Annotated in this window: 104 protein-coding genes, 3 tRNA genes and 1 pseudogene (1 of these 108 cut by a window edge); 61 read left to right on the top strand and 47 right to left on the bottom strand. The window is 70.8% G+C overall.

The features are described 5' to 3' along the window. On the bottom strand, nucleotides 1-1,705 hold the 5' portion of the coding sequence (locus ACTWQF_RS23920) for a DHA2 family efflux MFS transporter permease subunit (protein ID WP_443281689.1). The gene continues 296 nt to the left of window position 1, outside the view; the window shows 1,705 of its 2,001 coding nt (coding positions 1-1,705); it begins with the start codon at nucleotides 1,703-1,705; its stop codon lies off the left edge, out of view. A 75-nt stretch (nucleotides 1,706-1,780) separates the two neighbouring features. Beyond that, nucleotides 1,781-2,362, bottom strand: coding sequence for a TMEM165/GDT1 family protein (locus tag ACTWQF_RS23915; RefSeq protein ID WP_443281688.1), 582 nt, complete (start codon nucleotides 2,360-2,362; stop codon nucleotides 1,781-1,783). 498 nt (nucleotides 2,363-2,860) lie between these two features. On the opposite strand from ACTWQF_RS23915, the gene ACTWQF_RS23910 reads away from it, so the two are divergent. Then, on the top strand, nucleotides 2,861-3,541 hold the full coding sequence (locus tag ACTWQF_RS23910) for an HNH endonuclease family protein (protein WP_443281687.1): 681 nt from the start codon (nucleotides 2,861-2,863) through the stop codon (nucleotides 3,539-3,541). A gap of 102 nt (nucleotides 3,542-3,643) precedes the next feature. Beyond that, nucleotides 3,644-5,359 carry an alkaline phosphatase D family protein gene (locus ACTWQF_RS23905; protein ID WP_443281686.1) on the top strand — a complete coding sequence of 572 codons (1,716 nt, stop codon included), beginning with the start codon at nucleotides 3,644-3,646 and terminating at the stop codon, nucleotides 5,357-5,359. Between the two features lie 7 nt (nucleotides 5,360-5,366). Here ACTWQF_RS23905 and ACTWQF_RS23900 read toward each other — a convergent pair whose 3' ends face one another. Further along, nucleotides 5,367-6,293, bottom strand: coding sequence for a hypothetical protein (locus ACTWQF_RS23900; protein WP_443281685.1), 927 nt, complete (start codon nucleotides 6,291-6,293; stop codon nucleotides 5,367-5,369). 232 nt (nucleotides 6,294-6,525) lie between these two features. Between ACTWQF_RS23900 and ACTWQF_RS23895 the strand changes: the two genes are divergently transcribed. Continuing rightward, nucleotides 6,526-7,479, top strand: a complete 954-nt coding sequence (locus ACTWQF_RS23895) for a DedA family protein (RefSeq protein ID WP_443281684.1) — start codon at nucleotides 6,526-6,528, stop codon at nucleotides 7,477-7,479. 327 nt (nucleotides 7,480-7,806) lie between these two features. Here ACTWQF_RS23895 and ACTWQF_RS23890 read toward each other — a convergent pair. Then, nucleotides 7,807-7,878 (bottom strand) — tRNA-Val (locus ACTWQF_RS23890). A gap of 162 nt (nucleotides 7,879-8,040) precedes the next feature. Between ACTWQF_RS23890 and ACTWQF_RS23885 the strand changes: the two genes are divergently transcribed. Next, on the top strand, nucleotides 8,041-9,306 hold the full coding sequence (locus ACTWQF_RS23885; RefSeq protein ID WP_443281683.1) for a hypothetical protein: 1,266 nt from the start codon (nucleotides 8,041-8,043) through the stop codon (nucleotides 9,304-9,306). A 190-nt stretch (nucleotides 9,307-9,496) separates the two neighbouring features. After that, complete coding sequence (locus ACTWQF_RS23880) at nucleotides 9,497-10,123, top strand: DUF4383 domain-containing protein (RefSeq protein WP_443281704.1); 627 nt, start codon at nucleotides 9,497-9,499, stop codon at nucleotides 10,121-10,123. A 194-nt stretch (nucleotides 10,124-10,317) separates the two neighbouring features. Here the strand turns inward: ACTWQF_RS23880 and ACTWQF_RS23875 are convergent, their stop codons facing one another. Genes ACTWQF_RS23875 through ACTWQF_RS23865 form a run of 3 tightly spaced genes read right to left on the bottom strand, consistent with a single transcriptional unit; the run spans nucleotide 10,318 to nucleotide 14,860 of the window. Continuing rightward, a complete protein-coding gene (locus ACTWQF_RS23875) occupies nucleotides 10,318-11,163 on the bottom strand; it encodes an HAD family hydrolase (protein WP_443281682.1) in 846 nt (281 codons plus the stop codon). Nucleotides 11,164-11,168: 5 nt separating this feature from the next. Continuing rightward, nucleotides 11,169-13,697 carry a phosphoribosyltransferase gene (locus tag ACTWQF_RS23870; protein WP_443281681.1) on the bottom strand — a complete coding sequence of 843 codons (2,529 nt, stop codon included), beginning with the start codon at nucleotides 13,695-13,697 and terminating at the stop codon, nucleotides 11,169-11,171. Further along, entirely contained in the window at nucleotides 13,694-14,860 is a 1,167-nt protein-coding gene (locus ACTWQF_RS23865; RefSeq protein WP_443281680.1) for an HpcH/HpaI aldolase/citrate lyase family protein, read from the bottom strand. Before ACTWQF_RS23865 ends, ACTWQF_RS23870 begins: the two co-directional genes overlap by 4 nt. A gap of 282 nt (nucleotides 14,861-15,142) precedes the next feature. Between ACTWQF_RS23865 and ACTWQF_RS23860 the strand changes: the two genes are divergently transcribed. Further along, nucleotides 15,143-16,423, top strand: coding sequence for a TerD family protein (locus ACTWQF_RS23860; RefSeq protein ID WP_443281679.1), 1,281 nt, complete (start codon nucleotides 15,143-15,145; stop codon nucleotides 16,421-16,423). 262 nt (nucleotides 16,424-16,685) lie between these two features. Here ACTWQF_RS23860 and ACTWQF_RS23855 read toward each other — a convergent pair whose 3' ends face one another. From ACTWQF_RS23855 to ACTWQF_RS23830, 6 genes are all read right to left on the bottom strand, one after another. After that, a complete protein-coding gene (locus ACTWQF_RS23855) occupies nucleotides 16,686-17,450 on the bottom strand; it encodes a TerD family protein (protein ID WP_443281678.1) in 765 nt (254 codons plus the stop codon). 130 nt (nucleotides 17,451-17,580) lie between these two features. Further along, nucleotides 17,581-18,732: a DUF475 domain-containing protein gene (locus ACTWQF_RS23850; protein ID WP_443281677.1), complete on the bottom strand. Its 1,152-nt coding sequence runs from the start codon at nucleotides 18,730-18,732 to the stop codon at nucleotides 17,581-17,583. 116 nt (nucleotides 18,733-18,848) lie between these two features. Next, the gene (locus ACTWQF_RS23845; protein ID WP_443281676.1) at nucleotides 18,849-19,427 is read right to left on the bottom strand and encodes a TerD family protein; all 579 of its coding nucleotides are present in this window, start codon (nucleotides 19,425-19,427) and stop codon (nucleotides 18,849-18,851) included. A gap of 188 nt (nucleotides 19,428-19,615) precedes the next feature. Then, nucleotides 19,616-20,191: a TerD family protein gene (locus tag ACTWQF_RS23840; RefSeq protein WP_443281675.1), complete on the bottom strand. Its 576-nt coding sequence runs from the start codon at nucleotides 20,189-20,191 to the stop codon at nucleotides 19,616-19,618. A gap of 197 nt (nucleotides 20,192-20,388) precedes the next feature. After that, on the bottom strand, nucleotides 20,389-20,847 hold the full coding sequence (locus ACTWQF_RS23835) for a peroxiredoxin (RefSeq protein WP_443281674.1): 459 nt from the start codon (nucleotides 20,845-20,847) through the stop codon (nucleotides 20,389-20,391). A gap of 269 nt (nucleotides 20,848-21,116) precedes the next feature. Next, entirely contained in the window at nucleotides 21,117-21,554 is a 438-nt protein-coding gene (locus ACTWQF_RS23830; RefSeq protein ID WP_099880468.1) for a DUF3052 domain-containing protein, read from the bottom strand. A gap of 502 nt (nucleotides 21,555-22,056) precedes the next feature. Between ACTWQF_RS23830 and aceE the strand changes: the two genes are divergently transcribed. Further along, entirely contained in the window at nucleotides 22,057-24,804 is a 2,748-nt protein-coding gene (gene aceE, locus ACTWQF_RS23825; protein WP_443281673.1) for a pyruvate dehydrogenase (acetyl-transferring), homodimeric type, read from the top strand. A gap of 133 nt (nucleotides 24,805-24,937) precedes the next feature. Here the strand turns inward: aceE and ACTWQF_RS23820 are convergent, their stop codons facing one another. Further along, a complete protein-coding gene (locus tag ACTWQF_RS23820; RefSeq protein ID WP_443281672.1) occupies nucleotides 24,938-25,372 on the bottom strand; it encodes a peptidase inhibitor family I36 protein in 435 nt (144 codons plus the stop codon). Nucleotides 25,373-25,655: 283 nt separating this feature from the next. Further along, a complete protein-coding gene (locus ACTWQF_RS23815) occupies nucleotides 25,656-27,269 on the bottom strand; it encodes an MFS transporter (RefSeq protein ID WP_443281671.1) in 1,614 nt (537 codons plus the stop codon). A 111-nt stretch (nucleotides 27,270-27,380) separates the two neighbouring features. Between ACTWQF_RS23815 and ACTWQF_RS23810 the strand changes: the two genes are divergently transcribed. The 7 genes from ACTWQF_RS23810 (at nucleotide 27,381) to ACTWQF_RS23780 (ending at nucleotide 35,533) form a co-directional block, all read left to right on the top strand. Further along, a complete protein-coding gene (locus ACTWQF_RS23810; RefSeq protein WP_443281670.1) occupies nucleotides 27,381-28,010 on the top strand; it encodes a TetR/AcrR family transcriptional regulator in 630 nt (209 codons plus the stop codon). Between the two features lie 159 nt (nucleotides 28,011-28,169). Further along, nucleotides 28,170-29,429 (top strand): alpha/beta hydrolase, encoded by a 1,260-nt coding sequence (locus ACTWQF_RS23805; protein WP_443281669.1) that lies wholly within the window; start codon nucleotides 28,170-28,172, stop codon nucleotides 29,427-29,429. Nucleotides 29,430-29,548: 119 nt separating this feature from the next. Next, on the top strand, nucleotides 29,549-30,427 hold the full coding sequence (locus ACTWQF_RS23800) for a DUF4429 domain-containing protein (RefSeq protein ID WP_443281668.1): 879 nt from the start codon (nucleotides 29,549-29,551) through the stop codon (nucleotides 30,425-30,427). Beyond that, nucleotides 30,424-31,938 carry a sensor histidine kinase gene (locus tag ACTWQF_RS23795; RefSeq protein WP_443281667.1) on the top strand — a complete coding sequence of 505 codons (1,515 nt, stop codon included), beginning with the start codon at nucleotides 30,424-30,426 and terminating at the stop codon, nucleotides 31,936-31,938. Before ACTWQF_RS23800 ends, ACTWQF_RS23795 begins: the two co-directional genes overlap by 4 nt. Next, nucleotides 31,935-32,669, top strand: coding sequence for a response regulator (locus ACTWQF_RS23790; RefSeq protein WP_443281666.1), 735 nt, complete (start codon nucleotides 31,935-31,937; stop codon nucleotides 32,667-32,669). Before ACTWQF_RS23795 ends, ACTWQF_RS23790 begins: the two co-directional genes overlap by 4 nt. Nucleotides 32,670-33,096: 427 nt before the next feature. Next, complete coding sequence (locus ACTWQF_RS23785) at nucleotides 33,097-34,284, top strand: alpha/beta hydrolase (RefSeq protein ID WP_443281665.1); 1,188 nt, start codon at nucleotides 33,097-33,099, stop codon at nucleotides 34,282-34,284. After that, nucleotides 34,274-35,533, top strand: coding sequence for an acyltransferase family protein (locus tag ACTWQF_RS23780; RefSeq protein WP_443281664.1), 1,260 nt, complete (start codon nucleotides 34,274-34,276; stop codon nucleotides 35,531-35,533). The genes ACTWQF_RS23785 and ACTWQF_RS23780 overlap by 11 nt, the downstream gene beginning before the upstream one ends. On the opposite strand, the gene ACTWQF_RS23775 is transcribed toward ACTWQF_RS23780, so the two are convergent. Then, on the bottom strand, nucleotides 35,512-36,042 hold the full coding sequence (locus ACTWQF_RS23775) for a MerR family transcriptional regulator (protein ID WP_443281663.1): 531 nt from the start codon (nucleotides 36,040-36,042) through the stop codon (nucleotides 35,512-35,514). The genes ACTWQF_RS23780 and ACTWQF_RS23775 overlap by 22 nt on opposite strands. A gap of 79 nt (nucleotides 36,043-36,121) precedes the next feature. On the opposite strand from ACTWQF_RS23775, the gene ACTWQF_RS23770 reads away from it, so the two are divergent. Continuing rightward, nucleotides 36,122-36,937, top strand: coding sequence for a serine hydrolase domain-containing protein (locus ACTWQF_RS23770; protein WP_443281662.1), 816 nt, complete (start codon nucleotides 36,122-36,124; stop codon nucleotides 36,935-36,937). 27 nt (nucleotides 36,938-36,964) lie between these two features. On the opposite strand, the gene ACTWQF_RS23765 is transcribed toward ACTWQF_RS23770, so the two are convergent. Next, nucleotides 36,965-37,675 (bottom strand): pirin family protein, encoded by a 711-nt coding sequence (locus ACTWQF_RS23765; protein ID WP_443281661.1) that lies wholly within the window; start codon nucleotides 37,673-37,675, stop codon nucleotides 36,965-36,967. A 90-nt stretch (nucleotides 37,676-37,765) separates the two neighbouring features. Between ACTWQF_RS23765 and ACTWQF_RS23760 the strand changes: the two genes are divergently transcribed. The 5 genes from ACTWQF_RS23760 (at nucleotide 37,766) to ACTWQF_RS23740 (ending at nucleotide 42,724) form a co-directional block, all read left to right on the top strand. Then, nucleotides 37,766-38,953, top strand: coding sequence for a PucR family transcriptional regulator (locus tag ACTWQF_RS23760; protein WP_443281660.1), 1,188 nt, complete (start codon nucleotides 37,766-37,768; stop codon nucleotides 38,951-38,953). A gap of 100 nt (nucleotides 38,954-39,053) precedes the next feature. Beyond that, nucleotides 39,054-40,001 (top strand): ACP S-malonyltransferase, encoded by a 948-nt coding sequence (locus ACTWQF_RS23755; protein WP_443281659.1) that lies wholly within the window; start codon nucleotides 39,054-39,056, stop codon nucleotides 39,999-40,001. Between the two features lie 22 nt (nucleotides 40,002-40,023). After that, entirely contained in the window at nucleotides 40,024-41,058 is a 1,035-nt protein-coding gene (locus tag ACTWQF_RS23750) for a ketoacyl-ACP synthase III (protein WP_443248457.1), read from the top strand. 72 nt (nucleotides 41,059-41,130) lie between these two features. Beyond that, nucleotides 41,131-41,379, top strand: coding sequence for an acyl carrier protein (locus ACTWQF_RS23745; RefSeq protein WP_209263290.1), 249 nt, complete (start codon nucleotides 41,131-41,133; stop codon nucleotides 41,377-41,379). A gap of 79 nt (nucleotides 41,380-41,458) precedes the next feature. Then, nucleotides 41,459-42,724, top strand: a complete 1,266-nt coding sequence (locus tag ACTWQF_RS23740; protein ID WP_443281658.1) for a beta-ketoacyl-[acyl-carrier-protein] synthase family protein — start codon at nucleotides 41,459-41,461, stop codon at nucleotides 42,722-42,724. A 146-nt stretch (nucleotides 42,725-42,870) separates the two neighbouring features. Here ACTWQF_RS23740 and ACTWQF_RS23735 read toward each other — a convergent pair whose 3' ends face one another. Then, complete coding sequence (locus tag ACTWQF_RS23735; RefSeq protein WP_443281657.1) at nucleotides 42,871-43,785, bottom strand: NAD(P)-dependent oxidoreductase; 915 nt, start codon at nucleotides 43,783-43,785, stop codon at nucleotides 42,871-42,873. A gap of 99 nt (nucleotides 43,786-43,884) precedes the next feature. Continuing rightward, the gene (locus tag ACTWQF_RS23730; protein ID WP_099880502.1) at nucleotides 43,885-44,379 is read right to left on the bottom strand and encodes a DUF3145 domain-containing protein; all 495 of its coding nucleotides are present in this window, start codon (nucleotides 44,377-44,379) and stop codon (nucleotides 43,885-43,887) included. 304 nt (nucleotides 44,380-44,683) lie between these two features. Here ACTWQF_RS23730 and ACTWQF_RS23725 point away from each other — a divergent pair, with 304 nt between their 5' ends. Further along, a complete protein-coding gene (locus ACTWQF_RS23725) occupies nucleotides 44,684-45,652 on the top strand; it encodes an SGNH/GDSL hydrolase family protein (RefSeq protein WP_443281656.1) in 969 nt (322 codons plus the stop codon). A 97-nt stretch (nucleotides 45,653-45,749) separates the two neighbouring features. Here ACTWQF_RS23725 and ACTWQF_RS23720 read toward each other — a convergent pair whose 3' ends face one another. After that, complete coding sequence (locus tag ACTWQF_RS23720) at nucleotides 45,750-46,178, bottom strand: organic hydroperoxide resistance protein (RefSeq protein ID WP_443248462.1); 429 nt, start codon at nucleotides 46,176-46,178, stop codon at nucleotides 45,750-45,752. 119 nt (nucleotides 46,179-46,297) lie between these two features. After that, complete coding sequence (locus tag ACTWQF_RS23715; protein ID WP_443281655.1) at nucleotides 46,298-47,347, bottom strand: NADP-dependent oxidoreductase; 1,050 nt, start codon at nucleotides 47,345-47,347, stop codon at nucleotides 46,298-46,300. Between the two features lie 88 nt (nucleotides 47,348-47,435). Here ACTWQF_RS23715 and ACTWQF_RS23710 point away from each other — a divergent pair, with 88 nt between their 5' ends. Continuing rightward, complete coding sequence (locus tag ACTWQF_RS23710; RefSeq protein ID WP_443281654.1) at nucleotides 47,436-47,879, top strand: MarR family winged helix-turn-helix transcriptional regulator; 444 nt, start codon at nucleotides 47,436-47,438, stop codon at nucleotides 47,877-47,879. On the opposite strand, the gene ACTWQF_RS23705 is transcribed toward ACTWQF_RS23710, so the two are convergent. Continuing rightward, complete coding sequence (locus ACTWQF_RS23705) at nucleotides 47,848-48,501, bottom strand: TetR/AcrR family transcriptional regulator (protein ID WP_443281653.1); 654 nt, start codon at nucleotides 48,499-48,501, stop codon at nucleotides 47,848-47,850. The genes ACTWQF_RS23710 and ACTWQF_RS23705 overlap by 32 nt on opposite strands. 126 nt (nucleotides 48,502-48,627) lie before the next feature. Here ACTWQF_RS23705 and ACTWQF_RS23700 point away from each other — a divergent pair, with 126 nt between their 5' ends. After that, nucleotides 48,628-49,020, top strand: a complete 393-nt coding sequence (locus ACTWQF_RS23700; protein ID WP_443281652.1) for a cupin — start codon at nucleotides 48,628-48,630, stop codon at nucleotides 49,018-49,020. Nucleotides 49,021-49,112: 92 nt separating this feature from the next. On the opposite strand, the gene ACTWQF_RS23695 is transcribed toward ACTWQF_RS23700, so the two are convergent. Further along, entirely contained in the window at nucleotides 49,113-50,339 is a 1,227-nt protein-coding gene (locus ACTWQF_RS23695) for a helix-turn-helix domain-containing protein (RefSeq protein ID WP_443281651.1), read from the bottom strand. A gap of 2 nt (nucleotides 50,340-50,341) precedes the next feature. Next, nucleotides 50,342-50,731 (bottom strand): hypothetical protein, encoded by a 390-nt coding sequence (locus ACTWQF_RS23690; RefSeq protein ID WP_443281650.1) that lies wholly within the window; start codon nucleotides 50,729-50,731, stop codon nucleotides 50,342-50,344. Between the two features lie 310 nt (nucleotides 50,732-51,041). Here ACTWQF_RS23690 and ACTWQF_RS23685 point away from each other — a divergent pair, with 310 nt between their 5' ends. The 9 genes from ACTWQF_RS23685 (at nucleotide 51,042) to ACTWQF_RS23645 (ending at nucleotide 63,638) form a co-directional block, all read left to right on the top strand. Then, entirely contained in the window at nucleotides 51,042-52,025 is a 984-nt protein-coding gene (locus ACTWQF_RS23685; RefSeq protein WP_443281649.1) for a DUF3068 domain-containing protein, read from the top strand. 653 nt (nucleotides 52,026-52,678) lie between these two features. Further along, entirely contained in the window at nucleotides 52,679-54,025 is a 1,347-nt protein-coding gene (locus tag ACTWQF_RS23680; RefSeq protein ID WP_443281648.1) for a glycosyltransferase, read from the top strand. A gap of 7 nt (nucleotides 54,026-54,032) precedes the next feature. Further along, entirely contained in the window at nucleotides 54,033-54,761 is a 729-nt protein-coding gene (locus tag ACTWQF_RS23675; RefSeq protein WP_443281647.1) for a class I SAM-dependent methyltransferase, read from the top strand. After that, the gene (locus ACTWQF_RS23670; protein ID WP_443281646.1) at nucleotides 54,758-59,236 is read left to right on the top strand and encodes an alpha-(1->3)-arabinofuranosyltransferase domain-containing protein; all 4,479 of its coding nucleotides are present in this window, start codon (nucleotides 54,758-54,760) and stop codon (nucleotides 59,234-59,236) included. The genes ACTWQF_RS23675 and ACTWQF_RS23670 overlap by 4 nt, the downstream gene beginning before the upstream one ends. Next, the gene (locus ACTWQF_RS23665) at nucleotides 59,233-60,876 is read left to right on the top strand and encodes a condensation protein (protein ID WP_443281645.1); all 1,644 of its coding nucleotides are present in this window, start codon (nucleotides 59,233-59,235) and stop codon (nucleotides 60,874-60,876) included. Before ACTWQF_RS23670 ends, ACTWQF_RS23665 begins: the two co-directional genes overlap by 4 nt. Continuing rightward, nucleotides 60,873-61,637, top strand: coding sequence for a class I SAM-dependent methyltransferase (locus ACTWQF_RS23660; protein WP_443281644.1), 765 nt, complete (start codon nucleotides 60,873-60,875; stop codon nucleotides 61,635-61,637). The genes ACTWQF_RS23665 and ACTWQF_RS23660 overlap by 4 nt, the downstream gene beginning before the upstream one ends. Then, a complete protein-coding gene (locus ACTWQF_RS23655) occupies nucleotides 61,637-62,635 on the top strand; it encodes a DMT family transporter (protein ID WP_443281643.1) in 999 nt (332 codons plus the stop codon). Before ACTWQF_RS23660 ends, ACTWQF_RS23655 begins: the two co-directional genes overlap by 1 nt. Before the next feature lie 2 nt (nucleotides 62,636-62,637). Then, complete coding sequence (locus ACTWQF_RS23650) at nucleotides 62,638-62,874, top strand: Trm112 family protein (protein ID WP_443248475.1); 237 nt, start codon at nucleotides 62,638-62,640, stop codon at nucleotides 62,872-62,874. Beyond that, nucleotides 62,871-63,638, top strand: coding sequence for an FkbM family methyltransferase (locus ACTWQF_RS23645; protein WP_443281642.1), 768 nt, complete (start codon nucleotides 62,871-62,873; stop codon nucleotides 63,636-63,638). The genes ACTWQF_RS23650 and ACTWQF_RS23645 overlap by 4 nt, the downstream gene beginning before the upstream one ends. 113 nt (nucleotides 63,639-63,751) lie before the next feature. On the opposite strand, the gene ku is transcribed toward ACTWQF_RS23645, so the two are convergent. Continuing rightward, a complete protein-coding gene (gene ku, locus ACTWQF_RS23640; RefSeq protein ID WP_443281641.1) occupies nucleotides 63,752-64,783 on the bottom strand; it encodes a non-homologous end joining protein Ku in 1,032 nt (343 codons plus the stop codon). A gap of 30 nt (nucleotides 64,784-64,813) precedes the next feature. On the opposite strand from ku, the gene ligD reads away from it, so the two are divergent. Further along, nucleotides 64,814-65,713, top strand: coding sequence for a non-homologous end-joining DNA ligase (gene ligD / locus ACTWQF_RS23635; RefSeq protein WP_443281640.1), 900 nt, complete (start codon nucleotides 64,814-64,816; stop codon nucleotides 65,711-65,713). Nucleotides 65,714-65,765: 52 nt separating this feature from the next. Here ligD and ACTWQF_RS23630 read toward each other — a convergent pair whose 3' ends face one another. Then, nucleotides 65,766-66,053 carry a YtxH domain-containing protein gene (locus ACTWQF_RS23630; RefSeq protein ID WP_443281639.1) on the bottom strand — a complete coding sequence of 96 codons (288 nt, stop codon included), beginning with the start codon at nucleotides 66,051-66,053 and terminating at the stop codon, nucleotides 65,766-65,768. Between the two features lie 192 nt (nucleotides 66,054-66,245). Between ACTWQF_RS23630 and ACTWQF_RS23625 the strand changes: the two genes are divergently transcribed. Both ACTWQF_RS23625 and ACTWQF_RS23620 read left to right on the top strand, forming a co-directional pair. Next, a tRNA-Asn gene (locus ACTWQF_RS23625) sits at nucleotides 66,246-66,318 on the top strand. Between the two features lie 232 nt (nucleotides 66,319-66,550). Then, nucleotides 66,551-66,627 (top strand) — tRNA-Ile (locus ACTWQF_RS23620). A 286-nt stretch (nucleotides 66,628-66,913) separates the two neighbouring features. On the opposite strand, the gene ACTWQF_RS23615 is transcribed toward ACTWQF_RS23620, so the two are convergent. After that, a complete protein-coding gene (locus tag ACTWQF_RS23615; protein WP_443281703.1) occupies nucleotides 66,914-67,723 on the bottom strand; it encodes an aminoglycoside adenylyltransferase family protein in 810 nt (269 codons plus the stop codon). Between the two features lie 205 nt (nucleotides 67,724-67,928). Between ACTWQF_RS23615 and ACTWQF_RS23610 the strand changes: the two genes are divergently transcribed. The 4 genes from ACTWQF_RS23610 to ACTWQF_RS23595 all read left to right on the top strand — a co-directional run bounded on the left by ACTWQF_RS23610 (nucleotide 67,929) and on the right by ACTWQF_RS23595 (nucleotide 69,937). After that, entirely contained in the window at nucleotides 67,929-68,171 is a 243-nt protein-coding gene (locus tag ACTWQF_RS23610; RefSeq protein ID WP_443248480.1) for a hypothetical protein, read from the top strand. Nucleotides 68,172-68,176: 5 nt separating this feature from the next. Then, the gene (locus tag ACTWQF_RS23605; protein ID WP_443281638.1) at nucleotides 68,177-68,764 is read left to right on the top strand and encodes a Clp protease N-terminal domain-containing protein; all 588 of its coding nucleotides are present in this window, start codon (nucleotides 68,177-68,179) and stop codon (nucleotides 68,762-68,764) included. A gap of 201 nt (nucleotides 68,765-68,965) precedes the next feature. Beyond that, a complete protein-coding gene (locus ACTWQF_RS23600) occupies nucleotides 68,966-69,502 on the top strand; it encodes a hypothetical protein (RefSeq protein WP_443281637.1) in 537 nt (178 codons plus the stop codon). A 240-nt stretch (nucleotides 69,503-69,742) separates the two neighbouring features. Beyond that, a complete protein-coding gene (locus ACTWQF_RS23595) occupies nucleotides 69,743-69,937 on the top strand; it encodes a hypothetical protein (RefSeq protein WP_443281636.1) in 195 nt (64 codons plus the stop codon). A gap of 54 nt (nucleotides 69,938-69,991) precedes the next feature. Here the strand turns inward: ACTWQF_RS23595 and ACTWQF_RS23590 are convergent, their stop codons facing one another. Further along, nucleotides 69,992-71,080, bottom strand: a complete 1,089-nt coding sequence (locus ACTWQF_RS23590; RefSeq protein WP_443281702.1) for a MalY/PatB family protein — start codon at nucleotides 71,078-71,080, stop codon at nucleotides 69,992-69,994. Nucleotides 71,081-71,255: 175 nt separating this feature from the next. On the opposite strand from ACTWQF_RS23590, the gene ACTWQF_RS23585 reads away from it, so the two are divergent. The 3 genes from ACTWQF_RS23585 (at nucleotide 71,256) to ACTWQF_RS23575 (ending at nucleotide 76,576) form a co-directional block, all read left to right on the top strand. After that, nucleotides 71,256-72,686: an FGGY family carbohydrate kinase gene (locus ACTWQF_RS23585; protein WP_443281635.1), complete on the top strand. Its 1,431-nt coding sequence runs from the start codon at nucleotides 71,256-71,258 to the stop codon at nucleotides 72,684-72,686. Between the two features lie 141 nt (nucleotides 72,687-72,827). Then, entirely contained in the window at nucleotides 72,828-74,654 is a 1,827-nt protein-coding gene (locus tag ACTWQF_RS23580; protein ID WP_443281634.1) for an ABC transporter ATP-binding protein, read from the top strand. Beyond that, nucleotides 74,651-76,576: an ABC transporter ATP-binding protein gene (locus ACTWQF_RS23575; RefSeq protein ID WP_443281633.1), complete on the top strand. Its 1,926-nt coding sequence runs from the start codon at nucleotides 74,651-74,653 to the stop codon at nucleotides 76,574-76,576. The genes ACTWQF_RS23580 and ACTWQF_RS23575 overlap by 4 nt, the downstream gene beginning before the upstream one ends. A gap of 109 nt (nucleotides 76,577-76,685) precedes the next feature. Here the strand turns inward: ACTWQF_RS23575 and ACTWQF_RS23570 are convergent, their stop codons facing one another. From ACTWQF_RS23570 to cutA, 7 genes are all read right to left on the bottom strand, one after another. Beyond that, complete coding sequence (locus tag ACTWQF_RS23570; RefSeq protein ID WP_443281632.1) at nucleotides 76,686-77,507, bottom strand: S1 family peptidase; 822 nt, start codon at nucleotides 77,505-77,507, stop codon at nucleotides 76,686-76,688. 211 nt (nucleotides 77,508-77,718) lie between these two features. Continuing rightward, a complete protein-coding gene (locus ACTWQF_RS23565; RefSeq protein WP_443281631.1) occupies nucleotides 77,719-79,008 on the bottom strand; it encodes an RNA polymerase sigma factor in 1,290 nt (429 codons plus the stop codon). Between the two features lie 347 nt (nucleotides 79,009-79,355). Further along, on the bottom strand, nucleotides 79,356-81,272 hold the full coding sequence (gene dnaG, locus ACTWQF_RS23560; RefSeq protein WP_443281630.1) for a DNA primase: 1,917 nt from the start codon (nucleotides 81,270-81,272) through the stop codon (nucleotides 79,356-79,358). Nucleotides 81,273-81,331: 59 nt separating this feature from the next. Further along, nucleotides 81,332-83,074, bottom strand: a complete 1,743-nt coding sequence (locus ACTWQF_RS23555) for a pyruvate dehydrogenase (RefSeq protein ID WP_443281629.1) — start codon at nucleotides 83,072-83,074, stop codon at nucleotides 81,332-81,334. A 147-nt stretch (nucleotides 83,075-83,221) separates the two neighbouring features. Then, the gene (locus tag ACTWQF_RS23550; protein ID WP_443281628.1) at nucleotides 83,222-84,541 is read right to left on the bottom strand and encodes an NAD(P)/FAD-dependent oxidoreductase; all 1,320 of its coding nucleotides are present in this window, start codon (nucleotides 84,539-84,541) and stop codon (nucleotides 83,222-83,224) included. Nucleotides 84,542-84,779: 238 nt separating this feature from the next. Next, the gene (locus tag ACTWQF_RS23545) at nucleotides 84,780-86,114 is read right to left on the bottom strand and encodes a deoxyguanosinetriphosphate triphosphohydrolase (RefSeq protein WP_443281627.1); all 1,335 of its coding nucleotides are present in this window, start codon (nucleotides 86,112-86,114) and stop codon (nucleotides 84,780-84,782) included. 28 nt (nucleotides 86,115-86,142) lie between these two features. Next, the gene (gene cutA, locus ACTWQF_RS23540) at nucleotides 86,143-86,475 is read right to left on the bottom strand and encodes a divalent-cation tolerance protein CutA (protein ID WP_443281626.1); all 333 of its coding nucleotides are present in this window, start codon (nucleotides 86,473-86,475) and stop codon (nucleotides 86,143-86,145) included. A gap of 79 nt (nucleotides 86,476-86,554) precedes the next feature. On the opposite strand from cutA, the gene ACTWQF_RS23535 reads away from it, so the two are divergent. Then, complete coding sequence (locus tag ACTWQF_RS23535; RefSeq protein ID WP_443281625.1) at nucleotides 86,555-86,950, top strand: VOC family protein; 396 nt, start codon at nucleotides 86,555-86,557, stop codon at nucleotides 86,948-86,950. A 183-nt stretch (nucleotides 86,951-87,133) separates the two neighbouring features. Here ACTWQF_RS23535 and ACTWQF_RS23530 read toward each other — a convergent pair whose 3' ends face one another. Next, complete coding sequence (locus tag ACTWQF_RS23530; protein ID WP_443281624.1) at nucleotides 87,134-87,865, bottom strand: helix-turn-helix domain-containing protein; 732 nt, start codon at nucleotides 87,863-87,865, stop codon at nucleotides 87,134-87,136. 77 nt (nucleotides 87,866-87,942) lie between these two features. Continuing rightward, a complete protein-coding gene (locus ACTWQF_RS23525; RefSeq protein WP_443281701.1) occupies nucleotides 87,943-88,890 on the bottom strand; it encodes an AraC family transcriptional regulator in 948 nt (315 codons plus the stop codon). Nucleotides 88,891-89,060: 170 nt separating this feature from the next. On the opposite strand from ACTWQF_RS23525, the gene ACTWQF_RS23520 reads away from it, so the two are divergent. After that, nucleotides 89,061-89,912 (top strand): NmrA family transcriptional regulator, encoded by an 852-nt coding sequence (locus ACTWQF_RS23520; protein ID WP_443281623.1) that lies wholly within the window; start codon nucleotides 89,061-89,063, stop codon nucleotides 89,910-89,912. A 93-nt stretch (nucleotides 89,913-90,005) separates the two neighbouring features. Further along, nucleotides 90,006-90,329, top strand: a complete 324-nt coding sequence (locus ACTWQF_RS23515; RefSeq protein WP_443281622.1) for a cupin — start codon at nucleotides 90,006-90,008, stop codon at nucleotides 90,327-90,329. Between the two features lie 64 nt (nucleotides 90,330-90,393). Here the strand turns inward: ACTWQF_RS23515 and aroQ are convergent, their stop codons facing one another. Next, nucleotides 90,394-90,909: a type II 3-dehydroquinate dehydratase gene (aroQ, locus tag ACTWQF_RS23510; RefSeq protein ID WP_443281621.1), complete on the bottom strand. Its 516-nt coding sequence runs from the start codon at nucleotides 90,907-90,909 to the stop codon at nucleotides 90,394-90,396. Nucleotides 90,910-91,037: 128 nt separating this feature from the next. Between aroQ and ACTWQF_RS23505 the strand changes: the two genes are divergently transcribed. Beyond that, nucleotides 91,038-91,958 (top strand): oxidoreductase, encoded by a 921-nt coding sequence (locus ACTWQF_RS23505; RefSeq protein ID WP_443281620.1) that lies wholly within the window; start codon nucleotides 91,038-91,040, stop codon nucleotides 91,956-91,958. After that, nucleotides 91,955-92,695: a response regulator gene (locus ACTWQF_RS23500; protein ID WP_443281619.1), complete on the top strand. Its 741-nt coding sequence runs from the start codon at nucleotides 91,955-91,957 to the stop codon at nucleotides 92,693-92,695. The genes ACTWQF_RS23505 and ACTWQF_RS23500 overlap by 4 nt, the downstream gene beginning before the upstream one ends. Before the next feature lie 39 nt (nucleotides 92,696-92,734). Here ACTWQF_RS23500 and ACTWQF_RS23495 read toward each other — a convergent pair whose 3' ends face one another. After that, on the bottom strand, nucleotides 92,735-93,178 hold the full coding sequence (locus tag ACTWQF_RS23495; RefSeq protein ID WP_443281618.1) for an LppU/SCO3897 family protein: 444 nt from the start codon (nucleotides 93,176-93,178) through the stop codon (nucleotides 92,735-92,737). A 209-nt stretch (nucleotides 93,179-93,387) separates the two neighbouring features. Here ACTWQF_RS23495 and ACTWQF_RS23490 point away from each other — a divergent pair, with 209 nt between their 5' ends. Together ACTWQF_RS23490 and trxA are read left to right on the top strand one after the other, a co-directional pair. Next, entirely contained in the window at nucleotides 93,388-93,843 is a 456-nt protein-coding gene (locus ACTWQF_RS23490; protein WP_443281617.1) for a MerR family transcriptional regulator, read from the top strand. Next, on the top strand, nucleotides 93,840-94,181 hold the full coding sequence (gene trxA, locus ACTWQF_RS23485; RefSeq protein ID WP_443281616.1) for a thioredoxin: 342 nt from the start codon (nucleotides 93,840-93,842) through the stop codon (nucleotides 94,179-94,181). Before ACTWQF_RS23490 ends, trxA begins: the two co-directional genes overlap by 4 nt. A 230-nt stretch (nucleotides 94,182-94,411) precedes the next feature. Here trxA and ppdK read toward each other — a convergent pair whose 3' ends face one another. Next, on the bottom strand, nucleotides 94,412-97,186 hold the full coding sequence (gene ppdK, locus ACTWQF_RS23480) for a pyruvate, phosphate dikinase (protein ID WP_443281615.1): 2,775 nt from the start codon (nucleotides 97,184-97,186) through the stop codon (nucleotides 94,412-94,414). A 400-nt stretch (nucleotides 97,187-97,586) separates the two neighbouring features. Here ppdK and ACTWQF_RS23475 point away from each other — a divergent pair, with 400 nt between their 5' ends. Further along, nucleotides 97,587-98,075, top strand: a complete 489-nt coding sequence (locus ACTWQF_RS23475) for a gamma-glutamylcyclotransferase family protein (protein ID WP_443281614.1) — start codon at nucleotides 97,587-97,589, stop codon at nucleotides 98,073-98,075. A gap of 51 nt (nucleotides 98,076-98,126) precedes the next feature. Here ACTWQF_RS23475 and dusB read toward each other — a convergent pair whose 3' ends face one another. Beyond that, the gene (gene dusB / locus ACTWQF_RS23470; protein ID WP_443281613.1) at nucleotides 98,127-99,266 is read right to left on the bottom strand and encodes a tRNA dihydrouridine synthase DusB; all 1,140 of its coding nucleotides are present in this window, start codon (nucleotides 99,264-99,266) and stop codon (nucleotides 98,127-98,129) included. A gap of 146 nt (nucleotides 99,267-99,412) precedes the next feature. Continuing rightward, nucleotides 99,413-99,739, bottom strand: coding sequence for a rhodanese-like domain-containing protein (locus tag ACTWQF_RS23465; RefSeq protein WP_443281612.1), 327 nt, complete (start codon nucleotides 99,737-99,739; stop codon nucleotides 99,413-99,415). Between the two features lie 36 nt (nucleotides 99,740-99,775). Here ACTWQF_RS23465 and ACTWQF_RS23460 point away from each other — a divergent pair, with 36 nt between their 5' ends. Next, a complete protein-coding gene (locus ACTWQF_RS23460; RefSeq protein ID WP_443281611.1) occupies nucleotides 99,776-100,423 on the top strand; it encodes a TetR/AcrR family transcriptional regulator in 648 nt (215 codons plus the stop codon). 15 nt (nucleotides 100,424-100,438) lie between these two features. Here the strand turns inward: ACTWQF_RS23460 and ACTWQF_RS23455 are convergent, their stop codons facing one another. Continuing rightward, nucleotides 100,439-101,326, bottom strand: coding sequence for a helix-turn-helix transcriptional regulator (locus ACTWQF_RS23455; RefSeq protein WP_443281610.1), 888 nt, complete (start codon nucleotides 101,324-101,326; stop codon nucleotides 100,439-100,441). Nucleotides 101,327-101,427: 101 nt separating this feature from the next. Here ACTWQF_RS23455 and ACTWQF_RS23450 point away from each other — a divergent pair, with 101 nt between their 5' ends. Continuing rightward, nucleotides 101,428-102,918, top strand: coding sequence for an MFS transporter (locus tag ACTWQF_RS23450; RefSeq protein WP_443281609.1), 1,491 nt, complete (start codon nucleotides 101,428-101,430; stop codon nucleotides 102,916-102,918). Between the two features lie 188 nt (nucleotides 102,919-103,106). Beyond that, nucleotides 103,107-103,907, top strand: coding sequence for a HEAT repeat domain-containing protein (locus ACTWQF_RS23445; RefSeq protein WP_443281608.1), 801 nt, complete (start codon nucleotides 103,107-103,109; stop codon nucleotides 103,905-103,907). Here ACTWQF_RS23445 and ACTWQF_RS23440 read toward each other — a convergent pair. Beyond that, nucleotides 103,904-104,314, bottom strand: a complete 411-nt coding sequence (locus ACTWQF_RS23440) for an ATP-binding protein (RefSeq protein WP_443281607.1) — start codon at nucleotides 104,312-104,314, stop codon at nucleotides 103,904-103,906. The two genes, ACTWQF_RS23445 and ACTWQF_RS23440, sit on opposite strands and share 4 nt — an antisense overlap. Before the next feature lie 210 nt (nucleotides 104,315-104,524). Between ACTWQF_RS23440 and ACTWQF_RS23435 the strand changes: the two genes are divergently transcribed. The 3 genes from ACTWQF_RS23435 (at nucleotide 104,525) to ACTWQF_RS23425 (ending at nucleotide 106,211) form a co-directional block, all read left to right on the top strand. Continuing rightward, nucleotides 104,525-105,397, top strand: a complete 873-nt coding sequence (locus tag ACTWQF_RS23435; protein ID WP_443281606.1) for a helix-turn-helix domain-containing protein — start codon at nucleotides 104,525-104,527, stop codon at nucleotides 105,395-105,397. Next, nucleotides 105,394-105,603 carry a DUF397 domain-containing protein gene (locus tag ACTWQF_RS23430; protein ID WP_443281605.1) on the top strand — a complete coding sequence of 70 codons (210 nt, stop codon included), beginning with the start codon at nucleotides 105,394-105,396 and terminating at the stop codon, nucleotides 105,601-105,603. The genes ACTWQF_RS23435 and ACTWQF_RS23430 overlap by 4 nt, the downstream gene beginning before the upstream one ends. Nucleotides 105,604-105,665: 62 nt before the next feature. Beyond that, entirely contained in the window at nucleotides 105,666-106,211 is a 546-nt protein-coding gene (locus ACTWQF_RS23425; protein WP_443281604.1) for a hypothetical protein, read from the top strand. 25 nt (nucleotides 106,212-106,236) lie between these two features. On the opposite strand, the gene ACTWQF_RS23420 is transcribed toward ACTWQF_RS23425, so the two are convergent. Further along, nucleotides 106,237-106,590 carry a hypothetical protein gene (locus tag ACTWQF_RS23420; protein ID WP_443281603.1) on the bottom strand — a complete coding sequence of 118 codons (354 nt, stop codon included), beginning with the start codon at nucleotides 106,588-106,590 and terminating at the stop codon, nucleotides 106,237-106,239. A 124-nt stretch (nucleotides 106,591-106,714) separates the two neighbouring features. Between ACTWQF_RS23420 and ACTWQF_RS23415 the strand changes: the two genes are divergently transcribed. After that, on the top strand, nucleotides 106,715-107,353 hold the full coding sequence (locus ACTWQF_RS23415) for a LysE family translocator (RefSeq protein WP_443281602.1): 639 nt from the start codon (nucleotides 106,715-106,717) through the stop codon (nucleotides 107,351-107,353). 257 nt (nucleotides 107,354-107,610) lie between these two features. Here the strand turns inward: ACTWQF_RS23415 and ACTWQF_RS23410 are convergent. Next, a pseudogene (locus tag ACTWQF_RS23410) lies at nucleotides 107,611-107,737 on the bottom strand (NADH:flavin oxidoreductase/NADH oxidase); the annotation flags it as partial. Between ACTWQF_RS23410 and ACTWQF_RS23405 the strand changes: the two are divergent. From ACTWQF_RS23405 to ACTWQF_RS23395, 3 genes are all read left to right on the top strand, one after another. Further along, a complete protein-coding gene (locus ACTWQF_RS23405; protein WP_443281700.1) occupies nucleotides 107,729-108,010 on the top strand; it encodes an ArsR/SmtB family transcription factor in 282 nt (93 codons plus the stop codon). The pseudogene ACTWQF_RS23410 and the gene ACTWQF_RS23405 sit on opposite strands and share 9 nt — an antisense overlap. Nucleotides 108,011-108,121: 111 nt before the next feature. After that, nucleotides 108,122-108,727: a Uma2 family endonuclease gene (locus tag ACTWQF_RS23400; protein WP_443281601.1), complete on the top strand. Its 606-nt coding sequence runs from the start codon at nucleotides 108,122-108,124 to the stop codon at nucleotides 108,725-108,727. A gap of 30 nt (nucleotides 108,728-108,757) precedes the next feature. Then, nucleotides 108,758-109,495: an SAM-dependent methyltransferase gene (locus ACTWQF_RS23395; protein WP_443281600.1), complete on the top strand. Its 738-nt coding sequence runs from the start codon at nucleotides 108,758-108,760 to the stop codon at nucleotides 109,493-109,495. A 100-nt stretch (nucleotides 109,496-109,595) separates the two neighbouring features. On the opposite strand, the gene ACTWQF_RS23390 is transcribed toward ACTWQF_RS23395, so the two are convergent. Continuing rightward, a complete protein-coding gene (locus ACTWQF_RS23390) occupies nucleotides 109,596-110,978 on the bottom strand; it encodes a glycine--tRNA ligase (protein WP_443281599.1) in 1,383 nt (460 codons plus the stop codon). Between the two features lie 199 nt (nucleotides 110,979-111,177). Here ACTWQF_RS23390 and ACTWQF_RS23385 point away from each other — a divergent pair, with 199 nt between their 5' ends. Next, nucleotides 111,178-112,188: a metal ABC transporter substrate-binding protein gene (locus tag ACTWQF_RS23385; RefSeq protein WP_443281598.1), complete on the top strand. Its 1,011-nt coding sequence runs from the start codon at nucleotides 111,178-111,180 to the stop codon at nucleotides 112,186-112,188. The last annotated feature ends 8 nt before the right edge of the window (nucleotides 112,189-112,196 follow it).

Genomic DNA, 112,196 nt, shown 5'->3' with positions numbered 1-112,196 from the left:
AGTGCACGCGCAGCAGCATCCAGGTGGCGGCCGGGGCCAGGTCGAGCCCGGCACCCTGCGCGATCCGCGCGTACAGGTCGCGCCGGCCCTCGATGGTGCTCAGCCGCGAGAGGGCCCGGGTGACCTCGTCGGCGGGGCTGCGCTCGACCGGGCACGCGCCCAGGGTCTCGCTCTCGTCGGGCACCTGCACGCTGCGCCGCAGCCGCTGCTCGCGCAGCAGCCAGGTCAGTACGAAGGCCAGCGCGGCGAGCGGCGCGGCGTAGAGGAAGACGTCTGTGATGGAGGTCGAGTACGCGTCCAGTACCCCGCGCCGGGCACCGGCCGGGAGCCGGCCGACGGACTGCGGGTTGTGTTCGAGGGAGTCCGGCGTGATCCCGGCGGGCAGCGGCCGGCCGCGCAGCGCGTCGCTGAGCTTGCCGCCGAGCCGGGAGGCGAAGATCGTGCCGAAGACGGCCACGCCGACGGCGGCACCCACCGAGCGGAAGAAGGTGACACCGGAGGTGGCCACCCCCAGGTCCCCGTAGCCCACGGCGTTCTGCGCCACCAGCACCAGGACCTGGAGCACCAGCCCGAGGCCGAGGCCGAAGACGGCGAAATAGGTGCCCATCTCCCACTGCGAACTGTCCGGCGTCATCCGGTGCAGCAGAAGCAGTCCGCCGGTGGTGATCGCGGTGCCCAGCACCGGGAACACCTTCCAGTGCCCGGTGTGGCTGATCAGCTGGCCGGACAGGGTGGACGAGGCGACCACGCCCAGCACCATCGGCAGCATGTGCACGCCCGACATCGTCGGCGAGATCCCGTGCACGACCTGCAGGAAGGTCGGCAGATAGGTCATACAGCCGAACATGGCGAAGCCGATGACGAAGCTGATCGCCGCACAGAGGGCGAAGTTGCGTACGGCGAAGATGCTCGGCGGCAAGACCGGCTCCGCCGCCCGGCGTTCCACCGCGACGAACCAGCCGAGCAGAACGAGCGCCAGTACGGACAGTACGTAGATCTGTGCGGAGTTCCACGGCCAGGTGGTGCCGCCCAGTGAGGTGACGAGTACGACGCAGGTGGCGACGGCGGCGATCAGGAAGGTGCCGAGATAGTCGATCCGGTGCCGCTCGGCGTGCACCGGGATGTGCAGCGCGAGAAGGATCACCACCATGGCGACGGCGCCGATCGGCAGATTGATGTAGAAGACCCAGCGCCAGTCGAGGTGCTGGGTGAAGAACCCGCCCAGCAGCGGGCCGAGCACGCTGGTGGCACCGAACACCGCCCCGAACAGGCCCTGATAGCGGCCACGTTCGCGGGGCGGCACCAGGTCTCCGACGATCGCCATGGACAGCGTGATCAGACCCCCGCCGCCCAGGCCCTGCACCGCGCGGTACCCGATGAGCTGCGGCATGTCCTGCGCCACCCCGCACAGCGCCGAGCCCACCAGGAAGATCACGATGGCGGTCTGGAAAAGGCGTTTGCGGCCGTACTGGTCGCCGAGCTTCCCCCACAGCGGAGTGGCCGCCGTCACGGCCAGCAGATAGGCGGTCACCACCCAGGACAGGTGCTCCATACCGCCGAGGTCGCTGACGATGGTGGGCAGCGCCGTTGCGACGATCGTCTGGTCGAGCGCGGCCAGCAGCAGCCCGAGCAGGAGTGCGCTGATCGGCAGCAGTACCCCGCGAGTGCGAGGTGGTGCCGGTGCCGCCGCGTGTTCCCCGCTCATATGCCAACGGTGCCCCGCCTGCTGGGGCACAGCCCGTCGGCGTCCTCCGTTCGGGGGACACCCGCCGGACAGCGCCTAGGCGAGGGCCTCGTACAAACTGAACGCGGCCAGCCCCAGCATCAGCAGTGCCGCGATCCGGGTGATCAGCCGCAGCGGTACGTACTTCATCAGGGTGCGGCCACCCAGAATGCCCAGCGCGGCCACCGCCCACAGGGCGAGAACGGCACCCACGCCCACCGAGAGGGGGTCGTCGTAGCGGGCTGCAAGGTTCGCGGTCATGATCTGCGTCAGATCGCCGAACTCGGCGACGAGGATCAGCATGAAGCCGCTGCCCGCCACCTTCCAGAACGACTGGTCGGCGGGCGTGCGGGCCTGCTCGTCCTCGTCGTCGTCCTTCTTGAGCAGCAGCATGGCGGCGCCCACCAGGAACAGCACGCCGACGATGCCCTGCACGAGCCGGTGCGGCAGCAGGGTGAGCACACTGCCCGCCGCGACGGCGAGGACGACGTGGACGAGGAAGGCCGCGGCGACGCCCGCGAAGACGTAGGACGCGCGGTAGCGGGTGCCGAGCATCAGCCCGGCCAGGGCCGTCTTGTCCGGCAACTCGGCGAGGAAGACGACGCCGAACACGACGGCGGCGACGGTGAGGCTGAGCACGGGGGTTCCTCCGTGGTCGGGGCTGCCGCACCGGCGCGAGCTCACTTCGGCACGGCAGCGTCATGGGCTGTCCGTGCACCGGGCACGAACGCGGACACTGCGGCCGAAGGTCTCGCTGGCGCGGCACCGCCACCGGATGGCGGACGCCTCGCTCCGGGCGCCGGGCCCGCACGCGGCGGGCCAGTGTGTCGACGGTCCGGCGAAGAGCTACTCCCCTTCAGACTCGTCCGACTGTACGCGATATCCGCACACCGGCGCGATCGGCGCTCCACGTGACACGGGAGGCGCAGGACGTGGGAGAGGGGGACAGGAAAGGGAGCCGTGTAACCAACTCCCGTACGAGGTCCGTCGGGTGGGTGTATCGCGAGTGGCCGAGGGCTCATTCCCGGGCAGGCTCTTGATGTGACGTGCACACGACCGTCAGGCTGTGTGCCGCACCACCAACAGCACCACCCGACAGCACCACCGCTCAACTTCCCCCCACATATGGGAGTTCGCATGGCGCACAAGCACCGGACAGCCCTCACTCTCTACGCGCGTCGACGCTGGTCGGCGCTCATCGGCACCCTCGCAGCCGCTGTCTGCGGACTGCTGATCGCCCTCACCATGGGCGCCTCCCCCGCCGCCGCCGAGCCACCGACGCCGCCGAGCGCGTCCGAGGCGACCACGATGCTCGGCGGGCTCAGCGAGAAGGCCGAGGGCTCGATGGACGGCTACTCGCGCGAGAAGTTCCCCCACTGGATCGACCAGGGCGACAACTGCGACACCCGCGAAGCCGTCCTCAAGCGGGACGGCGAGGGCGTCGAGACCGGCAGCGACTGCTACCCGACCAAGGGCACCTGGAAGAGCCCCTACGACGGGGGGTCCTGGACCAAGCCCTCCGACGTGGACATCGACCACATCGTCCCGCTCGCCGAGTCATGGCGCTCCGGTGCCTCCGACTGGTCCCAGGACAAGCGCCAGGAGCTGGCCAACAACCTCAAGATCGCCCAGCTGATGGCGGTCACCGACAACGTCAACCAGGAGAAGGGCGACAAGGACCCCGCCAAGTGGATGCCGTCCGAGTCCGGCTACCACTGCACCTACGCGCGCATGTGGGTCTGGGTCAAGCACACCTACGGCATGACTGCGGACTCCGAGGAGAAGGCGGCCCTCAAGAAGGCCCTGGGCACCTGCTGAGGCCGTACCCGGTCAGGAAACTGGTCGGACGGCTCCCTCGTTCCGTACGGTGCGGGTTCAAGGCCCGCACCGTACGGCGCCACACGGACGAGGGAGATCCGCATGACCGGCCTCCGACTGGGCCCGCTGCTGCGCTACGTCGACCAGGACACCGCCACCGTCTGGGTCGAGACGGACGCCCCCTGCCGGGCCGAGGTGCACTGCGAGGGCTCGACGGCGGGCGGGGTGGCCCGCACCTGGCAGGTCGCCGGGCACCACTACGCGCTGATCACCGTCGTCGGTCTGGAACCGGGAACCGAGACGCCGTACCGCGTCACGCTGGACGGCGAGCAGGTGTGGCCGCTGCCCGGCTCGCCGTTCCCCACCAGCACCATCCGCACCCTGCCGCCGCCCGATGCGCCCCCCGGCGAGACGGCGCCCTTCCGGATGGCTTTCGGGTCCTGCCGCTGGGCGGCCCGCCCCGCGGGCTCCCGGCACGATCCGATGGGGCCCGACGCGCTGGACGCACTCGCCCACCAGGCCCTGACCGGCGGCTCCCGCCCGGACGTGCTGCTCCTGCTGGGCGACCAGGTGTACGCCGATGAGACCTCCGAGCCGGTCCGCGCGAAGCTCGCCCGGCGCCGCGACGTGCGCACACCGCCGTGGGACCAGGTGGCCGACTACGAGGAGTACACCGAGCTGTACTACGAGTCCTGGCTGGACCCCGAGGTGCGCTGGCTGCTGTCCACCGTCCCCAGCTGCATGATCTTCGACGATCACGACGTGATCGACGACTGGAACACCAGCGAGGCGTGGCAGCGCGAGATCCGCGCCACCGGCTGGTGGCGCGAGCGCATCCTGGGCGGGCTGACCTCGTACTGGGTCTACCAGCACCTGGGCAACCTCTCACCCGCCGAACTCGCCGAGAACCCGGTCTTCGCCGCCGTACGGGCCGCCGACGACGGGGCGCCGCCGCTGCGCGCGTACGCCGAACGCGCCGACCAGGACCCGACCGCGGCCCGGTGGAGCTACCGCAGGGACTTCGGCCGGATCCGGCTGGTGATGATCGACACCCGCGCCGGCCGCGTACTGCCGGAGAACGGGCGGCGGATGGTGGACGACGAGGAGTTCGACTGGCTGCACGAGCAGGTGCTCGACGGCGGGCCCGGCGCCGTCGACCATCTGGTCCTGGGAAGCTCGCTGCCGTGGCTGCTGCCGCCCGCCGTGCACGGCCTGGAGAGCTGGAACACGCTGCTGTGCTCGGGCGCACGCGGGCCGCGCTGGGCGCGGTTCAGCGAGAAGCTGCGGCAGCGCGCCGACCTGGAGCACTGGGCGGCCTTCCCGCACTCCTTCCGCGCCCTGAGCGAGCTGATCCAGCGGGTGGCCGCCGACCAGGACGCACCCGCCTCGGTCAGCGTCCTGTCAGGTGATGTGCACCACGCATACGTCACCGAGCCCGAGTTCGACGACCTGAAGGTCGCCGGCGGCGGACAGCGTTCCCGAGTGGTGCAGCTCACCTGCTCGCCGATACACAACGACATCCCGGCGGTGATGCGGTCCGGTTTCCGCTTCGGCTGGAGCCGGGCCGGGCGCCGGCTCGGGCAGGTGCTGGAGCGGCACGCCCGCGCCGAGGAGCCGCCCTTCCGCTGGCGCCGCACCGGCGGCCCCTGGTTCGGCAACATGCTGATGACGCTGACCCTGCACGGCCGCGACGCCGGGTACGCGCTCGACCAGGCCCGCCCGGCGACCTCCGCGCCGGACGGCACCCCCCGCTCAGCGCTGGAGCGGGTCTTCAGCGGCCGGCTCAGCGGAGCGGAACCGGCCGCCGATCAGAACTGACAACCCCTCATGTCTCGCTGAGAGGCACCGAGAAGCAGGCCAGCCGCGCACCCGCCTGACCCGCGTGTCCCGGCTTGGTGCTGGTGTGCTTCTCGTGCAGTACGACCGAGCCGGCCTTGCCCTCGCGGAAAGTCCAGTTGTGGCGGGAGACGGCCTCGCCCCGGCCCTTGTGGTCGGTGGTGAAGTCGAGCCACACCTCGTTGCGCGGATTGGCGTAGCGGGGATCGGTGGAGGGCTGCACCGGGTCCTTGCGGTGCTGGTAGTGCGGGCCCGAGTCGTCGGGCCTGGCACCGCACGGCTCAGTGTGGACGTGCGCCCCGTAGCTGCGGTCGGGGAGCAGGCCTCGCACCTGCAGCCGCACGGTGGTGCGGTGCTCGGTGGCCTTCCGCGCCACCATGATGGCTGCCCCGGAGGGCACCTTGGCCTGGTCGTAGGTGACCGCGTCGGGACGGATGAAGGCGTTCGCCGGCGCGAACCGGTCGTAGCGCACCAGGATCGACGTCCGCTGGTCGCCGGGGCCCGCCGCATCCGCCGAGTTGATCCGGGCGGCGTCTGCGGCATCGGCGTCCGCGGTGTGCCGGATGACCGGGTCGGAGCTGTCGGCGGTGCCCCGGCCGAGCCGGAAGAGGCGGTTCACGAACGAGCTGCCGGCGATCTCGACCTCGCCGGAGCTCACCTTCACCCGCACGCTGCCGAGTTCGGCGTCGTGGAGGCTCCGCGGCAGGTCGCGGAGGTCCTTCAGCGCCGCGAGACGGTCGATGTCCCCGTCGGCGGGCTCCCCGCTGTCGGCGGCATCGTCGCCGAGGTTCTCCAGGACGCCGGTGAGGCGCGCAAGGGCCAAATGGCCCGCGCGGGCCGCGCGTTCCGCGTCGTCACCCGATACATCGCTCGCCGTACTCGACCCGCTCCCCGCGAGCAGCGCCGTCACAAACATGACAACTGCCGCTCCCCCCGCCCCCACCATGCGCCTACGTGCCCTCATCGTGCCGGCCTCCACTGATTCACAGTTGTCCGATGGTCTGATTCCGTGGCATCCGTATCCAGCAGCGCCGCTGAAGTGACGCCACGTGCACCCAGCGGCCCTGAGCGGGGGACCCGGGCGTACGCTGTACGGCGGTAGACCGCCGACGGACGAGAGCCGGGCAGGGGAAGAAACGGGGACAGCAGTGCCGGAAATCCTGGGGTCGGTGACCGGATCCCCGTGGATCTATGTGGTCATCGCCGTATCCGTACTGCTCGACGTCTTCGTACCGGTACTGCCCAGCGGCGTCCTGGTGATCGCCGCGTCCACCGCCGTTGCGGGGACCACCGCTGCCGACGCCGCCGATCTGCCCACCGCCGCGGCCCAGGGTGCGGCCGAGAGCGGCCGACTCGTCGAGGTACTGCTGTTGATGCTCTGCGCCGCGGTCGCCTCCGTACTGGGCGATCTGGTGGCCTGGCGGCTGGCTTGGCGGGGCGGTGACCGCTTCGACCGGGCCGTCGCCCGCTCCCGCAGGCTCGCCTCCGCGCAGGAACAGCTCGGCCGCGCGCTCTCCCAGGGCGGCGGTGCCCTCGTCGTCCTCGCCCGGTTCGCGCCCGCCGGCCGCTCGGTGGTCAGCCTGACCGCGGGCGCCACGCATCGCAGCGCACGGGACTTCGTGCCCTGGTCGGTGCTGGCCGGAGTGGCCTGGGCGGCCTACAGCGTGGGCCTCGGCTACTTCGGCGGCCAGTGGCTGGGCGCCAGTTGGCTGGGCACTGCCGTCTCGGTGCTCGCGCTGTTCCTGGCCGGCGGGTTCGCCGCGTATCTGATAAGGCGTGAGCAGGACGGGGGCGCGGCCGTCGGCCTGGACGCGGACCCGGAGACGGAAGCGGAGCTGCGGGGCGGCGGCCCCGCCGAGGCGGGCACGGCCGCGGACGTGTTGCCGGCCGCGGACGCACTACCGGCCCCCGAAGCACTCCCGGCGGGCGTCGTTCTCCCCGGGCCCACCACGTTCCCCGTGCTGCCGGTACTGCCGGTACTGCCAATGCCGCCCGTGCTGCATGTGCTGCATGTGCTGCCGACGATGCGCACGGCCGGGGACGGCGAGGCCGAGGACGCTACGGTCACGAACTCCGCCGTGGTGCCGTCAGCGCCCGCGTGAACTCACGCGGCTGCTGGGCCACTCCCGAACAGCGGTCCTGTCCGCTTCCGGGGCGCCGGCGCGGTCGAGGTGCGTATCGGACGGATGCAGGTTTTCTCATGCCGCCAACATGATTGCCCCTCGGCCGGGTTGGCCGGCAGTTGCCTGCTGCGGCCTGGCCGGGTCCGCAGCCGGACGTCTTCGCCGACGCCGCGCAGCAGGGCGCCGCGGGTGAGGGGGCCCGTGGCTCCCTGCATGGCTCCCCCTGTGGGGTACGCACACGGCGAGAGGCCCCCGCTGATGCTGCGGGGGCCTCTCGCGTTGCTGATCAGAGCCGTAATGGCTCGGTGGGCACAACTGGGATCGAACCAGTGACATCCTGCTTGTAAGGCAGGCGCTCTACCGCTGAGCTATGCGCCCGGGGCTTGTGTGGGACGACAGCGTACCTTGCCTGGTGGCGGGCAGCGCAAACGTGGGGCGGCGGGAGCGTTCCGCGAACGAATCAGCTCGTGTGTTCGTTGAGCCCAGGTGGGAGAATGAGCACCGGTCGAAGAGCCACAGGCACGTACGGGGAGAGGTTTCGTGACGGCGATGAACGGCGGTGGCACCCGCCGCTGGGGCTGGGGCAGTGGCCGCGCGGACCACCTCCGGGCCGATGCGCAGGCCGCGAAGGACGCCGCCGCAGCCGCCTTCTACGAACTCGACACCGCCCAGCGTGAGCTGCGTATCTCCATAGAGACGATCAGCGCCGTCGACAGCTCCCCCGCCGGCCGCAAGGCCGCGGCGGACTTCGCCGAGCTCGGCAGACGTATCGACAGCGTCAGCCATGACTACATCACCGCGGTCGACGCCCACGATCTGGACCGGGACGACCTGGACGCCGCTGTCGCCTCCCGCGCCCGTACCGAGCTGGACCGGGCCCGCGGCGAGCTGGAGCGGGCCAAGGGAGAGCTGGAGCGGTTCGCGCAGAGCCTCGGCCCGCTGCTGACCCGCGCCGAGAACCAGCTCGCCCGCCTCGCACCCGCGGTCGAGCGGGCCCGGCAGGCGCTGCTGGCCGCGAGCAACGCGCTGGATGCCGTACGGGCCAAGGGGCTGAAGGCCGACGACCTCGCGGCCCGGCTGGCGGCCCTCTCGCCCGAGCTGACCAAGCTCAACGAGGGCGCGGGCACCCACGGTGTGCAGGAGACCATCCAGCGTGCCGACCGGGTCGTACGGGAGGCCGAGGCGATCCGCGCCCAGGCCGACGGGCTGCCGCAGAAGGCGGCCGACATCGACAAGCGGATCGCCTCGCTACGTACCCGCACCGAGGCACTGCAGAACCGGGCCCGGCAGGTGGAGCCCGTCCTCAGCGAGCTGCGGCGGCGCTTCAGCGTGGCGTGCTGGCAGGACCTCCAGCAGGTGCCGCAGCAGGCCGAGCGCTCGGCGCGGCAGGCCGACGAGAAGCTGCGGGAAGCCCGCGCGGCACGCGAGGAGCAGCGCTGGCCGGACGCCACGGCGCTGCTGTCGACGGTGCGAGCGCTGCTGAACACCACCGACGAGGCGGTGAAGGCCGCCGGAGAGCGGCTGCAACGGCTCAACGAGGTCTCCTTCGACCACTCGAAGGAGGTCGAGCGCACCCGCTTCGCGATCCGCGACGCACAGCGGCTGGCGATGGCCGGCCGTACCACTCCGGATCCGCGGCACGCGCAGCCGCTGGACAACGCGGTGGAGCGGGTGGACCGCGCGGTCGCCTCGCTCACCGGCCGCCACCCGGACTACTGGCACCTGCTCACCGAGCTGGACGCGGTCAAGGAAACGGTGCAGCGGGTGGTCGAGCAGATCCGTCAGGAGCGCGCTACCGGGCACTGACCCGGCAGCCTCAGCCTCGCCGCTACTGAGCGTCACGCTGTTGAGGCACGGGCGCCGCGGACGGATGCTGGAAGGCGAGAGCGAGTGCCTCCGGCCGCCCCGAGGAGGCCCCCCAGTGGCCGCGTCCCCCACCCGTACGTTCCACTACCGCCGCCTCCTGCCGCGGGGGCGGCGCGTCCTGGACGAGCACATGCCGGTGCACCACAAGCTGAGCCGTATCTACCGCGTGGGAGCCGGGCTGGTAGGGGTGATCCTGACCGTCTTCGGCGTACTGGGGCTCACGGACAACATTGGCCTCTTCGACATCGGTGGCGACCGGGTGGCCGGCCTCAACACCAACGGCGCGCTCAGTGTGCTGTCCATCGTCGTCGGACTGCTGCTCTTCTCCGGCATGGTGCGCGGCGGCAATTTCGCCTCCAGCCTGAACATCACTTTCGGCGGTCTGTTCCTGCTGAGCGGGTTCGTGAATCTCGCACTGCTGGAGACGCGCTTCAACGTGCTCGCCTTCGAGCTCCAGAACGTGCTGTTCAGCTTTGTCGTCGGTCTGCTGCTGCTCGTCTTCGGGATGTACGGGCGGGTGGGCAGCGCCCTGCCGCACGACAATCCGTACTGGCAGCAGCGCCACCTGGACGAGGTCGAACGCGCCCGGCGCGCACGGGACCTGCGCGAGCAGCGGACGCTTGCCCGGCTGCGGGGCGAAGAACTGCGGCGCAGTGCCTCGCTCTATGGAGGGAGAGAGCCCCGCGAGGGAGCCTGGAAACCGGAAACGCCGGGGACGTCCGAGGACACCGGCGACGAGCAGCAGCGCCCCGACTGAGCCGTGCCCGGCAGATCTTGCGCACCCGGCATGGGGGCAGCGCCCCATCAGGGGCGCGGGGAACTGCGCGACAGGCCATGGGGGTACCTCCCTGCTCGAAGAGCTTGGGGGAGAACCCGCAGCCTGCAGACGACGGGCAGGGGCACCCCCTCCCCAGCACAGCGGGAGGGGAAGCGGCAAGATCCGCGGCCAGCCTAGGTGGGCGGCCCCGTCAACGCGGCGCTCATCCGGCGAAGCACGGTCTCGCCCGCCAGTACGCCGCGCTCCGTCAGCACCCGTACGTGGGGCCGCTGCCAGCCGCTGTCGGCGAGCTCGCCGTGTGCGGGGCGCCAGGCCACGTCGGCGGCGCCCAGCAGATCGGCGTCGAGGAGGGAGTCACCGGCCGCGAAGGTCCGCGCTGTCCCGGCCCGGCGGGCCACCTCGGCCACGGCGGCGCTCTTGGTGAGCGGGTGCGGTACGGCGTAGATCTTGCGGCCCTGGAGGGAGACGCTCCAGCCCTGCGGGCCCGCCCAGGCGGCCAGTTCCTTCACCCAGGTGTCGGGCAGCAGCGACCGTTCGACCACCAGGTAGGCGAACAGGCCGTCCGCGACGCGCTCCTTGAGCAGCCACTCGGGGCGCGCCTGGCGCAGCATATGGGCGCGGACCTGGTCGAGCGGGGCGCACTCGGTCAGCCGCTCGCGCACCCGCTCCCGCCACTCGGGGTCGCTCTCGCCGTCGACCAGCAGCTGGCCGCCGTTGGCGCAGACCGCGTAGCGGGGCGGCGGTCCGGGCAGCCGGACCCGGCGGTACTGCTCGGGGGTGCGGGTGGTGGCCGGCACGAAGACCGCGCGGGCGGCCAGCGCGTCCAGCAGTCCGGCGGCCTCCTCCGTCATGAAGGAGAGCGGCTTGTGCTCGTACGTCTCGACGCACAGCAGCCGGGGCGCCAGGGTGTCGGGCATGGTCAGCTCGAGCGCCGCGGCGGAGTAGATGAGGGTACGGTCCAGATCGCTGGCGACCAGGACGCGTCCCGCCGCGTCGGCGCCGTCGGAGTGCGGCGTCACCGTAGTCACCGTGCGGCCTTTCCGTCGGCGCCGGTCGCGCCGCGCGTGTAGCGGGGGTGGACGATGCCGACGCAGCTGTAGGGCAGGCCGTCGGTCTCCTCTACGGGCACGCCGCGCTGTGCGGCGAGCAGCCGTACATGGTCGAGGTCGGCGCCCGCGCCGCGCCGGGCCAGGATGCGCCAGGGGACGCGGCGCAGCAGGACGCGGGTCGTCTCGCCGACCCCCGGCTTGATCAGGTTCACATCGCCGATGTCGTACGCCTCGCTGATGTCCTCCACGGCGCGCCAGCCCGCCCAGGTGGGGGTGCGGTCCGCGCCCGCCAGGGCCGCGGCGTCCTGGGCGGCGCTTTCCCCGACCGCGGGGAAGCACGCCGCGACGGTGTCCACGAAGTGCCGGGAGAGGTCGCTGCCCGCCAGCTCGCGGTAGAACTTCGCGCCGTGGAAGTCGTGCGGGCCCACCAGGTCGGCACGGAGCACGGTGCGGGATATCAGCCCGGAGACGGTGGAGTTGAGGCAGGCGGAGGGGATGAGGAAGTCCTCGCGGGTGCCGTAGGTGCGTACGCAGGAGCCCGGATCGGCGAGGACGGCCAGCTCGGGGTTGAAGCGTGGGTGTGCGGCGAGCGCCTGGGCCAGCTCACGGGTGATGGCGCCCTTGCCGGTCCAGCCGTCGATGAAGACGACGTCGGCCGGGTCGTGGTGGGCGGCCAGGTAGGCCAGCGCGTTGGTGTCGATGCCGCGGCCCCGCACGATCGAGACGGCGTAGTGCGGCAGATCCAGCCCGTGTGCGTACCGCGCCCAGCGGCGCATCAGGACCCCGACGGGCGTACCGGCCCGGGCCAGCGAGACGAGCACGGGGCGCGGCCCGCGCTCCGTGAGCACCATTTCGGTCACGGTGCCGACCGCGCGGGCGAGCCGCTCGGCCGCGGATTCCAGCGCGTCGTGGAACAGCTGCTGGTACTCCGCGGACGGCTGGTACTCCACGGGAAGCGACTCGGCGTAGTGCGCCCCGCCCGCCTGGATGGCCTCCTCCCGCTCCTCCGTTGGCGCCTCCAGTTCGACGTCGGACAGATCGCGAAGCAGCCACGCCACATCGTCGGCCGCGTACGAGGAGAAGGCGGGTCCGTGCAGGGACACGGGCGGGTTCGGCCGGGCGTTGTCCGGAACGTAGGCGGGGACGACGGACAGCAGCACCTGGGGCGCGCAGCCGGCAAGCTGGTCCAGCAGCCCGCCGGGGGCGTGCAGTGCGGGGGTGTCGCCCTCGCTGTCCACGACGGCGACCACGGCGTCGAAGCCCTGGCCCGCGATGTTGTAGGCGTAGCGCTCCGCCGGACCGTCCTTACCGGGCGCGTCATGCGCCGGGAAGCTCCGAGCGGTGCGTATCGCGTAGCCCGGGTCGTCGACGGGGAGGACGGGTGAACGGGTCGTCGTGGAGAAGCGGATTTCGGCACGGCCATTGGTGCGCTTTTCCATTTCAAACGCGAGCAGCAGCGGCGCGTACATCAGCTCCTCGTTACCGAGGACGAGAACGCGCGGCAGCTCGCCGCCGGCCCTCTCGCCCCACCCTGCCGACTCCAGTGCGGACAGCACGCGTTCGGCCATATCCGGCAGCGCGGCCTGAAGGCGGATCTGCTCGCGAGGGCCGAAGCCGTGCCGTCCGCCGTCCGGCAGCTCCTGGGGCCACCCGAGGTCCACCCGCTGTACGGTGCCCCGCGAAGCCGCCTCCTGCGCGGCCACCGGAGCACCGGCGTACTTCTCCACCAGTTCCCGGCCCCGCTCCAGCACGTCCCCGGGCAGCCCTGTGCGGCCGGCGGCGAGGGCCACCACATCGACGCCGGCACCCAGTTCGGCGGCGAACTTCTCCAGCGCCGCCACGTCCGCCTCGCCACGCATGTCGACCAGCGCGGCCACGACGTACCGGTCGCGCGGGTGGACGGCGTGCAGGGCCGCGATGGTGTTGCGTACGGTCCTGCCGGTGGACAGTTCGTCGTCCACCAGCACCAGCGGCCCGTCGGTGCGCAGCAGCTGCGGATCCTCGGGCAGCAGCAGGTGCGAGGTCGCGTGGCTGTGCTCCTCCTCGAAACCGCCGTACTGCTGCACCCCCGGCACCCGGCGCCGCGTCGAGTGCAGGGCGCTCATGCGGCTGCCCATGCTGTGCGCGACAGTGAGCCCGAGCCCTGTCGCGGTCTCCGCGAAGCCCAGCACGACCGAGCGGGCGGCCTCCTGGCCGCCGAGCAGCTCACGGACCTGCTTCCCCAGGCGGCAGCCCGCGCCCAGGACCGCCGTCGGGCGCTGCGGGATGTGCTTGCCCAGGACGGTGGAGACCAGCAGGTGGGCCCGCTTGGGGTTGCGCCGCAGGGCGAGCCCCAGCAGCCCCCGCAGGCCCTCGCCCTCCAGCCGCACCCCGAGCCGTTCGGCCACCCACGTGCCCGGCCACGCCTCCGCTCCGGCCGCGTCCGCAGCCGAGGACCTGGCCCCGGCTTCCGCCCCGGCACCCCCGACAGCCCCGGCTCCGACGTCCCGTACGCTTCCGTTCACTTGACTCCCGCCGCCAGCAGTTCGACGAAGCTCACGCCCTCGCGCGCCACCCCGAAGACCTCGCCGCGCAGCAGTGTGCGCTCGGCCCAGGCACGGTGCGGCTTCACCTCGTTCATCTTGTTCGTATACACGGAGCGCATCACTCCGCCTCCGCCGCGCTCGGGGCGCAGCACATCGGTCGCGTCGCAGAACTCCTCATGGCTGACGACCGACAGCGCGTGCACGAGAGCCACGTGAGAGGGGTGGATGCAGGTCTTGCCCAGCAGACCGTTCGCCCGGTCGAGCTCGATCTCGCGCAGCAGACCGTCCAGGTCGTGCTCGATCAGCGCGGTACGCACATCCTCGGCCCGGCCGCTCAGGAACGGGCTCTGCCGCAGCTGCGGCTTGAACATCCTCTCCTGCGGCCGGAAATATTCCCACACGGGACCGGTCACGGTGAACCCTGTGCCGTCGGCCCGGCCCAGCACATTCACCACATCCGCGATGACCGAGGCGACGATCTGCACGTCGTACGCCGTCATCTCCGGCGTACGGCGCAGCCCGTAGGCGGCGCAGAAGTCGGTGACGCCCAGGCGCAGCGCGAGGACCCGCTCGCGGTACTTGTCCAGGGTCCGGGCGATACCCGTCAGGGCGTCCGTGCGGGTCTCCCGGTGCAGCAGCTCGGGCGACTCCAGGACGGGCATCGCGAACAGCCGCCGTCCGCACGCCGCCTCCGCCTCGGTGAGCGCCTCCATGAAGGGCCCCGAACGGTCCTCGGTGAACTTGGGCAGCACAAAGCCCGACAGCAGCCGCACCGCGGTGCCCAGCCTGCGCACCAGCCCGGTGATCTGTCCCGACTCCCGCACCCGGACGAACAGCAGCGGCAGCGCGTCCTCCGTGGCGCGGTCGGCCAGCTCCCGCAGCTGCCGCACAAGGTTCTCCTCGGCCTGCGGCACCTCACCGTCGGCTATCGAGTCCTCCAGGCACAGCACCATCGAGACGACGCCGCGCGCCGTCTGCTTGAGGACGTCGTCGGCGAGTGAGGGTCTGGTGGCGGGACTGTAAAGAGTGGCGCCGAGCGCGATGGCGAGCGTCCTCGCCGGTGCATCGGGGGTGAACTCGGTCGGCTCGCGGTGGAAGAGCGCACTCCGGCGCTCAGGCGTCAGCTGCCTGAAATGCCGCATGAAAGACCCCCGTCTTGCCGTCTCAGCGTCCCTTTGTGGCTGCCATGGCGTGTATGGCCCGCCTGGTGCGTCGCGCGGTGGCGGTGGTCCTGCCGTGGCCGCCGTGGTGCCGCGTGGCTGCTCATCGTACGTATGGGGGCCGGTCACAAGTTCCCTCGGCTCCCTGAGCGGGCCGTAGCGCTCACTGCGGCTTCACATCGGGCGTCCCGGGCATCACGTCCCGCGTCCCCGGGATCACGCCCCGCGTTGTCGGCGACCTCCGTCCGGGGGCAGGATGAAGACATGACGCACGCGATGACGAAGGGATCGAACATCCAGCTGGAGTCCACGGCGGTGCGCGCCGTCCTCTGCTGGGCGCCTGGTGCTGGTGTGCCGGATGTCGATGCCTCGGCTCTGCTGCTCGGCCCGGACGGCAAGGTTCGCTCCGACGACGACTTCATCTTCTACAACCAGCCCCGCCACCCCTCCGGGCTGGTGCGGCACCTGGCCAAGAAGCGCGAGCCCGAGGGGCTGCGCGACACCGTCGAGGCGGACCTGGGCGCGCTGGACGCCTCCGTGGACCGCGTACTGCTGGCCGCCTCCGCGGACGGCGGAACCTTCTCCGCCGTCCGCGAGCTGCGGCTGCTGCTGCACGACGCGGACAACCCGGATGGCGCAACCGGCTCCGGGCACGGTGGGCAGCTGCTCGCGCGCTTCGACATAGAGCCGGAGACCGGCGCCGAGACCGCCATGGTCTGCGGTGAGCTGTACCGACGCGGCGACGGCTGGAAGTTCCGCGCACTGGGCCAGGGCTACGACACGGGACTGGTCGGCCTCGCCACCGAGTTCGGCATCACCGTCGACGAGGGCGAGGCCGATGACGCCGACGCCGGGAAGACCGAGGCCGACGCCGGCCGGGAGAGGGCGCGCACCCGGGAGCGCGCCCCGGAGGCCGATCCGGACGCGACCGTGGCCCATGTGCCCCGTCCCGACACGATCGGCTCCGAGGACTTCCGGCTGGGCCCGCCCGCCGCCACCGTGCCGCAGCCACCGCCCGAGCCCGACTTCCCGGAGCCCGACCCGGTGCCGCCCGAGCCGCACCCGGAGCCTTCGCCCCATCCGGAGCCCGGTCCGCCGCCCGGACCGCCGCCGGGGCCCGGCCCTGAACCGGTGCCGCCGGCGCCACCGGGGCCGCCTCCGGGGCCCACACCCGGCCCTGGCCCCGTTCCCGGGCCCGACCCCGCGCCGCCGCCCCCGCCGCCCGCTCCGGAGCCGCCGCAGCCCACCCCGTCGCCCGAGCCGCAGCCGGACCCGGCGGGGGTGGCAGCGGCGGGAGGGGCGGCGGCGTCGGCCGTCACGGCGCAGGTGCCACCGCCGGGAGCGCCGCCGTTCGGACCCCAGGGGGCGCCCGCCCCGCAGCCCGGCTACGGCTACGGCTACCCCCAGCCGCCGCACCACCCGCCCCAGCAGCCACCCGCCACTCAGCCCGCGTACGGCTATCCACAGCCCACCTACGGCTACCCCCAACCGGACCCGGCGTTCACGCTGCCGCCCCAGGGCCCACAGTTCCTCACCAACCGCTGAGGCCCCCGCCCCCGGCAGGCGACGAGGGCCGGGGGAGCCGTGACCCGGGACAGCTGGCAGCCGGGAGCCGGGACAGCCGACGCCTGGACCCGGAACAACCAGCTGCTGTGTCCGGACCTCAGGCCCGGCACACAGCAGCCCCTGCACGCAAGCAGCAGGCCCCGGGACGCAGGCACGCCCCCTGCACGCAGCAGGCCCCGGCCGGTGACCGGCCGGGGCCTGCTCGTGTCTGGCCCGGTGCGGCGCGATGCCGACGGCCCGGTCAGACCTTCTGCGTCTTGTAGCCCCGCCCCCATTGCAGACCCCAGCCGTAGAGCCGGTCCAGCTCTGCCTGGAAGCCGTAGACGTAGCGCACCTCGCGGCGCACCTTCAGCTCGCCCTTGACGTTCTCCATCAGCAGCACCGCGCAGGACCGCGCCTGCGGGGCACGCTCGTCCAGGCCCACCTCCACATGGGGGCCATTGCTGGGGATGAGCGTGACGACGGCATGGGTCCGGTCGAAGGCCGGGGTGCCGTCGTAGATGTAGACGAAGAAGAGCAGTCGCTTGATCTCGTCCCGGTGGTCGAGATTGACGTAGAGCGTCTCACCGGACGGTGAACCGAACCGGTCGTCCCCGGTGAGCTTGACGTACGGCGGCGCGTTCCAGTCCCCCAGGAAGTTGCCGAGCGGCTGGACGACGCCCTTGCTGCCGTCCACCAGCTCGTACATACAGGCCAGGTCGAGGTCCACGTTGACGACGCCCTGGGTGTGCGCCTGCACCACGGGGGTCGGCTTCAGAGCCCGGAGCGGGTGCCGCAGCGAACCGCCGGTACGTCTGCCGATGCCCTCCACGTCCGAACTGCGCATCCGCCAGGAGAGATTGACCTGCATGCTGCCGGTGTCGGCCCCCTGTTTGGTCAGCGACAGCTCGGAGTGCCGTTTGGTCAGCTCCATCGCATACGTCGACGGACCGCCGACCGTGTCGAACTTGGGTCCGCGCCGGGACATTCCCACACCCCGCCGCCAGTTCTCCCACAGGGAGACCATCCCGCACCCCCACTCGTGCTCGAGCCCAACTCACCACAGCGGGGCGGCTCGGGGACGGCGGTGCGGACCGCTGGGTCCGCGCCGTCGCTTCAAGCCGCCCCGCTGGGAGCGTTCCTCGTTTGGCAGGCGGTCACACGCGCGCGGTGACCTCGGATTGTTCGGACTCGTCCCCGCCGCCCCCGTCTCCCCCATTGGCCTCGATCGCACGATTGCGACGCAGCGAGGACCAGAAGGAGGCGGCGATCAGCACCACACCGATGGTGCCGGTGATGACCTCGTTGATCTGGTACTTGACGGTGATGAGCAGGATCGCGGCAAGCGCGCCGATCGCGTAGTGCGCACCGTGCTCCAGGTAGACGTAGTCGTCCAGGGTGCCCTGGCGCACCAGGTAGACCGTGAGCGAACGGACGTACATCGCGCCGATGCCCAGGCCGAGCGCCATCCAGAAGATCTGGTTGGTGACCGCGAAGGCGCCGATCACGCCGTCGAAGGAGAACGAGGCGTCCAGCACCTCCAGGTAGAGGAACATGAAGAAGGCCGCCTTGCCCGCCATTCCGACAGCCGAGGGCTGCTTCCCGGCCTTCTTGGCCGCTTCTTCCTCTTCCTGTTCGCGCTCTTCCTCCTCCTCGAGTTTGTCCTCGAAGTAGCCGGAGAGGCCGCCGACGATCAGATACGTGACCAGCCCGGCGACGCCGGAGAGCAGCACCGTGCCGGACTTGTCCGCGTGCCCGACGTGCTGGTGCGCGGCGGTGGCCAGCATGGTCGCCGTCACCAGCAGCACGATCATCGCGATGCAGACGGAAAGACCGTTGACCTTGCCGAGCTTGGAGAGCGGACGCTCCAGCCAGCCGATCCACTTCTCGTCCCGGTCCTCGAAGATGAAGTCGAGGAAGATCATCAGCAGGAACATCCCGCCGAACGCGGCGATGGCCGGATGTGCGTCCGTGACCAGCTGTTCGTACCGGTCGGGATTGTCGAGCGCGACCTGTACGGCCTCGATCGGGCCGACTTTCGCGCTGATGGCGACGATAATGACCGGGAAGATCAGCCGCATGCCGAATACCGCGATCAGAATGCCGATGGTGAGGAAGATCTTCTGCCAGAAGGCGTTCATCTTCTTCAGTACGCCGGCGTTGACGACCGCGTTGTCGAACGACAACGAAATCTCGAGGATGGAAAGGATCGCCACGAGGGCGAACGCCTCCCACCCCCAGAAGAACGCCGCTGCGGCCAACCCGACGGCGGTGACGCCGAAGGACCAACCAAAGGTTTTCAGGAGCACTGGCTTCCCAATCCGGTATCCGGTCTACATAGGTTTACAAAGGGGATGAAAGACCCGGGACGACCACCACTTCGGAGCCGTCCAGGCAGTGTGCCGCAACCAGGCGACCGCCGCCGTTAAGCGACGTTGACGCCGAAGTCTAGAGCGATGCCCCTCAGCCCCGACGCGTACCCCTGGCCAACTGCGCGGAACTTCCATTCTCCGTTGTAGCGGTACAGCTCCCCGAAGATCATTGCCGTCTCCGAAGAGGCGTCCTCGGTGAGGTCGTAGCGCGCCAGCTCGATCCCGTCCTCCCGGTTGATGACGCGGATGTACGCCTCGGCGACCTGGCCAAATGTCTGGTGCCGGTTCTCGGCGTCGTAGATCGAGACCGGGAAGACGATCTTGTCCACCTGCGCGGGGACCAGTGAGAGGTCCACCAGCACCGTCTCGTCGTCCTGGCTGCCGGTGCCGCCGACCAGTTCGTCACCGGTGTGCTCGACGGAGCCCTCGGGGCTCTTGAGGTTGTTGTAGAAGATGAAGTAGTCGTCGCCGAGGACCCGGCCGCCGGAGCACAGCAGTGCGCTCGCGTCGAGGTCAAAGGCGGCGCCCGTGGTGGAACGGGCCTTCCAGCCCAGACCGACTTGTACCTGGGTCAGATTCGGTGCGGCCTTCGAGAGGGAGACGTTTCCCCCCTTGGCGAGCGTCACGCTCATGTTCTGGTCCTCTCCCCGGCTTGTGGCACGACCGTGCAGCGCACCACGGTGGATCCAAGTGTCTCCGTACCACCGAGCGCCGCACACCTCCGGGTCACGGAAGTCTGCGGCGCCCGTGGCTGCCGGTCCCCGGCAGGCGTGCCGCACCGGCCCGCTCGCGGGCCGGTGGCGGATACCCGTCGGGTTCCTCAGACGTTCACGCCGAAGTCCTGCGCGATGCCGCGCAGGCCGGAGGCGTAACCCTGGCCGATGGCGCGGAACTTCCACTCCGCGCCGTGACGGTAGAGCTCGCCGAAGACCATCGCCGTCTCCGTCGATGCGTCCTCGCTGAGGTCGTAGCGCGCCAGCTCGACGTTGTCGGCCTGGTTGAGGACGCGGATGTAGGCATTCCGCACCTGGCCGAAGCTCTGCTGACGGCTCTCCGCCTCGTAGATCGAGACGGGGAAGACGATCTTCTCGACGTCAGCGGGCACCCCGACGAGGTTCACCTTGATGACCTCGTCGTCGCCTTCTCCCTCACCGGTGAGGTTGTCGCCGGTGTGCTCCACGGAGCCGTCGGGGCTCTTGAGGTTGTTGAAGAACACGAAGTTCTGGTCGTTGGCGACCTTGCCCTCCGCGTTCGTCAGCAGGGCGCTCGCATCGAGGTCGAAGTCGCTGCCGGTGGTCGTACGCGCGTCCCAGCCCAGACCGACGATGACCGCGGTCAGGTTGGGCGCTTCCTTGGTCAGCGAGACGTTGCCGCCCTTGCTGAGGCTGACTCCCACGAGTCCTCCTGGTCAGTTGTTTCGGTGATTCCTGAGGAGCACCGCGTGCCCCCGTGTTTGTGGATGCCGTCGGATCAACGATTCGATCCTAGTGAGCGGTTCCCCGGGACACAGCCCTCTTACAGAGCGGAATCGGGGTTGTTCCGAGCGTCGCCGGGAGCGCCTGGAAGCGCCCCCCGGCGCGGCGGCCGGCAGCGTCAGAGCTTCTCGAGCGCCGTGACGTAGTCCTTGAGGTCCCGGGCGTCGGGCAGACCGTTGACGACGGTCCAGCGCACGGTGCCCTCCTTGTCGATGATGAAGGTGCCACGCACCGCGCAGCCCTTCTCCTCGTCGAAGACCCCGTAGGCGCGGGACGCCTCGCCGTGCGGCCAGAAGTCGGACAGCAGCGGGTACTCCAGCCCCTCCTGCTCGGCGAATACGCGCAGCGCGAACGGCGAGTCGTTGGAGACCGCCAGCAGCTGCACATCGTCGTTGACGAACCGGGGCAGCTCGTCCCGCAGGGCGCACAGCTCGCCGGTGCACACACCGGTGAAGGCGAAGGGGTAGAAGAGCAGGACGACGTTCTTCTTGCCCTGATAGTCGGAGAGCCGCACGGCCTGGCCGTGCTGGTCCTTGAGCTCGATGTCGGGCGCCTTGGTGCCGGCCTCGATCGCCATGGCACGTTCCCTTCGGTGGGCGGACAAAGACGCCCCCACCCTATGCACCGAGCCCCTGCCGGCCAGGGGCCGGTCAGGGGCTCGTCGAATACCCGCCGGAACACGTCGGGCACACACCGGTAGCAATCGAATGCGGCGCCAGGAGGCAGCCAGGACGGGGTCCGGACCAGGACGGGGCCCGGACGGAAGGATCCCGAACGGGAAGCATCCTGAAAGCGCCGCCGGACGCGGTGCGCCGACGCCGTGGCGACCGGAGCGGGGGTGCCGCCTCAGCGCTTGTTCGGGGCGCCCTTCGGGGTGACCAGACGGCTGCCCGTCCAGTCCTTGGCCGCGTTGAAGCTCTTGGTCTGGGAGAGACCGGCGGTCTGGGACGCCTCACCGATGTCGCTGGGCTCCACGTAGCCCTCGCGGCCCGTCTTGGGGGTCAGCAGCCAGACGGGAGCACCCTCGTCGATCATCGTGGTCGCGTCCACCAGCGCGTCCGTCAGATCACCGTCCTCGTCGCGGAACCACAGCACCACGGCGTCGGCCACATCGCCGTAATCCTCGTCGACCAGCTCCGTGCCGGTGATCTCCTCGATGGACTCGCGGAGCTCCTGGTCGACGTCGTCGTCGTAGCCGATCTCCTGGACCACCTGCCCGGGCTGGAAACCCAGCCTTGCGGCGGGGTTGGTCCGCTCCTCCGCGTGGTCCGCGGTCGCGCTCACGGATTGCCTCCAGTCATGTCTTGCGAATATGGGGTTGCGGCCCCGCGCGTACGCGAGGCATGAGCCGTAGTCCACACGGGCGGGCCGGATCACGCAAGTACCCGGCCTTCGATCCCGCCCAAACGTTGACGTCTCATCCCACAATGCCTGATCGAGAGTGATTCAGGCCACATTGCAGCCGCTGGGATCTGCCAGGTTTGCCCCGGCTGAGCCTGGGGAGCCGTAGGGGTGCATCCCCGGGCCGAACGGATGTTTGGGGTGACCGGAGCGGAGTGCGGGTCCGCCCCGGAACGGGCGTAAGGTTGCAGTTTGACCGCCACGTTGTCCCTGCGTAAGCCACCCTTCCGGTCCGCCTCGAGAGGTGCTGGGTTACTTATCGGTAGAGGTGACGACACAGCGGCGGCGGTACACGATGGAGGCGGCACGCCACCCACCACGACCCACGGCGTCCACCGCCGCCCGGCCCCCGAGCACCACCCGACCGATACAGCGAAGGAACAGCGTGGCTTCCGGATCCGATCGCAACCCGATCATCATTGGCGGCCTTCCCAGCCAGGTCCCGGATTTCGATCCTGAAGAGACCCGGGAATGGCTCGACTCGCTCGACGCCGCCGTCGACGAGCGCGGACGGGAACGCGCCCGCTATCTCATGCTCCGGCTCATCGAGCGCGCCCGCGAGAAGCGCGTCGCCGTCCCGGAGATGCGCAGCACGGACTACGTCAACACCATCGCGACCAAGGACGAGCCGTTCTTCCCCGGCAACGAGGAGATCGAGCGCAAGGTTCTGAACGCGACCCGCTGGAACGCGGCGGTCATGGTCTCGCGTGCCCAGCGTCCGGGGATCGGGGTGGGCGGCCACATCGCCACCTTCGCCTCCTCCGCCTCGCTGTACGACGTGGGCTTCAACCACTTCTTCCGTGGCAAGGACGAGGGCGACGGCGGCGACCAGATCTTCTTCCAGGGGCACGCCTCCCCCGGCATCTACGCCCGCGCCTATCTGCTCGACCGGCTCAGCGAGGCCCAGCTCGACGGCTTCCGGCAGGAGAAGAGCAAGGCACCGCACGGGCTTTCCAGCTATCCGCACCCGCGGCTGATGCCGGACTTCTGGGAGTTCCCCACCGTCTCCATGGGCCTGGGCCCGATCGGCGCGATCCACCAGGCGCGGATGAACCGCTACATGGAGGCCCGCGGCATCGCCGACACCTCCAAATCGCGGGTGTGGGCCTTCCTCGGCGACGGCGAGATGGACGAGCCCGAGTCGCTGGGCCAGCTCTCGCTGGCCGCCCGTGAGGGGCTGGACAACCTCACCTTCGTCATCAACTGCAACCTGCAGCGGCTGGACGGGCCGGTCCGCGGCAACGGCAAGGTCATCCAGGAGCTGGAGTCCTACTTCCGGGGCGCCGGCTGGAACGTGATCAAGCTGGTGTGGGACCGCTCCTGGGACCCGCTGCTGGCCCAGGACCGGGACGGCGTGCTGGTCAACAAGCTGAACACGACGCCGGACGGTCAGTTCCAGACCTATGCGACCGAGAGCGGCGCCTACATCCGCGAGCACTTCTTCGGGGGTGACCAGCGGCTGCGCAAGATGGTCGAGGGCATGACCGACGACCAGCTCCTGCATCTGGGCCGCGGCGGCCACGACCACCGCAAGGTCTATGCGGCCTACAAGGCGGCAGCCGAGCACAAGGGGCAGCCGACCGTCATTCTGGCGCAGACGATCAAGGGCTGGACGCTGGGCCCCAATTTCGAGGGCCGCAACGCCACCCACCAGATGAAGAAGCTGACGGTCGACGACCTCAAGGGCTTCCGCGACCGGCTGCACCTGCCGATCCCCGACAGCGAGCTGGAGTCGGGCCTGCCGCCCTACTACCACCCGGGCCGCGACTCGGAAGAGATCCAGTACATGCACGACCGCCGCAAGGAGTGCGGCGGCTACGTACCGACGCGGGTCAACCGGGCCAAGCCGCTGCAACTGCCGGACGAGAAGGCGTACGCCACGCTGAAGAAGGGCTCGGGGCAGCAGCAGATCGCCACCACGATGGCGTTCGTCCGGCTGCTGAAGGACCTGATGCGGGACAAGGAGATCGGCAAGCGCTTCGTGCCGATCGCGCCCGACGAGTACCGCACCTTCGGAATGGACTCGTTCTTCCCCTCGGCCAAGATCTACAACCCGCTGGGGCAGCTCTACGAGTCCGTCGACCGCGAACTGCTGCTGGCCTACAAGGAGTCGCCGACCGGGCAGATGCTGCACGACGGCATCTCGGAGGCGGGCTGCACCGCCGCCGCCATCGCCGCGGGCTCCGCTTACGCCACCCACGGTGAGCCGCTGATCCCGATCTACGTCTTCTACTCGATGTTCGGCTTCCAGCGGACCGGCGACCAGTTCTGGCAGATGGCCGACCAGATGGCGCGCGGCTTCGTCCTGGGTGCCACCGCGGGACGCACCACGCTCACCGGTGAGGGCCTCCAGCACGCCGACGGCCACTCGCAGTTGCTCGCCTCCACCAACCCGGCGGCGGTCGCTTACGACCCGGCCTTCGGCTTCGAGATCGCCCATATCGTCCGGGACGGGCTCCGCAGGATGTACGGCTCCAGCGAGGAACACCCGCAGGGCGAGGACATCTTCTACTACCTGACCGTCTACAACGAGCCCATCCAGCAGCCGGCCGAGCCGGAGAACGTGGACGTGGAGGGCATCCTCAAGGGGCTCTACCGCTACCAGGCGGGCGAGCAGGGCACCCACGCCGCGCAGATCCTGGCCTCCGGTGTGGCCCTGCCGTGGGCGCTGGAGGCACAGCGGATCCTCGCCGACGAGTGGGATGTGAAGGCCGACGTGTGGTCGGCGACCTCGTGGAACGAGCTGCGGCGCGAGGCCGTGGAGGTGGAGGAGCACAACCTCCTGCACCCCGACGAGGAGCAGCGCCTCCCCTACGTCACCCGCAAACTGCAGGGCGCCGAGGGACCCAAGGTGGCGGTCTCGGACTGGATGCGGGCCGTACCGGACCAGATCTCGCGCTGGGTTCCGGGCACCTACCAGTCGCTGGGTGCCGACGGGTTCGGCTTCGCCGATACCCGGGGCGCCGCACGCCGCTACTTCCACATCGACGCGCAGTCGATCGTGCTGGGCGTGCTGACCGAGCTGGCCAAGGAGGGGAAGGTGGACCGCTCCGCGCTGAAGCAGGCCATCGACCGCTACCAGCTGCTGGAGGTGGCGGCGGCCGACCCGGGCACCGCCGGCGGCGACGCCTGAGCCAGGTCCCGTACGCCGGGAGCCGTCCGGCTCCCGGCCCGGGCCGGGCGGCCGGGTGCGGTCCGCTCCAGGACCGCACCCGGCCGCTCGCATGCAGGGCCCGTGCAGGCGCCCCGCGGATGCGGCGGGCATCTCAGTGCTCCCAGACCTTGAAGGCGCGTGCCCGGTAGGGCAGCTCAGGTGTCCAGGAGCCTGAGGGGTAGGTGTCGAACTCGGCCGTCTCCGCGCACTTCTTGCTCTGATAGAGCGTGACGGGACGACCCGTGCGGTTCGCCACCGAGGTGGCCGAGGCCCCGCCCCGTAGTGGCGTACAGCTTTCGATGTCGATGCCGCTCAACTCGTTGACGTGCGGCTTCCCCTTGAACCGCGGGCGCTCCCACAGACACAGCTCACCCGGCCCGCACTTGCCCAGCCGGGAACCGTCGCCTTGCTTTGCGGCTCGCTGCTGGGGCCCGTGCTGCGTCTGTGCTCCCGACGGCTGCGCGGCGGCTGTGAGCACCACCGCGAGCGCTGTCGCGGCCAGCATCCCGGCCGCCGTCCTCGGACCTCGTCCGAACATGCCTTTCATGGCTGATCACTCCCCCCGCTGAAGGCCGGGCACGTGCTCGCCCGGCGTGTGACCAGCATGTCCGCCCCGCCGAAGGGCCGCCAAGAGCAAGCGGCCCGGTTCACCGGGACAGGTGGCGGAGTTGTCCACAACTCGCGAGTTATCCACCGTCCCGGCGCTACCGGGCCAGGAGAATGCCGGAATAATTCCGGTCCGTCAGATGTGCGCGTTCTGTCCGTCGGATGTGCACCGACGGCCGGTCAGGTGCATCGCCGGGCACGGGAGATGTGCGCCCGACGGCCCGTCAGACGTGAACGGACGGACCTGCGTCGTTCTTGCCGCGGCTGGTGAAGACGGCGACGCCCGCGGCCAGGACCGAGACGATGCCCGCGCAGACGAACGCCAGGCTCATGCCGGAGACGAAGGAGTCGTGCACCACGTGCTTGATCGCCTGGGCCATCTGCTCCGGCGTGCCCTTGGGTACGGGCGCGATGCCGACCTCGGCGGCGTCCTTGAGGGCGGCTTCCTTCTTCTCGGGCAGCGGCGGCAGCTTGGCCTCGGCCCACTTGTGCGGGAGTTCGCTGCCGACCCGGGAGGCCATCACGGCACCGAGCACGGCCGTACCGAGGCTGCCGCCCACCTGCATGGCGGCCTGCTGAAGACCGCCCGCGACACCGGCGTGCTGCAACGGGGCGTTCCCGACGATCACTTCGGTGGCGCCGACCATCACCGGGGCGAGCCCCAGCCCGAGCAGGGCGAACCAGAGGGAGGTGATCGCCATGCCGCTGTCCGTCTCCAGCGTGGAGAGGCCGAACATGGCGACGGCGGCCAGCACCATGGCGCAGACCAGCGGGATGCGCGGGCCGACCTTGGTGATGACGGTGCCTGCCAGCGGCGAGGCGACGATCATCATCGCGGTCAGCGGCAGCAGCCGCAGTCCGCTGTCCACCGGCGAGAGCCCGTTGACGTTCTGCAGGTAGAAGGTGACGAAGAAGATGCCGCCCATGAAACCGAAGGCCATGAGCACCATCAGTACGGTGCCGGCGGCCAGCGGCACCGAGCGGAACATGCTCATCGGCAGCAACGGCTCCTTGACCTTCGTCTCCCAGAAGCCGAAGAGGGCGAAGGCCACCACGGAGACCGCCAGGAAGCCGAGCGTCTTGGGGTCACCCCAGTGCCAGTCGGGGGCCTTGATGATCGCCCAGACGAGACAGAACATCGCGCCCGACAGCAGGACGATGCCCAGCAGGTCGAAGGAGCGGGGAGCGTCCTCAGCGCGCCGGTCGAGCAGCAGCACCAGCCCCATCACCAGCGCGAGCGCTCCGACGGGGACGTTGATGAAGAAGACCGACTCCCAGCCCTTGTGCTCGACCAGTAGTCCGCCCACGATCGGCCCGGCCGCGGTCGAGGCGCCGATGACCGCACCCCAGATACCGATGGCCGCGTTCAGCCGCTCCGCGGGGAAGGAAGCGCGCAGCAGTCCGAGCGCTGCGGGCATGAGCAGGGCGCCGCATATGCCCTGGAGCACGCGGAAGGTGATGACGAGGGCGACGCTGCCGGACATTCCGATGGCGGCGGAGGCGACCGCGAAACCGACCACACCGGCCAGGAAGGTCTGGCGGTGCCCGAAGCGGTCACCCAGCTTGCCCGCCGTTATCAGCGAGACCGCGAGCGCGAGCAGATAGCCGTTGGTGATCCACTGGACGTCGGCGAGGGAGGCGTCGAGGTCGTCCTGGATGGCGGGGTTGGCGATGGCGACGATCGTCCCGTCGAGGGCGACCATCGCGACACCGAAGGCGACGGTGACGAGAGTCAGCCACGGGTGCCCGCGCAGCCCGCCGCGGGTCTCCCGGCCACCACCCTCGGGGCTTGCTGGATCCGGCGCGCCATGCGCGACGGTGCTGGTCTGGGTGCTCATAGCGCGAGAGTAATGACAGCGACTGACAATTGACAAACCAAACTATTAGCCGGTAAATGTCAAACGAAGCTCACGTATCGTGAGCATCCCGAACCAGGAGAGGAAGCGGCTTTGACCGGTCTGCGTGAACGGAAGAAACAGCGCACGAGGGACGCCCTGATCCTGGCGGCCCATGAGCTCTTCGTCACGCAGGGCTACGAAACCACCACGGTCGACCAGATCGCCGAAGCCGTCGACGTCTCCCAGCGCACCTTCTTCCGCTACTTCGCGAACAAGGAGGAAGTCGCGCTCTTCATGCAGGACATGGTGGGACAGCTCTACTACGAGGCCGTCTGCGCCCGCCCGCCCGGAGAGCCTCCGCTGGAGTGCCTGCGCACCACCCTCGACGACGTGTGGGACGAGGTCGGCGAGGCCGTGGAGGAAATCACACCACTTGACCTGCACCTGAAGATGTGCCAGATCATCGAGGTGACTCCCGCGCTGCTCGCCGCGCACCTTCGGCACTCGTCGCTGATGGAGGAGAAGCTCGTCCAGGAGATCGCCCGGCGCACCGGCCTGGACGCCGAGAAGGACCCGCGGCCACGGGTACTGGTGGCGGCCTTCAGCGGTGTGATGCGCACCGCCGGACGGCAATGGAGCCTGAGCAGCAACGCCTCCCTGGAGCTGGCGCGCGAGGTCACCCGTGATTACGTAGCGCAACTGGGGCCCGCGCTCTCGGCGGACTGGGACAAGCAGCGCTGAACCCGACTGCCGTCCCCTGCACGGCAGTTGCGCACGGTGACCAGTACGCCAAACGGGCGCGCGGGACTGACCCGACGGCGGATTACGAAACGTGAGATGACTCACGCGACGCCCATGAATGCGGGACCACTGCGCGGCATCTCCTAGGGTGTCGCTCCAGTGACTTACTTCTCCGCACTAGGCAACCCGCTGTCCGGATCAGGCGTCCCCACGTCGGGAGCCCCGGGCATCACGGCCTGGCGTGCGCTGCTCGCCCTGGCCGTCGTCTTCGTACTGCTGGCGACGACCGGCTGGACGGCAGTCCGCAAGCACCAGGCCGACGCCGGTCCCCGCGCAGCGGCACTGCACGCCTGGGAGAAGGGCTCTTTCGCCGGCCGCCCGCTGCCCGACCCCGACGCCTCGCCCAGCCGCATCGCGCGCTACTTCGCCGGGCTGACCGCAGCACAGCAGCGCGGTCTCGCCGCACGCTATCCGCTGGTCGTCGGCAACCTCGGCGGCGCCCCTCTGGAGATGCGCTACCGGGCCAACCACACGGCACTGCTCCAGGCCCGCGACACCGAGCGCAAACGGATGCGGGACCAGCGGCTGACGGACGAGGGCCGCCACCAGGCGGGGCAGCGGATGCACCGCTTCGAGTCGATGCTGCGCCCCGGTCGGCAGATCCTCGCCTTCGACCCGACAGGACGCGGCCGGGCAGCCGAGGTCTTCGGTGATCTGCGGGACGCCCAGCGCGTCTCGGTGGTCGTCCCCGGGGTCGACACCGAACTGCTGACCTTCGAGAAGACGGCACGGCAGTACTCCGCACCGGTCGGCATGGCCGATTCGCTGCAGCGCCAGCAGCACACCGCCCGCCCCGGTATGCGCACGGCGACGATCGCCTGGGCCGACTACACCGCGCCGGCAGGGCTCGGCGTGGACGCCGCCTCGGGCGGCCCGGCCGAGGCGGGCGCGGTACGGCTGAACCGGCTGCTGCAGGCCCTGCCCGCCACCTCGGTCGGCCCTGCCCCCAAGGTCGCGCTGTTCTGCCACAGCTACGGCTCGGTGGTGTGCGGCGTCGCGGCGCACCAGCTGCCGGAGAGCGTCACCGACATCGCGGTGTCGGGCAGCCCAGGGATGCGCGCCGACAACGCGTCGCAGCTCGGCACCCGGGCCCGTATCTGGGCGATGCGGGACAGCGACGACTGGATCGCCGACGTGCCCCACATGGACGTCGGCGGGCTCGGGCACGGCGCCGACCCGGTCGCGGACAGCTTCGGTGCCCGGCATCTGTCGGCGCGGGGCGCTGTTGGCCACACCGGTTACTTCGTGCCGCACACCCACAGCCTCGCCAACTTCGCCGCGATCGGCACCGGCGCCTACCAGGACGTCTCCTGCGACTCCTCGGACCCGAAGTGCTCCTTCGTCCCGGGCGCGGCCTGACATCACGCAAGGGCGCCCGAGCTCTCTCGGGACGCCGTACGCCCCGAATCAGCGCGCGTAGCGTCGCAGAGAGCGGCGGAGGGGGGACGGAGAGCCGACCGACGCATACGATGGCCCACATGGGTGACGTACTGGCTGGAATTCACTCCACCTGGGAGTTCGATTCGGACTCCGTGCTCATCCGCTTCGAACGGGGGATTCGCACACCGAAGCTCTTCCAGGTGCTCGGAGAGCGGCGTGTTCCGTACGAGGCGCTGAGCGCCGTCGAGCTGGCCCCGGGCGGCAAACGCGGCACCGTGGTGCTGCGCGCCGTGCCCCGCGAGGGCGCCGACCCGCTGCTGGAAGCGGCTGCCGGACAGCTGAAGGAGAGCAGCGACCCCTACCGCCTGGTGCTGCCCGCCGAGCGCGAGACGCTGGCGGACTACTACGCGACCGAGCTGCGTGCCGCACTGCCCGGGGAGACGGCCAAACCCGCCGAGCACTATCTGGTCGCCGCACCGGCAGCGCCGCAGAGCTTCAAGGCGTACGACGGCAAGGCATCCTTCGACGGCAAGGTGGTCGCCTTCCGCTGGTTCTGGACGGGCGCCTCCACAGCCAAATGGAAAGCCGGCGACCAGTTCTTCCCCGTAGGAGAGCTGGAAGACGTCGAATGGCGCTCCCCGGAGGGGCTCAGCGGCCACCTGCGGCTGCGCCCGCGCGGAGCCGAGATGCTCGCGGAGGCCGACCAGGACCCGGCCTCCGTGGTGTTCGGCCTCGGCTACGGCCCCGTCTACGAATCGCTGCCCTTCGCCGCCTCGGTCCTGGAGGCGGTACGCGCGGCCGACCCGGTACGGGAGTTGCAGAACATCCGTACGCCCCCCGCGGCGCCCCAGCCGCACCGTTCGGACCCGGCCGACGTGGCCGAGCGCATCCGGCACCTCGGCGAGCTGCACGACGCCGGGCTGCTGACCGACGACGAGTTCACCGCCAAGAAGGCAGAGCTGCTGGCGGAGCTGTGAGCGTTCGCGCTGTGGCGCCCCGCCTGCGCGCCGAGCTGCGCTCGCTGAGGACCGCGCTGGCCACGCCCGCCGCCTCTCACGAGCCGCTGCTGGGGCACGCCTCGTCCCGCGTGGTGCGGCGGCTGCCCTATGTGGTGGCGTTCCTCTTCACCGTCGTGCTGCTCCCGGTCACCATTCAGCTGCTCTCGAACGAGTACAGGTTGCAGGGCGGCCTGGCCGGTGCGCTCGGGGTGACCCAGGCGGCGCCGCTGCTGCTGGCCGTGACCAGACCGCTGCCCGCCTGGTGGATCATCTTCACCGCCGACGTGTTGGGTGCCCTCGCCCTGCTGACGGCGGACGGGAACGCAGGCCGCCCCTGGCCATGGCCACCCGCGGTGATCGTGGGGTACCTGGTGCTGTGCCTGGCGCTGGCGCTGCGGGAGAGCCGGCGCACCCTGCTGGCCGTCTGGCTCGTCACGGTGGCCGCCTCACTGGTGCTGGGTTTCGTCTCACCAGAGCTCAGCGAGGGGACGAACGTCCTGCTGATCGTGCTCAGCGGCGTCGTACTGCTGCTCGGCGCCACGCTGCGGGAGCGGGCGGAGGCACAGCGGCGGCTGGCCGAGCAGGAGACCATCAGCGAGGCGGAACGCGCCCAGCGCACCCTGCTGGAGGAGCGCGCCCGTATCGCACGGGAACTGCACGACGTGGTCGCACACCACATGTCGGTCATCACCGTGCAGGCGGACAGCGCCCCCTACCGGATCTCGGAAATGCCCGAGGCGGCACGCGAGGAGTTCGGCTCCATCGCCGCCACGGCACGCGAGTCGCTGACCGAGATGCGCCGCCTGCTGGGCGTCCTGAGGAGCGAGAAAACCCGCGGCGAGCGGGCACCGCAGCCCGGCCTGGAGAGGCTGGACCAGCTCGTGGAGGCCACCGTACGAGCGGGGGTTCCCGCGGAACTGGACATCTCCCTCCCTGAGGGCGAAGACGGTGCAGCAGACGAGGTTTCCGCGCCGGCGCCGACCGTGACGCTGTCGGCGTACCGGATCGTGCAGGAGGCGCTCGCCAACGTCGTACGGCACGCACCCGGCGCACAGACCCGGATCTCGGTGACGGCGCCGCAGGGTTTCCTGTCCGTGCTGGTCGTCAACGGGCCCTCGCCCGAGCCTGAGGCGGCGCCGCTGGAGACGGCCGGCACCGGACACGGGCTGGTGGGAATGCGGGAGCGGGTACGGCTGGTCGGCGGCAGCCTGGAGGCCGGCCCGCTGCCCGACGGCGGCTTCCGCGTCGCCGCCCGACTGCCGCTGAGGCCGCCCGTCACCGCCCTGGAAGAGCCGCACGACACCGCGGAGGACACCGGTCCGGAGGACAGCGGGCAGGACCGGCAGAGGGCGGACCGTAAGCGGAACAAGCAGAGCCAGCAGAGCCAGCAGAAGCAGCAGGGCAAGCGCAGGCAGGACAAGCACCGGCAGAGCAAGCGCAAGCAGGGCAAGAAGGACTCAAAGGACACGAGGGGTTCCGCGACCGCATGAACGGCATCGGCGCGTCCGGCGCCTTTTCGACGGACCGGGTGACCCGCGTGGTCATCGTCGACGACCAGGCCATGGTCCGCGCGGGGTTCGCCGCCCTGCTGGCCGCACAGAGCGACATCGACGTGGTGGGCGAGGCACCCGACGGCCTGGCCGGTGTCGAACTGTGCCGCCGCGCCCACCCGGACGTCGTGCTGATGGACGTACGGATGCCGCGGCTGAACGGCCTGGAGGCGGCGCAGCAGCTGCTCGACCCGCCGCCCGGCGTCACCCATCAGCCCAAGGTGCTGATGCTCACCACGTTCGACGTGGACGACTACGTGTACGAGGCGCTGCGGCTCGGAGCGAGCGGCTTCCTGCTCAAGGACGCGCCACCGGCCGACCTGATCGCCGCGGTCCGGGTGGTGGCCGAGGGGGAGGCACTGCTGGCGCCCTCGGTGACCCGGCGGCTGATCGCGGAGTTCGCCCGGCAGCGGTCCCGTACCGCTCCGCGCAAGGGGCGCGCCTCGGCGCCCGAGCTGCGGCTCAAGGCGCTGACCGAACGCGAGACCGAAGTGCTGGAGTTGGTGGCCCGCGGGCAGTCCAACACCGAGATCGCCGAATCGCTCGTGCTGGCCGAACAGACGGTGAAGACCCATGTGAGCCGCATCTTCGCCAAGCTGGGGCTGCGCGACCGCGCTCAAGCAGTCATCTTCGCCTACGAGTCGGGGCTCGTCGCACCGGGCGACCACTGATGTCCTGCCGGGGAACAGCTGACTTCGCACTGGGCGACCGCTGACTTCGCACCGGACGACCGCTGACTCCGCACTGGGCGGCCACTGACTTCGCGTTGGGCGACTACTAACTTCTCGCCGGGCGACCGATAACGTCGCACCAGGCGACCGCTAACTCCCCACTGGGCGGTCAACAACGCCGCACCGGTGACCACCAGCCCTCCACGGGGCGGCTCCCGGTCCGGTGTCCCCGCGCTGCTCCCGCTCCCCCTGCAGCACTGTGTGGTGCTCACGCTTCCGGCCCGCGTCACACTCTCCTCCACCCCCTACCCCGGTAGCACCCGCGAGTTGGCTCCGCGGTGTGACGCCCGGCGTAGAGGCGGGCCCGCACTCTCCTTCTGCCGCTGCCGGAGACTCCGGTCGGGCGGCGGGAGGAGGGACACCCCATATGAAGCGCCGCCGCAAGCGTGCTCTGCTCGTCGCCCCGCTCGTCGCGGCCGTCTTCGCCACGACCGCCGGCGTCACCAGCGGCACGGAGCAGACCCCGGTCACCGGGCCCGCACCGGGCGCCGCCGCATGGCGCGCGGACCATTCGCTGGGGCGCACGCTGCCGGGCCCCGCAACCGCGAGCCCCGAACGGGTCGCCACATTCTTCGCGGAGCTGAGCGGGAGGGAGCGGCGGGCGCTGGTGCGGCGGCATCCGCTGACGGTGGGGAATCTGGACGGCGCCCCCCTACGTGTTCGTTACCAGGCGAACCGGTTGGCGCTCAAGGAGGAGCGGCGGGCGGAGCTGGGGCGGGTACGGGATGCCGGGCTGACGCGGGAGGATCACCGGGAGGCCAGGAAGAAGGCCGGGCAGTATGCCGAACTGCTCGCTCCCGGGCGGCAGATCCTCGCCTTCGATCCGCGCGGCCGGGGCCAGGTCGCCGAGGTCTACGGGGACTTGGCGCACGCCACCCGCTCCGCCGTCGTCGTCCCCGGCTCCGACGTCGATCTGACCACCTTCGACGGCGACGGGAAGAACCGCTACGGCAAGCCCGCGGGGATGGCCACCGCGCTGCGCGACCGGATGACCGCGCGCGCCCCGCACACCCGCACCGCGGTGATCGCGTGGGTCGGCTACACGACGCCCGTCGGCATCGGCCCCGACGCCGCGACCGGGCGGCTCGCGGAAGCGGGCGCACCGCGACTGGCGCGCTTCCTGCACGGTCTGGCGCGGACCGGGGCGCCCGCACCCGCCGTGCTGTGCCACAGCTACGGCTCGGTGGTGTGCGGCCGGGCGGCGTCCCGGCTCGGCCGGTCCGACGCCGCCGATCTGATCGTCTTCGGCTCCCCCGGGATGCGCACCGGCTCGGCGGCTGCGCTGCACACCAGGGTGCCGGTGTGGGCCGCACGTGCCGCCGGGGACTGGATCGGCCACGTCCCCCACGTCGAGCTGCTCGGCCTGGGACACGGCGCCGACCCGACGGACGCCGGGTTCGGTGCCCGCGTCGTCACTGCGGCCGAGGCCGACGGGCACGGCGGCTATCTGAAGCCGGGCACCGACTCGCTAGACAACTTCGCTTCCATCGCGCTGCGCGCCTACGGCTCCGTCCGGTGCGCGCCCGCCTCCCAGGAGTGCGCCGATGCCCGCTGAATCCGGTGTCCGCACCGCCTCCTCCGCCCACCCGCTGCTGCGCAGGGCCCGGGAAGCTGTCCGTACCGTGGAGGAGCGCACTCCCCCGCATCGCGACCGGGCAGTGGACGGGCTGCGTGCGTTGGCGCTGCTCGCCGTTCCGCTGGGCCACTGGATGCTCGGCGGGTTCACCCGCGGCCCGGAGGGCGCCCTGCACAACGCGAGCCCGCTGGCCACGCTGGGCTTCTTCGCACCGCTGAGCTGGATGCTGCAACTGCTGGGCGTTTTCTTCCTGGTGGGTGGCTACTCCTCGGTGCTCTCACTGCGGCGCGCCACTTCGCGGGGCGAGACGGCCGGGCACTGGCTGCGCGGGCGGCTGCTGCGGCTGGGCCGTCCTGTGCTGGGCGTCACGGCGGTGTGGGCCGCGCTGTTGCCCGTGCTGTCGTTTCTGGGCGTACCGGAGGCGACGCTGCGGACAGGGGCGGTGCTGGTGGTGCAGCCGCTGTGGTTCGTTGCCGTCTACGCGGGCGTCACCGCGCTGACGCCGTACTGCGTGCGTGCGGCGCAGCGGTGGGGTGGGTGGACGGCGGTGCCGCTGCTGGTGACGGTCGCCATGGTGGACTTCCTGCGGTACGGGCCGTACGGGCAGCAGGTGCCGTCCTGGCTCGGTCTGCTCAACCTGCTGCCGGGGTGGCTTTTCGGCTACCAGTTGGGCGCGTGCTGGGGTGTGGGCAGGCTGCGTCGCGGGGGTGCTGCTGTGCTGCTCTCCGGGGGCGTTGTGCTGTTCGCCGTGCTGCTGGTCGTCTTCGACTATCCGGCGTCCATGGTGGGCGTCCCCGGGCAGACGCGTACCAATTCGCATCCGCCCTCGCTGCTGGTGCTGGCGCTCGCGTCCGTGCAGTGCGGTGCTGCTGTCCTGTTGCACGGGTGGATCGGCCGCGTGCTGCGCCGCCCGGCTCTGTGGGCGCCGGTGGTGGGGGTCAATCTGTCGGCGATGACGATCCTGTGCTGGCACCAGACGGCGATGCTGGCCGTGGCCGTGCCCACCGCGCGGCTGGGTGCGGTGGCCGGTCTGAGCACGGCGCCGGACTCGCTCGGCTGGGTGCTCGCCCGGCTGGCGTGGCTGCCGCTGTTCGCGATGGCACTGGTGGCGATCGGCAGCGTCACCCGCCGGTTCGAGCCGCCGTGGCGCAGCGCCGGGCGAGGCGCACGGGCGGCGGCCGGTGCGCTGGCCGCCGCGTTCGCGCTCTACGCGTTCGCCGTGGTGTGAGCCGACGGGGCGGGGGTGATGTGGGACTGGACGGCGCGGGTGGCCGGCAGGTCACCGGTCTTCCGCGAATAGTGGTCGATCTTGTAGTCGAGCACGGCGAGGGTGTCGTGCAGCTCCGCTATCCGTTCGAGCACGTCCTTGCGGGTGGCCTCAAGGAGCGCCTGGCGTTCCGCGAAGGTCTGCTCGCCCTGGCGCACCATCTCGGCGTAGCGCACCATGTCCGCGACCGGCATCCCGGTCAGCCGCAGTTTGCCGACCAGTTCCAGCCAGTCCAGATCGCGGTTGGAGAAGCGCCGCTGTCCGGTGTGGGATCTGTCCACGTGCGGCATCAGGCCGATCCGCTCGTACCAGCGCAGTGTGTGAGCGCTCAGGCCGCTGAGCGCCGCCACCTCGCTGATGGTGTACCTGTCCTGTCCGTCCGGCCGTGGGTGGCCGCCGCGGGTGTCGGCACACTGCGCGGGCCGGTCGTGCTCGGGCGTACGTGGTCTCTCGGTCTGCGTCACGGTCACAAGTGAACGCTACGGAGTTGGAGCGCACTCCAAGCAAGGGCAAAATCGACGGCAAATCGGTGCCGTTAGGCTCGTTCCCATGGACAGCCTGCGGATCATCGAGACCTGGCCGGTGCCCACTGCGGCGGCGGCCGTCGTACGTGCCGACGGCAGCGTGGCCGGGACGCATGGTGTGGCCACGCAGCGCTTCGCGCTGGCCTCCGTCACCAAGCTGCTGACCGCGTATGCGGCGCTGATGGCGCTGGAGGAAGGCGCTGTGGAGCTGGATGAGCCGGCCGGTCCCGAGGGAGCGACAGTGCGGCATCTGCTGGCGCACACCTCCGGACTCGCTTTCGACGAGCACCGGTCGATGGCGGAGCCGGGCACCCGCCGGATCTACTCGAACGCGGGCTTCGAGGCCCTGGCCGACCATCTGGCCAAGGCGACCGAGATGCCCTTCCCGCAGTACCTGCGCGAAGGGGTGCTCGATCCGCTGGGCATGTCCGGTACCGAGTTGGAGGGCTCGGCCGCCAAGGACGCCGTCTCCACACTGGCGGACCTGACCCGCTTCGCTGCCGAGCTCCAGTCCCCCACACTGCTGGATCCCTCCACGGTGCGGGAGGCGACCTCGGTGGTCTTTCCGGGGCTCAGCGGTGTGCTGCCCGGTTACGGCCACCAGAAGCCGAACGACTGGGGCCTGGGCTTCGAGATCCGCGGCACCAAGTCCCCGCACTGGACGGGCGGGACGTCCTCGCGGGGCACCTTCGGGCATTTCGGTCAGTCCGGGACGTTCCTGTGGGTGGACCCGCACGCGGGAGCCGCGTGTGTGGCCCTCACCGACCGCGCCTTCGGCCCGTGGGCCGTGGAGGCGTGGACACCGTTCACCGACGCGGTGCTGGCGGAGCTGCGGGGCTAGCCGTACGGCAGCGCACTGCGGTGGCGCTCAGCCGTACACGGGCTCCGCGTGCATCTCCCACAGCAGGAGTTCCGCACCGCCCTCCGCACGCAGCTCCAGCTCGCTCTGTACGGCCGCTTCGGTGCTCCGCTGGTCGGCCTGTTCGGCGGTCAGCCGCGCGGCGTCACCCTGGTGCAGGGTCGTACCGTTCAGCAGTGCCCGGCCGCGCGCCACATGGACGTACACGAAGGCGGCCTGCGGCACAGCAGTGCGCTCCCCGTCGGCCAGCCGCCGTACGTGCAGCACGGCTTCGGTGCGCGGCAGGGCGAAGGGGGTGTTGTCCGCGATGCCACGGACCAGCTCGTATTCGGGCTCGGTACCGAACGCACCCGGCACCAGCCACATCTGGACGAAACGCAGCGGTCCCTCGCCCGCGTTCCGCTCGGTGTGCCGCACCCCGCTGCCCGCGCCGAGCCGCTGCACGTCTCCTGGGCGCACCACAGTGGTGTGCCCGGCGGAGTCGCGGTGCTCCAGTTCGCCCTCGACGACCCAGGTGACGATCTCCACGTCACGGTGGGGGTGCTCGTCGAATCCGGCGCCGGGCGCGAGGCGCTCCTCGTTGCAGGCCACCAGCAGTCCGAAGCCGACGTTGTCGGGGTCGTAGAAGCCGGAGAAGGAGAAGGCGTGCCGGGTGTCGATCCCGGCCTGCTGGTCGCCGCCCCGGTACCGGTCCTCGGCCCGCCACACCATCTGTGCCATGCGCCCCACGGTAGTGCCGGGCCACTGCTCGAAAGGTCCCCTGTCCGCCCCCGCGCCCGGAAAGGACATCCGGTAAGGCAGGCTTGTCCCGTGCCCGAAGCCACAGATCCACCACCCCAGCACCCCCACCTGGCCACCCTGCGCCGACTGGAACAGTCCTCCGGGAAGCTCGCCGCCGCCGCCATCGCGCGCATGGACGAGCAGCTGCCCTGGTACCGCGCCATGCCGCCGGAGAACCGCTCCTGGATCGGCCTGGTCGCGCAGGCGGGTATCGCGGCCTTCACCGAGTGGTTCCGGCACCCGGAGACGCCGCAGGCCATCAGCACGGACGTGTTCGGAACCGCGCCGCGCGAGCTGACGCGGGCGATCACGCTGCGGCAGACCGTGGAGATGGTGCGCACCACGATCGAGGTCGTCGAGACGGCCATCGACGAGGTGGCGGCGCCCGGGGACGAGGCAGTGCTGCGGGAGGCGCTGCTGGTGTACGCGCGGGAGATCGCCTTCGCCACCGCGCAGGTGTACGCGCAGGCCGCCGAGGCACGGGGGGCGTGGGACGCGCGGCTGGAGTCGCTGGTGGTCAACGCGGTGCTCTCCGGCGAGGCGGACGAGGGCGCCGTCTCCCGCGCCGCCGCGCTGGGCTGGAACTCCCCCGAGCATGTGGCCGTGGTGCTGGGCACCGCACCGGACGGCGACAGCGAGCTGACGGTCGAGGCCATCCGGCGAGCCTCCCGGCAAGCCAAGCTCCAGGTGCTCACGGGCGTGCTCGGCAGCCGGCTGGTGGTGATCGCGGGGGGCTCGAACGATCCGCTGAAGGCGGCAAAGTCGCTGATCGGGCCGTTCGCGGCGGGCCCGGTGGTGGCCGGGCCCGTGGTGGGTGACCTGCTGGCGGCCACCCGCTCCGCACAGGCGGCGATGGCGGGTCTGAAGGCGTGTGCGGCCTGGCCGGACGCCCCCCGGCCGGTGCTGGCGGACGATCTTCTTCCCGAGCGCGCGATGGCGGGTGACCCGGTCGCGCGGGAGCTGTTGGTGGAGGAGATCTACAGACCGCTGGAGGAGGCCGGGTCGGCGCTGCTGGAGACGCTCAGCGTCTATCTCGAACAGGCGAGTAGCCTGGAGGGCGCCGCGCGGATGCTGTTCGTGCACCCCAACACCGTCCGCTACCGGCTACGACGTGTGACGGATGTCACCGGCTGGTCGCCTTCGGATGTACGTTCCGCTTTCACGCTGCGTATCGCGCTGATCCTGGGGCGTCTCGCCGACTTCCCGGGTCAGCCGTAAGCTGACGGGCATCTTTTGTCGAGGGTCCACAATTCCCCTCACGGTTCTTCGTCTCGGTCCCCACCGGCCGAGACCCCTGCCCACAGGAGAGAGTGAAAGAGTGCTCGTACTCGTCGCTCCCGGCCAAGGCGCCCAGAAGCCTGGCCTTCTGACCCCCTGGCTCGAACTCCCCGGCGTCGCCGACCGGCTCGCCCAGTGGTCGGCCGCCATCGACCTCGACCTGGTGCACTACGGCACCGAGGCCGACGCCGAGGCGATCCGTGACACCGCCGTGGCCCAGCCGCTGCTGGTCGCCACCAGCCTGCTGTCCGGCTACGAACTGCTGGAGGGCGAGCCCACGCAGGACGCCCCCGGCCGGGCCGCCGCCGTCGGCGCGTTCGCCGGACACAGCGTGGGCGAACTGGCCGCCGCGGCACTGACCGGTGTACTCACCCCGCTGGAGGCGCTGCGTATCGTCCGCGCCCGGGGCACGGCGATGGCCGAGGCCGCCGCCACGGCCGAGACCGGCATGTCCGCCGTACTGGGCGGCGACCCCGAGGTCGTCACCGGGCACCTGGAGAAGCTCGGCCTGACCCCCGCGAACATGAACGGCGCCGGTCAGATCGTGGCCGCCGGTACCGCCGAGCAGCTCGCGGCACTGGCAGCGGACAAGCCCGAGAAGGCCCGGGTCATCGCACTGAAGGTGGCGGGAGCCTTCCACACCGAGCACATGGCGAGCGCGCTGCCCGCCATGGAGACGGCCGTGGAGGGCGTCACGCCCAGGGCACCGCTCACCCGCTACGTCTCCAACTTCGACGGCCGGATCGTGGAGTCGGGGCAGGAGGTGGTGCGCCGTCTCGTCAACCAGATCTCGGCCCCGGTGCGCTGGGATCTGTGCATGGACACCTTCCAACAGCTGGGCGCCACAGCCCTGATCGAGCTGTGCCCCGGCGGCACCCTGACCGGCCTGGCCAAGCGCGCCCTGCCGGACGTACGGACGCTGGCGCTGAAGTCGCCCGACGACCTCGCCGCGGCGCGGGACCTCGTCGCCGCACACACGTCCGCCTGACCTCCAAGGAGTCCCGAGAAGCATGACCGCGAAGATCAAGCCCGCGCAGGGCTCGCCGTATGCGCGCATTCTCGGCGTCGGCGGATACCGACCGACCCGTGTGGTACCGAACGAGGAGATCCTCAAGCACATCGACTCCTCCGACGAGTGGATCCGCTCCCGTTCGGGCATCGCGACCCGGCACTGGGCGGGACCGGAGGAGACGGTCGCCGAGATGACCCTGGAGGCCGCGGGCAAGGCCGTCGCAGACGCCGGGATCACCGCCGACCAGGTGGGCGCGGTCATCATCTCGACCGTCTCGCACTTCAAGCAGACCCCGGCGGTCGCCACCGAGATCGCCGACCGGATGGGCGCGGGCAAGGCGGCGGCCTTCGACATCAACGCGGGCTGCGCGGGCTTCGGCTACGGCCTCACCCTCGCCAAGGGACTGGTCGTCGAGGGCAGTGCCGACTACGTGCTGGTGGTCGGCGCCGAGCGGCTGTCGGACCTGACGGACCTGACGGACCGCTCGACGGCGTTCCTGTTCGGGGACGGCGCCGGAGCCGTCATCGTCGGCCCCTCCGACGAGCCCGGTATCGGCCCGTCGGTCTGGGGTTCGGAGGGTGACAAGCGGGATGTCATCACCCAGACCGTCCCCTGGGACGGCTTCCGGGTGGGCGATGTCTCACAGCTGCCGCTGAGCGAGGACGGTTCGCTGAAGTTCCCCGCGCTGCGTCAGGAGGGCCAGACGGTCTTCCGCTGGGCCGTCTTCGAGATGGCCAAGGTCGCGCAGCAGGCCCTGGACGCGGCCGGAATAACGGCCGAGGATCTGGACGTCTTCATTCCGCACCAGGCGAACATGCGGATCATCGACTCGATGGTCAAGACCCTCAAGCTGCCCGAGCACGTCACGGTCGCCCGCGACGTGGAAACCACGGGAAACACCTCGGCTGCCTCCATCCCACTGGCGATGGAGCGGCTGCTGGCGACGGGGAAGGCGAAAAGCGGCGACCTCGCGCTCGTCATCGGCTTCGGGGCGGGTCTCGTCTACGCAGCCACGGTCGTTACTCTCCCCTAGTCAAGATCCGAGCAGCCCCGTACGACAGGGTCGGGCGCTGCGGACTCACCGCATATACGAAGGAGCGCCGCAATGGCCGCCACTCAGGAAGAGATCGTCTCGGGCCTCGCCGAGATCGTGAACGAGATCGCCGGAATCCCGACCGAGGATGTCCAGCTGGAGAAGTCCTTCACCGACGACCTGGACGTGGACTCGCTGTCCATGGTCGAGGTGGTCGTCGCCGCCGAGGAGCGGTTCGGCGTGAAGATCCCGGACGACGACGTCAAGAACCTCAAGACCGTCGGTGACGCGACCGACTACATCCTCAAGCACCAGAGCTGAGACATCCGTTGACGCGTTTGTCGCCACCCGGCGTATGGGTGGCTCAAACGAGTCACCCCCTACCGTGGAGAGTATTCCAGTGAACGCGACCAATCACTCCGTGGTCGTCACCGGTATCGGCGCAACCACACCGCTGGGTGGCGACAGCGCATCGACCTGGGAAGGGCTCGTCGCCGGGCGCTCGGGTGTGGGACTCCTCGAAGAGGAGTGGGCTGCCGATATGCCGGTACGAATCGCGGCGAAGGCCGCGGTCGAGCCGGGCGAGAACATCCCCCGCCCCCAGGCCAGGCGACTGGACCGCTCGGCGCAGTTCGCGCTGATCGCGGCCCGTGAGGCATGGGCCGACGCGGGCTTCACCGCCCGGGCCGGCGAGGACGCCTCCGTCAACCCGGACCGGCTGGGCGCCGTCGTGGCGTCCGGTATCGGTGGTGTCACCACGCTGCTGGACCAGTACGACGTGCTGCGCGAGAAGGGCGTTCGCCGCGTCTCGCCGCACACGGTGCCGATGCTGATGCCGAACGGCCCCTCGGCCAACGTGGGCCTCGAGGTCAACGCCCGGGCCGGGGTGCACACTCCGGTCAGCGCCTGCGCCTCCGGCTCGGAGGCGGTGGGGTACGCGATCGAGATGATCCGCACCGGCCGCGCCGACATCGTCGTCGCCGGCGGCACCGAGGCGGCCATACACCCGCTGCCGGTCGCCGCGTTCGCCAACATGATGGCGATGTCCAAGAACAACGAGGACCCGCAGGGCGCCTCCCGCCCCTTCGACGTGGACCGCAACGGGTTCGTGCTCGGCGAGGGCGCCGGGGTGATCGTGCTGGAGTCGGCCGAACACGCCCGGCGGCGCGGCGCGCGGATCTACGCGGAGGCGGTCGGCCAGGGCATCTCCGCCGACAGCCACGACATCGTGCAGCCGGAGCCCTCGGGCAACGGGATCGCGCACGCGCTCCAGAACCTGGTCTCCCGGTCCGACCTGGACCCGGCCGAGATCATGCACATCAACGCGCACGCCACCTCGACTCCGCAGGGCGACCTTGCGGAGCTGAAGGCGCTGCGCAAGGTGTTCGGCGACGACGTCGACCACATGGGCATCTCGGCCACCAAGTCGATGACCGGCCATCTGCTGGGCGGCGCCGGAGGGGTCGAAACAGTGGCCACGCTGCTGGCGCTGCACCACCGCACGGCCCCGCCGACCATCAACATCGCCAACCTCGACCCGGAGGCCGACGGCGACATCGTGCGCGACACCGCACGCGAGCTCCCGGCCGAGGGCCGGATCGCCGCGCTGAACAACTCCTTCGGCTTCGGCGGCCACAACGTGGTACTGGCGTTCCGTACGGTGTGATTCGGGCAGTGTCGTTCCGGACGCGGACTGAGTGCCGGTCGCGGCATTGGTAAGGGGCGGCCTCCCTTGGAGGCCGCCCCTTACATATGGACTGCCGACCATCTGTGACCGCCGGCCATCTGTGACCGCTGCTCTCCTGTGCGCTGCTAAGCGGAGCCGCGGGCGTCGCCCCTGCCGTAGTCGGAGGACTCGTAGCTGGCGAAGAACGAGGCTGCCGCATCGTCCGCGCCGTGCCCCTGCGCTTCCGCGCGCCGCAGCCGCTCGGCGATCGCCGGGGTGGCGTCGAGCCGAACGCCGGCTTTCCGTGCCGCTCCGGTGATGAGCTCGGCGTCCTTGCGGGCGCCGGAGAGCGGGAAGCTGGCCTCGTAGGCGCCCTCCAGGACCAGCCTGGCCTTCGCCTGGAGATACGGCACATCCAGCGGGCCCCCGGCGACGGCACCGAGGAAGTCGGCGGCTTCGACTCCGAGCCCTTCGGCGAGGGCGAGGGTTTCGGCCGTTCCGTTGATGAGGGTGAGAACCCAGTTGTTGACCACCAACTTGAGACGGCTGGCGGCGCCGGGCTGTTCGCCGAGCCACAGGGTCTTGGCGCCGATGGCGTCGAGCACGGGGATGGCCCGCTCCCGTACGAGGGAGCTGCCGGAGCCGCCGGAGACGAGGACGGTCAGCTGCCCCGCCTCGGCAGGTGCCTTGGTGCCCAGGACAGGCGCGTCCAGGAAGCAGAGCCCGTGCGCGTCGGCGAACTCGACCAGCGGTGCGATCCCGTCCGGCCCGACGGTGCTGGCCTGGATCCATACGGTGCCCTCGGCCAGCCCGGAAGCGGCGGCGCGCATGGCCGCCAGCACGGCCGGGCCGTCGTGGAGGGAGGTCAGAACGGTGTCGGCACCGCGTACGGCCTCGGCGGCCTCGCCCGTGACGGTGATGCCGTGGCCGGCCAGCGGCTCGGCCCTGGCGCGGGTGCGGTTCCAGGCGCGGACCCGGAGCCGGGCCGCGGACAGGTTGCGGGCCATGGCGGCCCCCATGGTGCCGGTGCCGAGCACTGCGACTGAGGTTTCGTCAGGCATGCCGGAACGGTAGGGCTTCGAGCGCCCTCCAGGGCAACCGGCACGCATGCGGGCGGCCCGTCCTGGCCGGTTTCAGACCACCTGGTGCAGCCACCGGTCTCAGACCACCTGGTGCAGCCAGCGGACGGGTGCGCCCTCTCCCGCGTAGCGGAACGGCTCCAGTTCGTCGTCCCAGGGCTTGCCCAGCAGCTTGGAGATCTCGGCCTCCAGCTCGCTCTCACCCCGTCCCGCGCGGGCGACGGCGGCCCGCAGCCGGTCCTCAGGGATGAGGATGTCACCGTGCATCCCGGTGACCGCGTGGAAGATGCCGAGATCCGGTGTGGAGCTGTACCGCTCGCCTTCCGCGGTCGCACACGGCTCTGCCGTCACCTCGAAGCGGAGCAGGTGCCAGCCGCGCAGCGCGGAGGCGAGCTTGGAGGCGGTGCCGGGATCGCCCTGCCAGGAGAACTCGGCACGCCAGGTACCGGGCGAGGCGGGCTGTCTGATCCAGTCGAGGTTGACGCGGGCGCCCAGCACGCCCGCGACGGCCCATTCGACGTGCGGGCACAGGGCGCGGGGCGCCGAGTGGACGTACAGAACTCCACGTGTCGTCACCGGGACCTCCAGTGCGCTCCGAGGGTCGCCACCGGGCGGCCTCGATCACCTACCGATCACGCGCCGGAAAAGCGCCTGACAATTTGCACCACCGGTCACTTCCCTACCAGCTCCCGAGGTTACGAATAGTAAACACCATTGCGCCCAATTCTCCCCGAAAGGGACAGGAAGTGACGCGAGGTAATATTTACCAGTCGCTGTGCCGGTCGACCCACCCGCTCACCGACCACGGCACAAGCTATCGCGAGGCGGCGCACGGTGGGTGACGTACCGTCGGTTGAGCACGGGCGAAACAGGGGGTCGGATGACGGAGAGCCACGAGCCGGGGAACGCACGTCCAGCGCGTTCGCTGCCCGGCGCGCCGAAACGGTCCCGCACCATCGCCATCTGCGCTTTCGTCCTGATGACCGTAGCGGGTCTGGTGCTCGCCGTGGCGTGCGGCAGCTCTTCGGGTGGAGGCGACAAGCACGGCGCGCAGCGCGCCGAAGACTCCTCGCGCCCCCACCCAAGACCCACCCCGCGGCGGATCTGGGACCGCAGCCCCGACTCCCTGGCCGCCGTCGGTGACTCCATCACCCGTGGGTTCGACGCGTGTTCCCTGCTGGCGGACTGCACCAAGGTGTCGTGGGCCACCGGCACGGCGGACGGCGTCGACAGCCTCGCGCGGCGGCTGCTGAGCGACCCGAGGACGGAGAGCTGGAACTACGCGGCCAGCGGCGCGGTCATCGCCGACCTGCCCGCTCAGATGCGCAGGGCCGCGGCCCGCAAGCCGGACATGGTGACCGTCATGAGCGGCGCCAACGACGCCTGCCGCCCCACCGCCGGACAGATGACACCCATCGAGGAGTTCCGCACGAGCTTCCGCGAAGGGCTGCGGGCACTGCGCACCGAGGCGCCCAAGGCACAGGTGTACGTCTCCAGCGTGCCCAACCTGAAGCGGCTGTGGCAGGAGGGCAGGAAGAACCCGATAGGGCAACGGGTGTGGGGGCTGGGCATCTGCCAGTCGATGCTCAAGGACCCGCAGTCCACGGCCGCGGCCGACCGGGAGCGGCGGCAGCAGGTCTACGACCGGGTGGTGGCCTACAACGCCGTGCTCAAGCAGGAGTGCGCCAAGGATCTACGCTGCCGCTACGACAACGGGGCGGTCTTCAACTACCGGTTCACCGGGACCGAGCTGAGCAACTGGGACTGGTTCCACCCCAGCAAGGAGGGCCAGCGCAGCCTCGCGGAGCTGGCGTACGGACAAATCATCGCGCGGCGCCCCGCCGGGTAGGCCGGCGGGGCGTTACGGGACTCGGACTCGCGGGGCGAGTCGGAGCCCGGGCCGCGGGCACCGCCTACGCTGCGGCATCCACGACCCGGGACGAGCGTCAGGCGACCTGCAGCGTGACCTCGATGTTGCCGCGCGTGGCGTTGGAGTACGGGCAGACCTGGTGGGCCTTCTCCACCAGATCCTTGGCCGTGGCCTCGTCCACGTTCGGGATCGTGGCCCGCAGGGCGACGGTGAGACCGAAGCCACCCTCCGGGGTGTTGCCTATGCCGACCTCGGCGGTGACGGTCGAGCCGGATATGTCGGCGCCCTCCTTGCGGGCCACGACACCGAGCGCCCCCTGGAAGCAGGCGCTGTATCCCGCGGCGAAGAGCTGCTCCGGGTTGGTGCCCGCGCCGCTGCCGCCCATCGCCTTGGGCGGGTTGACGACGACGTCGAGCTGGCCGTCGTCGCTCGCCACGCGGCCGTCACGGCCGTTCTCCGCGGTGGCGACGGCGGTGTATTTGACGTCGATCGGCTGTATTGCCATGGATTTCCTCCTGTTGATGGCACGACCGGGGGAACTCGCGCCCACGCTCCCGCCGGTGCGGTGACCAGCGTAGGCGCTCGGTCCACGGGCGGGGCAGCCAGCCCGGTCCGGCCTCGAGTTCAGGCCCCGAGAGTGACGATCATCTTGCCGACGTTCTCCCCGCGCAGCAGACCGAGGAAGGCCTCCAGGTTGTTCTCGATGCCCTCGACAACGGTCTCCCGGTACTTCAGCTCTCCGGAGCGCACCCAGGGTGCCACCTCTTGGACGAACTGCGGCTGAAGGTCGTAGTGATCCAGGACCAGGAGCCCTGCCATGCGGAAGCGCTTGGCGATGATCTGGGCGAGATTGCGCGGGGCCGGGGTCGGCTCGGTGGCGTTGTACTGCGAGATCATCCCGCACACGGCGATACGGCCGTGCAGGTTCATGGCGGCGATGGCGGCCTCCAAGTGGTCACCGCCGACGTTGTCGAAGTAGACGTCGATGCCGCCCGGCGCCGCCTCCTTCAGCTGCTCGGCGACGGGGCCGTTCTTGTAGTTGAAGGCCGCGTCGAAGCCGTACTCGTCGGTGAGCAACTTGACCTTCTCGTCCGAGCCCGCCGAGCCGATCACCCGGGAGGCACCCTTCAGCCGGGCGAGCTGGCCCACCTCGCTGCCGACCGCGCCGGCCGCGCCGGAGACGAAGACGGCGTCGCCCGGCTTGAAGTCGGCCACCCGCAGCAGGCCCGCATAGGCGGTCAGGCCCGGCATGCCCAGCACGCCGAGGTAGGTGGAGAGCGGGGCCGCCTCGGCGTCGACCTTGGTGGCGTACTTGGCCGGGAGCGTGGCGTACTCCCGCCAGCCAAGGTCGTGCAGCACATGGTCACCGGGGGCGAAGCCGGGGTCCTCCGAGGCGAGGACGACGCCGATGGCGGCGCCGGTCATGGGCTCGTTCAGCTTGTACGGCTCCACGTAGGACTTCGCCGCGCTCATCCTGCCGCGCATGTACGGGTCCACGGAGAGGTGGATGTTCCGCACCAGGATCTGCCCCTCGGCCGGGGCCTTGACCGGCACCTCCCGCAGCGCGAAGTCGTCCGGGGTGGGCCAGCCCTGCGGCCGAGCGGTCAGATACCAGGCCCGCCCGGTGGCCGGGATACGGTCCGCGGCGGAGTCGGGGGATACGGATGAGGACACGGTGTCGCCTCCTGGATTTGCTTCAGGTACTGAAACAACCATGCGCCTGGATATTTCATGTTGTCAAGCATTGCGCTAGGCTGGTCGCATGGCAGCAGCAGACAGTCACGTTCCTGACGCGCTCACCGTCGAGGTGGCCGAGCTGATCGGCACGGTGGTCGCGCGCTACCACGAGGAGTACGAGCTGGCCGCTGCCGAGCACGCGCTGACCGGCGCGCAGGCACGGGTCCTCGCCCTGCTGGCACGCGAGCCCAAGCCGATGCGGCAGCTCGCCCGCCACCTCAAGTGCGAGCCGTCGAACGTGACGGGCATAGTCGACCGCCTCGAGTCGCGCGGCCTCGTCGAACGCAGACCTGACCCCGCCGACCGCCGGGTCAAGGTCGCGGCCGCCACCGAGGAGGGCCGCGCCACGGCGGCCAGGCTGCGCGGAGAGCTGGATTTCGCGGGCGAACCGCTCCAGGAGCTCACTCTTGCCGAGCGGAGACTGCTGCGCGACCTGCTCAAGCGGATGCTGGGCGAGCCTCCGCACTGAGCCCGGCCACCAGCAGCTCGAGGCCCGCCCGGAACTCCTCGGCGCGGTCGCCCTGGGCCGACGCCGTGGCGATCTCCACCACCCGCGGATAGCGCTCCGCCGGGAGCGTCCGGCCGCGCTCGATCACCTCGTCCGCCGAGCCGCCAGCCAGGCTGAACGTCTCACCCCCGGCCTCGCCCTGTGCGAAGCCGACAATGAACCCGGTCACCAGCCGGAAGGCCACCAGTAGATCCCGCCCGGATCTGCCGCTTCTCGCCAGCGCCTCCAGCATCCGCTCCCCGAAGTCGAGGGTCGGCTCGTCCGTTGTCCGGCGCGCCACCATCAGCGGCACCACCTGGGGATGCCTGCGGATGGTGACCCAGTAGCACTCCGCGAGGATGCGTACCTCCTCGCGCCAGTCCGCCGCGGGCTCGGGCGGGTAGGCGGCGTGGCGTACGACCGCCTCGATGACGAGCGACTCCAGCCCGTCGCGCCCGTCCACGTAGTTGTAGAGCGTCATCGGGCCGGTGCCCAGCCGCGCCGCAAGTGAGCGCATCGAGAGGGCGTCCAGCCCCTTCTCGTCGGCCAAGTCCAGTGCGGCAGAGGCGAGTTGATCCCTGCTGAACTTCTTGGATGCTGGCACCGGATGTCCGCCTTTCCGAGGTTCGTCCCCTCGCGTGCCCGAGGGAACGGGGCTTGACTACGTACGGCGTACGTGTTCCACTGAAATCCGATCACGTACACCGTACTCGATGATGAGGGGGCGGCTATGACCGCGGTAGACCTGTTCTCGTCCATGTTCCGGCTCGGACCGGCCGGCGACGTCCGTGCCGAGGAGCGCCGGATGTCGCCCGACCTCGACGGGTGGACGGTGATGACCCTGCATGTCGAGGAGGACGCCGACGCACACCCCGAGTCGTGGGAGCAGCACACGGACGGCGAGGAGGTGCTGTGCGTGCTGACCGGCGCGGTTCGGGTCTACTTCCGCAGGGAGGAGGAGCCCGAGGACGCGGACGGGGAGCTGGTGGCCCGACTCACCCCGGGAACGGCCTGCGTCATACCCAGGGGCCGCTGGCATCGCACGACGATCGAGGAGCCCAGCGACATCATGGCGTTCTCGCGGATCGCCGGCACACAGATGGAGCGCCGCACCGGGTGGTGAGCGGGAAGGAGCCGCCATCAACGCGGTGAGGCGGCGCCTCGGGACGGCGGACCGGCCGGCGCTTCAGCTGGGCAGCTCCGGTCGGTCGTGCACTACGGCGGACCCAGCTCGCCGCGCAACCGCATCGAGCGCAGCACCAGTTCCAGCTCGAAGCGGCTGTCGGGGTCGTCGATCTCGTCGCCCCACAGCTCGCGGATCTGGCGCAGCCGGTAGCGCACCGTCTGCGGATGTACGCCGAGGCGCCCCGCCACCTCCGGGGCACCGCCTCGGGTCTCCAGCCAGGCCAGCAGCGTCTCGGCCAGTCGGCGGCTGTGGGCGGGGCCGCAGGATTCCAACGGCGCCAGCCTGCGCCGGGTCAGCCCGGCGATCAGCTCTTCGGGCGGCAGCAGCACAAGGGCCTCGGTGTACTCGGTGCAGTAGAGCAACTCCCCGCCCGGCAACAGCCCGCGCTCCATCAGTACGACGGCGGACTGGGCCCAGCGCAGTGACTTCACGGCCTCGGCCAGCGGCACCGGAGGTCCCAGCGCGCCGGACCAGCCGGCGGTGGCGCGGCGCAGCAGCTCCGGTCTGCCGGGCGCCTCCGGCTCGGGAACCACCATGCGGGGCTGTTCGCACTCCATGTCGAGCAGCACCTCGTCGCCCACGGCAGGCGGTACGGCCGAGCGGGCGGGGCGTACCAGGACGGCGACGGCTACCGTCTGCGGCATCCGCCAGCCGATGCGGGCGGCGCGGTCGGCGAGCAGATCGGCGCGGTCGCCTCCGCCGCGCGGCGGGTGCTCGGACAGCAGCAGGTCCAGCAGTCGGCGCTGGAGCCGCAGCCGCTCGCCGGCCTGCCGTGCCGCCGCCTCCGCATAGCCGCGCACGGACTCGGCGACCAGACCGTCGAGGTACTGGAAACCGGACTCGGCCAGCTCGTACATCGCCGGTGGGGGGATCTCCATCTGGGTGCCGATCTCGGCGAGCCGGCGCCAGGCCAGCCGGATGCCGAGCCGGTAGATGGCCTGCAACGAGTCGAGGCTGCGCCCGTGGAGGACCTCGCCCCGGCCGAACTCCTGGAAGACCTGCGGCGGCACATGCGGGGCTTCCAGGCCGGTGGCCAGGTTCTCCACGAAGTGCTCCAGGGCGCGCCGGATACCGATGAGGGCCATCGGCTCGCCCGAGTCGTCCAGCACCAGCGGTAAGGCTGGGTATTCGCGCCGGATGGCCGAGAGGATGTCCTGGGCGAGCACGGGCACCTCGGCCATGGCGCGCCGGGCGAACTGCCTCACCCGCAACGGCGGTACGTCCTGCCAGGCCGAGCGCACAGGCGCGGACGTCACCGTCACTCCCCCGGTGCCGCGGCGGAGCCCGAGGGTTCGGCCGCGCCCCGGGAGCCGCCTCGTGATCCGTCCGAAGACCCGTCCGCGGAGTCGGGTGACGTCGTCGGCGACGCAGTGCCGGGGGCCTCGCCCGCGGACTCCTCCGCATCCCGGGCGGCGCCAGGGCTGGATTCGGTGCTCTTGGACGGGCTCGACGAGCCGCTGGGAGATGACGACGGCAGCGCGGACTCGCCGAGGCCGGGGACCTCGTCCGGTGACGAATGGAAGTGCACCAGCGGCACGTTGGGCTGCTCCGGGGTGGCGTTGAGCGCGGCGACGATGCCGAAGCCGGCGCCGACGGCGAGACCGGCAGCGACCACGCAGGTGAGCGCGGCGGCGAGGAGTCTGTGCATGGCGGAGGCGAACCTCTCTTCGTCGGTGCCGTGGTGGCCGTACCCGCCGTGCCAGGACGCGGCGGTTCGGTGCGACGGCCCCGCCCCAGGAGCCAACCCCTTGTGAGTTGCTGAGTGTCGGTGGGCATTGACTCCGTGTCAAGAGACGGCCTACGGTTTCCGGCCCATACGGACCGTCCAGACGAACTGACCGTTCCCTTCACGAGTTCGGGCGGCCCATCATCGAACGTGCACTTCCCCGTCGTAGCGCCGCACCTGCCGCAGGGCCGCCCCTGCGTGCGGGCCTAGACCACCCTCGGAGTGCCCCGTCATGCGCCGTACCGCATCGCCTCTCGCCCTGATCCTGCTGGGCCTCGGAGTCTTTCTGCTCGTGCTCTCGCCGATGCTCGCCTGGTACGTCGAACCACGGGCCAAGCGCACTCCCACCGACGTCAACATCACCTCGGTCTTCACCGGCACGGGCAAATACTTCGACCAGCAGGAACTCAAGACCAAGAGCGGCCAGAAGCTCACCGTCACCCGGCGCGTGCTGGGCGATGTCGCGGCCAGCGAGAAGAGCGGGCGAGCCGTGTGGAACGTCTCGCAGGTCATCGACAACCCCAAGACCCGCAAGCTGGACGACCCGCGCAAGTCGTTCCAGTGGACGACCGAGCGCCTGGTGACCGACCGCAAGAACAACCGGCCGGTCAACTGCTGCGGCTCCAAGCCGAAGGACATCGCCGGAGAGGCGTACCTGAAGTGGCCGTTCGACGTGGAGAAGCGGGACTACTCCTGGTGGGACAGCAGCCTGGGCGCAACCGTCCCGCTGCGCTACAAGGGCGAGGCGAAGGTGCGCGGCCACCAGGGGCTGCGCTTCTCGGGCACGGTGAAACCCACCCGGGCCGGCACCCGGCAGGTTCCCGGGTTGCTGGTGGACCAGCCGAAGAGGGGGCAGGTCAACGCCGAGGAGTGGTACTCGAATTCGGGCCTGGACTTCATCGTCGACCAGCGCACCGGCCGCATCCTCTACGCGGCGACCGGGCCGAAGCTCGTGCTGCGCGCACCCGGCGGCAAGGCCGACAAGGTGACGCTGTTGCAGAGCGACAAGCTGGCGTTCACCAAGAAGACCCAGCAGGAGGCCGTGGGCCTGGCCAAGGACGACAACTCCCAGCTGCGGATGGTCGGCAGCGTCGCCCCCATCGGCGCCGTGACGGCCGGCGGGGTGTGCGCCGCGGCGGGTGCGGTACTGGTCGCCAGGGGCCGCCCCGCTCCCGGCCGGGCACGGCACGCCCCGGACCGTCCGGCCGAGGCATGACGGTGAAGAGGGCGTGACAGCGGCATGTGCGCACCCGCGCGGCGCGGCGAACTCGGCTCCTGTCGGCCGCTGATGGTTGAACATGCGACAGAGCGCGAAGTGATGAAGCCTCAGGCTCGTTCCGGAGCAAAATTGTCACTCCGGTGAGTAGCCACCCGCGAACACTGCGGCGAACACTGAGCCATCCGATGCGCACCGCCCCGCACACCCCCCGCGCACAGCCCCCGCAAAGCCTTCGCACCGCCTACGCAACGCACTGCACCGCACGAGCCTCACGGCAACGCAACGCACCGCAACGGCTCCACTGAACGCACTGCAAGGCATCCGTTCCAGGGCACCTCAACGCAACGCACTGCAAGGCATCGGTTCCATTGCACCTCAACGCAACGCAACGCACTGCAAGGGATCGATCCAACCGCACGCAACGCACCGCAACGCAACGCCTGCACACCTGCGATGTCTGCCACACCTGCAAAACCTGCAACACACCGCACCTCGCCCCACCGCACAACACAGCACCCCGCACAGCGCACCGCACACCGCACCAGTCCCCACCGGGCCCCACAAGGCACCGACCCCACAGAAACGACCCCCACCGAGACGGCCCCCACCGCATCGGTCCCTACCGCACCCTGAGACGAGTTGGAGCGCCAATGCCCCAGCACGTACGTCCCTCCCTGGTCCCCCCACACGACCAGCACGCCGCCCTCGTGCCTGCCCCCACCACCGGGCAGGGCCCCGCCCCGCGCAGGCAGCGGCCGGCCGATCCAGGGTCCCCCCGCCGCATCGTGTTCCTGGCGCGGCGCGATCTCGGCAATCCGGCCGCGGGCGGCTCCGAGCTGCTGATCGACCGGATAGCCGAGGGGCTCACCCACCATGGCCACCAGGTCACCCTGCTGTGCGGCGGTCCTGCCGCCTACCGCGACTACCGCGTCGTGTCGGCAGGTGGCGATGCCACACACTTCCTGCGCGCCCGAAGCGCCTTCGCCCGGCAGGTCGGCGACTGCGACCTGCTGGTGGAGGTCTGCAACGGCATGCCGTACCTCGCGCCCCTGTGGCACCGGGGGCCGACGCTCTGCTTCGTCAACCATGTGCACACCGACCTGTGGGGCATGCGCTATCCGGCTCCTGCCGCACGGCTGGGCCGGCAGCTCGAGCACTGGGCGCTGGCCCGCAACCACCGGCACAACCTGAAGGTCGCCGTCTCCGGGTCGACCGCGCGGGCACTGACCGAGATCGGCGTGCCGGAGGAGGAGATCCGCATCGTCCACAACGGTGTCGAGGAGCCGGGCCCGCCGCACCCCAAGGCGCCCGAGCCGCTGTTCCTGGCGATGGGACGGCTGGTCGAGTACAAGCGGGTCGATCTGCTGCTGCGCCTGTGGGAACGGGTCAGGCCGGTCACCGGCGGCCGGCTGGTCATCGTCGGCGACGGCCCGGAACGGCCGGCGCTCGAAGCCATGGCCGGTCCCGGCGTCACCTTCACCGGGCACATCAGCGAAGGCGAAAAGCACCGACTGCTGTGCCGTTCCTGGATGCTGCTGCACCCCTCACTGGTGGAGGGGTGGGGACTGGTCGTCATGGAGGCAGCGGCACGCGGTACCCCTGCGATCGGTTTCGACATCCCCGGGCTGCGCGACTCCGTGGAGGACGGGGTGACCGGGCTGCTGGCGCGCGGGGAGAGTTCGTTCGCCGCGCACTGGTGCGCGCTCGCGCTGTCGGCCGAACGGCGGCTGGCACTGGGCCGTGCGGCAGAGCGCCGGGCGGCCCGGTTCCGCTGGGCGCACACGGTTCGCAGCTTCCGGGCCGTCGCGGCTGAGGCGTACGCCCGCGCCGCCGGCACTCCGGAAGCTCCCGCACCCAGCCGTCCGGGCCCGGAACCCGACACGGACCCGGACCCGGTACTGGGCCCCGAACCAGGCCCCGAACAGGGCCCGGACCCGGGCCCGGCGCTGGAGACCGCCCGAGCCGCCGCCCTGCGCCCCGTTCCCGTAGGGCGGTGATAGGGCCGTGCGGGACCCCTCCATCAGACGATCCGTCGCGCTCTTCCGTGCCTTCCTGCGCGAGCAGTCCGACCCTGCGTACTGTTACGGCCTGCTCGCGCGGGACGCGGTGCAACAGGTGGAGCGCTACGTCCCGTTGGAGGGCCGCACTGTCGTGGACGTAGGCGGCGGCAGCGGGCACTTCACCGAGGAGTTCCGCCGCCAGGGAGCGCACTGCTATCTGTTCGAACCGGACGCGGAGGAACTGCACGCGGGCGGCCGCAAACCGGAAGGCGCGGTGCTGGCCGACGGCTATCTGCTGCCACTGGCCGACAAGGTGGCGGATGTGTGCTTCTCCTCCAACGTGCTGGAGCATGTGGCCGATCCGCAGACGTTCCTGTCCGAGATGGTCCGCGTGACCCGCCCCGGCGGGCTGATCTACGTGTCGTTCACCAACTGGTACTCCCCCTGGGGCGGCCACGAGACGGCGCCCTGGCACTACGTGGGGGCCGAACGTGCCCGCGCCCGCTACCGGCGCCGTACCGGCCGCCCCGCCAAGCACACCCTCGGCGAGAACCTGTTCGCCGTGCACATCGGACCCACCCTCCGTCACGTGCGCGCCCGGGACGACGTGGAGATCGTCGCTGCCCGCTCCCGCTACTGGCCGTTTCTCGCGGGCGCGATCACCCGTGTGCCCGGGCTGCGCGAGTTCGCCACCTGGAACCTCCTCCTCATCCTCCGGCGGTGTCCCTCATGACCACGACCGTCCAGGCGCCACCCCAGACGCCGGCTCCCTCGCCGCGGCCCGCTCCACCTCCGGAGCGGCCCAGGAGCCGCCGCTGGCTGTTCGGTTTCTGGGCGGTCGTCCTGGTCGCCTTCCTCGCCAAGTCGCCGGGGAAGATGACGTTCGAGACGAAGCTCGGAGTCGCGGCAGACCCCTGGCAGTTCCTGGGCGACCTGGGACAGCTGTGGCACGACCGGGGCGGTTTCGGCGGGATCGCCGACCAGTACGCCGGCTACCTCTTCCCGGCGCTGCCTTACTACGGGCTGACCGATCTGCTCCAGATACCGACCTGGCTGGCCGAGCGGCTGTGGATGTCACTGATCGTCTCGGCGGCCTTCTGGGGCGCGTTGCGGCTGGCCGAACGGCTCGGTGTGGGCACGCGCGTCACCCGGCTGCCCGCCGCGGTGGTCTACGCCCTGTGGCCCACCTACACCATCGTGATCGGCTCCACCTCGGCCGCCGCACTGCCGGGCGCCGTACTGCCGTGGGTGCTGCTGCCGCTGACCTCCACGCTGGTGGCGCCCCGTATCGCGGCGGCCCGCTCGGCGCTGGCGATCCCCTTCATGGGTGGTGTCAACGCGGCCTCCACCCTTGCTGCGCTGCTGCCCGCGCTGCTGTACGTCGCCACCCGTACCGGACGCACCCGTCGCACCCTGCTGGCCTGGTGGCTGCCGGGCGTCGTGCTGGCCACCATCTGGTGGTGGGTGCCACTGCTGCTGCTCGGCACCTACGGCGAGGACTTCATGCCGTACGTGGAGAACGCGGAGACCACCACCGGCACCATGTCGGCCACCGAGATGCTGCGCGGCAGCGGCAACTGGACGGCCTATCTGCACTTCGGCGATCCATGGCTGCCCGCAGGGTGGACGGTGGCCGCCGGCTGGCCGGCCGTTCTGGGCGGCGCTTTCGCCGCCGCGCTGGGCCTGGCCGGGCTGGCGCGCCGCGACCTGCCGGAGCGGCGCTGGCTGCTGCTGACGACAGTGACCGTCACCGGCATCATGCTCGCCGGGTACGCGGGAGCGCTGGGAGCACCGTTCGCCGAGCAGATCCAGGGCTGGCTGGACGGCTGGCTGCGCCCGTTCCGCAACATCTACAAGTTCCAGCCGGGGCTCGCCCTCGCGCTGATCTTCGGGCTCGCCCATCTGATGGCCGTCGCCCTCAGCACCCGCGGCACCAGGGCACTGCCGGGCCGCCGCATGCTGCTGTGGGCGGCGACGCTGGCCGTACTGCCCGGACTGTGTCTGCCGTACGTCAACGGGAACATCCTCCAGCCGGGCGCATTCGACAAGCTGCCCAAGCACTGGCAGCAGACGGCCGACTGGCTCGAGAAGAAGGCGCCGCACACCCGCGCCTATGTCACCCCGGCGACGGCGCACGGCATCTACAGCTGGGGCTCCCCCATCGACCAGCCGCTGGACGTACTCGCCAAGTCCCCCTGGGCGCAGCGCGACTACGTACCGTTCGGCACCCCGGGCAACCGCAGAGCGACCGACGCGGTGGAGCAGGCGCTGATGAGCGGCGGCGAAGTCCCCGGACTGGCCGACTTCCTGGCCCGCGCGGGCCTGTACGACGTCGTCGTACGCAACGATCTCGACCCCGACCAGCTGGGCTACGTACCGCCGCAGACCGTCAAGCGCACCCTGGAGGCGTCCGGCTACCGGAAGGTGAAGGGCTTCGGCCCGACGCTGACCGGGGGCCGTATTCCCGAGGGAACGCCCGTCCAGGTCGCCGGTTTCTACCCGCGTCAGCAGGCCGTGGAGATCTACCAGCCGACCGGTACGGCGCGCCCGGGCAGGGCGGCGCTCAAGCCCGTCTCGCAGACGGCGAAGGTCAGTGGCGGCCCCGAGGCGCTGCTGCCGCTGGCGGGCGACAAACGGATCAAGGGCAGGCCGACCGTGCTGTCCGGGGACAACCATCCGGGCCTCGGCACCCCGTCGCTGCAGGTGAAGGGGGACGGGCTGCGGCGCGCCGACACCCGCTTCGGGCTGGTGAACACCAACACCTCGTACACCTACACCGCCGGTGAGCGGAACCATCCGGACAGCCTCCAGCAGCCCGGCGAGAAGCCGAAACAGATCCTGCCGACCAACGGCACCCGGCACCAGACGACGTCCGTACTGCGCGGTGCGAAGTCCGTGACCGCGTCCAGCAGCGGCAACTGGCTCTTCCATCTGCCGCAGTACGAGCCGGTTGGTGCCTTCGACGGCAACCCGAACACCGCTTGGGCGGAGGGCTCGGCGGGTGAACCCGAAGACCAGTGGATCAAGGCCGAGTTCCGGGGGAGCGTCGACATCCCCCGCGAGATCGAGGTGACGCCGCTGCCCGGTGACGCCACCCGCGCGGCGCCCACCCGGGTGCGGGTGGAGACCGAGCACGGCAGCGCCTCCAGCTTCCTGCGGCCCACAGGGGAGCGGCAGCAGATCAAGGCACCACAGGGCGCGGCACGGTGGCTGAAGCTGACCATCACCGAGGCGCAGCCGCCACGCGCCGGGCTGTCGGGTGCCGGATTCGCCGAAATCAGCATCCCTGACGTACAGGTGACCCGGCTGTTGAAGCTCCCCGCAGACACTGAAGACGACGGTGCGGACAGTGAGCTGGTTTCGCTGCACCGGGGCGACGATCCGGGTGGCCTCTCCCCGGTCTCCGCCGAGGTCGGTCTGCACCGTAAATTCACCACTGCTGCGAGCTCCGACTACGACGTACGCGCGCGGGCGCTGCCCGTACCGGGCGGCGAACTCGACCGGCTGCTGGACGAGTCGGCGCCCGGGTCGCGCGACCGGATCACGGCATCGGTCGACTCGATGGCCAGGACCGGCACCGCGCTGAGCGCACGCAATCTGGTGGACGGAAATCTCTCCACCGCGTGGATCGCCGGTGACAAGCCGACCATCCGGCTCAAGTGGCCCGAGAAACGGGAGATCAGCGAGATCGTGCTCGCCCCGGCAGGCGGCATCTCCGCAGCGGCCAAGGAGGTGCGGATCAGCTCGCCGGACGGTGCGACGACGGCCGGGGTCGACAAGAACGGCCAGGCACGCTTCGAGCCGATCGAGACGGACGAGATGACGCTCACGGTCACCAAGACCAAGCAGCTGACTGTTCACAACCCCCTCGCCGACCGACAGCTCCAGCTGCCGGTCGGGCTCAACGAGGTCTATCTGCCCGCGCTGGACGACTTCCGGGTGCCGGCGCCCCGGGCCGACCAGAAGTTCGAACTTCCCTGCGGCAAGGGCCCGGTGCTCGCCGTGGACGGCACCCTGCACGCCACCAAGGCGGCCGGGAAAGTCCGCGACCTGACCGAGCGGCGCCCGATCGACGTACGGCTGTGTGCCGGCGAGGCGGAGGACGGCAGCCTGGAACTGGACGCCGGCAGCCACACCGTGGAAGCCGGTGACGCCGGACCACTGGCCATCACCGACGTCACGCTGGGCAGCGGCGACGAGGGCGCGGCAGGTGCCGAGAACGCGAAAGAGTCCGAGGACGCGGCAGGTGCCGAGCCCGGACATCGGCCCCGGGACCGTACGAGCGTCGCCCGCGACTGGGCGGGCGACGAGCGCACCGTCGAGGTGGGCGACGGGCCCGCCGCCTACCTCCAGACGTACGAGAACGCCAACGACGGCTGGGAGGCCACCCTCAACGGCAAGAAGCTGCGTCCGCTGCGGCTCGACGGCTGGCAGCAGGGCTTCCTCGTGCCGGCGGGAGAGACGGGCACGGTCAAGCTGGAGTACCAGCCTGCCACCTGGTACAAGGCCGGGCTCGTCGCGGGCGGGCTGGGCATCGTCGCACTGCTGTGCTTGGCCTTCATCGGCATGCGGCGTGGTACGCCGCTGGGTGCCGGCGAGGAGCGCGATCCGGTGCCGCCGCCAGGCTGGGTGCTCGGCACGGCGGTGCTCACCCTGGTGGTCGCGCTGGTCGCGGGCCCGTACGCGCTGGTCGTCCCCGCGCTGGCGGTGGCCGCCCGGCTCCGGCCCGGCGTGCTTGTGCCGGTGGCGCTGCTGGCCATGGCGGGCGCCGGGGTGGTCGCGGCCCTGGGCGCCGGGTCGGCCCTCGCGGACGGGCAGGGCGCCTTCGGGTACGTGGCACAGGCGCTGGCCCTGCTGGCGCTGGCCGCCGCACTGGTGACGCTGCCCGCGCGGGAGCCGGAGCCCGCCACCGCCGCGGAACCGGAGCCGTGGGCGCCCGATACGGGGCCGCCATCACCGGTGGGGCCGGCCATGCAGCAGCCTCCGCAGCCGCAGCGCCCGCCGTACGCCCCGGAGGCCGCGACAGCACCCCTGCCGCCCGTGCCACCCGCTCCGCACGGCGGGCACGCCCGGACCCTCCCGGACACCCCCGCCGGGCCGGGCGGAGCCCCGCCCGGCGACACCGGGCCGGGACCGCACGCACGGCCCGCCCAGAACCCGCCGGGCGAGCAGCACAAACCGCACGAGGGGGAGGACCCCGCCCCATGACACCACCCCACAAGGGCGCGAGCGCCACGCCCTCGCACGAGGGCGCCACACGGCACGGAGCAGCCGCACAGGCCGGCGCCGCATCGGCCGGCGCGGCTCCGGACCGCGCCGCTCCGGACCGCGCCGCTGAGGGCGCAGCGGCGCACAGCGGCGCGGCCCGCGCGGGCGGGGCGCCCGAGTCCGCTGTCGTATCGGGCGGGGCGGCGCCGCAGTTGAGCTCCGGCCGTGAGCACGAGCGCAAGGACAGCAGGGACAGCAAAAACGGCGCGGGACAGAAGGCATCCGCCGCCGGGGAGCGCCGCATTCCGTTCCCCACCGTCGACGAGATAACCCGGCACTGTCTGGACGACGACGAGCCGGAGACGGTGCATGTGGAGATCCACCTGCCCGCGCTGCCCGACCCGGACCGGCTGCGGGCCGCGTTCGCCGAGGCGATGCGGCGGCACCCGCGCATTCTGCTGCGGCAGGTGCCCACCCGCTGGTGGCGGCCCCGGTACGAGTGGGTGCTGACTGCGGAGCCGGAGCGGGATCCGGTCGCCTTCCCGGGCGGCACCCTGGAGGAGGCGCGGGAGCGGGCCCTGGCGGAGTGCCCGCCGCTGGATGCCTCGCCGCCGTTCCGTGCCGAGGTGATCGAGCACGGGGACGGGTGCGTGCTGCTGGTGACGATCAACCACACGGCGCTCGACGGCCCGGCGTGTCTGCGGGTGGTCGCAACAGCGGCCGAACTGTACGGCGGCGCGGACAACTCCCCCGCGCCGCCGCCTGTAAGGACCCTCGCCGAGCAGCGGGGCGCGGACGTGGAGTCCGCTCCGCGCGGACAGATCTGGATGCGTCCGGCCCGCGTCGCGGCGGACACCCGCCATCCGGGTACGCCCGGCAATGGCATGCTGATCGCCGACCTTCCGGTGCCCGCCCGGCCGCCCCGCGCGCCGGGCGAGCCGGCCCCCTACACCGTCAACGACCAACTGCTGGTCGCCACCTGGCTGATGGTGGCGCGCTGGAACAGCGCACATGAGGAGCCGGTACGGCCCGTCCGGATCACCATGCCCGTCGACGACCGGCCCCGCACCGCGGATATGCCCATCGGGAACGGGACCCGGCTGGTGGAGGTCACGTTCGGGGCGCAGGAGCGCGAGCTGTACGGGGTGCTGACGGCGCCCGGCGCCCCCGGCGCGTCCGGCCGGGAGGTGATCGAGCGACTGCTGCGGTCGACCGCGGCCCGCACCCGCGCGCTCAAGGCCGCCGACCGGCCCCAACTCGGCTTCAGCGGTGACCTGCTGACCACTCCGCTGCTGCCGGTAGGACTGCGCGCCGCCGGCATCCGCACGCTGCGCAGGGCGGCGGGGCCGTGGGCGTCCACCACCCTGCTGTCCAACATCGGCCGCGTTCCCTACCCGCTCGACTTCGGTGACGCGGGACGCGCCCGGGCGGTCTGGTTCTCGGCGCCCGCCCGAGTGCCGCGCGGCCTGTCCGTGACGACCGTCTCGACAGGCGGGCGGCTCCAGCTGGCGCTGCGCTGGTCGCACGCCCGGCTGGACGACAGCGCGGGCCGGCGCCTCGGCACACTGTTCGCCGAGGCACTGGCCGCCACCTCCTACGTGCCGAGCAGGTCCGACGAGTCGAACGGGGAGCCCTCGTGAGCGGTGGCACCAGCACCCTTCAGCAGCTCTACGAGGACCCCGCAACCCCCGTCGCCTCCGGTCCCGACCGTGCGCGGCGCCAGGCGGCGATCCTGGCGCGCGCCCTGGGGCACGCGCCGTCCACCGTGCTGGACATCGGCTGCGGCGACGGCAGTGCGGCGGCCACCGCCGCGCGTTCACTCCCCGGGCACCGTCTGGTGGGCGTGGACTGGTCGCAGGACGCGCTGCGCCGCGCCTCGGCGCACCTGACGGCCGTACGGGGCGAACTGTCCGCGCCCGGCCTGCCGTTCGCCACGGGCTCGGCCGACGCGGTGCTCTTCTCGGAGGTGATCGAGCATCTCGTCGACCCGGACGCCGCACTGGACGAGCTGCACCGGGTGCTGCGTCCGGGCGGGCATCTGCTGCTGTCCACGCCGAACCTTGCCGCCTGGTACAACCGTGCGCTGCTGTTGCTGGGCACCCAGCCGGTCTTCTCCGAGGTGTCGCTGCGCGGCATCCACGGCCGTCCGGGCTCGCAAGTGGTGGGCCACCTGCGGCTGTTCACAGCGCGTGCGCTGCGCTCGATGCTGCCCGCGGCCGGTTTCCGCGTCGTACGGATCACCGGGGCGCCGTACCACGATGTGCCGCGCCCGCTGCGTCCGCTGGACCGCGCCGCCTGTCACATGCCGTCCCTGGCCTCCATCCTGCTGGTGCACGCGCGCGCGGTGCCACGGCAGGGCGGGGCGCCGCGCGGTGAGCCGCCCGGGGAGGAGTGCAGCTGATGCTCTGGGGAGTCGCGGCGGCGCTGCTGGCCAACCTGCTGTTCAGCGCGGGCTTCGTCATCGAGAAGCGGGCGCTCTCGGCGCTCCCACCGCTCTCCGCGGGGCGCCCCGCCCGGCTCGTACTGCATCTGCTGCGCAGCCCGCTGTGGATCGCGGGTGCCGCCTCGCTGCTGCTGGGGTTCGCCGCGCAGCTCGCCGTCTACCGCACGCTCCCCCTCGTCGCCGCTCAGGGGCTGTTCGTCACCGGCCTGGTGATGCTCCTGCTGCTGTCCACCCTCTTCCTCGGCGAGCGGTCCAGCGGACGCGAGCGGCAGGGAATGCTGGCCATCCTGGCGGCACTGCTGATGATTGTCTTCTCGCTGCACGACAGCTCCGAGACGATCAGCAAGCTGGCACCCGTCCCCCTCCTGCTCGTCATCTGTCTGCCCTCCCTCGCGCTGGGCCTCGCACTGTTCCTGTCCGCCGAGCGGCGCTCCAGAAGACGCCACCGGCTGCCGACGGCAGGCGTGCCCTACGGGGTGGCGGTGGGGTTCCTGTACGGAGTCAGCTCGCTGGCCATCAAGGGCGTCGCCGGGCTGCTCGACCTCGGCGACCCGGGCGGCACTGTGGTAGCGCTGCTCACCTCGCCATATCCCTACCTCCTGTTGTTCACCGGGACGACCGGGCTGGTGCTCTCGCAGACGGCGTTGCAACGGTGCCGCGCCTCACTGGTCGTACCGGTGTGCACGACGGTGAACTTCCTCTACGCAACGGTCAGCGGCACCGTCGCCTTCGCGGAACCGCTGCCTGACGAGCCGCTGCGGCTCGCCCTGCGGCTGGGCGGCGCCGCGCTCGCCGTCTGCGTCCTGGTCGCCCTGCCCCGCCACGAACCGGAGGCCGAAACCAGCCCTCGGGACGCGGAGCCGAAGCCCGTGCCGAAGGCCCTCCCGCCCGCCGGGCGCCCGCTGTCGGCGACGCTGCCGCCCGCGCGCCCCGAAGACGCACCCGAAAGGCAGTGACCATGTCCCCCTTCTCCGCCGACGACCCCCTGCTGAAGATCCTCGCCTGTCCGCTGGACAAGGGCCCGCTCACCCTGCTCCAGCCGGAGGAGGCGCTCTACAACCCGCGCCTGCGCCGCCGCTACCCCATCGTGGACGGGATTCCGCAGCTGCTCCCCTCCTCCGGTGAGCAGGTCGGCGACGAGGAGCATCAGCGGCTGCTGAAACGCCTCTCCGAGCCGGAGGCCCCTTCCTCATGACTCTCGCCTCCCGTATCGGCCCGCACCTGCCAGGACGCCTGCTGACGGCCGCGACCGACCTGCTGTACCCGCGCTTCGAGCCGGAACTGGCGCGGCTGGCCGACTTCTGCCCGTACGGCGGCACAGCTGTCGACATCGGCGGCTGGTACGGGCCGTGGACGCGCCGGCTGGCGCGGCGCGCCGACCGTGTGGTCACCCTCGAACCCGTCCCCCACCTGGCACGGCGACTGCGTGCCGGGGCGCCGCCGCACACGGAGGTCCTCCAGGCCGCCGCCAGCGACTACTCGGGGACGGCGACACTGTGGCTGCCGCCCGACGGGCGCGGCGACCGCGGCGTCTCCTCACTGGTGCGGCGCGAGGTGCACCAGGCGACGCTGGATGTGCCCTGTCTGCCACTGGACGAGCTGGGTCTGACCGATGTCACCCTGCTCAAGATCGACGTGGATGGCAGCGAGCTCGCCGTGCTGCACGGCGCGGAGGCCACCGTCACGCGCGAGCGGCCCGCTCTCTTCATCGAACTGGAGCTGCGTATCCAGCCGCTCGCACCGGTGCTGTCCCTGTTGTCCGCACTCGGCTACACCGGCTGGGTTCTGCCCGCGCGCACCTGGGTGCCACTGGCCGACTTCGATCTGGCCGCGCACCAGCGGCGCACAGCGCACGTCGCGGAACACGGACTGCTGCGCCGTTCACTCGCACCGCACCGGCGGTATGTGAACTCGGTGCTCTTCCTCCCGGCGGGCCGCCGACCAGGAGGGCGGGACTAGGGCTGAGGGCTGCGCCCCGTAAGGGGCGCGGGGAACTGCGCGACCAACACGACGCGACCCGCAGCCCGCAAGCGTCGGACAGGGGCACCCCCTTACCGGACAACGGACGGCGGTCACGCGGTCTTGCGGGGACGTGTGGATTTCTTCGCGGCCGGTTTCTTTTCGGCAGTCTTCTTGGTTGCCGTCTTCTTCGGGGCGGCTGCCTTCGAACCCGTCTTCTTGGCAGCGGTCTTCGTGCCCGTCTTGGCCGCAGCCTTCTTGGCCGGTTCCTTCTTCCCCGCCGTCTTCTTGGCGGCCGTCTTCTTAGCGGGGCGCTGGCGTTCCGCCAGCTCGTGGACGGTCGCCGCCTCGCCCTCCTGGCGCCCGCTTCTGGCCTCCTGCACGCTGCGTTCCAGTACGGACATCAGGTCCACCAGCTTGCCGCCGCCCGCCTCGGTCCTGCGGCGCAGCTCCTCGGGCGCAGGACCGGTGCCCTCGGCCTTCGCCCTGACGAGCTCTTCCAGCGCCTCCCGGTACTCGTCCCGCAGTTCATCCCAGTCCAGCTCGCCGAGCGTCTCCATGAGGGTGTCGGCCAGATCGAGTTCGGCGTCCCGCACCGCGACCTGTCCCTCGGGGGCCACCCCGCCGACCGAGCGGATCTCGTCGGGCCACAGCATGGTGTGCAGCGCCAACGCGTCCTCGTACACGCGCAGCATGCCCAGGCTCTCCCGGGCCCGCAGCGCCAGCTTGGCGACGGCGACCTTGCCGGATCTTCGCAGCGCCTCCCGCAGCAGCACATACGGCTTGTCGGCACGCTTGCCGTCGGCGGCCAGGTAGTAGGAGCGGTCGAGCTGGATGGGGTCGATCTCCTCGGCGGGTACGAAGCCGAGGATCTCCACGGTCTTGGCGGTGGGGAGCGGGAGGGCCGCCATGTCGTCGTCGGTCAGCAGCATGGTGTGGCCCTCTTCGGTCTCGAAGCCCCGGCCGATCTCCTCGCGCGGCACCTCCTCCTCGTCCAGCTCGCACACCTTGCGGTAGCGGATGCGGCCCCCGTCGGCAGTGTGCACCTGGTGGAAGGAGACGCTGTGGTTCTCGGTGGCGGCCACCACCTTGATCGGGATCGAGACCAGCCCGAAGGAAATGGTCCCTTTCCAGATTGAACGCATACTTTGTCCCTTCTATGGGACTCTCAGGGTATGCCTCACACGGAGATCGGGGGCCACCGCTTGGCCCTCAGCAACCTCGACAAGGTGCTCTATCCGGCGACGGGGTTCACCAAGGGCGAGGCGATCCACTACTACGCCTCGATCGCCGACGTTCTCCTGCCCCACCTCGACGGACGCCCCCTCTCCTTCCTGCGCTACCCGGACGGCGTGGAGGGCGAGAAGTTCTTCACCAAGCACGTCCCGCCCGGCACCCCCGACTGGGTGACGAGGCGCAAGATCTCCGTCGTCAGCAAGGAGCCGCTGCACCAGGTCCTCATCCAGGACGAGGCGACACTGGTGTGGGCGGCGAACCTGGCCGCACTGGAGCTGCACACTCCGCAGTGGCAGTCGGACCACCAGGCCGAGGCGGACCGCCTGGTCTTCGACCTCGACCCCGGCGAGGGCGCCGACATCCTGGACTGCCGCCGGCTCGCCGACTGGCTCCGCAAGCGGGCGGGCGACGACGGCATCACCCTGCTGCCCAAGACCTCCGGCTCCAAGGGCCTGCATCTGATCGCGCCGATCGAGCGCACCCCTTCCGACCGGGTTTCGGCGTACGCGAAGAAGCTCGCCCAGGAGGCGGAGGCGGACCTGCCCGACCACGCGGTCAGCAAGATGGCCAAGAACCTGCGCCCGGGGAAGGTCTTCGTCGACTGGTCGCAGAACAACCAGGCGAAGACGACCGCAGCCCCCTACACGCTGCGCGCCAAGGAGCGCCCCACCGTCTCCACCCCGCTGACGTGGGACGAGTTGGCCGCCGCCAAGAAGCCCCAGGACCTGGTCTTCCTCAGCTCCGACCTGCCGCCGCGGATCGAGGAGTGCGGCGATCTGCTGGCTCCGCTGCTGGAGGGCGCCGGGAAGAAAGGCGACCGGGGCCGCATCCCCGGATAGCAGCCGACGGCTCACCACCCGGGACGCAGCCCCGGCCCTGCCCCGCTGCTTCTCAGTGCGCCTCGGCGCCCCAGTCGCTGCCCGCCCGGGCACGGTAGTCACGGACCGTACGGATGCGATCACTCATCGGCGAAGGGAGCCGGTCCTGGACCGCATCGGCCGCCTTGGCCGCCGCCTGTCGCCCGCTGAGTGCCGCGGCTTCCCCCGCGTTGCGTACCGCCGGGTTCTCCGCGATCCTGCGCACGGCCTTCCTGAGCTGCTCGTACCGCTCGCGTCCCGCGCGGGCGCCGAGCACATAGCCGACGGCCAGTCCGGACACGAACGTGAGCCGGTAGCGCATAGCTTGCCCCTTCTCTCGGCTGATGGTCCTGCTGCCGGTGCCCCGGCGGCTGCGAGCACCGTCGGGGCGCCTGGAGGGGTACCGCGGATGGGCGGCGGCAATACCGATTTCGGGGCACCCCCTGGCATGCGCTAATGTATTCCTCGCCGCAAGGGAGCGCTCCGGGGTTCCGGAGTGTGACCGACAAGACGGTCCCGTGTAGCTCAATCGGCAGAGCAGCCGGCTGTTAACCGGCAGGTTACTGGTTCGAGTCCAGTCGCGGGAGCAGTACCTGAAAGGGCCCCTTCCCGGGGCCCTTTTTCCATGCCGTCACTCGTCCGGGGCCCGTGCGGGGACGTTCTTCCCTGATCTGTACGGAAGTTGACCACGAACGGGAACCGATCACCCTTGGTTCGCGGTCCTCACCTGCGTAGATCTCCCCCGGCGCGGGCGGCAGATCCTATGAACGGTTATGCTGCGGCAGACGGCGCGCACAGATGTGCGCGGTGCGCCGTTACGGGGCGGTAGCTCAGCCGGTTAGAGCAGCGGACTCATAATCCGTCGGCCGTGGGTTCGAGTCCCACCCGCCCCACCACAGCACAACCGCGCAGAAACGTTCCCAGCTGCGCTTTCGGCGGGCGCTCCGGAAGACCGGGCGCCCCGTCCGGCATATCGGGCGGCGGTCCGGCCCGGCGTCCGGGCCCTCTGGCCGGTCACCCGATCGTGGTGGCCCCCGCCCGCACCCGCAGCCCGCAGCCACGCCTGCACCCGCGTTCGCACCCGCCGCGGGCGCCGCGTGGGCCATGCAAGAGGGCGCCAGGGCGGCCCCGCGCGCCTCCCCTCCCTGATCCCCGGCGTCTCTGCAGCAGCCCCAGCGGCGTTCAGCCTCCGGACGCGTTCGGCGGGGACTCGGAGGACGGCGTGCTCCGGGAGGCCGACGGGCCGGTGGCCGGCGCCAGGCGGTCGATCGCACCGACCACGTACGCGGCGTACGGGCGCAGCCGGGGTAGCAGGTCGTCCCAGCGTTCGCCCTCCTGTCCGAGATAGCCGGCGCGTGCGCGGGCCAGTACGGGCCGGTGCTCCGCGGGGAGGCGGGCGAGAGCCCAGTCGGCTGCCGCGTCCTTGGGCCGGACGAGCCCGGTCGCCAGCGTCGTCCAGATCCGGGCGAGCGTCAGTACGACGTTGCGTGTATCCGGCTCCAGTTCGGCCAGCAGGTCCGGAACTCCGGCGACCAGCGCGCGACGGAGGTCCTCTTCGGGGACGGGGTCGAGGACGTCCGGGGGCGGTGGCCCGAACAGCGGGGTGTCTCCGTGCAGCACCATGGTGATCAGCGGGGCGAGGTCGGGGTCCGGCTCCGGCGAGGGCGACTCGCCCCGTTCGTACGCGTCGCGCAGCCACTCGCCGTACTGGAACTCGCGGCGCGGCGGGTAGCGCCAAGGGCGGATGTCGTCCTGGACGACGACGGTCAGCTCCACCGGGCGGGCGGGGCCGAGCCGGGCCTGCTCGCCGGAGATCTCCAGCAGTCCCTGGACGAGCTCCCGGCGTTCCCACTCGGAGGTATGCCGTCGCAGCACGGCGAACACGTCCACGTCACTGTGCGGCCGCAGACCGCCGAGCACCGCGGAGCCGTACAGATAGCCGCCCACCACATCAGGGCCGAGCACACGGCGGACCAGCCGCACGGTGTCCATGGCCTGTGTCACCGGCTCTCCTTCCCTGGTCCAGGCCGGGTTGCGCCCTCTCGCCCTCTTTCCCGCGAGTTCCCGCGAGCGCATACCCCGGCCGTGCGGACGCGATGCGGACAGCCTCCTCCACCGCACATCGGCGCAGGCGAGGCGGAGACGCAGCATGTCAATGACGGTTGACATGAAGAGCTTGTCAGCTTAAGTTGACAGCATGGCAGAAACGGAAGCGGATGAGGCCGATGAAGCCGTGCACACCGCCCAGGCCGCTCTGAACGGTGATCCCACGGTCGGACTGCGGGCCGTCGCCGCGCTGCGGCGGCTCGCGGAACGACTGGAGGTGCTCCAGGTCGACAGCGCACGCCGGCAGGGCTGGTCCTGGGACGAGATCGGCGCGGCCCTCGGGGTCAGCAGGCAGGCCGTACACAAGAAGCACGCGAAGCGGACAGGGAGGTAGGGCCGATGTTCGAACGGTTCAGCAAGGAGGCGCGGGACGTGGTGATCCGCGCGCAGGACGAGGCCAACTCGCTCGGGCACGACTGGATCGGCACCGAGCATCTGCTGCTCGCGGCGCTGTACCACCCGGAGCAGCCCGGCGCGGCAACACTTGTCCGGCTCGGCATCACCACGGCGTCGTGCCGGACGGCGGTCGCGGGCGTGGTGCCGGGGGCGCAGGAGGACCTCGGCCCGGAGGATGCGGAGGCGCTGCGAGCCCTCGGGATCGACCTGGAGGCGGTCCGCAGGCGCGCGGAGGAGTCGTTCGGCGAGGGCGCGCTGGACTCCGGCCGCGCGGAACGCGGACGCAAGCGCGGCAAGGGCGAGGGCACGCTCACCCGTCATGTGCCGTTCGCCGCACGCGCGAAGAAGGTGCTGAAGCAGGCGCTGCGGGAGGCGGTGGCGCGCAAGGACCGGGGCATCGGCGTGGCACACGTGGTGCTCGGAGTGCTGCGCTCCGAGGACAACATCTCCCTCGCCCTCTTCGCCCGGCTCGGCATCGAGCCGGGGGTGGTGCGTGAGCTGGTGCTCGACGATCTGCGTGCGGCCACCTGAGGCAGCCGTGACGACTGGGGCCCAAGTGGCGTGACGCCGCGTCAACTGGCCGCAAGATAGCGGGCGGTGGCGCGCAACCGCGTACAACCCCTCGCGGTACCAACGTGTCGTACTGGGTATCCGGCGCATCGAGCCCATGCCGCTGATGCCAGGGATAGCTCGTATGAGAGCGTTCTTCACCAAAGAGGGGGAAAAATCACTATGCGTTCCAACCACTTCTCCAAGGGCGCACTGGTTGCCGCGACCACGGCGCTGGTGCTGCTGCCCGCCGGTGCGGCGTACGCCGGCAGCGGTCCGGCCACTCCGCCGTCCAACCCGCAGAAGCTGACCCGCTCCACTGCCCCCTCTCCCGAGGGGAACCCGGCGAGCAAGCTGGCGCAGGCGACCGGCGTGTGCGACGACGCCGTGCCGATCGGCGAGCGCGGACTGATCAAGCGGGGCTCGCAGACGATCGCCTCGGTCAAGCAGTTCTACTCGAAGAAGTGCAACGAGAACTACGGCTATGTATGGGTGTGGGAGAGCTTCCGTAAGACCGCGGCTCCCTATGACATCACCGCGGGCGTCTACAGCTACAGCGACGACTCGGTCCACGCCGCCAAGGCGTGGAAGGCCACCAAGCAGCAGGAGTTCTGGACGGACGGGGCGAACACGGTCGAGGACTGCACCTCCGGCGTGGGCAGTCTGCGCCCGGCGGGCTCGCCGCAGAGCTACCAGGCGTATTCCGCGAAGCGCTGCTGATCCCGTACCGCACTGCTGATCCCCGGCCGCGCAGCTGATCCCCTGCTGCACGGCTGGACGGGCCCGCGGCCGACGGGGAGCCGCAAAGCCCGGGGCCCGGCGTCACTTCGGCGCCGGGCCCCTTCCGTACGACCCGCCGTCTGCGAATACCCGCCAAGGGTGCCGGAGCCTCCTACTGTGAGCTCCCCTGTTCTGGCCGAGATGACCGGAATCTCGCTTTCTTCCGTCCGGAGGAGATCCATGCGCACCCTCTCTCCCGTCAAGGGCATCCTCGTCGCGGCAGCCTGTGCGATGGCGCTGCTGCCCGCCGGGGCGGCCCAGGCCGACAGCGGCACGCCGCCGCCCCCCTCGGCGACGGCCGGCGAGGTGACGGTCACCGCCGCCTCCCCCGAGGGCGGCCCGTCGAGCCGGGCCGTCCGGCCGGCGCGGGCGTGACAAGACGCGCGCCGAATCGGCTCGGCCGGCCACATCAGGCGTGGGCCGGACTCTTCACAGCGCCGATGCCATCCGGCGCACCGCCTCCGTCAGGATCTCGGGGGAGGTCGCCAGGTTCAGCCGTACGTGCCCCGCTCCTCCGGTGCCGAAGGCTGGACCGGAGTTGAGGGCGACCCGGCCGCGCTGCAGGAAGGCCGCGGCCGGATCGTCGCCCAGTCCCAGTGCACGGCAGTCGAGCCAGGCCAGAAAGGTGGCCTGCGGCGGCCGGTAGCCGACTCCGGGCAGGTGGTGAGCCAGCAGCTCACCCAGCAGTCGGCGGTTCCCGTCCAGTCCGGCCAGCAGGCGCTCCAGCCAGTCGGTCGCGTGCCGTAGCGCCGCCGTGTGGGCGATGACGCCCAGGTGGCTGGGGCCATGACCGACCTCCTCCGGCATGGCGGCCAGTTCGTCGGCCGCCGCACCGCCGGCGACGGCCAGCCCCGCCTTGAGCCCGGCCAGGTTCCACGCCTTGGAGGCGGACAGCAGACAGAAGGCGTTCTCGCTGCCCGGCACCGAGAGGTACGGCACGTGCCGGGCGCCCGGCAGCACCAACGGCGCGTGGATCTCGTCCGCGACCACGCGGACGCCGTACGCGGCGGAGAGCGCGGCGACATCGGCCAGCTCCTGAGCGGTGTGCACCGTGCCCGTGGGATTGTGCGGGCTGCACAGCAGATAGGCGGCGCGGCGCCCGCCCTCGGTGGCCCGGGCGAACGCGGATTCAAGGGCCTCCGGATCGAGCCGCCCCGCCTGGTCGAGCGGGGCCCTCAGCACGCGGCGGTCCAGGTGCGAGACGAACTGGTAGAAGGGCGGGTAGACGGGCGGGTTGACCACCACGGCGTCGCCCGGGCCCGTCACCAGCTTGAGTACCTCGACGACGCCGAGCATCACATCGGGGACGATCGCGGTGCGCGCTGCCGGGACCTCCCAGCCCCAGCGGCGGCGCGCGAAGCCGTCCCAGGCGTCCGCGTAGCCGGTACCCGCCGGGTAGCCGGTGTCGCCCAGCCGCACCGCCTCGCCTATCGCCTCGGCGACCGGCTCCGCCAGGTGTACATCCATCTCCGCCACCCACAGGGGCAGCACATCGGGGTCGTAGGTGCGCCATTTCATGCTCGTACGGCGGCGCAGTTCCTCCAGGGTCGGCCAGCGCAGAGGGTTGGACAACTTCAGCTCCTTCCGGTCGTCGTGGTCCGGCGGGTGGGAAGCCGGTCCGGGTGGTGCGGCGTAGGTCACGGGGGCGGGGTAGCGGGCCCGGTACGGGTGACTATGAGGCATCATTCCGGCCATGGGGATAGTCGCCGGACTGGACAGTTCAGCCGAGTACACAAGCATCGTCGTCTGTGACGCGGAAACAGGCGCGGTCGTCAGGCACGGCCACGCCGAGCACCCGGCCGAGCGCGACGACCCGCAGTCGTGGCTGCGCTCCCTCGGTACGGCGGCGGGCGGCGGGCAGCTCGCCGACGTGCAGGCGATCGGCGTCTCCGCTCAGCAGCAGGGCCTCGTCGCGCTGGACAGCACCGGGTCGCCGGTCGGGCCCGCGCTGCTCGGCAACGACCAGCGGGTGCAGACGGCGGCGGCCGACCTGATGGACGCGCTCGGCGGGCGCGAGGCGTGGGCACAGGCCGTCGGTACCGTCCCGCAGGCCGCGCACCCCGTCTCCAAGCTGCGCTGGCTGGCCCGCGAGCAGCCGGACGCGGCGCGGCAGGTCACCGAGATCATGCAGCCGCACGACTGGCTGGTCTGGCAGCTGCTGGGCCGCCCGGCACGGCGGGTCACCGACCGCGGGGACGCGTCGGGCACCGGCTACTGGTCGGCGGCGACCGAGTCGTACCGGCCCGATCTGGTGGAGCTGGCGCTCGGCCACCAGGTGGGGCTCCCCGAGGTGATCGGCCCGGCGCAGCCCGCCGGGCACACCCCCGAGGGGCTGCTGATCTCCGCCGGTACGGGCCAGACGATGGCCGCCGCCTTCGGGCTCGGTGTCGGCCTCGGCGACGTGGTGATCTCGCTCGGCGCCACCGGCTCCGTGTGCGCCGTCCACCACGAGGCGCTCGTCGACCCCACCGGCACCATCACCTCCTACGCCGATGCGACCGGGCTGCACCTGCCGGTGGTACGTACGCTCAACGCGACGCGCGTGCTGCGCGGCGCCGCCGGCATGCTCGGCACCGACCTGGAGGGCCTCTCCGAGCTGGCGCTGACCTCCACCCCCGGGTCCTCGGGGCTGGTGCTGCTGCCGTATCTGGAGGGCGAGCAGACGCCGCAGCTGCCGCATACGGCGGGCTCGCTGCACGGGCTGCGGCGCGAGAGCATGAAGCCCGAATTCCTGGCGCGGGCGGCCGTCGAGGGGATGCTGTGCGGGCTGGCGGACGCGCTGGAGGTGCTGCGGGGCCGCGGGGTGTCCGTACGGCGGGTCTTCCTGCTGGGCCAGGCCGCGGGGCTGGCCGCCGTCCGGGACGCGGCGCCCGCGCTGCTGGACGCGCAGATCGTGGTGCCCGAGCCCGCCGACTACGCCGCGATCGGCGCTGCCCGGCAGGCGGCATGGGCGCTCTCGGGCTCCGGCTATCCGCCCCAGTGGCCCGCCGCGGCCTGCCAGGTGTTCGAGGCGGGCGAGGACCTGGCCGTCGGCCAGGCGGTGCGGCAGCAGTACGTGACCGTGCGCGAGGAGATGTACCCGGGGGCCTTGACCCGGACGTATCAGGGGGCCGTGCCCGCGTAGGCCGTTCCCTTTGCAAGGACTTGGCCCTGGAAGCACCGGAAACAAACAAAAAGAGCGGCGGGAGTGAGGCGCACACTTGTACGCTCTTTCACTTCCGCCCTCATTGCGTTCACCCCTCACTGATCGACCGAGGAAATCCGTGTGCTGATCCGCCTCCTCCGCGCCCGGCTGCGCCAGTACCAGCGGCCGATCGCGCTGCTGGTGCTGTTGCAACTCATACAGACGAGCGCCACGCTCTATCTGCCCACGCTCAACGCCGACATCATCGACAACGGTGTCGTACGCGGCGACACCGGTTACATACTGCGCTTCGGCAGCCTCATGCTGGCCGTCTCCGTGGTGCAGGTGGTCTGCAACATCGGCGCCGTCTATCTGGGTGCGCGTACCGCCGCAGCGGTCGGCCGCGACATCCGTGCGGGCGTCTTCGACCGGGTGCAGTCGTTCTCGGCCCGCGAGGTCGGCCAGTTCGGCGCACCCTCCCTGATCACCCGCACCACCAACGATGTGCAACAAGTACAGATGGTCACGCTGATGGCCTTCACGCTGCTGGTCTCCGCGCCGATCATGTGCTTCGGCGGCATCTTCATGGCGCTCGGCCAGGACGTACCGCTCTCCACCGTGCTGCTGGGCGTGGTGCCGGTGCTCGGCATCGCCGTCGCGCTGATCGTGCGCCGGATGCGGCCGCTGTTCCGGTCCATGCAGCAGCGGCTGGACAACGTCAACCGCATCCTGCGCGAGCAGATCACCGGTGTCCGCGTCATCCGCGCCTTCGTCAAGGACGACTACGAGCGCCGCCGCTTCCACGAGGCCAACACCGAGCTTTCCGATGTGCAGCTGCGCACCGGGCAGTTGATGGCGCTGATGTTCCCCGTCGTGATGACCGTGGTGAACGTCTCCAGCGTCGTCGTGGTCTGGTTCGGGGCGCACCGCATCAGCAGCGGTGACATGGAGATCGGCTCGCTGACCGCGTTCCTCGCCTATCTGATGCAGATCGTGATGGCGGTGATGATGGCCACCTTCATGTTCATGATGGTGCCCCGCGCGGAGGTGTGCGCGGAGCGCATCCAGGAGGTGCTGGAGACCGAGTCCAGCGTCGTACCGCCCACCGCACCGGTCACCGCGCTGCGCCGGCACGGCCATCTGGAGCTGCGGGGCGCAGGGTTCGGCTACCCCGGCGCCGAGGCGCCGGTGCTGCGCGGCATCGACCTGGTGGCGCGGCCCGGCGAGACCACTGCCGTGATCGGCTCCACGGGCAGCGGCAAGACGACGCTGCTGGGCCTGGTGCCCCGGCTGTTCGACGCGACAGAGGGCCAGGTGCTGGTGGACGGCGAGGACGTACGCACCCTGGACCCGGAGCTGCTGGCGAGCACTGTGGGCCTCGTACCGCAGCGTCCGTATCTCTTCTCTGGGACGGTCGCCACGAATCTGCGCTACGGCCGGCCGGACGCGAGCGACGAGGAGCTGTGGGAGGCCCTCGAGGTCGCCCAGGCCAAGGACTTCGTGGAGCGGATGGAAGGCGGTCTGGACGCGCCGATCGCCCAGGGCGGCAGCAACGTCTCCGGCGGGCAGCGGCAGCGACTGGCCATCGCCCGGGTGCTGGTGCACCGGCCGGAGATCTATCTGTTCGACGACTCGTTCTCCGCACTGGACTACGCGACCGACGCGGCGCTGCGGGCAGCGCTCGCCCGTCAGACCTCGGACGCGACGGTCCTCATCGTCGCCCAGCGCGTGGCGACCATCCGGAACGCCGACCGCATTCTCGTCCTGGACGAGGGCCGCGCCGTGGGCATGGGCCGGCACCACGAACTGATGGAGAGCAACGAGACGTACCGGGAGATCGTTCTCTCCCAATTGACGGAGAGTGAGGCCGTGAGCGACGCACGCACCACCGCCCGGCTCCAGACAGCAGCGATAGCCGCACCTCTGCGTGGTGCGGGCGGAGAAGCGAACCAGAAGGGCACAGCATGAGTGGGCCCGGGGGGATGGCTGGGGCGGCGCCGCCGCGGCGGTCCATGGACTTCAAGGGGTCGGGCAGGCGACTGCTGCGGCAGTTCCGGCCGGAGCGCGGCCGACTGCTGCTGATGCTGGCCGTACTCGTCGTCAGCGTCGGGCTGAGCGTCGTCGGCCCGAAGATCCTCGGGCATGCCACGGATCTGGTCTTCGGCGGCTTCATCGGGCAGAAGCTGCCTGACGGGCTCACCAGGGAGCAGGCACTGGAGGGCCTGCGGCAGCGCGGGGACGGCGGCACTGCGGACATGCTCTCCGGGATGGACTTCACGCCCGGCCAGGGCATCGACTTCGGCGCCGTGGGCACGGTGCTGCTAGTGGTCGTCGCCGTCTACGCCGCGGCCGGGCTGCTGATGCTGTGGGCGGGGCGCATATCCTCCCGCGTCATCACCCGCACCGTCTTCAGGCTGCGGGAGCGGGTGGAGGCCAAGCTGGGACGGCTGCCGCTGTCCTATCTGGACGGGCAGTCGCGCGGCGAGGTGCTCTCGCGGGTCACCAACGACATCGACAATCTGGGCCAGGCGCTCCAGCAGACCATGGGCCAGCTCATCAACTCGCTGCTGACGATCGTCGGTGTGCTGGGTGTGATGTTCTGGATCTCGCCGCTGCTGGCGCTGGTCGCGCTGGTGACGGTGCCGTTGTCGGCGCTGGTCGCCACGCGGGTGGGCAAGCGCGCACAGCCGCAGTTCGTCGACCAGTGGAAATCGACCGGCGCGCTGAACGCGCACGTCGAGGAGATGTACACCGGGCATGCGCTGGTAAAGGTCTTCGGGCGGCAGCAGGAGTCGGCCGAGGTCTTCGCCGAGCAGAACGGGAAGCTCTACGAGGCCGGATTCAAGGCCCAGTTCATCAGCGGGATCATGCAGCCCGCGATGATGTTCGTCGGCAACCTCAACTACGTCCTGGTGGCGGTCGTCGGCGGGCTGCGGGTGGCTTCGGGGGCGCTGTCCATCGGTGACGTACAGGCGTTCGTGCAGTACTCGCGGCAGTTCAGCCAGCCGCTCACCCAGGTCGCCTCGATGGCCAACCTCGTCCAGTCCGGGGTGGCCTCGGCCGAGCGGGTCTTCGAGATCATCGACGCCGAGGAACAGTCCCCCGACCCTGACGAGGCACACGCCGAGCGGCCGTCCGAGCCGCGTGGCCGGGTGGAGCTGAAGAGCGTCTCGTTCCGCTACACCGAGGACAAACCGCTGATCGAAAACCTGTCGCTGGCGGTCGAACCCGGTCAGACGGTGGCGATCGTCGGTCCCACAGGCGCCGGCAAAACCACCCTGGTCAATCTGCTGCTGCGGTTCTACGAGGTACGCGACGGCCGCATACTGCTGGACGGTACGGACATCGCGGCCATGTCCCGCGAGGAACTGCGCGCCGGTATCGGCATGGTGCTCCAGGACACCTGGCTGTTCGGCGGCACCATCGCGGAGAACATCGCGTACGGGGCCCAGGGGACAACCCGCGAACAGGTGGAGGAAGCCGCGCGGGCCGCGCACGCGGACCGGTTCATCCGCACCCTGCCGAACGGCTACGACACGGTGCTGGACGCCGAGGGCGACAGCGTCAGCGCGGGTGAGAAGCAGCTCATCACCATCGCCCGCGCCTTCCTCTCGGACCCGGTGATCCTGGTGCTGGACGAGGCGACCAGCTCCGTCGACACCCGTACCGAGGTGCTGATCCAGCGCGCGATGGAGCGGCTGGCCTCGGACCGCACCAGCTTCGTGATCGCCCACCGCCTCTCCACCATCCGGGACGCGGACGTGATCCTGGTGATGGAGAACGGCTCGATCGTCGAACAGGGCACCCACGAGAGCCTGCTGTCCGCGGACGGCGCTTACGCGCGGCTGTACCACTCCCAGTTCGCGGCGGCGGTGGCGGAAGTGGACTGAAAACGCCCGCTCCTCCCGGCCGAAGGCTGGGGGGAGGTACCGAACCGGCCGTGACCCGCGAGAAGCACCAGCGGGCCACGGCCGGAACGCGGAACGGAGAAACCGAAGCTCAGCCGCCGAGCTTGTCAGCCGCAGCCTGAATGTCCGAGGCGAACGTGCTGACCTCGGTGTACACGCCGGGCTTGCCCGGCCGCGCACAGCCGTCGCCCCAGCTCACGATGCCGACCTGCACCCACTCACCGGCGTCGTCCTTGCGGAACATCGGTCCGCCGGAGTCGCCCTGGCAGGAGTCGACACCACCGGTGTCCATCTTCCCGGCGCACAGCTCCTCGTCCTCGACGAGGTTGGAGTAGGCGGTCTTGCAGGTGGCGTCGTCCACGAACGGCACCTGGGCCTTGAGCAGGTACCTCTGCTGCTCGCCGCCCTCCTTGTCGGCGCCCCACCCGGCGATGGTGAAGTCGCCCTTGTTGAGGGAAGCGTCCTTGGCCATGGGCAGGGTCGGCTGGTCGATGGGCTTGTCCAGCTTGACGAGGGCCCAGTCCTTGCCCGTGCCGTTGTAGCCGGGCGCCTGGACGACCTCGGTGGACTTGGCCGTCTTGGCGGCCGGGTCCTCCAGGTCGACGACCCCGCCGGTGGCGGTGATGCTGGTGTCGGGGCCGCTGCCGTCGACACAGTGGGCGGCGGTCAGCACGATGTCCTTGGTGAGCAGCGAGCCGCCGCAGCCCATGGACAGCCGCACCATGAAGGGGAATTCGCCCTGCTCCGCCTTGGTGCCGCCGACGATGGTGGCGCTCGGGTCACCGCCGCCGGGGCCGTCGGTCGGCATCGCGGAGGCGACCGAGGGGCTGAGGCTGAAGGCGGCGAGCGCGACGGCGCCGACGGCGGTGACTCTCTTGAGGTGCTTCGCGGTGTGTATCCCGGTGTGCTTCAACGGGCTTCCTCTCGTGGGGGGTTGCTCGCGAACCCGAACCGCCGCCCGTTTTGCGTAGATCATGCTCATGCCAATCGACTAGCAGCATGCGCCGCAAGACATCCTGTCGGCGGGGGCCGGTCCGCGAAATGCTGCCGCGATTATGGAGAGGGCCCGAACACGCTGACAAGAGCGCCTCATTCAGCCAGCATCGATCACCTTCGGTCAGGCATCAGTCCAAATAGCCCCGAAGTTGGTCGGCGAAGGCGTGATCCCGCAGCTTGGTGAGGGTCTTGGACTCGATCTGCCGGATCCGCTCCCGGGTGACGCCGAAGAGCCGGCCGATCTCCTCAAGTGTGCGCGGCCTGCCGTCGATCAGCCCGTACCGCAGTTGCACCACCTTGCGTTCGCGCTCGCCGAGGGTGGAGAGCACCGCCTCCAGATGCTCGCGCAGCAGCAGGAAGGCGGCCGACTCCACCGGGGAGGGCGCGTCGCCGTCCTCGATGAGGTCGCCGAGGTTGACGTCGTCCTCCTCGCCCACCGGTGCGTGCAGCGACACGGGTTCCTGGGCGAGCCGCAGCACCTCGCTCACCCGCTCCTCCGACAGGTCGAGCTGCGCTGCGACCTCCTCGGCCGTGGGCTCGTAGCCGCGCTCCTGGAGCATCCGGCGCTGCACGCGCACCACCCGGTTGATCAGCTCGACGACATGCACCGGGACGCGGATCGTCCGGGCCTGGTCGGCCAGCGCGCGGGACATCGCCTGGCGGATCCACCAGGTCGCGTACGTGGAGAACTTGTAGCCGCGTGCGTAGTCGAACTTCTCCACCGCGCGGATCAGCCCCAGGTTGCCCTCCTGGACGAGGTCGAGCATGGTCAGGCCGCGGCCCACATAGCGTTTGGCGACGGAGACCACCAGCCGCAGGTTCGCCTCTATGAGCCGGCGCTTGGCAACCCTTCCCTGCACCACGAGCCGGTCGAGGTCGAGCGCGAGCTGTCCGTCCAGGCTGGGCGTGCCCGCCAGCTTCTCCTCCGCGAACAGTCCCGCCTCCACGCTGCGGGCCAGTTCCACCTCCTCGGCGGCGGTCAGCAGGGGGATACGGCCGATCTCGCGCAGGTACTGGCGGAAGAGATCCGCCGAAGGGCCGGTTGCGGACAGCTCCCGCTGCGGCGCGACCGGCTCCGGCTCGGCCTCGGCCTCAGGCGCACCGCCTTGCGGCGGCACGGTCTCGGACGGCTCGGTCCGGGCAGGGGGCGCCTGGGCCGGGGCCTCGGCCAGGGCGCCGTCCGGCACATCAGCGGCCGGTACGGGCACGGGCACCTCGAAGGCGGGCTGTTCCGGGTGTTGCTCCGGGCGCGCGGGGGGCGCCGACGGCGCGGGACCCGGGGCCAGGGGAGCGGTCGGGGCGGCGAGAAGCGCCGCTTTCAGGGTCTGGGTCTGCACGGGGGCGACCTCCAGTGTGATCGCTGCCGGTTCGGGGGCGGCGTGCGTGACGGGGACGGCTGCGGCCGGGCCGCGCTCCATCCCGTACGAAACGTGCGGATCCGCGGGGGACTTTGGCCCGTTCTGGCCAGCACCGCCCCGCTCCGAGGACTCAGGCACCGCCCACCAGTGTGGGGTACGACACATGCCCGCCACGAGAGGCGTGCGAGCAGTTTTTCCGCCAAACGTCACCCTGAGCGCACGGTTCGCTACGCATGTTCCTGGGAGCAGGGTGTGCCCGGCGCCTCTTGCCTACCCGGCGTGGGCGCTGCGCTTGCCCACCCTGCGCCCTGGGGGTACCCCCTGCTCGAAGAGCTTGGGGGAGCGCCCGCAGCCCGCATGCAAGGTCAGAGGCACCCCCTCACCGGCCCAACGGAGGGGCGGGGCCGTCAGAGCGCCGCCGCGCCCCTCTCGCGCAGGGCGACGTCGTACTGCAGCAGCGTCCACCTTTCCTGGCGCACTGCTGCCGACTGCTCGTACTCCTGGCGGGCCTCCAACCGCATGGCCACGCTCTCCAGTTCGGTGATGCGGGCGTTGACGGCGGCGCGGCGTACGGCGACCAGATGCTCGCCCGCGTACGCCTCGTCGACCTCGCGGTTGCGGGCGCTGCGCAGCGGTTCGACGGCCAGCTCGGTGATCAGCGAGCGCACCGCGTCGTCCGGCGCCGCGTCCCGGACCCGGCCCAGATAGCCGCTGTCCCCGATCCCGGCCTCGGCGCCGCCGGCCGCCTCCAGCGCCTGCCGCACCACGGCGTACGGCGGAGCGGTGAACTCGTCGGCCCCGTAGGCGTCGAAGGCGGGCGAGACCAGCTCGGGGCGCTGGAGCGCCAGCTTGAGCAGCTCGCGCTCGACGCGGTGTGCGGGGCTGCGCAGGTTCAGCGCCGGGCCGCGGGGCACGAACGGGGCCTGTACGGCGGGGGATTCGGCGGCGCGGGAGGCGCGGGCCGCCGCGCGCGGGGGCGCCTGGCCGCGCTCGCGCGCCCACCGGGCGAGCTGGGCGACGCGGCGGACGACGAACTCCTCGTCCACGATGCCGAGCAGCCCGGCCAGCCGTACCGCATAGCCGCGCCGGATGGAGGGGTCCTTGATCTGGGTGACGACCGGCGCGACCTCTTCCAGCGCCGCCGAACGCCCCTCCGCCGTATCGAGGTTGTGCCGGTCCACGATCGAGCGGATGGCGAAGTCGAAGAGCGGGGTGCGGCTCTCCACCACCTTGGCCACCGCCTCGTCGCCCTGCGCCAGACGCAGATCGCACGGGTCCATACCGCCCGGCGTCAGCGCGATCCAGGTGCGGGCCGCGAACTTCTGGTCGTCCTCGAAGGCACGCAGCGCCGCCTTCTGGCCCGCCGCGTCGCCGTCGAAGGTGAAGACGACCTCCGACTGGGCGTTGTCCATCAGCACCCGGCGGAGGATCTTCACATGCTCCCCGCCGAAGGCGGTGCCGCAGGTGGCGATGGCCGTGGTGACGCCGGCCAGATGGCAGGCCATCACGTCCGTGTAGCCCTCCACCACGACGGCGCGGTTGGCCTTGGCGATCTCGCGCTTGGCCAGATCGATGCCGTAGAGGACCTGGGACTTGCGGTAGATGGGGGTCTCCGGGGTGTTGAGGTACTTCGGCCCCTGGTCGTCCTCGCGCAGCTTGCGCGCGCCGAAGCCGACGACGTCCCCTGTGATGTCCCGGATGGGCCACATCAGCCGGCCCCGGAAGCGGTCGATGGGCCGCCCGTTGCGCGCCTCCTGGGCGAGCCCGGAGAGCGTCATCTCCTTGTCGGTGAAGCCCTGCCCGCGCAGATAGCGCACCAGATGGTCCCAGCCGGCCGGGGAGTAGCCGATGCCGAAGTGCCGCGCCGCCTCCTGGTCGAAGCCGCGGTCGGCGAGGAAGCGGCGGCCGATCTCCGCCTCGGGCCCGTCGAGCTGCTCGGCGTAGAACCGGGCCGCGATCTTGTGGGCCTCCACCAGCCGGGTGCGCTCGCCCTGCTGCGAGGCGCGGCCGTAGCCGCCCTCCTCGTAGCGCAGCGTGATACCGGCGCGGGCCGCGAGCCGCTCGACGGCTTCGGAGAAGGACAGGTGGTCGACCTTCATCACGAAGTCGAGCGTGTCCCCACCCTCCTGGCAGCCAAAACAGTGGTACAGCCCCTTGCTCGGGCTCACATGGAAGGAGGGGGACTTCTCATCATGAAACGGGCACAGCCCCTTGAGGTTGCCGCCGCCCGCGTTACGGAGCTGGAGGTACTCCGACACCACGGAGTCGATCGGGACCGCGTCCCTGACCGCCTTCACGTCCTCGTCGTTGATCCTCCCAGCCACGCCCCCGAGTCTACGGGCCGCCGCTGACATGGCTGCCCCCTCCTGGAGGGGGCGCCCTCTCAGGGTCGGGGGATGTTCCGTAGGTTCGAGCGTGCCATCTGCACCATCCGCCCCACTCCCCCGTCCAGCACCGTCTTGCCGGCGGAGAGCGCGAAGCCGCTCAGCTGCTCGCGGGTGATCTTCGGCGGGAGGGAGAGCGCGTGCGGGTCGGTCACGATGTCGATCAGTGCGGGCCCCTTGTGCCTGAGCACGTCGCGGAGGGCGCTGCGCAGCTGCTTGGGCTTCTCGACGCGGACGGCGTGCGCGCCCGCGGCCCGGGCGAGGGCCGCGAAGTCGGGATTGCGGTTGTACGTGCCGTGCGCCGGCATGCCGTCGACCATCATCTCCAGCTCGACCATCCCGAGCGAGGAGTTGTTGAACAGTACGACCTTGACCGGCAGTTCGTACTGGACCAGCGTGAGGAACTCCCCCATCAGCATGGCGAAGCCGCCGTCCCCGGACATGGAGATGACCTGGCGGTTCCGGTCGAGGAACTGGGCGCCGACGGCCTGCGGCACGGCGTTGGCCATCGAACCGTGGCTGAACGAGCCGATCACCCGGCGCCGCCCGTTCGGGGTGATGTAGCGGGCCGCCCATACGTTGCACATTCCGGTGTCGACGGTGAAGACGGCGTCGTCCGCCGCCTCCTCGTCCAGCACCGATGCCACGTACTCGGGGTGGATGGGGGTGTGCTTCTCGACGTTACGGGTGTACGCCTTGACGACGCCCTCCAGCGTGTCGGCGTGCCTCTTGAGCATCCGGTCCAGGAACCTGCGGCTCGCCTTGGCCCGGACCCGCGGGGTGAGGCAGCGCAGCGTCTCGCGGACGTCGCCCCAGACGGCGAGGTCGAGGCTGGTGCGGCGGCCGAGGTGCTCGGGGCGCACATCGACCTGGACGATCTTGCAGTTCTTCGGCAGGAACGCGTTGTACGGGAAGTCGGTGCCCAGCAGGATCAGCAGATCGCACTCATGGGTGGCCTCATAGGCGGCGCCGTAGCCGAGCAGTCCGCTCATGCCGACGTCGTAGGGGTTGTCGTACTGGATCCACTCCTTGCCGCGCAGCGCGTGCCCCACCGGAGCCTTGAGCCGCTCGGCGAACTCCATGACCTCCTCGTGCGCGCCCGCGGTGCCCGCGCCGCAGAACAGGGTGATCTTCTCCGCGTCGTCGATCATGCGCACCAGCGCATCGACCTCCGCGTCCCCGGGGCGCACGGTGGGGCGCGAGGTGACCAGCGCATGTTCGACGGGACTCTCGGGCGCGGGTTCCGAGGCCAGATCTCCGGGGAGCGCGACGACGCTGACGCCCTGCCGGCCGACGGCGTGCTGGATGGCGGTCTGCAGCACCCTGGGCATCTGCTGCTCGCTGGAGATCAGCTCGCTGTAGTGGCTGCACTCGACGAACAGCCGGTCCGGGTGGGTCTCCTGAAAGAAGCTGGTGCCGATCTCGCTGCTGGGGATGTGCGAGGCCAGCGCGAGAACGGGCGCCATCGAGCGGTGCGCGTCGAACAGCCCGTTGATCAGGTGGAGGTTTCCGGGGCCGCAGGAGCCGGCGCACGCGGCGAGCTTTCCGGTGAGCTGCGCCTCGGCGCCTGCCGCGAAGGCAGCCGCCTCTTCGTGCCGGACCTGGATCCAGTCGATGGCCGGGGTACGCCGGATGGCGTCGACGATCGGATTGAGGCTGTCCCCCACCACGCCGTATAGGCGCTCCACTCCGCAGCGCACCAGGGTGTCGACGAACTGCTCGGCCACCGTCTGCTTCGCCATCGCTCACTCGTCCTTAGCTCGCCGCATGCCGAAGGGCGGCGGTACGGGGCAACGCTCCTGCGCGGATCTCTTACGAAGGCAGATCTCTCACGAAGAACGTATGCCCCATCCGCCGCCCCGGCATCACGCGAACCGCCCGCCCGGCGGCTACGCGGGATCGGCCGCCCCTCCGGCTGCACCCGTCGCCCCAGCCGTTCCCGCACCATTCGTGGTGCCCAGCGACTCCAGCGGCACACCCGGGTCGGCCAGCGCATGCGGATCCACCCGGACGCCGGAACGGATCAGGTCCTGGATGGGGCCGGTCACGTCCCACACATTGGCGTTCAGCCCGGCCAGCACCTGGTTGTCGCGCAGCCAGAAGGCGATGAACTCGCGCTTGCCCACATCGCCCCGGCACACCACCTGGTCGTAGGAGCCGGGCGGGGCGTAGCCGGAGTACTCCATACCGAGGTCGTACTGGTCGGAGAAGAAGTACGGCACCCGGTCGTAGGAGACGTCCTTGCCGAGCATGGCGCGTGCTGCGGCGGGGCCGCCGTTGAGGGCGTTGGCCCAGTGCTCCACCCGCAGCCGTTCGCCGAGCATCGGGTGGGCCACGGCAGCGGCGTCGCCGGTGGCGTAGATGTCCGGGTCGCTGGTGCGCAACGAGGCGTCCACCGCGATGCCGCCGCCCGGGCTCGTGGCCAGCTCCAGCCCCGCCACCTCGGCCAGCGTGGTCCGCGGCGCTGCGCCGATGGCGGCCAGCACGTCGTGCGCCGGGTGCTCGTCACCGTCGTCGGTGCGCACGCTCTGCACCATGCCGTCGGTGCCGGTGATCTCGGTCAGCCGGGCGCCGAAGTGGAAGCGGACGCCGTGCTCGCGGTGCAGATCGGCGAAGAGGGAGCCCAGCTCGGGGCCGAGCACGGTGTGCAGCGGGGTGGGCTCCGGCTCGACGACGGTGACCTCGGCGCCGTACGTCCGCGCCGCTGCGGCCACCTCCAGGCCGATCCAGCCGGCGCCGGCGATGACCAGATGGCCGTTCTCCTGGCCGAGCGCGCTCAGCACCCCGCGCAGCCGGTCGGCGTGCGCCAGCCTGCGCAGGTGGTGGACGCCCGCCAGATCGGTGCCGGGGATCTCCAGGCGGCGCGGCTCGGCGCCGGTGGCCAGCAGCAGCTTGTCGTAGTGGATACGTGTGCCGTCGCCCAGCCGGACCGACTTGCCCGCCCGGTCGAGCTGCACCGCGGGCTGCCCCAGATGGAGTTCGATGTCGGCACCCGCGTACCAGGCGGGTTCGTGCACGAAGACGCTGTCACGTTCGTCCGAACCGGTGAGATAGCCCTTGGAAAGCGGGGGGCGTTCGTAGGGATGGTCGCGCTCGTCGCCGATCAGGATGACGCGGCCGGTGAACCCTTCCGCGCGCAGGGTCTCGGCGGCTTTCGCCCCCGCCAGCCCCCCACCGACGATGACGAACGTACGGTGTGCGTCGACCACTTGAAGCCTCCTCCTCGAAGACGCTGCCCCCTGCGGGCCGTGCTGTCCCCCGTCGTCCACACGTGAGCGTCCCGCATCGGGGCAGGCGCGGGAAGAGGCAGGGGGCATGGATGGGACGTACGGGCGCCCCGGTGAGTTCCGTGGCGCCGGGCGGACCAGGAGCGCTGTCCAGTGGGACGGACGTCCCTCGCGCCGCCCTCGTGGATCGTCCGGACCGCCCTCGCGCCGCCCTCGTGGATCATCCGCGCTGCCTCCGGGTGGTCAGCGCCTGGTGCAGGGAGCGGGCCGCGGCGTCGGTGAGTGTGGAGATCTGGTCGACGACCACGCGCAGCCGTGCCGCGTCGGGCTCCGCGGAGGCGTCCGCCTCGGCGTACAGGTCCGCGTACTGCGGGTCCAGGCCCTCGGGTGCCCGGGCCAGCAGCGCTTCGGCCAGCTCGTGGACGACGACGCGCTGCTCGCTGCGGAGCCGCTCCAGGTCGGGGCGCTGCATCACATAGCGGTCGGCGACCGCCTTGAGGACGGCGCACTCCAGCCACGACGTCTGCGGGACGATCAGTTCGGCGGCGTACCGGGTCATCGGGCCCGAGCCGTAGGCGGCGCGGGTCGCGGCCTCGGCGGCCAGGCAGAACCGGCCGATGAGCTGGCTGCTGGCGTCCTTGAGCCGGGCCTGGGCGCGGGCCGTGCCGTCGTAGCTGTACGGCCACCACTCCTGCGCCAGCAGCCGGTCGAGCGCGGCGGCCAGCTCGCCGTCCCCGGCACCGGGGGCATACCGCTCGGCCGCGGCGGCGAACACCTCGGTCCGGTCGGGTCCGGCCCGCAGCATGCGCGGGTCCAGATGTCCGGCCCTGATGCCGTCCTCCAGGTCGTGCACCGAATAGGCCACATCGTCCGACCAGTCCATGACCTGCGCCTCGAAGCACGTACGGCCCTCCGGTGCGCCCTTGCGCAGCCACTGGAAGACGGGCAGGTCCTCCTCGTAGACACCGAACTTCGGCGAGGCCGGTTCCACCGGGTGCTCACCGCGCCGCCACGGGTATTTGGTGGCGGCATCCAGCGCGGCACGCGTCAGATTGAGGCCGACGTACGGCTGACCGTCCGGCTCCTCGGAGAACCGCTTAGGCTCCAGCCGGGTCAGCAGCCGCAGCGACTGCGCGTTCCCCTCGAAGCCGCCGGCCGGTGCGGCGATCTCGGCCAGCACGGTCTCACCGTTGTGCCCGAACGGCGGGTGGCCAAGATCGTGGGCCAGGCATGCCGTCTCGACCAGATCGGGGTCACAGCCCAGCGCGGCACCCAGCTCGCGGCCCACCTGGGCGCACTCCAGGGAGTGCGTCAGCCGGGTGCGCGGCGTCGCGTCCCAGGCGGGGCTGGCGCTGCCCGGGGCCACCATCTGGGTCTTGCCCGCCAGTCTGCGCAGCGCGGCGGAGTGCAGGACGCGGGCGCGGTCACGCTGGAAGGCGGTACGCCCCGGCCGCTTGTCCGGCTCCGGTACCCAGCGCTCGACGTCGGCAGGCACATAGCGCGGCACCGGCGGTGCGCCGCCCTCTGCCGCGGGTGTGCCGTAGCTGGCATCCATACGCCGACGGTAACCGGAGGGCGCGGCCTCAGGGCTGCTGCGCGGGCCGCGTCTCCTCCTCGACCCAGCGCAGATAGTCCGCGCTGCCGCGGACCACAGGGGTGGCGATGATCTCCGGCACGTCGTACGGATGGGCCTCGCGCAGGTACGTCTCCAGCGCGTCGTACCGCGCGGCGCTCGTCTTGAACAGCAACTGCCATTCGGGGTCCGTCTGCACGGCACCCTCCCACCGGTACACCGAGGTGACGGGTCCGGTGAGCTGCGCGCACGCCGCCAGCCTGCGCTCGATCGCCGCTGCGGCGAGCGCTTTGGCCTCCTCCTGGGAGCTGGTCGTCGTCAATACGGTGAGGATCTCGGCCATCCGCCCACCGTATCGGGCACCCGGGTGGGACGGCCGAAACGTTCAAGACGGTCCGGCCAGGGCGCCCTAGCGTGGCCGTATGACACCTCGTTTCGACCTCATCGGTATCGTCACCTCCGACTTGGCCGCCTCGCTGGCCTTCTACCGGCAGCTCGGCCTCGACATCCCTGCGGACGCGGACACACAACCGCATGTGGAGTGCACCGTGCCCAGCGGCGTACGGATCGCGTGGGACACCGAGGAGACCGTCCGCTCCTTCGACCCGATCCGGCCGGCACCGCCACGGGGTGCCGGCCGGATCGGGCTGGCCTTTCTGTGCGACTCGCCCGCCGAGGTCGACAAGCTGTACGGAGAGCTGACCGGCGCCGGTTACGAGGGCCACCACGCCCCGTGGAACGCCGCCTGGGGACAGCGCTACGCCGTCGTACTCGACCCGGACGGCAACGGGGTCGACCTGTTCGCCCCGCTCGGCTAGGGCTGCGCCCCGTCAGGGGCGCGGGGAACTGCTCCCCTGGGGGTACCTCCCGGCCGGAGGCTGGGGGACTCCGGCCGGGAGGTGCCCCCACAAGCCACAACGGACCCGCAGCGCGCAACCTACGGCCAGGGGCACCCCCTTTCCGGAACAACGGAGGGGCGCGGCGAGACCCGCAGATACGGCCTAGCCGCTCTTGCGGAGCAGCTCCGTCATCGGCGCACCCGCCAACGCGCGGACTTCGCGGGCCAGATGGGCCTGGTCGGCGTACCCCGCACGCACCGCGGTCTCGGCGAGAGGCGTGCCGGCTGTGGCCAGGCCCAGCGCCCGCTGCATCCGCAGCACCCGGGCCAGCGTCTTGGCGCCGTATCCGAAGGCGTCCCGGCATCGGCGGTGCAGCTGACGTTCGCTCAGCCCGACGTGGCGGGCGACCTCGGCGACCCCGGCACCGTCCCGCAGTTCCGCGACGACGGTCTCCACCAGTGCGGCGCCGCGCGGGTCGGCGGCAGCGTTCCGCTCGGCGGTCAGCCGTCCCGCCGCAATGCTCTCCAGCGCCGCGAGCGGGTCACGGGCCTGCGCGACCCGCTCGTGCAGCTCGCGCACCTGCTTGCCCGGCCACAGGTCGGCGAGCGGTATTCGCTGGTCGCGCAGCTCCCAGGCGGGTGTACCGAAGACGCGTGGACCCGTCCCCGGAGGCAGTCGGAGGCCGTACACCCCCAGGCGCAGGCGTTCGGTGGTCGGATACGCGCGGGTGTCCGGCCCGGCGACGACCAGTTGGCCGTTCCTCAGCAGCAGATCCATGCAGCCGTCGGGCAGCACCCGTCCGGTCGTCCCCGGGGGCGCGGGAGCGCGGGTCCACGCCACGGCGCCGCGCAGCCGCGAGGCCCGCTCCTCGTACGGTGCCCGTTCCTCGTGCATGTCCCCAGGATGCACCCGCCCACTGACACCGTTGCCGGGCGAGCTGGCGGCTCGGTTTGCCGGGGAGAGCGGACGGCTCAGCCCGCGGTGAGCCCCGCGAGGTACGCCGTGGGGCTGACGCCGCGCAGCCGTTTGAAGGCGGCGCTCAGGGCGAAGCCGTCCGCGTACCCCACCCGCCGGGCGACCGCCCCCAGGGTCGCCCCCTGCTCGCGCAGCAGCCGGGCCGCCAGGTCGATGCGCCAGTGGGCGAGGTAGGTCATGGGTGGCTCGCCGACCAGTTCGGTGAAGCGCCGGGCGAGGCTCGCCCGGGACACCCCGGCCTTGGTCGCGAGCGCCGCCACCGTCCAGGCGTGCCCGGGCTGCTCGTGCAGCAGCCGCAGCGCCACCCCGACCACGGGGTCGCTCTGTGCGCGGTACCAGGCGGGGGCGCGCGCCTCGGGGCGGGCGAACCAGGCGCGCAGCACCGAGACCAGCAGCAGGTCCAGCAGCCGGTCGAGGACCATCTGCTGGCCCGGCGCGTCCTTGACGACCTCTGCGGCGACCAGCGGCATCAGCCCCGAATCCCACTCCCGCCTGCGCAGCACCAGCACGGGCGGCAGCGCATCGAGCAGCCGTGCGCTGAGGTCGCCGTGCAGCTGGTAGTTGCCGCTCAGCAGCACGGTGGGATCGTCCATGCTGCGGCCCCAGGTGCGCACCCCCAGCGCGAGCTCCTCGCACATGTCGACCCCGTCCGGGGTGGTGCAGCAGTCGCCCGGCTGGATCAGCAGTCCCGGCTCGGTCGCCGGGTCGTCGGCGAGCACATACGGCGCAGGGCCGCGCAGCACCGCCACATCGCCCGGCGTCATCCGTACCGGCCGAGGGTCCTCGGAATGCCGGACGCAGCCCTCGCCCCGCAGCATGGCCGCCACCGACAGCGGGGTGCCGTCCTGCACGCGCACGGCCCACGGTGGCGCGAGCAGCACCCGGTGGAAGAGCCCGCCCCGCGCCCGGGCCCCGCTCAGCACGTCGGTGAGCGCCTCGGTCAGCCCGTCGGTCTGCTCAGCCTGTTGCGTACTTCTCGCGCTCTGTGGAACGACTGCCGTCACAACAGCAGCTTAGACGCGCGGACATGGAGCTGAGCCGCTGAGCAATGTTCCGGGCCACCCGAAGAGCGTTGGCTGGAGCCATGACACAGCACACGCCGATGAACACAGCAATGACAGCGAACACCGCGGAGCAGGAGAGCGCACCGGCCCCGGTCCTCGTTCTGTGCGGCACCGGTAAGAACGGCAGCCGGGTCGTCGAGCGGCTTCGCGAGCGTGGCCACCCGGTACGCGTGGGCTCCCGCTCCGGACAGCCGCCGTTCGACTGGGAGTCCCCCGCCACCTGGGACGCCGCGCTGGAGGGAGTGGGCGCCGTTTTCATCGTCTGCCAGCCCGATGTGGGCGCCCCGGGGACCGCGGACGCGGTACGCGCGTTCGGGAAGCGCGCCGCACGAGCCGGGGTGCGACGGCTGGTACTGCTCTCGGCACGCGGCGAGGACCTGGCGCTCCCGACGGAGCAGGCGGTAAGGGAAGCGGGCACGGAGTGGACGATCCTGCGCACGAGCTGGTTCTTCCAGAACTTCAGCGAGGGCGTCTTCCTGCCGTACGTCATGGCGGGCGAACTGCCCTTCCCCGCAGGCGATGTACGCGAGCCGTTCATCGACGCGGACGACATCGCCCAGGTGGCCGTGACCGCGCTGACGGAAGAGGGTCAGCACGGTCGGGTCCACGATCTGACGGGGCCGCGTCTGCTCAGCTTCGGGGAGGCAGTCGCCGAGCTGGCCGCAGCCGGCGGGCCGACGGTGCGCTATGTGCCGGTCCCGCCCGAGGAGTACGCCGAGTGGCTGGCCGGGCAGGGCCTGGAGCCGGAACTGGTGGCGTTCCTGAGCGAGCTGTTCACCCAGCTCATGGACGGGCGCAACGCGGTCGTCTCGGACGGTGTCCGGGAGGTGCTGGGCCGCCCGGCCCGGGACTTCGGCGACCTCGCACGGGAGGCGGCGGCGAAGGGCGCGTGGCAGGGCTGACCATCCGGGCGGGGCGGGCCCTGCGGAGGGTATCCGCAGCGGCACCGCGGGTCGCCCGGTTGCATCGTGTGCCGTGCGGGGCACGATGGATGCATGGACGATGTCACCGCACTGGCAGCCGAGCACATGGCGCTGGCAAGGAAAGACCCGCACGGCCGCAGCGCGTACCTCTTCCTGCACGACGGACCGCTGCGGCAGTCCGTCATCGCACTGACGAAGGGCTCGTCGCTGGAGGAGCACAACACGCCTCCCGCGATGAGCGTCCACGTCCTCCAGGGCAGCATCCGGCTCACCGAGGGCACCGCCGACCAGGACGTCGGCACCGGGCAGATCCAGCGGGTGCCGCATCTGCGGCACGGGGTGCTCGCGCTGGAGGACACGGTGTTCATCCTGACCGCGGTGACGGGCACCGACTGACCGACTGCCGGCCGCTCCTGGCCACGCTGCCCGCTGCTCCTGGCCAGGCTGACGGTGCGCCTGGTCAGGCCCCTTCGCGGGCCTTCCACTCCGCAATGCGGTGCAGTACCGAACGCAGCGCCAGGTCGTAGCCGAAGATGCCGTGTCCGGAGACCATTCCCTGGCACACGGGCGCGGTCACCGAGGTGTGCCGGAAGGGCTCACGGGCGTGCACATTGGAGATGTGCACCTCCACGCACGGGATGCCGAGCCCGGCGACGGCCTCGATGGCATCGCGAAGCGCGTAGCTGTAGTGCGCGTAGGCACCGGGGTTGAAGACGATGCCGTCGTCGCCGCTCCGGGTGCCGTGGACGAAGTCGATGAGCGCTCCCTCGCTGTTGCTCTGCGCGCAGCGCACCTCGGCGCCCAGCTCCTTGCCGAGCGCCGTGGTGCGCTCTTCGACATCCCGCAGGGTGGTGCTGCCGTAGGTGGCCTGGTCGCGCTCGCCGAGCAGGTTGAGGTTGGGACCGTGCAGGAGCAGCACGCGCGGTGCCACAGAGGGCGCGACGGAGGGCACAGCAGAGGGAGAATTCGCGTTCATGGGTGCAGCCTAGAGCCCGCAGGGCGGCCGGGCCCGGGCCCCGGTGCGGCTGACCTCGACCGACGGGGGGCGTGCCGCTAGCCTCCACAGGTGAGGGGGGCTGACCGAGGCGAGGAGCAGGGCGAGCGATGGGCTGGACAGCGCGGAACATCCCGGACCAGAGCGGCCGTACGGCGGTCGTGACCGGCTCCAACAGCGGCATCGGCCTCGTGACGGCCCGGGAGCTGGCGCGCCGCGGCGCCCGTGTGGTGCTGGCCTGCCGGGACGAGGAGCGCGGCGGCCGGGCGCGGGACGAGCTCGTCCAGGAGCTGCCGGAGGCGGGGCCGCGCACGGAGCTGCGCCGGCTCGACCTGGGCGACCTGGCGTCGGTACGGGCGTTCGCCAAGGAGCTGCCGGACGACCGGGTGGACCTGCTGATCAACAACGCGGGCGTGATGGCGTTGCCGTACGGCAGGACGGCGGACGGCTTCGAGCGGCAGTTCGGCGTCAACCACCTGGGGCACTTCGCCCTCACCGGACTGCTGCTGGACCGGCTGCTCGCCGCCCGCGCACCCCGCGTCGTCACCGTCTCCAGCAGCATGCACGCGCTGGCCAACATCGACATCGCGGACCTCAACAGCGAGCACTCCTACCGCCGCTGGATCGCCTACGGCCGCTCCAAGACCGCCAATCTGCTCTTCACCCACGAGCTGGCCCGCCGCCTGGCCGACACCCCGCTCGTCGCCGCGGCCGCACACCCCGGCTACGCGGCCACCAATCTGCAGGCCGCCGGGGCGCGTATGGAGGGCAGGAAGGCCGTCGAGCGGGTGATGTCACTGGGCAACAGGGTTTTCGCACAGTCGGCCGAGGCGGGCGCGCTGCCGACGCTGTACGCGGCAACGGCCCCCGGGGTGGCCTCCGACTCCTTCACGGGGCCACGGCTGCTGGGCTGGCGGGGTGCCCCGGCGCCGTCCTGGCGGGCCCCCTGGACGCTCAGCGATGTGGCGGCCGAACGGCTGTGGGCGGCCTCGGAACAGCTGACGGGGGTCGCCTACGGGGTGCCTTCGTGATCCGGGTGCTGGTCGTCGACGACGACTTCATGGTGGCCCGGCTGCACAGCACGCTGGTCTCCCGGGTGCCCGGGTTCGAGGTCGCGGCAGTGGCGCACAGCGGTGCGGAGGCACTTGGGCTGGTGCGGGAGACCGCGCCCGATCTGGTGCTGCTGGATCTGTATCTGCCCGATGTGAGCGGGCTGGAGGTGCTGCGGCAGCTGCGCGGTGCCGGCGCGCCCGGCGGCGGTCCCGACGTGCTGGTGATCACGGCAGCCAGGGACGCGGAGAGCGTACGGGCCGCACGGCACGGCGGCGCCGTGCAGTACGTCGTCAAACCGTTCGAGGGGCGCCTGCTGAGCGAGCGGCTGGAGCGGTACGCGCAGGAGCGGCGGGAGTTCGAGTCGCTGACCGCGCCCGGCCAGGAGGAGCTGGACCGGGTGTTCTCCGGCGGCGGTACGGGCGCACCGGATGCGGCAGCGCGAGTTCCCGAGGGCGCTGCCGTGGTCACCCGTACGGCCCGTGCCCGCGCACTGCCCAAGGGGCTGACCGAGCAGACGGCTGCCCTGGTGCGTGCCGCGCTCGACGCCAGCCCGCGGGAGACGGGTCTGTCCGCCTCCGAGTGCGCCGAGCACAGCGGGCTGTCCCGGGTGAGCGCCCGTCGCTATCTGGAGCACTTCGTCGCGACCGGCACGGCACGGGTGACGCTGCGGTACGGCACGACAGGCCGCCCCGAGCGCCGCTTTCACCGGGTGTGAGACGGCGGCGCGGAGGGCGGCCTGCCATGGAGTCGCGGGTCAGACCTTGGTGAAGCACATGGTGTAGTCGGCGCCGCGGTTGCTCGAATACTGGATGCCGTAGTTGTACTTGGCCGGGCACTCCTTGCCGGGCCCGTAGAGGCGCTCACCGGTCTTGTACTCGGCCTCGGACGAGCCGCACTCGACGATCGTGGGCAGCGGGTCCTCCTTGGTGCCCTCGATCTTCACGCAGTCGCCCTCCTGGGGGTCGTGCGTCTTGTCCTCCTTGGCCTGTGCGGACTGCGACGCCTCCGCCTTCGCCTTCCCGCCGTTGGGGTCGGTGTTGTACTTGTACACGTACCAGGCCCCGCCACCGAATATCGCCAGCACGACGATGGCGGCGATCAGTCCGCGCAGCGGGCTCGCCTGCTGACGGCGCTGCGGACCGCCGGGAGGCGGCGGGTAGCCGTGGGGCTGGTTCTGGTACGGCGATGGTGCGGACATGGGTCCCCCGAGAGGTGATCGCTGATCCTTGCGCTAATGCGCGAATGTTCGCGGTTACTGTAAGGGCTCCCCCACGCACCTCTCACCGCACCCCCCGGCAATGCTTTCGCCCGTCGTTGCGTTGACGTCAGCGTCAACCCATAGCGTGCCGAGCACCGTACGAGAGCACGGCAGTGCACCGCGGGAGAGCACGCGGAAAGGAGGGCCGCATGCGCATCGGAGAGCTCGCAAAGCGCGCCGGTACGACCACGCGGACCTTGCGCTACTACGAGTCACGGGGCCTGCTGACCGTGGCGCGGGACGCGCACGGGTACCGCACGTTCGGCGAGGACGATCTGCGGGTGCTGCGGCAGATCAGGACGCTGCAGGAGAACGGCTTCGAGCTGGAGGAGACCCGGCCGTTCGTGGAGTGCCTGCGCGCCGGTCACCCGGCGGGCGACTCCTGCCCGGACTCGCTGGACGTCTACCGCCGCAAGCTCGCCGAACTGGACGCGTGCATGGCCGAACTGCGCTCCGTACGGGACGAGGTCGCCGCACGGCTGGCCCGCGCCGAGGTCGAGGCAGCGGCGGATTCGCCGCACGGCCCCGAACCGCGGTGCGAGCTGAGCCCGCACGACCCGTTGCCGGACACACGTGAGAGACGCGAGGGAGACAACGGCCCATGAGCACAACAACCGCACACCTGAGGGAAGTCACGGACGCGACGTTCGCCGAGGAGGTGCTGCGCTCCGACATCCCGGTACTGGTCGACTTCACCGCCGAGTGGTGCCCGCCGTGCCGGATGGTCGCCCCGGTGCTCGCCCAGCTCGCCGAGGAGCGCGCGGGCACCCTGAAGGTCGTCTCCCTGGACGTGGACCGCAACCCCGAGACCCAGGCCGCCTACGGCGTTCTCTCGATGCCCACCCTGGTCCTCTTCCGCGACGGCGAGCCCGCTCGCTCGGTGGTGGGCGCCCAGCCCAAGCGCCGCCTGGTGGAGCAACTGGGTCTGGACGAGACGCACTGAAGCAACGCGATGCAACCCGGCGCAACGCTGAAGCAATGCGATGCAACGCCGCGCACCCCTGAAGCAACGCCGCGCAACGCTGAAGCAACGGCAAGAAGCAACGGCACCCAGCTGAAGCAACGCCCATGAAGACGGAGGCGGCACCCCCGCACGGGTGCCGCCTCCTTGGCCGGGCGGGTCCGCAGTGAGGGTGGTTGCGGACGACGAGCCCGGGAGTGGGATGGCTCTGGTTACCCGGCCGCCTGCTGCTGGGCCGCCGCGCGGCCTGCCTCCAGGCGGGCCACCGGGATCCGGAAGGGGGAGCAGGAGACGTAGTCGAGGCCCACCTCGTGGAAGAAGTGCACCGACTCCGGGTCACCGCCGTGCTCGCCGCACACACCGAGCTTGAGGTCGGGCCGGGTGGCCCGGCCGGCCTCGACGGCGCTGCGAACCAGGGCGCCGACGCCGTCCTTGTCGATGGTCTCGAACGGGGAGACGCCGAAGATGCCCCTCTCCAGGTAGGCCGTGAAGAAGCTGGCCTCCACGTCGTCACGGCTGAACGCCCACACGGTCTGGGTGAGGTCGTTGGTGCCGAAGGAGAAGAAGTCGGCGCACTCGGCGATCTGCCCGGCGGTGAGCGCCGCGCGGGGCAGCTCGATCATCGTGCCGAGGGTGAGCCCCAGGTCCACGTTGTGCTCGCGCTCGATCTCCGCGATGACCTGCTCGGCCTCCTCGCGGACGAGCTCCAGCTCCTGCACGGTACCCACCAGCGGGATCATGATCTCGGCGCGCGGGTCGCCGCCTGCGGCCTTGCGCTCCGCCGACGCCTCGGCGATGGCGCGGATCTGCATGGTGAACAGGCCCGGGATGACCAGGCCGAGGCGGACACCGCGCAGGCCCAGCATGGGGTTCTGCTCGTGGAGCCGGTGCACGGCCTGGAGCAGCCGCAGGTCGTTCTCGTTGGCGTCCTTGCGGGACTCAGCGAGCGCGACGCGTACGGACAGCTCGGTGATGTCCGGCAGGAACTCGTGCAGCGGCGGGTCCAGCAGCCGCACCGTCACCGGCAGGCCGTCCATCGACTCGAACAGCTCGATGAAGTCGCCCTTCTGGAGCGGCAGCAGAGCGCCCAGCGCCTGCTCGCGCTCGTCCTCGGTGTCGGCGAGGATCAGCCGCTCGACCAGCTCGCGCCGCTCCCCGAGGAACATGTGCTCGGTACGGCACAGGCCGATGCCCTGGGCGCCGAACCGGCGGGCGCGCGCGGCGTCCTCGGCGTTGTCGGCGTTGGCCCGCACCCGCAGCCTGCGTACCCGGTCCGCGTACGCCATGATCCGGTGGACGGCCTTGACCAGCTCGTCGGCGTCGTCGGCGCCCGCGTGCATCCGGCCCTCGAAGTACTCCACTACCGGGGAGGGCACGACCGGTACCTCACCCGCGTAGACCTTGCCGGTCGAGCCGTCGATGGAGACGACGTCGCCCTCCTCGATGACCCGCCCGTCCTGGGTCTTGAGGCAGCGCCGCTTGGTGTCGACCTCCAGCTCCTCGGCGCCGCACACACAGGTCTTGCCCATGCCGCGGGCGACGACGGCCGCGTGCGAGGTCTTGCCGCCGCGCGAGGTGAGGATGCCCTCGGCCGCGAGCATGCCGTCCAGGTCGTCCGGGTTGGTCTCGCGGCGGATGAGGATGACCTTCTCACCGGAGCGGGACCACTTGATGGCGGTGTAGGAGTCGAAGACGGCCTTGCCCACGGCGGCGCCCGGGGAGGCGGCGATGCCCCAGCCGATCTGGTCGGCTTCCTTGACGCCGCCGTTGCTGTCGAAGCGCGGGAACATCAGCTGGGCGAGCTGGGTGCCGTTGACTCGTTGCAACGCCTCGGCCTCGTCGATCAGCCCCTGGTCGACGAGCTGGGTGGCGATCCGGAAGGCGGCGGCCGCGGTGCGCTTGCCGACCCGCGTCTGGAGCATCCACAGCTTGCCGCGCTCGATGGTGAACTCGATGTCGCACAGGTCCCGGTAGTGGTTCTCCAGGGTCTCCATGATCTGCATCAGCTGGTCGTACGACGCCTTGTCGAGCTGTTCCAGATCGGCGAGCGGCACGGTGTTGCGGATGCCGGCGACGACGTCTTCGCCCTGGGCGTTCTGCAAGTAGTCGCCGTAGACGCCCTGCTGGCCGCTGGCCGGGTCGCGGGTGAATGCAACACCGGTGCCGGAGTCGGGGCCGAGGTTGCCGAAGACCATCGAGCAGATGTTGACGGCGGTGCCCAGGTCGTGCGGGATGCGCTCCTGGCGGCGGTAGAGGCGGGCTCGGCTGCCGTTCCACGAGTCGAAGACCGCGCGGACGGCGAGGTCCATCTGCTCGCGCGGGTCCTGCGGGAAGTCGCGGCCGGTCTCCTCGGAGACGATGGACTTGAACTTGCTGACCAGTTCCTTGAGGTCGTCCGCCGTCAGGTCCACGTCGGTCCTGGCACTGCGCGCGCTCTTGACCTCGTCCAGCGTCTCGGAGAACCGCTCACCGTCGATACCGAGCACGGTATCGCCGAACATCTGGATGAGGCGGCGGTAGGAGTCCCAGGCGAAGCGCTCGTCGCCGGACTGGGACGCCAGCCCGTGCACGGACTCGTCGGAGAGCCCGATGTTGAGGACGGTGTCCATCATCCCGGGCATGGAGAACTTGGCGCCGGAGCGTACGGAGACCAGCAGCGGGTCGTCCGCCTGGCCGAGCTTCTTGCCCATCCGCTCCTCGAGCGCGGCCAGATGCGCGCTCACCTGATCCCGGAGCGCCGCGGGGGCCTCGCCGGACTCCAGGTACGCCTTGCAGGCTTCGGTGGTGATGGTGAAGCCCGGAGGGACGGGCAGACCGAGGTTGGTCATCTCGGCGAGGTTGGCTCCCTTCCCGCCGAGGAGGTCCTTGAGGTCCTTGTTGCCCTCGCTGAAGTCATAGACGAACTTCCGCTGCTGCGACTGCTGCTGCGACGCGCCTACTGCGGACTCTGCGTTCGCGGACTCTGTGTTCTTCGCGTGAACCGGCACCGGACTCGGCTCCTCGTGGTCGGCTGCCCTGACGGCGGGGAGCGTACCCAGATCAAAGGCTTACGAGTACGTCCAACAGCACGTCACACGGCTGTAACCACCCGTGTGCCGAGAGATCGAAAGTGCAGGGCCGTCCGGGCTGATTGGGCATACCATTCAGAACTCGAACGGATGATGACAGTCGGCTGTATGGATCATGGTTTTCACCACACTGAGTAGCCGTCGCCTCCAACCCGGGAACCAAGGGTCGGTAAAACCGCGGGCCGCTCCTTGGAGATCTACAGCTCACATCTGAGCGCTCATCTGAGCGCACCCTCGATCAAGGTGGCGCGAATCACGCGGCTGAACGGGTGATCGTCTCACCATCCGGACAGGCTGCCGTCCGCAGTAAATTGCCGGGGTGATCGCCTCGAACCCCGGCCCCGTCCCGCGCCTCTCCCCCGTCGACAGGACGGCGGACACCCTCTTCGTCTACGGCACCCTCCGCTTCCGCCGCATCCTGACCGCCCTGCTCGGCCGCGTTCCGTCCGGCACCCCCGCCACCGTCTCCGGCTGGCGCACCGCGGCACTCGCCGGCCGGCCCTACCCCGGGCTGGTCCCGGCGCCGGGGCAGACGGCGACCGGGCTGCTGTTGAGCGGTCTGAGCACCCACGAGTGGCGCGTACTGGACGACTTCGAGGACGACGAGTACGAGCTGCGCCGCCTCCCCGTGGACGGGGGCGGGGGCGGGGACGGAAACGGTGCGGGCGAAGCCTGGGTGTACACCTGGGCCGTCCCGGGCCAGGTCCGCGCGGAGAACTGGGAGCCCGACGTCTTCGCAGGTCACCAACTGGACGGGTACGCAGCGAGGTTGGAGGCCGCGGCGCTCCGGCTGCGGGGAGGGCGCTGAAGAGGGACGCGCGAGCGGAGCAGCGGCCGGAGGGCGGGACGGGCGGCCCGGTCAGCCGCCGGAGGTGTCCAGTTCGGCATCCGAGCCGATGCCGGCGTTGCACTCGTACGGGTCGTCCAGCCAGCCGTCGGGCAGGACGACCTTGTTGCGCGCGTGGGTGCGGCCGCGCGGACCGTCGGCGCCTTCCGGCCACTCCTGGGAGAGATCCAGCTCGTCGAGCAGCGCGCGCAGCTCCTCCAGCGAGCCCGCGACGGCGAGCCGCTTGCGCATCTCGGAGCCGACCGAGAAGCCCTTGGTGTACCAGGCGACATGCTTACGGAAGTCGATGACGCCGCGCGCCTCGTCCCCCAGCCACTCCCCCAGCAGCCGCGCGTGCCGCACCATGACGTCGGCGACCTCGGCCAGCGTGGGCCGGGCGTACGCCTGCGCGCCGTCCCCGGTCAGCGCGGCCACCAGATCGGCGAACAGCCAGGGCCGGCCCAGGCAGCCGCGGCCCACCACGACACCGTCGCAGCCGGTCTGCCGCATCATGCGTACCGCGTCGTCGGCCGACCAGATGTCTCCGTTGCCCAGTACGGGGATCTCGGGGACGGCTTCCTTGAGGCGCGCGATGGCGTCCCAGTCGGCGGTCCCGCCGTAGTGCTGCGCCGCCGTGCGGCCGTGCAGGGCTATGGCGGTGACGCCCTCCTGTACGGCGATACGTCCGGCGTCCAGATACGTCAGGTGGTCGTCGTCGATGCCCTTGCGCATCTTCATCGTCACCGGCCGCCCGCCCGCGTTGGCCACGGCCTCGTGCAGGATGGCCCGCAGCAGCGGCCGCTTGTAGGGCAGCGCGGAGCCGCCGCCCTTGCGGGTGACCTTGGGAACGGGGCAGCCGAAGTTGAGGTCGATGTGGTCGGCCAGATCCTCGTCGGCGATCATCCGCACCGCCTTGCCGACGGTCACCGGGTCGACGCCGTACAGCTGGATGGAGCGCGGTTTCTCGCTCGCGTCGAAGTGGACGAGCTGCATCGTCTTCTCGTTGCGCTCCACCAGCGCCCGGGTGGTGATCATCTCGCTGACGAACAGCCCGCGCCCGCCGGAGAACTCCCGGCACAGCGTCCGGAACGGAGCGTTGGTGATCCCAGCCATCGGTGCCAGCACGACGGGCGGCTGGACGGCGTGCTCTCCGATGTGCAGCGGCTGGGTCATGGGCAGCGGTTCCTCGGGCTCGATCGGTGGCGGGGGCAGCTTCCTATTGTCCCCCATCCGGGACCCCCGACGGATTCGGCCCCGTCCGGGCGGCACCCCCGATGCCGCCCGGACGGGAGCCGCCGCGGCGGCGGCGTCCGGCCCGGTCAGGCGGACTCGGTGGGGAGTCCGGCCTGCGTCCAGTCCTCGATGCCCTCGCGGTACTTGCGCACGTTGGTGTAGCCGAGCGCCGTCAGCCGGTCGGCTACCTGGCCGCTGTTGGAGCAGGTGGGGTTGGAGCAGTAGGTGACGATGGCCGCGCCGGTGTCCGGCAGCACCGTGGACGCGAGCTGGTCGACCTCGCCGGGGGCGAGGGGGACGGCGCCGGGCAGGTGCTGCTTGGCGTAGTACTCGCCGCCCAGCGCATCGACGACGGTCACGGCGCCCGCGTCGATCTCCGCCTTGAGGTCGTCCCGTGAAATGAGCGCGGTCATGCTGCCTCCCGTAAGTAACCGGACTATAGTCCGTGTGTGCCCGAGAACAGTAACGGACCACGGTCCGATTCCGCAACGCCCCGGGACCCCGCGTCGGCGCCCGGCCCCACACCCCTGGAACTGCTGCGCACTCCCCCGCCCAAGGAGCGGGCCGACGCGGCACGCAACCGGGCCGCGGTACTGGAAGCCGCAGCGCGGCTGTTCGCCGAGCACGGCGTCGAGGGGGTGTCCATGGACCAGATCGCCTCGGCCGCCGGGGTGGGCAAGGGCACGCTCTTCCGCCGCTTCGGCGACAAGTCGGGGCTGGCGACAGCCCTGCTGGACGCCAAGGAGCGCACTTTGCAGGAGGCGATCCTGCACGGACCGCCGCCGCTGGGGCCCGGCGCGCCGGACGCGGAGCGCCTGGTCGCCTTCGTCGCCGCGTACACCGACTATCTGCTGGACCACCTGGAGCTGGTGCGGATGTCGGAGACCGCCAGCCGGGGCGCGCGCTACCGGATCGGTGCGTACCGTTTCTGGCACCAGCACACGGCGTTGCTGCTGTCCCGCTCCCCCGACCCCGCCGTCACCGCGCACACGCTGCTCGCAGCCCTGTCGGCCGAGCATGTGACTGCCGTACTGGCACAGGTGGGCGAGGAGCGACTGCGGGACGGGCTGGTGCGGCTGGCGCGCGCGCCGGCGTGAAGGCGGGGGACTTGGCTACTGCTCTCCCGTCACCAGTTCGTAGAGGCGCTCCACCCGCGCCTGGGTCTCCTGGTCCTGCGGTACGTACGCGCCCAGGCGCGCGCCTTCGGCCGGGCCGAGCCACAGTCCGTGGTAGGTGAAGGACAGCATCCCGACGTGCGGGTTGCGGAAGCGCTTGGTCTGGTCGACGGCGCGGGCCACCTCGTGCCGCTCCCACAGCTCGCGGAACTCCGGCGAGTACCGCTCCATCCGCTTCAGCAGCGCTTTCCACGCGGGCTCCGCCAGATGCTCGGCCATCCGGGAGCGGAAGCGGGCCGCCATCAGCCGGATCGTCTCCTTCCGGTCCGGCATGGCGGCCGCCCAGTCGGGATCGGTGAAGGCCAGCCACATGCAGTTGCGGTCCTCGGGCGGATGCGTGTCCAGGTCGCCGAGGAGACGGCCGTAGGTGCGGTTGTAGGCCAGGATGTCGTAGCGCGCGTTCTGCACGCAGGCCGGGAACGGTTCGAGCTGGGTGAGCATCTTCCGGATGCCGGACGGCAGCACCGTCGTCTCGTTGGCGGGCGTGGGGTCGGCCGTGCCCGCGAGAGCGAACAGATGAGCGCGCTCGCTGGAGTCCAGCATCAGCGCCCGGGAGAGGGAGTCCAGCACCTGCGCCGAGACATGGATGTCGCGGGCCTGCTCCAGCCACGTGTACCAGGTCACGCCGACTGCCGACAGATACGCCACCTCCTCGCGGCGCAGCCCCGGCGTACGGCGCCGCGGCCCCCTGGGCAGCCCCACCTGCTCCGGAGCGATCCGCTCCCGCCTGCTGCGCAGGAACGCCGCGAGCTCTCCGCGGCGGATGCTGTCGGCGGGTGCGGGTGCGGGTGCCTCCGATGCGAGGGGGCCGGTGCGGACGCTCATGGAACCAGGATGAGTCACGCCGCATCCTGTTGCCAGGTAGTCGCTGTACCAGGATGAGGACCGTCTGGTACCAGGCTGACGGTCGGCCGAGGCTCGTGGTCATGAGCAACGATGCCGTCACCACCTCACAACCAGGTGGCGCCGTCCCGACGAGCGCCACCACCCCCGCAGATACCGGCAGCGCGCGCCCCTCGGCGCCCCAAGCCCCCGCCGCGCTGCGCCCCCTCGGTCTGTTCACGCTGCTGCTGGGTGCGGCGCTGCCCATGATCGACTTCTTTGTCGTCAACGTTGCGTTTCCGAGCATCGAAGACGACCTGAACGCCTCCCCGGCGGCGCTGGAGATGGTCGTCGCCAGTTACGCCGTCGCCTACGCCTCGCTGCTCGTACTGGGCGGACGGCTGGGTGACACCTTCGGACGGCGGCGGCTCTTCCTGTGGGGCGTCGTCGCGTTCGGCGTCACGTCCCTCGCCTGCGGGTTCGCCCCCGGCGTGTGGTGGCTGATCGCCGCGCGGCTGGCGCAGGGTGCCGCCTCCGCGATGATGTTCCCGCAGGTGCTGGCCACGATCCACGCCACCAGCGAGGGGCAGGTACGGGCCCGCGCCATCGGTCTGTTCGGCTCGGTCGGCGGGATCTCCGTCGTCACCGGACAGGTGCTGGGCGGTGTGCTGGTAGCCGCCGATCTGGCGGGCACCGGCTGGCGGGCGATCTTCCTGATCAACGTTCCTGTGGTGCTGGTCGCGCTGGCGCTGAGCGCCCGCGCGGTGCCGGACAGCCGCTCGGAGTCGCCTGCGCGGGGCGACATCGCCGGAACCGTACTGCTGGCGTGCGGACTTGTGGCACTGCTGCTGCCGCTGACGGAGGGGCGCGCGGCCGGGTGGCCGTGGTGGTCGGTGGCGCTGCTGGGTGCAGCGGTGGTGCTGGCGTACGCGTTCTTCGCCGTCGAACGCCGGGAAGAGCGGGAGGGCCGGAGCCCGCTGCTGCCGACCTCATTGCTACGCGAGCCGGGAGTGCGGCGCGGGCTGCTCGCTGGTGCACCGATCTTTCTGGGCTTCAGCAGTTTTATGTTCGAGAGTGCACTGCTGTTGCAACGGGGTTTGCATTTCGGTGCGTTGAAGGCGGGCCTCACCCTGGTGCCAATGGGCCTGGCGCAGTTCACCGCCTCCATACTGGCACCCCGCTTGACCGAACGGCTCGGCGCGGGGCGGGTGCTGGCGCTCAGCGCCGTTGCACAGGGCGCGGGACTGGGCGCGCTGCTGCTGGCCCTCTTCGCCGAGTGGCCCGGCCTGCCGCCCATTGCACTGGCACCCGCGCTGTTGCTGTGTGGACTGGGGCAGGGGCTGCAACTGCCGACCTATTACCGCGTTCTGCTGTCCGGCATCCCCGCCGACCGCGCCGGCGCCGGCAGCGGCCTCGCCGCCACGGCCCAACAGTCCGGCCTCGCCTTGGGCGTCGCCACGCTGGGCTCCCTCTTCCTCGCCCTGATACCGCACTACGGCATACGGGCAGCGCTGTGCGCCGCGCTGGCGGTGCAGGGTTGCGGGCTGCTGGCGCTGCTCGCCGTGGGGCTGCGGATGCCCCTCCGGGAGGGATAGCCGCGGATACTTCGTACCCGGCGTGAGGGCTGCGCCCCGAAGGGGCGCGGGGAACTGCGGGAGCAGCCTGGGGGTACCTCCCTGCTCGAAGAGCTTGGGGGAACAAGCCGCAGCCTGCGGCGGCCGAGCAGGGGCACCCCCTACCCAGAACAGGCGAGGGCCGCCGGCCACGGCCTAGCATTCCGGTCATGGCAATGTTCGTGCACCTTGCGTCCGCGGCGAACGCAACCCGCATCCGGCGGTCCGGAATCCGCGCGGCCAGCCGCGGAGAGGGCGGTGCACGCGGGGTGTACTGCTTCCCGGTGCTGCCGTCGTACACCCTCACCCACCAATGGCTGCGCGAGCTGGCCCGGTTCGGCAGCCGGGGCGGGCTGGTGGCCGTCCATGTGCGGCTGGACGACACGCAGCAGGTGCTGGTGGGGCGCTATTCAGGCGGGCAGGACACTGTGCCCGCCGCCGAGGCGGTACGGCGCATCACCGCACTGGACGACCCGCGTGGATGGGAGGTGTTCGTACCCCGCGCCATCCGGCCGCGCGAGGTGCACCGGATCCGTACCGCACCGCAGACGGTGGGCTGGCGCTACTGGCCCAAGGCCCACGGCGTCCGCCCCTGCACCTGCGACGGTTGCCGGGTACGCGGCGAGTACGGGTCACGGCGGCTGCGCGAGCGGCTGCCGCATCCGCTGGACGGACCGCCGCCACCGGCCAGGGTGCTGCTCGCCAGGGTCGCCGCAGCCGGCACCCCCGGCGACCCGACGGAACTACGGGAGGCCCTGCACTGGTTCGGCAAGCGCCGCCGAGGCCCGCTCGCCCAGCTGACCCACCTCGCCGCCCACCCCGACCCCGCGGTACGGGAGGACCTCGTATGGGCAGTCGCCCGCTGGTCCACCCCCGGAGTGGCCGAGCTGCTGGACGGCCTCGCCGACGATCCGCACCCGGATGTCCGCGAGGCGGTGGAGACGGTCCGTACGCCGGAATCGGACAGCTAGCCCTCTCCCTCGCGGCGCACAGCGAGGTGCACCCACACCGTTTTGCCCGCCCCCGTGCGAGGGCGTACGCCCCACGCTTGCGAGAGGGCGTCGACCAGCAGTAATCCGCGGCCCGAGGTCTCCTCCGGGTCCGGCTTGCGGAGTTCTGGCATCTCCCACTGGAACGAGTCGGAGACCTCCAGCACGAGGACGCCGTCGCGGCGGCGGAGTACGAGCTCGAAGTAGTCGCCGATTCCCCGCGCGGCGTGGGTGACCACGTTGGTCGCCAACTCGCTTGTGATGAGCGCCGCGTCCTCGCCGAGGTGTCCGAGCTTCCATTCTCTGAGCACCAGCCGCACATGTTCCCGCGCCCTCGGCACAGACGCCTTGCTGATGCGGAACCTTGCGATGTTCGTACGCCCGGACATGGGGCCTCCCTGAGGGCGGCTGAGCAGGGGGGATTTGCTCACCCTTGGTGCCCGAACGGGCACGTTGAGTGAGGTGGCTCACGCTAAAGCCAACCAGACCATTTGGCAAGTCACCTGTATGGCAAATTTGCCAGTGACGCTGAGTCTCAAACCGCTGTCCCGCTGCGCCAGTTGGTGTGCAGACTTGGGGAAGCACGAAGGGGAGGACACATGCCCTCGGACCGGAAGCCCACGATGCGCGGCAGGCGGCTCGGCTCCGCACTGCGGCGATACAGGCTGGCCGCAAAGCTCGATCAGGAACACGCGGCAAAAGCACTGGGCTGCTCGACGGCGAAGATAAGCCGCATCGAGTCGGGGGCGAACTGCGCCCGCGTCGCGGAAGTCCGCTATCTGCTGGACCTCTACGAGGTGAACGACGAGACGACGCGCTCGCAGCTTGAGCGGCTGGCCCGCAGCGCGACCAAGCGCGGCTGGTGGGTCAACCAACCGGTGCCGGTGCCGGACAAGCTGGGCGACTACCTCGCGCTGGAGTCCGACGCCACGTTCATCCGCACGTGGCAGACCGCCTTGGTGCCGGGGTTGTTGCAGACGGAGGAGTACACAAGGGCTCTGGCCACTGCGAACCCGATGCCTCGCGAGGAAGCAGACATCGAGCGCATCGTCGCGATCCGCCAGCAGCGTCGAAAGCAGTTCCTCAGCTCCGGCGCCCGGCTGGCGGCGGTTGTCTGGGAGCCCGCGCTCATCTCAATGCCGGATCCGAAGACTCACCGTGCCCAACTGCTCGATCTACTCTGGCTCCAGCAGCAGCCGCTGGTCAGCTTGCAGGTTCTCCCGCTGAGTGAGTGGTCGGCGGCGACGAGTTCGCCGCCGTTCGTCATGCTGTCCTTCGACGGCGAGTGGGCGCCGTCTGCGGTCGCCCAGGACACCCATCAGGAGAGTGTCGTCATGGAGGACGACGACTTGACGATGCCCTACGCGCACTCCTTCGATGCGCTGCGCTCCGCCGCCCTGACCACCGACCAGACCCGAGACTTCGTCCAGAAGCTCGTCGCCGAAATTCCCGAGGCAGAGGAACCCGAGTGAGCCGCAAGACCGTCGTCAGCCCCTTCCGCAAATCGTCGTATTCAGGCGGGGGCTCCGCCAACGAGTGCGTGGAAGTTGCCCACACCGCTGACGGCGGTCGCGCGGTCCGTGACAGCAAGGACCCCGCGCGCGGGACCGCGTACTTCGGGGCGGCGGCCTGGCGGGAGTTTGTCAGTGGGCTGGAAGGCCGCCCCCTACCGCAGTAGGGGGCCGCATTGGCTCCGTGGTAGCTAGGGCACCGCACAGTCGGCGCCCTAGCTTCGCGTTCATGAACGTTTCCCGGAATGCCACAGCGCCCGCTCCCTCCGCACCGTCCCTCAAACGGGGATTCGGGCGGCGGTTGGGAGAGGCGGTCACGCTCTTCCCCGTCGGACTGTTCGCCCTCGTCATGGCGCTCGGCGGGCAGGGCGGGCCCGCCCGGAGGGCGCTGCGGGCGCAGCCGGGGGCGAGCGCGATGCGGGTTGTGGTGCACGCAGCGCTCACCGTGCTGCTCGGCGTACTGGCGCTGATACTCGCCGGGGTGATCGCCATGGGCACCACCCGCGGGCTGTTCTACGGCTTTGTGGACAGCGGTCCGTACGACGACTCCTGGGGCGGGCCCAGCAAGGCCGGCGCCTGGCTCGCACATTTCGGGGTGAGTGTGCCGATAAGCGCGGCGGCGATCGGGCTGCTGTACGGCCTGGCCGCCCTGCACCGTCGGCTGACGGCCCCGCTGCGCGGCGAGCGCAGGCCCGCATGGGTGCTGCCGACGGTGCTGCTGAGCTGTGTGGCCGCCGCGCTGTTCCTGGTCGCGTTTGTGCATCAGCTGAACTGAGGCCCGCCCCCGGCGAGAACCGCTGCTACTCCTCCCCCTGGGACCAGGCGGCCACCGGGAGGGAGAGGTAGACGCCGAAGTCGTCGAGGCCGGTCGCCTCCTCGATGCTCTCGTGGAGTTGGTCCACGCGCTCCTGACGGTTGGCGGCTCTGCTCTCGAACCACTTGGAGCGCACCTCGATCACGACGTCCAGGCCGCAGCGGTCGAAGGGGCCGAGCTCCCGGAAGCGGAGCTCCACATCGCCGGGTTGCAGGTCGCCGTCGTAAGGCTCCTCGGGGCACTCCACGGCTACGGAGACCAGGTGCGGCAGCACCGAGCCGAGTTCGCGGAGCGTCGCTTCGGGAACGTCGGGCGCATAGGTGACTTCAACAAGCGGCATCGGTTCACTCCTGGTGACTTAACTTCAGGCATACGTGGCATATATGGCATACGTGGCATACGTGAAGCCCGTGGCCGGAGCGAAATGAGGTGCGCACGCGACCGGGCTTCGGTTTGATGAACGTATGCTCTCCGTCGACCGCATGCTTGCCTTCTCGGCCATGTCGTTCCTGCTCATCGTCGTTCCGGGGCCCAGCGTGCTGTTCGTCGTGGGCCGGGCGCTGGCGCACGGGCGGCGGGCGGCGCTCACCACGGTGCTGGGGAACACCTTGGGCGCGTATGTGCTGGTGATCGCCGTGGCGCTGGGGATCGGGACGCTGGTGGAGCGGTCCGTCCTCGTCTTCACGGTGCTGAAGCTGGCGGGTGCCGCCTACCTCGTTTATCTGGGCATCAAGGCGTGGCGGCAACGCCGCTCGTTGCAGGACGCGTTCGAGGGCCAGGCCGCCGCGCACGGCGGGCTGCGGACGCTGTGGGAGGGGTTCGCGGTCGGGGTCGCCAACCCGAAGACGATCGTGTTCTTCGCCGCCGTACTGCCGCAGTTCGTGGACCGGGAGCAGGGGCATGTGACCTTGCAGATGCTGCTGCTGGGCCTCGTCTTCAACGTCATCGCCGTCGTCTCGGACGGCACCTGGGGGCTGGCCGCGGCCACCGCACGCGGCTGGTTCGCGCGCTCGCCGCGGCGGCTGTCCATGGTCGGCGGCGCGGGCGGGCTCGCCATGATCGGGCTCGGGGTCACGGTCGCCGCGACGGGGCGCAAGGAATAGCCGCGCCCAGCTGCACCGAGCCGCCTCCCCACGAGCGGTTATACGGATGACGCATAGGTGCCGGCGCCGGGGTATTTCCGCGGGCAGCGAGGGAGTTCCTACTTTCCGGTGCGTGGCAGCAGCCGCACCGGCCCTAACCGGGAACGGCTGGGCGACGGCACCGCGGCAGCCGCCTGAAGCCCGGCACAAGGTGCGCGGTCAGGCCCGGTGGTACTGCACCGGACGGCGCGGTTCGGCACCCAGCTCCACGGCGGCACTGAGGAGGTGTCGAGCAGGTCCACGCCCCGGGACAGCAGTTCCTTGGCGAACCGGACGGTGTCGTCGCCCGTCCACCCCTCACGGTTATCCTCGGGGCTCGGTCAGCCAGTCGGTGGGCTGGAGGCGGTGCTGCACGCGCTGGCCGACCCGGTGCGCCTACGGATCGCCACCGTGCTGAACGCCCACGGCGAGGGCGAGGGAAACGGGGCCACCTGCTCCCAGGTCGAACTGCCCGTCTCCGCCTCGACCGCCACCCACCACTTCCGCGTCCTCTGCGAGGCGGGCGTCATCAACCAGTGCTACCGCGGCACCGCCAAGATCAACTGCCTCCGCCGCGCGGACCTGGACGTGTTCTTTCCGGGGCTGCTCGACGCGGTGCTACGGGCCGCCTCAGCCTGAAACCCATCCCTTCGAGAGACCGCGCCCGGTGATCCGCTCACATTGTCGGTGCGCCTGGCTACGGTGAGTTGTGACTGGATCACAGCACCTGGAGGGCGCATCATGACAGTGATGCTCGATCGACCCACGGCCATAGAGACCCCCGAGGAACCGGACGGCAGCTTCGATGCGCTGTTCCGGACGCTCATGACCATGGACGTGCCCGAGGGCTATCGGGCGGAGATCATCGGGGGAAACATCGTCATGTCGCCGTGGTCGAAGGGGTACTACCTGCGGGCGATGCGCTCCCTGCGTGCCCAGCTGGAACCGCATGTGCCCACGGGAACGATCGTGGACAGCTCCCCCTACCTCTTCACCTTCCCGGACCAGGAACGGGCCTTCGGGCCTGATGTCTTCGTCGCCTCCGAGGCGGCCTTCGACACCGAAGAGCGGTACATCGACGGCGAAGCCCTCGTGCTCGTCGCCGAGTTGACCTCGGCCTCGACGCGCAATGTCGACTGGAGTGACAAGTTGGCGGTCTACGCGAAGGCAGGCGTAGGCGTCTATTTGCTGCTCGACATGGAGAAGCAAACCGTCTCCGTCTTTTCGGACCCGGCACCCGAGGGGTACAGGACGCGCAAGACATGCCAGTTCGGCAAAGCGTTGCGTCTCCCCCTGCCGTTCGACTTCGAACTCGGCACAACAGCCTTCGGCAAGCCCCCGGAAAACGAGGGGTGAGTAGCGCGCCCCCTCTGTCACAGTGCCCGCATGGACAGACAGACCCGCTCCCTCCTCGCCCACGCCGACCATCCCATCGCGGCGCCGCTCGACGACTCCTCCGTGAACCGGTTGCTCTCCCGTGCCGTCGTGCGCGGGGACGAACGCGTACTCGACCTCGGGTGCGGTGAGGGGGCCTGGCTGCTGCGCGTACTGGGGCAGCATCCGGGCGTGGCCGCTGAGGGCGTGGACGTCTCGGCGGAGGCGCTGAAGCAGGCCCGGCGCGGGGCTCAGGAGGCGGGGGTCGCGGAGCGGCTGACGCTGCACCGTACACAGGCAGCGGCGTTCCCGGCGGAGCAGCGCTTCGACGTGGTGCTGAGCGTCGGTGCCACGCACGCGTTCGGCGGGCTCCTGGCCACCCTCGACGCCACACGCGGACAGCTGGCGCCCGGCGGCACCGTGCTGGTCGGGGACGCGTACTGGGAGCGGGAGCCGCGCCCGTTGGCACGGGAGACGCTCGGTGAGTACGAGGATCTGGCGGGGACGGTCGAGAAGGTGACGGCCGACGGCTGGACGCCGGTGTACGCGCACCTCTCCACGCGGCATGAGCTGGACGACTACGAGTGGAACTGGACCGGCTCGCTCTCCCGTTGGGCGCTGGACCATCGCGACCACCCCGACAGCGCCGAGGCCCTGCGGGCGGCAGCCCAGCACCGGGACGAGTGGCTGCGCGGCTACCGGGACAGCTTCGGCTTCGTGTGTCTGCTGCTGCGCCGCACTACCGGGTGAGCCCCGGTCAGTGACGAAGCCGAGGCCCGGCACCCCCTCGCAGGGTGCCGGGCCTCGGCGGCGTAAGCGCAGGTGCAGGCGTAGGCGCAGGCGCAGCGGCTCAGCAGCCGATGAGGCGGCCGGCCAGGTAGCTCTCGATCTGGTCGAGGGAGACCCGCTCCTGCTTCATGGTGTCGCGCTCACGCACGGTGACGGCGTTGTCGTCGAGGGTGTCGAAGTCAACGGTGACGCAGAACGGGGTGCCGATCTCGTCCTGGCGGCGGTAGCGGCGGCCGATGGCGCCCGCGTCGTCGAACTCGATGTTCCAGTGCTTACGCAGCGTCTCCGAGAGGCCGCGGGCCTTCGGCGAGAGCTTCTCGTTGCGGGACAGCGGCAGCACGGCGACCTTGACCGGGGCGAGCCGCGGGTCGAGGCGCATCACGGTGCGCTTCTCCATCTTGCCCTTGGCGTTGGGCGCCTCGTCCTCGATGTAGGCGTCCAGCAGGAAGGCGAGCATCGCGCGGTTGACACCCGCCGCCGGCTCGATGACGTACGGCGTCCAGCGCTCGCCCGCCTCCTGATCGAAGTACGACAGGTCGTGGCCGGACGCCTTGGAGTGCGCGGTGAGGTCGAAGTCGGTGCGGTTGGCGACGCCCTCCAGCTCGGAGAACTCGGTGCCGCCGAAGTTGAAGCGGTACTCGATGTCGGCGGTGCGCTTCGAGTAGTGGGAGAGCTTCTCCTTCGGGTGGTCGTACCAGCGGATGTTCTCCTCGCGGATGCCCAGGTCGCGGTACCAGGCCCAGCGCTGGTCCATCCAGTACTGGTGCCACTCCTCGTCCTCACCCGGCTTGACGAAGAACTCCATCTCCATCTGCTCGAACTCGCGGGTGCGGAAGATGAAGTTGCCCGGCGTGATCTCGTTCCGGAACGACTTGCCCATCTGCGCGATGCCGAACGGCGGCTTCTTGCGGGAGGTCTGCTGCACCGCGGCGAAGTTGGTGAAGATGCCCTGCGCGGTCTCGGGACGCAGATAGGCGACCGAGCCGGAGTCCTGGGTGGGGCCGAGGTGGGTGGAGAGCAGCCCGGAGAACTGCTTGGGCTCGGTGAAGCCGCCCTTGTTGCCGCAGTGCGGGCAGTTGATGTCGGCCAGACCGTTCTCCGGCTCCCGGCCGTGCTTGGCCTCGTACGCCTCGGCCAAGTGATCGGCACGGAAGCGCTTGTGGCACGAGGTGCACTCGGTGAGCGGATCGGTGAAGGTGGAGACGTGACCCGATGCCTCCCAGACCTCGGGGGCCAGGATCACCGACGAGTCGATGCCCACCACGTCGTCGCGGGAGGTGACCATGGAGCGCCACCACTGGCGCTTGATGTTCTCCTTCAGCTCCACGCCCAGCGGCCCGTAGTCCCAGGCGGCACGCTGACCGCCGTAGATCTCACTGCACGGGTAGACGAAGCCACGGCGCTTGCTGAGGCTGACAATTGTGTCGATCTTGTCGGCGGCCACGGTGCTCTCTTCATTGACGACGAGACGGAATACCTCAGATTACTGGGGGCCGTAGGGGGCGCGGCAAATCGGTTCCGGTATTGGTTCGCGCATCCGTTCCGGGTGCGTTCCGCCAGAACTCGGCCGGGCTACGCGGCGTGATCACGGAGCGCAAACCTCTAGTTGACAATCGTTTCCAATTCGGATGAAAATGAGTGTCATGAACATCGGTCCCCGCCCCCGTCGGCTCATACGTACCGGCGCCGCCCTCAGCGCTCTCGGCCTCGCCTCCCTCTCCCTCGCCGCCTGTGGCAGTGGCTCCGGCGACAACGGGAAGGTGAAGGTGGCCGCGTCCTTCTACCCGATGGCGTATCTCGCTCAGCAGATCGGCGGTGACCACGTCGAGGTACAGAACCTCACCAAGCCCGGCACCGAGCCGCACGACCTGGAGCTGAGCCCGAAGCAGACCGGGGAGCTCAGCGAGGCGGACCTGATCGTCTACCTCAAGGGACTCCAGCCCGCCGTGGACGAGGCGGTCGACCAGTCCGGCGTCAAGAACATCGCGGATGCCACCTCCTTCACCACGCTGGAGAAGCACGGCACCGACGTGCACGGCGAGGAAGGCCACGACGAGCACGGGGAAAAGGGCCACGAGGAGCACGGGGAGAAGGGCCACGAGGAGCACGAGGGCCACGACCACGGCGAGGACGCCGCGGGCGACCCGCACGTCTGGCTCGACCCGGTGCGCTACTCCGAGGTCGCCGAGGGGGTCGGCAAGAAGCTCCAGAAGGCGGACCCCGACCACAAGGACGAGTACAAGAAGAACACCGAGAAACTCGTCTCCCGGCTCAAGGACCTCGACAAGGACTTCAAGGACGGTCTCAAGAAGAAGAAGACCGACACCTTCATCACCACCCACGCCGCCTTCGGCTACCTCGCGGAGCGGTACGGTCTCCACGAGGAGGCGGTCTCCGGTATCGACCCGGAGTCCGAGCCGAGCGCGGCCCGGATGAAGGAGCTGCACAAGGTCGCCAAGAAGGACGACGTGGACACCGTCTTCTTCGAGAACACCGCCAGCGACAAGACCGCCAAGACTCTCGCCGGAGACCTGCGCCTGAAGACCTCGGTGCTCAGCCCCATCGAGACCATCAAGGACCCGAAGAAGGACGACTACTTCTCCGTGATGCACCAGAACCTGACCGCGCTCAAGACGGCGCTCGACGCTCAGTGAGTCAGGGC

Origin of the sequence: Streptomyces sp. 8N114 (assembly GCF_052245835.1) — a bacterium.
Classification (GTDB): Bacteria; Actinomycetota; Actinomycetes; order Streptomycetales; family Streptomycetaceae; genus Streptomyces.
This window is presented reverse-complemented; position numbering and strand designations above follow the sequence as displayed.

Bases quoted from the DNA above. Each gene is read 5' to 3' on its own strand.
- ACTWQF_RS23910 (WP_443281687.1), top strand. From the start codon at position 2,861: ATGGCGCACAAGCACCGGACAGCCCTCACTCTCTACGCGCGTCGACGC.
- ACTWQF_RS23905 (WP_443281686.1), top strand. From the start codon at position 3,644: ATGACCGGCCTCCGACTGGGCCCGCTGCTGCGCTACGTCGACCAGGAC.
- ACTWQF_RS23900 (WP_443281685.1), bottom strand. From the start codon at position 6,293: ATGTTTGTGACGGCGCTGCTCGCGGGGAGCGGGTCGAGTACGGCGAGC.
- ACTWQF_RS23880 (WP_443281704.1), top strand. From the start codon at position 9,497: ATGCCGGTGCACCACAAGCTGAGCCGTATCTACCGCGTGGGAGCCGGG.
- ACTWQF_RS23865 (WP_443281680.1), bottom strand. From the start codon at position 14,860: ATGCGGCATTTCAGGCAGCTGACGCCTGAGCGCCGGAGTGCGCTCTTC.
- ACTWQF_RS23860 (WP_443281679.1), top strand. From the start codon at position 15,143: ATGACGCACGCGATGACGAAGGGATCGAACATCCAGCTGGAGTCCACG.
- ACTWQF_RS23855 (WP_443281678.1), bottom strand. From the start codon at position 17,450: ATGGTCTCCCTGTGGGAGAACTGGCGGCGGGGTGTGGGAATGTCCCGG.
- ACTWQF_RS23845 (WP_443281676.1), bottom strand. From the start codon at position 19,427: ATGAGCGTGACGCTCGCCAAGGGGGGAAACGTCTCCCTCTCGAAGGCC.
- ACTWQF_RS23835 (WP_443281674.1), bottom strand. From the start codon at position 20,847: ATGGCGATCGAGGCCGGCACCAAGGCGCCCGACATCGAGCTCAAGGAC.
- ACTWQF_RS23820 (WP_443281672.1), bottom strand. From the start codon at position 25,372: ATGAAAGGCATGTTCGGACGAGGTCCGAGGACGGCGGCCGGGATGCTG.
- ACTWQF_RS23815 (WP_443281671.1), bottom strand. From the start codon at position 27,269: ATGAGCACCCAGACCAGCACCGTCGCGCATGGCGCGCCGGATCCAGCA.
- ACTWQF_RS23800 (WP_443281668.1), top strand. From the start codon at position 29,549: ATGGGTGACGTACTGGCTGGAATTCACTCCACCTGGGAGTTCGATTCG.
- ACTWQF_RS23790 (WP_443281666.1), top strand. From the start codon at position 31,935: ATGAACGGCATCGGCGCGTCCGGCGCCTTTTCGACGGACCGGGTGACC.
- ACTWQF_RS23785 (WP_443281665.1), top strand. From the start codon at position 33,097: ATGAAGCGCCGCCGCAAGCGTGCTCTGCTCGTCGCCCCGCTCGTCGCG.
- ACTWQF_RS23780 (WP_443281664.1), top strand. From the start codon at position 34,274: ATGCCCGCTGAATCCGGTGTCCGCACCGCCTCCTCCGCCCACCCGCTG.
- ACTWQF_RS23770 (WP_443281662.1), top strand. From the start codon at position 36,122: ATGGACAGCCTGCGGATCATCGAGACCTGGCCGGTGCCCACTGCGGCG.
- ACTWQF_RS23765 (WP_443281661.1), bottom strand. From the start codon at position 37,675: ATGGCACAGATGGTGTGGCGGGCCGAGGACCGGTACCGGGGCGGCGAC.
- ACTWQF_RS23750 (WP_443248457.1), top strand. From the start codon at position 40,024: ATGACCGCGAAGATCAAGCCCGCGCAGGGCTCGCCGTATGCGCGCATT.
- ACTWQF_RS23745 (WP_209263290.1), top strand. From the start codon at position 41,131: ATGGCCGCCACTCAGGAAGAGATCGTCTCGGGCCTCGCCGAGATCGTG.
- ACTWQF_RS23735 (WP_443281657.1), bottom strand. From the start codon at position 43,785: ATGCCTGACGAAACCTCAGTCGCAGTGCTCGGCACCGGCACCATGGGG.
- ACTWQF_RS23725 (WP_443281656.1), top strand. From the start codon at position 44,684: ATGACGGAGAGCCACGAGCCGGGGAACGCACGTCCAGCGCGTTCGCTG.
- ACTWQF_RS23720 (WP_443248462.1), bottom strand. From the start codon at position 46,178: ATGGCAATACAGCCGATCGACGTCAAATACACCGCCGTCGCCACCGCG.
- ACTWQF_RS23710 (WP_443281654.1), top strand. From the start codon at position 47,436: ATGGCAGCAGCAGACAGTCACGTTCCTGACGCGCTCACCGTCGAGGTG.
- ACTWQF_RS23700 (WP_443281652.1), top strand. From the start codon at position 48,628: ATGACCGCGGTAGACCTGTTCTCGTCCATGTTCCGGCTCGGACCGGCC.
- ACTWQF_RS23690 (WP_443281650.1), bottom strand. From the start codon at position 50,731: ATGCACAGACTCCTCGCCGCCGCGCTCACCTGCGTGGTCGCTGCCGGT.
- ACTWQF_RS23685 (WP_443281649.1), top strand. From the start codon at position 51,042: ATGCGCCGTACCGCATCGCCTCTCGCCCTGATCCTGCTGGGCCTCGGA.
- ACTWQF_RS23680 (WP_443281648.1), top strand. From the start codon at position 52,679: ATGCCCCAGCACGTACGTCCCTCCCTGGTCCCCCCACACGACCAGCAC.
- ACTWQF_RS23670 (WP_443281646.1), top strand. From the start codon at position 54,758: ATGACCACGACCGTCCAGGCGCCACCCCAGACGCCGGCTCCCTCGCCG.
- ACTWQF_RS23665 (WP_443281645.1), top strand. From the start codon at position 59,233: ATGACACCACCCCACAAGGGCGCGAGCGCCACGCCCTCGCACGAGGGC.
- ACTWQF_RS23655 (WP_443281643.1), top strand. From the start codon at position 61,637: ATGCTCTGGGGAGTCGCGGCGGCGCTGCTGGCCAACCTGCTGTTCAGC.
- ACTWQF_RS23650 (WP_443248475.1), top strand. From the start codon at position 62,638: ATGTCCCCCTTCTCCGCCGACGACCCCCTGCTGAAGATCCTCGCCTGT.
- ACTWQF_RS23645 (WP_443281642.1), top strand. From the start codon at position 62,871: ATGACTCTCGCCTCCCGTATCGGCCCGCACCTGCCAGGACGCCTGCTG.
- ku (WP_443281641.1), bottom strand. From the start codon at position 64,783: ATGCGTTCAATCTGGAAAGGGACCATTTCCTTCGGGCTGGTCTCGATC.
- ligD (WP_443281640.1), top strand. From the start codon at position 64,814: ATGCCTCACACGGAGATCGGGGGCCACCGCTTGGCCCTCAGCAACCTC.
- ACTWQF_RS23630 (WP_443281639.1), bottom strand. From the start codon at position 66,053: ATGCGCTACCGGCTCACGTTCGTGTCCGGACTGGCCGTCGGCTATGTG.
- ACTWQF_RS23615 (WP_443281703.1), bottom strand. From the start codon at position 67,723: ATGGACACCGTGCGGCTGGTCCGCCGTGTGCTCGGCCCTGATGTGGTG.
- ACTWQF_RS23610 (WP_443248480.1), top strand. From the start codon at position 67,929: ATGGCAGAAACGGAAGCGGATGAGGCCGATGAAGCCGTGCACACCGCC.
- ACTWQF_RS23605 (WP_443281638.1), top strand. From the start codon at position 68,177: ATGTTCGAACGGTTCAGCAAGGAGGCGCGGGACGTGGTGATCCGCGCG.
- ACTWQF_RS23600 (WP_443281637.1), top strand. From the start codon at position 68,966: ATGCGTTCCAACCACTTCTCCAAGGGCGCACTGGTTGCCGCGACCACG.
- ACTWQF_RS23595 (WP_443281636.1), top strand. From the start codon at position 69,743: ATGCGCACCCTCTCTCCCGTCAAGGGCATCCTCGTCGCGGCAGCCTGT.
- ACTWQF_RS23590 (WP_443281702.1), bottom strand. From the start codon at position 71,080: ATGAAATGGCGCACCTACGACCCCGATGTGCTGCCCCTGTGGGTGGCG.
- ACTWQF_RS23585 (WP_443281635.1), top strand. From the start codon at position 71,256: ATGGGGATAGTCGCCGGACTGGACAGTTCAGCCGAGTACACAAGCATC.
- ACTWQF_RS23575 (WP_443281633.1), top strand. From the start codon at position 74,651: ATGAGTGGGCCCGGGGGGATGGCTGGGGCGGCGCCGCCGCGGCGGTCC.
- ACTWQF_RS23565 (WP_443281631.1), bottom strand. From the start codon at position 79,008: ATGGAGCGCGGCCCGGCCGCAGCCGTCCCCGTCACGCACGCCGCCCCC.
- ACTWQF_RS23555 (WP_443281629.1), bottom strand. From the start codon at position 83,074: ATGGCGAAGCAGACGGTGGCCGAGCAGTTCGTCGACACCCTGGTGCGC.
- ACTWQF_RS23545 (WP_443281627.1), bottom strand. From the start codon at position 86,114: ATGGATGCCAGCTACGGCACACCCGCGGCAGAGGGCGGCGCACCGCCG.
- cutA (WP_443281626.1), bottom strand. From the start codon at position 86,475: ATGGCCGAGATCCTCACCGTATTGACGACGACCAGCTCCCAGGAGGAG.
- ACTWQF_RS23535 (WP_443281625.1), top strand. From the start codon at position 86,555: ATGACACCTCGTTTCGACCTCATCGGTATCGTCACCTCCGACTTGGCC.
- ACTWQF_RS23530 (WP_443281624.1), bottom strand. From the start codon at position 87,865: ATGCACGAGGAACGGGCACCGTACGAGGAGCGGGCCTCGCGGCTGCGC.
- ACTWQF_RS23520 (WP_443281623.1), top strand. From the start codon at position 89,061: ATGACAGCGAACACCGCGGAGCAGGAGAGCGCACCGGCCCCGGTCCTC.
- ACTWQF_RS23515 (WP_443281622.1), top strand. From the start codon at position 90,006: ATGGACGATGTCACCGCACTGGCAGCCGAGCACATGGCGCTGGCAAGG.
- aroQ (WP_443281621.1), bottom strand. From the start codon at position 90,909: ATGAACGCGAATTCTCCCTCTGCTGTGCCCTCCGTCGCGCCCTCTGTG.
- ACTWQF_RS23505 (WP_443281620.1), top strand. From the start codon at position 91,038: ATGGGCTGGACAGCGCGGAACATCCCGGACCAGAGCGGCCGTACGGCG.
- ACTWQF_RS23495 (WP_443281618.1), bottom strand. From the start codon at position 93,178: ATGTCCGCACCATCGCCGTACCAGAACCAGCCCCACGGCTACCCGCCG.
- ACTWQF_RS23490 (WP_443281617.1), top strand. From the start codon at position 93,388: ATGCGCATCGGAGAGCTCGCAAAGCGCGCCGGTACGACCACGCGGACC.
- trxA (WP_443281616.1), top strand. From the start codon at position 93,840: ATGAGCACAACAACCGCACACCTGAGGGAAGTCACGGACGCGACGTTC.
- dusB (WP_443281613.1), bottom strand. From the start codon at position 99,266: ATGACCCAGCCGCTGCACATCGGAGAGCACGCCGTCCAGCCGCCCGTC.
- ACTWQF_RS23465 (WP_443281612.1), bottom strand. From the start codon at position 99,739: ATGACCGCGCTCATTTCACGGGACGACCTCAAGGCGGAGATCGACGCG.
- ACTWQF_RS23455 (WP_443281610.1), bottom strand. From the start codon at position 101,326: ATGAGCGTCCGCACCGGCCCCCTCGCATCGGAGGCACCCGCACCCGCA.
- ACTWQF_RS23450 (WP_443281609.1), top strand. From the start codon at position 101,428: ATGAGCAACGATGCCGTCACCACCTCACAACCAGGTGGCGCCGTCCCG.
- ACTWQF_RS23445 (WP_443281608.1), top strand. From the start codon at position 103,107: ATGGCAATGTTCGTGCACCTTGCGTCCGCGGCGAACGCAACCCGCATC.
- ACTWQF_RS23440 (WP_443281607.1), bottom strand. From the start codon at position 104,314: ATGTCCGGGCGTACGAACATCGCAAGGTTCCGCATCAGCAAGGCGTCT.
- ACTWQF_RS23435 (WP_443281606.1), top strand. From the start codon at position 104,525: ATGCCCTCGGACCGGAAGCCCACGATGCGCGGCAGGCGGCTCGGCTCC.
- ACTWQF_RS23425 (WP_443281604.1), top strand. From the start codon at position 105,666: ATGAACGTTTCCCGGAATGCCACAGCGCCCGCTCCCTCCGCACCGTCC.
- ACTWQF_RS23420 (WP_443281603.1), bottom strand. From the start codon at position 106,590: ATGCCGCTTGTTGAAGTCACCTATGCGCCCGACGTTCCCGAAGCGACG.
- ACTWQF_RS23415 (WP_443281602.1), top strand. From the start codon at position 106,715: ATGCTCTCCGTCGACCGCATGCTTGCCTTCTCGGCCATGTCGTTCCTG.
- ACTWQF_RS23400 (WP_443281601.1), top strand. From the start codon at position 108,122: ATGCTCGATCGACCCACGGCCATAGAGACCCCCGAGGAACCGGACGGC.
- ACTWQF_RS23395 (WP_443281600.1), top strand. From the start codon at position 108,758: ATGGACAGACAGACCCGCTCCCTCCTCGCCCACGCCGACCATCCCATC.
- ACTWQF_RS23385 (WP_443281598.1), top strand. From the start codon at position 111,178: ATGAACATCGGTCCCCGCCCCCGTCGGCTCATACGTACCGGCGCCGCC.